Below are 114,256 nucleotides of genomic sequence, written 5' to 3'. Positions count from 1 at the left end.
GGCTGCGGTGTTTGCCATCATTCTGGCCTTCTTTGGCAAGTTCAATGCGCTGCTCACCTCCATCCCGATGCCGGTGATGGGCGGTATCATGCTGCTGCTGTTCGGATCCATCGCCGCCATCGGTCTCAAGACGCTGGTGGAATCCAAGGTGGATCTGGGGCTGTCACGCAATATCGCCATTGTCGCCGTGACTCTGACCGTCGGTGTCGGTGCGCTGGAGATGAAGATTGGCGACTTCGCGCTGGCCGGTGTTGGCCTGGCCTCTGTTGCCGCCATCCTGCTCAACCTGATCCTGCCTGCGCACTCCGAAGAAGGTGTGATGGACGCGGCCAAGGACTGAGTTCCCCCAGACGTTCATTGTTGATTTGGAGAAGGCCACCTCGCGGTGGCCTTCTCATTTTCGGGTATCTAGCGCCACTTTTTGGCTCGACGGAGCTCATCTGGAATCTAATCTGGAAGCAGATGAGGGGGTTAGCATTCTCATTTGACGTATCTCTTTTCGTGACCTTAGCTAAAGGACAGGTTTGGCTCTGAGGTCTCCTCGAGCAGTATGGGAAAATGGATGTTGGCGTTTTCTATCATTTCTCTCCCAGACCCCTGTCATAAAACGATGCGCTTTTTCTTTGCCACGGCGCTGTTGTATGGCAGAGGCTTATCCGCCACACTCCGCACTCCCCTCATGCTGCCCTGGCATGTTTCCACCTCGATTTGTTGTGAGCCTCCCTCGCTGGTTGCGTTTCGTTGCGCACAGGCAAAATCCGGATCTGTTTGCTGCTGCACGTTGGTGGGCGGCGAGCCGTGAAAGCCGGCATGACCCCAGCGGGTCAGACGTGCACCGCCATCGGTAACGGCGGATGTTCAGGGATGAATGGCAAGCAAAGCGAGGTTGCAATGAACTATCAACTGCTGTGGAAAAGTGCAATTTTTTCAGTCTCTTCCATGATGGCGATAAGCGCAGTTCAGGCTGCGCCACTGAACGTGATGACCGAGGATTACCCTCCGTTCAACATGCAGGGGGAGGGGGGCAAGATTGTCGGGCTATCGACCGAGGTGGTCGAAGAACTGTTCAAGCGTGCCGGGGTCGAATACAAGCTGACCCTGATGCCCTGGAAACGGGCGTACGAAGATACCCTCGGTACTCCGAATACCGCCCTCTACTCCACGACCCGCACTCCAGAGCGGGAAGCACTGTTCAAGTGGGTAGGGCCGCTGGTCAATAACAACTGGGTGTTCTTCTCCAGCTCGACGGCCAATATCACAGTCTCTTCACTGGAAGAGGCCAAGCAGTATTCGGTGGGGGGCTACAACGGTGATGCGGCAGCCGAGTATCTTAAGGCACAGGGATTTGCCAAGTTGCAGCTGGCAGCCAATGACACCGCCAAAGTGAAAAAACTGGAGGCCGGTCGTATCGATCTCTGGGCAACCGGCCAGTATCTGGCGCCCTATCTGGCCAGCAAGGAGAAGGTGGCCTCACCCAAGCCGGTCTTCGTGTTCAAGGAAACCCAGATGAGTTTGGCGTTTAACAAGGATACGCCCGATGAACTCATCAACAAGCTCAACGAGGTTCTGGCAGCCATGAAAGCCGACGGCACCATCGAGAAAATCAACGCCAAGTACCAGTAAGTTGTACTGTTCCTGCTGCCGTTAATACCGGGAGGAAGTCATGGATTGGAAAAGTCTGAAGTTCAGGATTGCCGTACTGACTTCCCTCTCGGTGAGTCTGCTACTGGTACTGTTTGGTGGTTATAACTACAGCTCGGTGAGGGAAGAGAGCTACAGCAAACAGGCTCAGCTGGTCGAGCAGGCGATCAAGCGACTGCAGCTCTCCTTGCCTGGCCCTTTGTGGAATTATGAGTCGGCCTTTATCGAGGCATCGCTCAAATCCGAGCTGGCGGCCGATATGCTCAGCACACTGCTGGTGGTCAACAAGGAGAAGCTGGTGGCCGGGTTTGCCCGCGATGCAGCGGGCACTATTTCCCCTGTAACGGCCATACCCGCCGATACGGCGGCCTATGGGGGGTATGATCTGGTCTACGACGACAGCGGCCAGAAAAATACCGTGGCCAGATTGCTGGTCGAAACCAGTGATGCGGCCATTCAGGCCAACTTGCGCCAGCAGTTGATCACCACTGTCTGGCAGATCCTGGTACTTGATATCTGTATCATTGCCTTGTTGATGGTACTCATTCATCGCAATGTGCTGAGACCACTTCATCAGATGAATCTGGCGGTGTTCGATTTGGCCAGGGGAGAGGGGGATCTGACCCGGCGTCTCAAGATCCTCCGTCAGGATGAGATGGGCGCGCTGGCCACCAACATCAATCACTTTATTGCCAAGCTTCAGGAGATGGTGGCCGAAATCAACGAGCTCTCTGCTGGCGTGCTGCAGACCGCGGAACGTTGTGACACCCTTGCGGCGGATACTCGGGGCGCCAGTGATGCCCAGCAACTGGAGCTGGATCAGGTCGCGACTGCCATTACCGAGATGAGCCAGGCGGTGCAGGAGGTGGCAGGTAATGCAGTGAAGACTGCTACGGCGACCGATGAGGCCAACCTTTATGTCGAACAGGGCTACAATCTGGCCGGTCATGCCAATCAGGCGATTCACCAGCTGGTGGGAGAGGTGGAACGGGTGGCGGGGCTGATGCGCTCCCTCTCTACCGAGAGCAGCAGCATCGGCAATATTATCGAAGTGATCAATGGTATTGCCGAGCAGACCAATCTGCTGGCGCTCAATGCCGCCATCGAGGCGGCGAGGGCTGGGGATCAGGGGCGCGGTTTTGCGGTGGTGGCCGATGAAGTGCGAACCCTCTCGGGGCGCACTCGTCAGTCGACCGAAGAGATCAGTGCCAGCATCAAACGGCTGCAACAGGCGACCCAGAATGTTGGTGCCGGGATGCTGCTGAGCCAGGAGCAGGCCTCTCGTGCGGGAGCCGAAGCAGCTGATGTACAGATATCGGTGGAGAAGATAAAAAACCAGGTCAGTCTGATCCGCGAGATGAACATGTATATTGCCCAAGCCTCGGAAGAGCAACACTCGGTAGCGGAGGCGGTGAGCCATAGCGTGAACCGGATAGCCACCCTTAATAGCGAGAGCGCGGCCAGGGTAGTGCAAGTGGCTGAAGCCAGCAGCGATTTGCGCCAGCTCTCCGGTCAGCTCGATACCCTCCTCAAGCTGTTTCGGGTCTAGAGAGCACATACGCCCAGGGGGGATCCTCGGTGCGAGCGATGGTCGCGATCACGCGCGCAACGGGTGGTCGTGGTGTTCTCATTTTCTGCCATGCAAGCCCGGATCGATATTTTCCCTTTCCGAGACCATGCATGACAGTCTGGAGTGCGGTTGTCTACTCACGAGACAGCTTGCACCAGGGGCCAGTGATCTCGCAATACCCGGTCTCGTTTCCATGCTGCCAGCCAAGCCGATGATAGAAGGCCACGGCCGCCGTATTGCGGGTTGCCACCTTGAGTGATGCTGTGCGGGGATTATTTGCCAGACCATGTTCGAGCAGCGCTCGCCCAATCCCCTGACCATGCCAGTCGCTAGCAACGTAGAGATGATGCACAAAGAGCTCGGGTTGCCATACGGCGATAAATCCGCAGAGCGTCCCCCCTCGCTCAGCCACCCATATCTCTTCTCCCCGGGTCTGCTCGATAAAGTCATCCAGGTGAAATAGGGAGGGGTCTACCCAGTGAAAGGTTTGTCTGCGGCCTTGTAAAAACAGCTTGGCCAGCGGGGTGATATCACGTTCTTCCATGCGCCTGATCATCATGCTCTCCCAAGGGCGGTCACTGTTCCCTGTTGCACGCGGGCAAGGTTATCTGGGGCAAATGACAAGGGTGTGATTAAGGGCTGTCCAATACATTTGTCATGGGGCTATACTGCCGAAGTCCCCTGTATGGATGGCGTGAGGATTGTTGATTTATGGACAATAAACAGATTGAAGGCAACATTTTTGTTCCGGCTCATATCGATGACGTGTGGCACGCCTGGACGACAGAGAGTGGTCTGCGCAGTTTTCTGGCTCCCGAGTGTTTGATGGTAGCCGAACCGAATGGCCCCTTCGAAATCTACTTCAGGCCGGATGCTCCACTGGGTGAACGGGGCAGTGAAGGGTGCAGGGTCATGGCCGTCATGCCCTATGATTTGCTCAGCTTTAGTTGGAATTTTCCGCCCAGTCTGCCCCATATTCGTCAGCAGAAGACTCAGGTTTGTCTGCGCTTTGTGCCGGAAGGGCAGGGCACTCGCCTCTACTTCCTGCAAACCGGTTGGGCCAATGATCCTGACTGGAATCAGGGGTATGCCTACTTTAGGGAAGAGTGGCTGGAGACCAGCTTGCCACGGTTGCAGTACCGCTTTACCCACGGCCCCATCGACTGGAACAACCCGCCCGACAAGGCACAGCTGAAGGCGTTGTCCCAGTAGTTTCGGGGCACAGAGATAAAAAAAACCGGCCAAAAGGCCGGTTGAAACAGTTCAGGCTTGTCAGGTGACAAACGTATCCAGCGGATGAGAGTCGCTTTCCACTCCTTGTGAAGTACAACCCTCTTGGTTACGTGCCACTACTATATGCCATCCACACTGAATCGATGCTGAACCACGGATGTTTCAGTTTCACTCCACCTTACAATCAGATGGTAATCCCCATCGACTGGCGCAGGTAAGCGCCAGCGCCGAGCAGGCCAGGTCCTTCATGGGTGATCAGGAATACCGGAATATCCTTGAGGTAGGATTTGAAACGGCCCTTGTCTTCAAAGGCAACCCGGAAACCGGAACTGGTGAAGAACTCCTGGAAGCGCGGCACTATGCCCCCTGCGATATAGACGCCACCAAAGGTGCCCATATTGAGCGCCAGGTTGCCGGCAAAGCGGCCCATCAGCACGCAGAACAGGCTCAGGGTGCGGCGGCAATCCAGACACTCGCCCGCCAGCGCACGTTCGGTAATGTCTTTAGGGGCGAACGGCTCCGGCTCACGACCATCGGATTTCACCAGCCCGCGATAGAGATTGACCAGGCCCGGGCCGGATAAGAAACGCTCGGCCGAGACATGGCCCAGTTCGCCACGCATCACCTGCAGCACCGCATCTTCCTCTTCGGTGTTGGCGGCAAAATCCACATGACCCCCTTCGCCCGGCAGGCTCAACCACTGATCGCCCGCCTTGACCAGATGCGCAACCCCAAGGCCGGTGCCCGCTCCATAGATGGCGATGGGTTTGCCAGCCACCGGTGCGGCGCCGCCCAGCTGGATGCGATCCGATTCGGCCAATACCGGTACCGCCATCGAGACCGCGGTAAAGTCGTTGATTACTTGCAGGCGTGCCAGCCCGAGATTGTTCTGCATCTCGCTGATGGAGAACTCCCAGCTGTGGTTGGTCATGGCGACCCAGTCACCATTTATGGGGCAGGCGATGGCGATGCAGGCTTCAGCCACCTCGACCTTGTGTTCCTCCAGATAGAGGCGAACCACGGCTTCAAGGCTGGGATGGGCCAGACCTGAGTAGGTCTTTGCCTGAGAGATAGTACCGGTGGCCAGCTCACACAGGGCCAGACGCGCATTGGTACCGCCGACATCGCCGACCAGCGCATGGGTATGCTGCATAACAACTCCTTCGTTACAGGATGGGGACGACTGTGGTGTCCCGACATTATTGTTGGATTATGACGGCCCATTCTATCCGAGCTCAGGCTCACTCACCCGCCGGATCGATACAAACGTGCGCCTGCTCACAGTGTTGTTGCTTTGCAACATTTGTAAGCGGTTTCACAGCGAGGTGACGTTTTGTAACGAAAAGTACGAAATAATTAGAGATGAGTCATACTTTGTACGGCAGGCGTTAGTTGCGATAACCGCTTGTCTTGTATAGTCATCAGCTTGATTGGAAACCTGCTTAGCCGTAGATTTAGTGCAAAGACACTGAAGCTAAATTACAAAAACGTCTGGTGGTGATGATGAATACCCTTGATAAAATTACGAACAACCTGGAAAGTTTCAGTAAATCAGAACGCAAGGTTGCCGAGGTGATCCTGGCGTCTCCCCAGACCGCCATCCACTCCAGCATCGCCGCCCTGGCCAAAATGGCCGACGTCAGTGAACCGACCGTCAACCGTTTTTGCCGTCGCCTCGATACCAAAGGCTTCCCCGATTTCAAACTCCATCTGGCCCAGAGCCTGGCCAATGGCACTCCTTACGTCAATCGTCATGTGGAAGCAGAAGACGGCCCCGATACCTACACGGCCAAAATCTTCGAATCCACCATGGCTTGTCTGGATGCCGCCAAGAACAGCCTGGATATCTCGGCCATCAACCGCTGTGTCGATATCCTGACCCAGTCCAAGAAGATCAGCTTCTTTGGTCTTGGCGCCTCCTCAGCCGTTGCCCGCGATGCCCAGAACAAGTTCTTCCGCTTCAATATCCCGGTGGTGAGCTTTGACGATATCGTCATGATGCGCATGAGCTGCATCAACAGCAGCGAAGGGGATGTGGTGGTGCTGATCTCCCATACCGGCCGCACCAAGGCGCTGGTCGAGATCGCCGCGCTGGCGCGCGAGAACGACGCCACCGTCATCGGCATGACCGCCAAGGATTCCCCACTGGCGCGCGAGTGCAACCTGGTGCTCTCCATGGATGTGCCGGAAGATACCGATGTCTACATGCCGATGGCTTCCCGCATCGCCCAGCTGGCGCTGGTGGATGTGCTGGCAACCGGATTTACCCTGCGCCGGGGGATGAAATTTCGTGAAAACCTGAAGAAGGTAAAAGAGGGATTGCGCGAATCCCGCTTTGAAACACCACACTCTTCCTGAATCGTCGGGGGCTTTGGCCCCCGACTGTCTATGCCACCCTCCTTGGTGTAGTCTTGATGTGGTATTGTAACTTAATAACAAAAACCACCCGGATGGTTTGCAAGCGGGTGCATCGAGCCATCGGTTTGATGGGGCAGAATCTCAAGTTATCTCAACTTCATATTGGAGTCTTTCATGCCTAGACGTACAAAGATTGTAACCACACTTGGTCCGGCCACCGACCGCGAAGGGATCCTCGAAGGGATTATCCGCGCTGGCGCCGACATGGTGCGGATGAACTTCTCTCACGGCACTCCTGAAGATCATATCCAGCGCGCCAATCAGGTGCGTGACATTGCTGCCAAGATCGGCCGCCACGTTGCCATCATGGGTGACCTGCAAGGCCCGAAAATCCGTGTATCCACCTTCAAGGATGGCAAGATCTATCTCGCCATCGGTGACAAGTTCGTGCTGGATGCAGCCCTGGGCAAGGGTGAAGGCTGTCAGGAGCAGGTTGGTATCGACTACAAGAGCCTGCCAAATGATGTGGTGCCGGGTGACATCCTGCTGCTGGACGATGGCCGTGTACAACTGAAAGTCGAGAGCGTGGAAGGCACCCGCATCCATACCACTGTGACCGTGGCGGGCCCTCTCTCCAACAACAAGGGCATCAACAAGAAAGGGGGCGGTCTCTCCGCACCAGCCCTGACCGAGAAAGACAAGGAAGATATCAAGACAGCCGCGCTGATGAACGTGGATTATCTGGCCGTCTCCTTCCCGCGCTGCGGTGATGATCTGCGTTACGCCCGCGAACTGGCTCGCGAAGCTGGCTCCAATGCCAAGATCGTGGCCAAGGTCGAGCGCGCCGAGACCGTCGCCACCGATGAGGCGATGGAAGATATCATCCTCGGCTCTGATGCCGTTATGGTTGCCCGTGGCGATCTGGGCGTCGAGATCGGTGACCCCGAGCTGGTTGGCGTGCAGAAGAAGCTGATCCGTCACTCCCGTCGTCTCAACCGCGTTGTCATCACCGCTACCCAGATGATGGAATCGATGATCAACGCGCCGCTACCGACTCGTGCCGAAGTGATGGACGTCGCCAACGCCGTGCTGGATGGTACCGATGCGGTGATGCTCTCTGCCGAAACAGCAGCCGGTCAGTTCCCCATCGAGACAGTGACCTCCATGGCGAGCGTCTGTGTCGGTGCCGAAAAGCACCCGAGCCTGAACGTCTCCAACCACCGCATGAGCTACACCTTCACCTCGGTGGAAGAGGCGGTTGCGATGTCCACCATGTACGCAGCCAACCACCTGGAAGGGGTCAAGGCGATCGTGGCGCTGACCGAATCGGGCACTACTCCGCTGCTGATGTCCCGTATCAGCTCCGGTCTGCCGATCTTTGCCATGTCCCCCCACAACAAGACCCTGGCCTGGGCCAACCTCTACCGTGGTGTGACCCCGGTGCTGTTCGACGGTGACGAGACCAAACCGGTCTACGAAGTGTGCCGCGACGCGCTGGCCGTGCTCAAGGAGAAGGGGCTGCTGCAAAGCGGCGATATGGTACTGCTGACCCACGGTGACAAGATGGAAACCGTCGGCAGTACCAACACCTGCAAGGTGATGATGGTCGAATAAGCCCGTCCGGTTTCACAGTGTTCAACAAGGCTGCTCCTCTCTGATGAGCAGCCTTTTTATTAACGGCTGTCGCGCTTTGGCGGGATAAACAGGACTCAATGATTGCTTAACCGGATTCCCCTTCCGATAATGCGGGAGTGATTTTCACCGGGTAGCCCGTTGTAGGGGATCGCACCGGGTAACCCAGACACTCGACAATACGGGAGTGAAAAAATGAACAAGCGTAACTGGTTGCTGGCCCTGTCACTGACGTTGGTGGTGTCACCCAGCCATGCCGACTGGGAGAAACTGAAGGCTGCCGCCGCCGATCTCGGCACTGCCGTGAGTGAGACTAGCAAGGAGGTATGGCAGGATGTCAGCGACTTCTCCAAAAAGAGCTGGGCCTCCATCTCTGCCTGGGGTGAAGAGGCGTTCAATACCGCCGGGGTCTGGACCGACAAGAGCATCGCCACTGGCAAGGAGTGGCTGAAGGTAGCCGACAAGAAGCTCGACGAGATGCTGGAGCCCAAAACCGCGCAGGAGGCGCGGGTGGCGCTCAACACCATGGCCGACACGGCACTGGTGCGCCTGTTCAATGAACAGCCTTCAGCCAAGTTGCTGTTTGACAAGGCGTATGGCTACGCAGTATTCGATTCGCGCAAGTTCTCCCTGATGCTGCATACCAATCAGGGCGCCGGGGTGGCCATCAATCGCAAGAGTGGCAAACATACCTATATGAAGATGTTTGGCGCGGGGCTGGCGGCCGGTATCGGTGGCAAGTTCTATCAGCAGGTGATCCTGTTTGAAGACAAAGCCAGATTCGATGCCTTCGTGACCCAGGGTTGGGAGGCCACTTCCGAAGTGGGCGTGGTAGCTGGCAAGGAGAGCGCCGAGCTCACCGCCAAATACAACGGCGGCATGGCCATCTACCAGATCGGCGAGAAGGGATTGCTGTTCGATGCCAACATCTCCGGCTCCAAATACTGGATCGACAAGGATTTGAGTCAGTAACCATTCAGGCGGTGAGCCCTCGGCATTTGCCCGGCTCACCGTGCGGCAGTTGCAGTCAAAGATCGCCCGCACTCATCCTGCGGGCGTGCTTGTTTGTGGTGGCGTGATGCGGGTGTTGGATGGCAAAGCGCCTTTTCCCGTGCGAATGCTGGGGACAAAAAGCCATCGCTCCCCTTGGCCGCAACCGGTATAATGCGCGACCCGAATTTTTCCAGGTGTTCAAAATGCAGCCGGTACCCAACCTTTTCTCCTATCCCCGCTATTGGGCCGAGTGCTACGGCACGGCGCCCTTCCTGCCCATGTCCCGCAAAGAGATGGACAAGCTCGGTTGGGACAGCTGCGACGTCATTCTGGTGACGGGGGATGCCTACGTGGATCACCCGAGCTTCGGCATGGCGGTCATCGGCCGCATGCTGGAGGCGCAGGGCTTTCGGGTCGGCATCATCGCCCAGCCGGACTGGTCATCGAAGGATGACTTTATGCGTCTGGGCAAACCGAACCTCTTCTTCGGGGTGACCGCGGGCAACATGGACTCCATGATCAACCGCTACACCTCCGACAAGAAGCTGCGCCACGACGACGCCTACACCCCGGGGGATGTGGGCGGCAAGCGGCCGGATCGCGCCACCCTGGTCTATACCCAGCGCTGCAAAGAGGCCTTCAAGGAGGTGCCGGTAGTCATCGGCGGCATCGAGGCATCCCTGCGCCGCATTGCCCACTACGACTACTGGTCCGAGACCATCCGCCGCTCCATCCTGCTCGATGCCAAGGCCGATATCCTCATCTACGGCAACGCCGAGCGGCCGCTGGTGGAAGTGGCCCACCGCATCGCGGCGGGGGAGACCATCGATACCATGCAGGATATTCGCGGCACTGCCGTTATCCGCAAGGAGCCGCTGCCGGGCTGGAAAGGGGTGGATTCGAGCAAGCTCGACCAGATTGGCCGCATCGATCCCATCATGAACCCCTATATGGAAGGGGCACCATGCTCTGACGATGCGACCGATGCGGCCCCTGCCGCGCAGGAGGCCCAGCCGGTGCTGGTGCAGCCGGCCAAACCCAAGCAGTGGGAAAAAACCTATGTGAAGCTGCCGGCGTTCGAGCGAGTGAAAGAGGACAAGGTGCTCTACGCCCACGCCTCGCGCATTCTGCACCACGAGACCAACCCCGGTTGTGCCCGCGCCCTGTCGCAGGCTCACGGCGATCGCATCGTCTGGGTCAACCCGCCCGCCTTCCCGCTGGAAACCGAGGAGATGGACGGCGTATTCGGCCTGCCCTACCAGCGGGTGCCGCACCCGGCATATGGCAACGAGAAGATCCCCGCCTTCGAGATGATCAAGACCTCGGTCAACATCATGCGCGGCTGCTTTGGCGGCTGCTCCTTCTGCTCCATCACCGAGCACGAAGGGCGCATCATCCAGAGCCGCTCGGAAGAGTCGATCCTGAAAGAAATCGAAGATATCCGCGACAAGGTGCCGGGCTTTACCGGCGTCATCTCGGATCTCGGCGGCCCCACCGCCAACATGTACAAGCTGCGTTGCAAGAGCCCCAAGGCCGAGCAGACCTGCCGTCGCGCCTCCTGTGTCTGGCCCACCATCTGCCCGCACATGGACACCGACCACAGCCCGACCATCAACCTCTATCGCAAGGCGCGCGACCTCAAGGGGATCAAGAAGATCCTCATCGCCTCGGGCGTGCGTTACGACATCGCGGTCGAAGATCCCCGCTATATCAAGGAGCTGGCCAAGTACCACGTCGGCGGCTACCTGAAGATCGCGCCGGAACACACCGAGGAGGGGCCGCTCTCCAAGATGATGAAGCCGGGCATGGGCAGCTACTACCAGTTCAAGGAACTGTTCGACAAATACTCCAAAGAGGCGGGCAAGCAGCAATACCTGATCCCCTACTTTATCTCCGCCCACCCGGGCACCACGGATGAAGACATGATCAATCTGGCGCTCTGGGTCAAAGAGAACCGCTTCAAGCTCGATCAGGTGCAGAACTTCTACCCGTCGCCGCTCGCCAACGCCACCACCATGTATTACACGGAGAAAAACCCGTTAAACAAGGTGAGCCGCACCGGTGGCGATGTGTTTGTTGCCAAGGGTGAGCGCCGTCGCCGCCTGCACAAGGCGCTGCTGCGCTACCATGACCCAGCTGGCTGGCCGATGATCCGCGAAGCCCTGCTCGCCATGGGCAAGGGCCACCTGATTGGCAACGGCCCCGGCTGTCTGGTGCCTGCAGAAGGTAGGAATGAGCGGCGCAACGAGCGTGCCGCCACTGGCAAGGGGATGAAACCGGCCCTGACTCGCCACAGTAACATTGCCCATCAGCGCGGCAATGGCACAGGCAACAAGCCGACGGGCGGCAAGCCGGTGGGTTCCCAGCTGCACAAAGGCGCGGCTAATGGCAAACCGGCCGCACAGGGTGAAGGCAAGAATGCGGGTAAAAGCAAACCTGCCGGCAAACCCGCCCATAAGGGCAAGACGCCAACCCGTGCCGGCTCCGCCAAACCCGCCGCTCAGGGCAGCAAGCCTGCGGCCAAAGGCAATGGAGCCAAGCGACCGGCACGGTAATATTTCCTGACTGGAAAGCGACAGAAATAAAAAGGCGACCGGATGGTCGCCTTTTTATTAAACTTATCTCGAGCTGTTTATAATATATACAAGGCGTTCTAATCGAGGAATATCATCAATAATTCCAGAATAAAAAATCGAATGCCAGTTATTAGGCGTTTCGAATTCCAAATCTTTACTGTCAATATAGTTTTCAATAGTCTTTTTGAGACTATCCACTGTAATTATTTCAGGTTTAGGTGGAAGAAAGTATTTTAAAATAAGATGTGCCTTCTTACTTAACTTAGCCCAGTTTTTTTCAAACCAACCCTGAGTTGCTGCATTATTTATTACCTCGTCCAGATGAAATTTTAAAATGTCGAAGTTGGGGTGGTTTTTATCAATTATATCTATAGATATTTTTGGGGCATCAAAATCACCAGAAAATAATGCTATGTATAATCTTTCGTTTAAAAAGGTGTCAAAATATGGATGTATAACCCTTTGGGGTGATGTATCCCCTTTTATTGTTGTTCCTCTCAGAGAGTTGCAATTACATGCTGGAATTAAATTATGGGAGAAAAATGAAAACTCTGGATAAAGGTCTTTTGGTAAATAATGATCTACGGTCCCATTACCAGGGCCGCCACACATTGGGCATATATCTGGAGATAAATTTCGTCTATAGAAATCTATAAATTCAAGCCTTCCTTTTGGTGCGCTATTATAGTGTGTTACAAGTGCTCCTTTGAGGTCATCATCGTTTATTAGCGATTTTATGTTCCAAGGGTCTCCTTTATTTGATATGTATTTTAAGTACTGGTCACGAAATACAATGTAATTCCCTAATAATTGAGGGTAACTACCAAGGTTGGTATTATTTGCTAGTAGCTGTAATTCCTCAATGTCATTTACATAAGGAGGATTAATTTCCTTCATTTGTAACCTCAATATTTAATTTACGGCGCAGGTACATTAAAATATCTGAGGACAATTCAGATTCAAGACCTTTTAAATAGGCCGCCCTGTTTTTTATTCTTGTCTGAAAAGAGTCAATCAAGTCATCTACTAATGCATTTGTTATTTCGTCTTCAAATACAAAATATGAGATTGAACCTACATCAGCCCCAAAGGTTTTTAGTCTTGGATTTTGAATGTTTACATGACCATTTGAATCTTCTTTGAATACAAGTACCTGTGTTCTTGGTACTTCACGAACAAAGTAAGCTGAATGTGTTGCAATAATTGCAATTGAACCTGTTAATTTAAGTAATTGATCTAAGGTCCTAATAAATTTAGTTATAAAGTTTGGATGAAGATGTGTTTCAGGCTCATCAAGCAATACTAGAGTACCATTTTCAATAAATAAGCAAGCTTGAACAACAAATTTAATGAATGCGAGCTGGCCACTACTTAAAGGGAATACCTCTCCATTAATGTGAAGCATTGGATTAGCATTGTTGATGATAGCCCCCTGTATTTCTAATTTTGCCTGCTCCCCCCCATGGTTAAGTTTTAAGAGGGGGACATAGATTTTATCTCTTATGCTAAATACATGAGGGGCATTAACAGATATTTCTTGATTCAATGGTATTACAATGTTTTTTATGTTTGGAAGAAAACTAATACTTTCTTTAAATAAATCCCACCGATACTTAGAACCGATAGATTCCTCTGAACGCAAAAGTTGAATGCAAAGATCACAGAAGCCTCGAGAGTTTTTTGATCTTGAGTTTCGATCAAGTATTAACCTCCGATATTTTATTCTCCTATTAGTTCTTTCTGGTGGGAAAGTATTTGTTGTTTCTCCTGGTGTTGCTATAGCCAGTAAACGACTTATTATTGGTTTGTCTCCAGAATCAGTGTCATAGAAACTATCCCCTCCTTTAGTTAAAGATGTTGCAATAGTATTAAGAGCTTGGCTTTTACCTATACCATTCTGACCAATTAATACAGAGATTCTTTTGGGGAGAATACTTTCTATATCAAACTGCATATTAAATGAGTGCGGTTCAGGAAATCCGGCTAGTTTATAATTCAACGATAGCTTAGTGGATATTCGTGAGTAAATTTCATCCTCTAATCCATCAAGAATATAGTCTGCATTATGGTATGCAAAAAAACGACCTGATTCTCTCATGAATGCTAAACGAAACACATCAGTTTTTATTGCATCATTGATAAGCTTCGTTCTTTGGCTTATTCGTTTAGAGGCAACTAAGTCATTTAATGCTAACAGAATCGTATTAGATTTTTTATTCCCATGTTTATTAACCAGAAAGCGATAATCTTGCATCTCACCTTGTAGTGTGAAAAAACTTGGTAGTTCCTCCGCCCTTATTATATCAATATCTGGAGATAATTGACCATCAGCTTCTATTCTTGAATCTTTTGATACAAAGCCAAGAAATAATGACCCTTCAATTTCTTTTTCATTATGCTCAATGATTTTATAGTCATATATACATCGGTATTTAAAATCATTCCAGCTAAATGAGTTTTTATCCCAGCTATCGTTATTTTTCCAACTGCCATTTCTTGGGGATAATAATATCGCTGGGCGAGAAAATGAATTTTGGGGAATGTCACTTCTACAAAAATAAACATTAAAATAATCACGTTCATTTTTATCTTCGTTATAGTTTTTCATTCATTTTGATTCCAAATAAAACATTAGCAATTAAATATGAGGGAATGTAGTGGAGGAAATCAGGGACACTAGGGACACCCACCTTTCTGTGTGAGGCGTAAGAGCACCAAATCTCACGCTACCGCCCGTGGATTACAGCTTCCAATATGCTCCCTTGACCCGCGCTGGCAGCAACCCATCGCAGCTCAACAGATTCTGAATGGCCATGGTAAGCCAAACGAAACTGCCGAGGCGAGTCTTAAAGTGACTTAACTATCAGAAATTAATCATTTTTTGAGCTTGATCAGCAAATGGAACCGGAAGGCGGCTTTATCGCCATATCCCGCTTTGGCAAGCAGGGAAGGGGAGTGAATAGGGGCGACCTGCTGGTCGCCCCTTGTGATTGCCATATCCGGCGTGTTTGGGGTTAGCCGTTATAGCCGTAGCAGCGCTTGAGCTCCTCGAAGTCGTAGTAGTGGCTGCCGCTTCGGTAGGGCTGGCAGCCTGTTTTAAAGGCGATCTCCTTTTCGTTGTAGAGCATCTTGACCAGCACCTGCCGCTGCCCGTTCTGGTAGATATCCCACTGAATATTGGCGGTATAGGGGGAGACCCAGCCGCCGCGCCACTCGTTGTTCTGCTGGCTGAACAGCTGATCCGGGCTGGCCCCCTGACGGCTCCCTTCCAGCTTCATCAGGGCGGCGAGGGGGATAATGGCTTCGGCGTGGGCAAAGCGCAGGGTGGCCCGTCGGCTCTGCTCGCCTTCTACTACCTGACGCTGCACCTCGCCAAACAGGCCGTCGAGCAGCGGCTGGGCAATGGCGTAGGGGGCATTCTGGTTGGCAAAGCTCGGCCCCTTCTCGTAGAAATCTTCCGCATCGGAGAGGTAGGAGAACCAGGCAGACTCTTCCGAGGTCAGGAACTGCTCCAGCGCCCAGGGCTCGCTGCCCTGTGCCTGCGCTTCGCGGATCATGCCGGGGCCGATGATAAAGAGGTTGTAGAGCATCAGGGCGGCATCCACCTCGTCGCGCACATAGGTCATGCCGCCATCCTCCGGGTTGACGGCGACAAACTCGACGCCGCCCGCCAGATAGTCGACAAAGCCCTTGCTGTAGATACGCTCCAGCATGCTGCGGGCCATCTCTTTGGTCTTGCTCAGGTTTTTAAGCTGATCCAGCGCCCTGGCCAGCTCGGGGGCCGGGGCGATTGCGGCATCTTCGTCACCGATAAAGCGCTGGTAGCTCTCATAGGCGGGCAGGTAGCGGGCGTAATCCCCCTCGGGTGTGGTCTTGTGGAAGTAGAGTTCGAACTTGTTGACCAGCTTTTTGTCGATCTTCGAGGGGTCATCCTGCGTGAGGTAGCACTGCGCCGAGTCGCTGACATAGTTCACGCTGCGCTTGAGGCTCTCCATAAAGTAGAAGGCGCTTTCGTTGGCCCTGTCCTTGCCCGAGGTGACCACCTTGATGCAGTGGGGCTCGCTGCTGTTGAGCAGGGTCGGCAGCCGCGCCGCCAGTCGGGTGGCGAGATTGGCGTGCTCCTCCTTGCCCAGCGCCGAGAGCAGGCCGTAGCCCAGTTTCTGGTTGGCGGCCGTCACCAGATCGACCTTGCCTCCCAGCCCCTGCCCGAGGGTAGTGAGCGCCCCCTGACGCTGCGCCTCTTCCCATACTAGCTTGGTCAGCACGTCATATTTCGGGCTGGAGAGGGAGCGCGAGCCGTGGCGCGCCACCATCTCGGTAAAGACCGGGCTGAACCCCTGAGGCGCTGGCTCGTAGCTCTCCGCCTGCTGCTGCGGGCTGTAGACCGCTTTGGTGCTGTATTGATAGGCGGTTTTGCCCTGGCTGTCGGCAGACGATTCGTTCTCTGACTGGCAGCCGCCAAGCAAGACCAGCGAGACGGCCAAAGCCACATAAGAAGAGCGCGGGAAAGTCATGATGTTCCTTATCTATCCATATGAAAAATAAGTGAAAAACTCTATGGCTTGAAAATGACCGCTGGATGTCAGCCAGATGACAGGCTGATGACTTCTGATAAAGCAGTAAGCAAGGGGCATTTTTTCGGGACACCCACCTTTTTGACAGTGGCGTAGGGCTGTTCTTGACTTAAGAGGTCACCGTTGAGGGATGTGCCATGACCATTGCCCGTTCACGTCAAATCAGCTTGCAGGATACGCCTTACTACCATGTGGTCAGCCGCTGTGTGCGGCGAGCCTTTCTGTGTGGTGACGATGCCCATTCTGGCCAGAGTTATGAGCATCGGCGTCAGTGGGTGGTCGACAAGTTGGGGCAACTATCGCGGCTGTTTGCAATTGGCATTTGTGCTTATGCGGTGATGAGCAATCATTATCATCTGGTGCTCAAGGTGGAGCCCGATACCGCAGCCAACTGGAGTGAGCGGGAGGTGGCTGAGCGCTGGGCGGGGCTATTCCAGTGGCCGCATTTGGTCAGGCGCTGGTATCAGGGGGAGACGTTGATCGAGCCTGAACTGGCTGTCGTGCAGCAATTGCTGGCCCAATGGCGGGAGCGGCTTCACTCCATAAGTTGGTTTATTCGGCTACTCAATGAAAATCTGGCCCGTCAGGCCAATCAGGAAGATGGTTGCAAGGGCCATTTCTGGGAGGGGCGCTTCAAGAGTCAGGCTTTGCTCACCGAATCCGCCTTGTTGGCCTGTATGGCGTATGTTGACCTCAATCCGATACGAGCTGCGTTGACCGATCGGCCAGAGCAGAGTGAATACACCAGTATCAAACAGCGCCTTGACGCGCCTGCTACTACTGAGGTTTTGCCACCACTTTTGCTGCCGTTTGCCCGCCAGGGTAAGCCTGAAGAGCTGCCTTATGCCTTCAGCGACTACCTGATGCTGGTTGATTGGACTGGTCGTGCTATTCGGCCCGACAAGCGGGGTCATATTCCGGCCCAATTTGGACCCATTCTGGAACGATTGGGACTCGATGCTGTTCGCTGGTTGAAGCAGGTGACGCTGTTCAGGCGACAAGGGATCAGAGTGGTGGGGGACAGATATCAATGTCAGCAGTTTGCCCGCCACTGTGGCCAGCGACGATGCCATCAACCAAGGCTGTGATAGCTTTGCATCCACCCTGCTGATAGCTCCGGGTATTGCACATAGTCCAATAAATGGCTGTGCAGGGGCTGTTGCTTTCTAAACCTGACAATCTCTCCCACCAGCCTACTTTTGCAGGCATCAGCTCGGATACACACCCCTTATTTGGCCTGCAAGTAGCCTGATAGTGGCTTGCTCAAAAAGGTGGGTGTCCCAATTTGATTCGGCGACGCTCCCCTGTTACACCTCGCTGCAAGCCTTTATGTCGGTCAATGACGTGGCGGCCTGCATTCCGTCGGCCATCGCCACCCTCGGCGATTTTCGCATGCTGGAGCTGGCCGGGGCGCCGCAGCAGTTCGAGGTGGTGGTTGGCAGACATCGCAAAAGCCAGGGCAATCTCGCCATCGAGTGGCTGGCCGAGGTGATCAAGTCGGTCTGCGATCTTGCCATGCCCAAATAACGTCGCCGTTTGCACAGGGCTGCGTACGCCAGCCAGTTTGCTAACGGCAGGCTGGATCTGCGGGACAAATCCTGCGATGGTGCGGGCAGTTATCCGCTTGTCCCGTTATCGAGTGAAAAGGAGTTGAGATGCGCATTGCCATGATTGGTCTGGGGGATATCGCCCAAAAAGCCTATCTGCCGCTGCTGGCGAGTGACGAGCGGGTCACCCCGCTGCTCTGTACCCGCAATCCGGCGGTGCTGGAGAAGCTGGCCCGCCAGTATCGGGTCGCCGAGTGCTTTACCGATGTGGCGGCCATGCTGGCCAGTCGCCCCGACGCCGTGATGATCCACGCCGCTACCGCCGTTCACCGCGAGCTGGTCGAGCAGTGCCTGCGGGCAGGGATCCCAACCTTTGTCGACAAGCCCCTGTGCGACAATCTGGCCGAGGCCGAGGCGCTGGCCAACCTCGCCATCGCGCAAGATTGCCCCCTCTTTACCGGCTTTAACCGCCGCTATCTGCCCGCCATGGCCGAGGCGCGGGCCCAGCCGCTTACCGAGCTTAACTGGCAGAAACACCGCTTCGCTCTGCCGGGCAAGGCGCGGGATTTCCTGTTCGACGACTTTATCCATGTGCTCGACAGCCTCTGCTTCTATGGCGGCGTGCCGGGCGGCGACTTTCATGCGGTATTGCGACCTGATACGAAGGACAACAGCTTGCTGGCCGGGGTAAGCGTCAGCTGGCAGAGCGGCGATCGTGCCATCAGCGGCAGCATGAACCGCAGCGCCGGGATCACCGAGGAGCGCATCGATGCCTACGGCGACAACCTCTCCCTGCACCTTGAGAACTGCACTCGCGGCATCATCGCCCGCGATAAGCAGGCCGAGATGCTGAGCCCCAACGACTGGCAGCCGGTGCTGGCCCAGCGCGGCTTTGCCGCCATGCTGGCGCACTGGTATCAGCAGGTTGAAATCGGCAAGGCGGATAGCGAGCTGATCGCCTCCTACCTGCACGGTCACCGGCTGGCGGAGCAGCTGGTCGTGCTGGCTGACAAGCGGGGATAAGGCTGGCTGGAAGTGCGCGTGGCATGAATGCGCGGTGCGTGAGAAAGACGCATGAAAAACAACGGGGGCCGCAGTTGCGGCCCCCGTTGTTATGGGATGAGATGCATGGGATCAGATGCACTTTACCGGCTTGGGCAGGCCGCCAATCTTGGTCGCCTGCTTGGCGGGCCCTTCCGGGAACAGTTTGTAGAGGTAGCGGCTGTTGCCCTTCTCGGGGCCGTACTGCTTCTCCATCGCCTTGACCAGCGCGCGGATGGCGGGGGAGGTGTTGAACTCCAGATAGAAGGCGCGCACAAAGCGCACCACTTCCCAGTGCGGCTCCTCAAGCGTGATCCCCTCCTGCGCAGCCAGTACCAGCGCCAGCTCCTCGCTCCAGTCGTTGCTGTTGAGCAGGTAGCCCTTGGCATCGGTCTCGATGAGTTGGCCGTTGAATTCCAGCTGATGTTTTTCGGACGCAGACATGAGGGCTCCTCGCTAATGGGGCTATCAGGATTGGGCGGGCATGGTAGCGCCTTGATCCCCAGTGAGCAACCGACTCTCGTTGGCCAGATGCAGCAGCTGATCCGCCAGCTCGCTGATCAGGTTGAGCTGCTGGGTCAGCATCAGCTGCTCCTCGCTGCTGTCCGGACTTATCACCGGGCACTGACCACCGATGGAACTGGAGGGGTTGCCCGCCAGATGTCCGGCGGCCTGCTCCAAGGTGTGGCAGATGTGGTGGCGCACCTCATCCAGCCCGCTGATGGCCTCCAGCTTGTCGCGATGGGCTCCCAGCGCCGAAATGTAGGAGAGCAGGGCATGGTTGCGCCAGGTGAGGGTAAAGCAGAGATCGAGGAAGCGGCGGCGCTTTTGCGGCTCCACCAGCATGCTCTGCCAGGCGGTGGCCAGCTCGCTGTCTGCCAGATGGGCGCTCTTGCGCGCCACCCGATAGTCGATGGACTCGTCTCGCTGCTGCTTGAGGCTCGCCAGCACCGCCGAGAGGTAGCGGGCGTTGGCCGAGAGCGAATTGGCGATAAGAGTCGGCAGCCGCTTGTACTGCCAGTCCGGCCAGAGCCAGGCCACCAGCCCGTAAGAGATCAGGCAGCCGAGCAGGGTATCGAGCAGCCGGGGCCCGAGAATGGCAAAGCCGATGCCATCAAGCAGATTGAACGCCATCAGCACGTAGAGGGTGATAAAGCAGACCGCGGCGCTGTAGTTGTTGCGCACCTGGGTAAAGAAGAGGAAAGCGGCCAGCCCCATCACCACCAGCTGGACGTGCAGCTCGGGAAACAGCCAGAGCACCGGAATGCCCACCAGTATGCCGGCGAAGGTGCCGAGCATCCGCTGCACCAGTCGGCGGCGGGTGGCGCTGTAGCTGGGCTGGCAGACAAACAGCACGGTCAGCAAAATCCAGTAGCCCTTATCCATATCAAAGGTTTGCAGTATGCCGTAGCCGATCACCAGTCCGAGCGACAAACGCAGCGCGTGGCGAAACACCATGGAGTGCAAGGTGAGGTGCTGCTTGAGCTGGGCTAGCAGCGGCAGGCGGGGGGGGCGCGCCAGCGCTGGCAGATCCTGCTCCGGCTGCTCGGGGTTTTGCAGCACTTCGGCGCTGCCCAGCAACTGGTTGATGCTGGCCAGATTGCGGCGCAGGAATTTCATCGGCGTCAGCAGGGTTTTCGGGTAGTGCTGCTTGAGATTGGTGAACTCCAGCTGATCGCCTAGGGCCTCCAGCGTCCAGTGGATGCGCTTGTTATGGGCGTAGGGCTTGTGCACCAGAATGGCGTAACCCAGCCGCTGGCATGCCTCGGAGAGTTGCAGGAACACCTCCTGAAATCCTTCCAGTACGATGCCTTGCTTGAGCTCCGCTTCCAACCGGCTGTAGGGATAGTGGCTGGAGGTGGCGCGCTCGTGAATCTCCAGCGCCAGAAGATAGAGGCGCAGCAGGCTGGCCAGCTCGGGGCTCGCCGGATGGCGGCGGCTCAGGCGGGCGTTGAGGGCCGACTTGGTGAGGGTCAGCGCGCTCACCAGATTGATGTTGAGCTGGGCCAGATTGTGGCGAATGGCCTGGGCGCCGTGCTCGTCCGCCGGGAAGAAGCGGGACTTTTCCAGCAGGTAGCGGCCAAGGGCGAAGTAGCTCTGGGCCAGTTGCTCGTGCAGGGTCTTGTAGGGCAGCAGCCAGAGCCAGATAAACGAGACCAGCCCGTACCAGAGGGCGCCGGCGCCGAGTGCCAGCGGCTGGTAGAAGAGATCCGGCGCCTTGGCGGCCCCCAGCATGGTGTAGATGGCGATCAGCAGCGAGCCAAAGCTGATGGTGGCGTAGCGGGCACCGAGGGCCCCCACCATCACAAAGATAAAGGTGGAGCTGGCCAGCCCGATGGCAAACAGCCAGGGGGTGGGGTAGAGATACTGCACACAGAGGGACGCGAACATGAAGCAGATGAGCGTCATGGCGAGGTTTTTAAGGCGTCCCCACAGGCTGTCGTCGGTTTCGGCAATGGCACCCGCCACGACCCCGAGGGAGAGCAGCACGGTGAGCTGGATATTGCCGGTGGCCAGGGTGAAGGCGAGCAGACCGAGAATGGCCAGCAGCACCTTGAGAGCGAAGTAGATGTGACTATCGGTCAGCAGTCGGCGCAGCAGGCCAGAGAGATCCATCGGCATGAAACAGGAACAACCCTTGAACGAAACGAGGGCAGGATGTTACCCCGCCAAGCGCGAAGTGGCCCTGATCCAAATCAGGGCCACTTCGCTTCATATCCTTGATTTACAACTTATCCTGACAGAAAGAGGAGCCAATAAAAACCCCGCCGAAGCGGGGTTTCTGATTAGTTGCGGTTGCCGCCAAGCAGGCTCAGCAAGCTCAGGAAGATGTTGTAGATGGAGACATACAGGGTGACGGTGGCAGAGATGTAGTTGGTCTCGCCGCCGCGCACGATCTGCTGGGTAGTCAGCAGGATGGCACCGGAGGAGAAGAGCATGAACATGGCGGACAGAGCCAGGCTCAGGGCGCTCATCTGCAGGAAGATGTTGGCAATCATGGCCACCAGCAGTACCCAGAAACCGACGAACAGCATGCCGCCGATGAAAGAGAGGTCACGCTTGGTGGTCAGGGCATAGGCCGACAGACCGAAGAAGGTGAGCGCGGTGCCGCCAAGGGCGGTCATCACGATCTCGCCACCACCATTGTTCATATACATGTTGATGATGGGGCCCAGGCTATAGCCCAGCAGACCGGTCAGGGCGAAGGTGAAGACCAGCCCCATGCCGTTGTTGCGATTCTTCTCGGTCAGGAACATCAGACCGTATACGCCGATGAGGAAGATGGCCCAGTGCAGCGGCGGCATGTTCATTACGGTCGCGATGCCCGCCACCACGGCAGAGAAGCCCAGAGTGAGGGAGAGCAGCATATAGGTGTTACGCAGCACCTTGTTGGTATCGCGTACGGCACTTTGGGTGCCAGTGTAGATAGAACGGGTATCCATCTTGGGTGTCCTCTTTATGTCCGGGTGAGACGGCGAGCAGCCGCCTCGTGATCGCTGTTTGTTACTGCATGTTTACGCATTGTATGTAGAACAAATAGGGATGACGAGGAACAATTTCAAGCCACCTGCCATTTTGCTCCCGCACACTATCCCACAGGAAATATGTATTGCATATGAACAAGGGCTTAGCGTAGTATGCACGCCGTTCGGAGGGGTGGCAGAGCGGCTGAATGCACCGGTCTTGAAAACCGGCGATGGGCGACCATCCGTGGGTTCAAATCCCACCTCCTCCGCCATATTCAAAGAGAAAGCCCAAGCGGTCACCCGCTTGGGCTTTTTTGTATCTGTGCCGTGTAGTCTTGCTCGACAGTACTCCTGGTCGCAAATGGGATGCCGTCAAAGCGTCCCCGCACCTTGTGACTTGAACCAGGATGACGGCTATCTCTCTCATCTCTAACTGCTCGATGAGCGTCTCTTCTCTGAGGCTGAGTTGTCTGCATCCATGTTTGAGCCCTGAGTCGTCATCCTGTTGCTCCGCTCATAGACTCTCGTCAGCTTCTCGCCTGCGGCGCGGATGTTGACTGTCTCCTGCCATTTGATGGAGAAAGAGGGTCATTGATTGACGTTCCCCCCCCTACCATGGTCAAATTTTCCCATTAATTAACAAAATGTCAGGTACTTCAGGGAGATATATGGAGACAGATGACAGATATACAGTGCCAGGCTTGGTAAGGGGACTGAGAGCGCTTCAGGCATTTAGCGAAGAGCGAAGAGAATTAAGCGTGTCAGAGCTTGCCGAAGTCATTGATGTCAATCGTTCCAGTGCTTTCCGTATTATCTATACCCTGGAAACCTGTGGCTTTTTGTATAAGGCAGATGGGTCCAGACGCTATAGCTTGACTTCCAGGGTGCTGGATTTGGGATTTACCTATCTCTCGGGGCTGGATTTACTGGAGCCATCGCGGCCTATCATGCAGCGCTTGCGGGACGATATTACCATTGCGTGCCATTTGGTGATCCGTCAGGGGACAGACATAGTCTTTGTCGATCGTTATCAGGCGAAAGGGCCGTTTACCAGCACGGTAGGAGTGGGCACCCGATGGCCAGCCCATGCAACCGTCACCGGTCAGTTGCTGCTTTCTGACTTGTCTGATGAGGCCATTATCGAGCTATATCGTGATTATCAATGGTCCACCTACACCGAGGGAACCCCGAACAGCATTGAGTCACTGCTGGCTTGCATGGCTGAGGTACGGGGACAACCGGCGCTGATCAGCTGGGGCTATTACAATCCCGTGATGGCTGCCTGTGCGGCACCGATAAATCGGTTAAGTGACGGCCGCATGATCGCATCGGTTTCTGTCAGCTGCCCCCTGCAAAGTTTTCCCCGAGAGGAGTTTGAAGGACGCATTCGGGATAAGGTGATCCATGCTGCGCACGATCTGTCGCGCACACTCAGTTTGAATAACGGTAATCCCTGAAAAATAGCGCTCTTTTTGTAACGCCATGCGCAAGCGCATGGCTTGTTGCATGATCTGCCACACTCGGTTTATCCCCCCCTCCTTTCTTTGCCACCCAGTGCACTACCGAGCCTTTGCTGCTCGAACATCAGGCCAGCAATAACGCAACTTGGTCAGATTGTTAAATCTTGTTCCCGCCACTGGATAGCTGCTGATGCCTTGGGGCCATGTTCATGGCTGACTGTCGCCAACCTGCGTCGATGGTGGCAGAGCGTAGCGCCCTTCTCAAACATCAAAAATTAATCATCAAATTCAATCGGATAATCAAACCCAGTTGCCTGTTGCGCTCAGCTGCACTGACCCATTTCCGTTCTGGCGAACCCTCAACAGAGGGTCGATGAGCGTTATCGTGGCACCTCATGGAGGAGGCTTTGGTGGTGATGGTAACAAAAAGTACACAACCCATTGACATGGGTTGCTCTTGGCGATTAACGTGTTTGCATACGAAAAAATGTTTCTATAGTGAATTTTTCGGAGGCGAGATGAGTTGGATGCCGGTTTGTAAATTGAGTGCGATTTCGGATGGGGAGCATCTGGCGCTCAATGTCGAGGGGAAAGCGGTTGGGATATTCATGATCGAGGGGCAGCTTCATGCCATCGAGGATATCTGCCCCCATGCCTACGCCCTGCTGAGTGAGGGGTTCGTGGAAGGGCGCACGGTTGAGTGCCCGCTGCATGAGGCTATTTTCGATATACCCACCGGCAAGCTGCAAAGCGGCCCGGGTTGCCGCGATTTGAACACCTACGAGGTACGCGTCGAAGGCGACGACGTACTCCTTCACATGGCATGACGAGGAAGCAGTGAATGGAGAATTTCAATCCCAAACTGGCCGCTTGGCTCAATAAGGAGCCCAGTGCTGAGGCCGGGCAAAACAACATTCAGATCCCGGGCAAGACGGTCAACCTGATATGGCAGAACCGCTACCGCGAGCCGACCGCTTATGAGCTGGCGCTGGTGAGTCAACTGGAGAAGGCCTTTGCCGAGGGCATTACCGAGCTGGAGTCCCTTGTAGAGACCCTCAATCGGTCTGGACTGCGCAATGAGGCGGGCGATCCGTGGAGTTGTACCAATTTTCAGGATGAGATGGCCCGCCTCGGTTACTGAGCGGCCCACTGCAGATAGCGAGGAGAACACGATGAAGCAACAAAGTGCACTGGAGCATCACCTGAATTTGGGTCTCAAGGATCTCTGGTATCCGGTGGTATCCAGTTGGGAAGTGAGCAGCAATCCGGTAGGTATCACGCGTCTTGGTGAACATATCGTGCTGTGGCGCGATACCAAGGGGAAGGTTAACGCGCTGGAAGATCGTTGCCCTCACCGGGGAGCCCGGCTCTCTCTGGGGTGGAATCTGGGGGATCGGGTGGCTTGCTGGTATCACGGCGTGGAGGTAAATGGCGCGGGCGTGGTGACCGATGTGCCGGCAGTCGATGCCTGTCCCATGACTGGCAGCAAGTGCCTGCGCTCTTATCCGGTCATCGAGAAGCACGGCGCTATCTTTCTGTGGTTTGGCCTGGAAGCGGAGAGCACACCCGCAGAGCTGGTGCTGCCGGAACAGTTGGAAAGTGAGGAGTGGAGCCACTTCCTCTGTCAAGCCGATTGGGCGGTCAACTACCGCTATGCGGTGGATAACGTGATGGATCCCATGCATGGCAGCTACCTGCATTGCACTTCCCACTCCATGGCCGAAGGGGACAAGAGTGCTGATATGCGGGCTCGCAACACGGAACAGGGATTCATCTTCGAGAAAACCGGCCAAAGTGGTGTCAACTTCGACTGGGTGGAATTTGGCAGCAGCGGAACTTTCTGGTTGCGCCTGTCGATCCCCTATCGTCCGCAGTTTGGGCCGGGCGGCGAGTTCTGGATTGTCGGTTTCGCCACCCCGGTAGACGAGCACCACACCCGGGTATTCTTCTGGCGCGCACGCAAGGTCAGCGGTTGGCAGCGCAATGTGTGGCGCTTCCTCTATCGCAACCATCTGGAAAAGTTGCACTGGGATGTGCTGGAGCAAGACCGGGTGATCCTTGAACAGATGGCCCCCGATGCCCGCGAACACGAGTTTCTTTATCAGCATGATGTGGGGTTGTCGCGGCTGCGCAGATTGATGAAGAAGATGGCAGAGCAGCAACTGGCCCGCTTGCAAGTCAGGGAAGAGGCTGTGAGCGATGTCTAGGTTGCTGTCGGGCAAACGATTGCTGATCACCGGAGCGGCCAGAGGGCTGGGGCTGGAGTTTGCAAGGGCCGCCTGTGCGGCGGGTGCCAGTGTGGTGATGGCGGACATTCTTGCCGAGCAGGTGTTAGCCGGTGCCAGGGCGCTGTCTGCCGAGGGATGTATGGCACATGGCCTGTCATTGGACTTGGCTGATCCGGACTCCATTGCCCGCTGCGCCCATGATGCAGCTCAGCTACTGGGCGGGCTCGACGGGCTGGTCAATTGCGGTGCCATCGCGACCGGTATTGGTGGCGTCGACATGCTGGCGCTGGATGTGGCGGTGTGGGATCGCGTCATGCAGGTCAATGTCCGTGGCAGTTGGCTGATGACCCGGGCGGTAGTGCCTTATCTCAAGGTGTCCGGTGCCGGCAAGGTGGTGAATATCGCGTCCGACACCGCATTGTGGGGGGCCCCCAGATTAATGGCATACGTGGCCAGTAAAGGGGCCTTGCTGGCAATGACCCGCTCCATGGCTCGCGAGCTGGGGGAGTATAACATCTGCGTCAACGCGATCAGTCCTGGCCTGACGCAGGTTGAGGCGACCACCTATGTCCCTGCATCGCGTCATCAGCACTATGTCGACGGGCGGGCCATCAACCGGCCGCAGGTGCCTGAGGATGTAAACGGCACCGTGCTCTATCTGTTGTCTGATCTCGCTTCCTTTGTCACGGGTCAGAACCTGCCGGTTAACGGCGGTTTTGTCTTCAACTGAGCGGATGACATCCCAATTAAGAGAGTGTGAGCATGAAGATTACTGGAATTGAAACCCTGAAGTTCGGGGTGATCGACAGAGCCAAGGCAGCCGCGTTTCTTGCTGATTTCGGGTTGCGCCGGGCCAGCAGTGATATCGCCGGGGCGGATCTCTTCCTGACGCTTAATCAGAGTCGGGTCTATCTGTTCGAGGTGGATGACCCCCGTTTGCCGGCGGCCTTCGAGAGCGGCTCGACGCTGCGCGAGGTGGTTTGGGGCGTGGCCAGCCCGGAGTGTCTGGCGCAACTGGCCGAGCGGCTGGCGGGGCATCCGTCATTGCGAAGCGAGGAAGGGCGTCTGAGTTGCCAGGACCCCAATGGCATGACCCTGAGTTTTCAATTGAGTGCGCAGCGACCGGTCGAGTTATGGGTGACGCCGATTAATCAACATGGGGATATTCGCCGGATCAATGAGGCCAGCCCTGTCTATGAGCGTGGTGAACCCATCGGGATCGGACATGTGGTGTTTTTTACCCCTGACCTTGCCCGCACAGAAGCATTTTACCGTGATCGACTCGGTTTCCATCTCTCTGACTGCTATCAGGGTAAGGGCGCCTTCATGCGCTGCGCCGCGGAAGGGCACCATCATGACCTCTTCCTCTTGCATGTGCCGGGCAAATCGGCGGGGCTCAATCATGTGGCTTTCACGGTGCGAGATATTCACGAGGTGGTTGGCGCTGGCCTGGCGATGAATCGACATGGCTGGTCCACCTTTATGGGGCCGGGTCGTCACCCGATCTCGTCGGCCTACTTCTGGTATGTCAACAGCCCACTGGGCGGGGCGTTCGAGTACTACACCAACGATGATTATCTGACCCTGGAGTGGCAGCCCCGCACCATGGAACATCGTCTGGAGCTCTTTACCGAGTGGGCTATTGAGGGGGGGCTCGATAGCCGTACCCGGCGGCAGCTCAAGCAGGAGGTCTGAGCCATGCATCCAACCATCAGCCGGATTGTGATCATCGGTGCAGGGCAGGCTGGGGCCTGGGCTGCACACACCCTGAGGCAACAGGGCTATCAGGGGCGTTTGTCGGTGATCTCTGCCGAGGAGCAGGTGTTCTATGAGCGCCCCCCCCTCTCCAAACAGGTATTGGCGGGGACTATGGCCCCGGCGGCGTTGCAACTCTTTTCCGACGAGGCGATTACCGCCATGGATATCGATTGGCACAAACCTGTGCTGGCAACGGCCATCAACCCGCAGCAGCGGCAGGTAAGCCTGGCCAACGGGGCGACCCTGGCCTACGACAAACTGCTGATCGCCACCGGCAGCCGGGCCCGTGTTCCGGTGCGAGACTGGTTGGGGTTGCCCCACGTCTTTACCCTGCGCACCGTCGAAGATGCCATCCGTCTGCGTGAGCGACTGCTGCCCGGCAAGCGTCTGGCCATTTTGGGTGGCGGATGGATTGGCCTGGAGGTGGCTGCGACGGCGCGAACCAACGGGGTAGCTGTGAGCCTGTTCGAACAGGCAAGCCGGTTGTGTGCCCGCAGTGTGAGGCCCGAGCTGTCGGCGTTTCTTATGAAGCTGCACCAGGAGCAGGGGGTTGACGTTCAGCTGGCGTGTGGCGCCATTGATCTGGTGGTGACCGACGGTGGGGCAGTCCGACTGCTGCGAGAGGGTCAGTTGCTGCAGGAGGTGGACGCCGTAGTGGTGGGGGCCGGGGCGGAAATAGCCTCCGAGCTGGGCCGCGATGCGGGGTTGGCCGTCAATAATGGTCTGCTGGTCGATGAGTTCGGCAGGACATCCCACCCGGATATTTATGCCGCGGGGGATGTGGCCGTTCACCCCACGCTGGGTATGTGCGTGCAGTCTTGGGCCAATGCCCAGAATCAGGCCATCAGCGTGGCCAAGTCGATGCTGGGTGAGCCTTGCGAGTATCGGGAGGCACTCTGGATTTGGTCGGATCAATATGACTGCAATATCCAGATATTGGGCACTCCGGCCAATCACGCCAGCCGCCTGGTTGAGCGCTACTACGGGGAACATCAGCGTTCATTTATCTATCTGGATGCAGAAGGGCGACTGGAGTCCATGGTGACGGTCAATGACGCCAGGTTGATGAAACTTGGCAAACGATGGCTCAAGGGGGGGACTCTGCTGCCTGCCGGACAACTGGCTGACATCACAGTCAATCTGATGACGCTGAAACCGTAACAGGACGACAAGGTTAAACAAGTATGGAAACCATAAAAGAAACCCTGCTGATGACCGACAAGCCCGCTTCTGCGAGCCTGTTCCGGCGATGGTCTATCTCCGTCGTGCTCATGGTGTGTGTGGTGCTGGCCTTCTTTGACAAGATCAGTATTGCAGTGCTGTTCTCGGACCCGGTGTTTCAGAATGCAATGGGCATCGGGGCTGACAAGACCAGGCTGGGCTGGTTGATGAGCAGTTTCTTGCTGGCGTATGGCCTCTCATCTGTCTGCCTGAGCTTTATCGGCGACATCATCAACCCGCGAACCTGCCTGCTGACTGGCGTGGCCTCCTGGGGAATATTGATGGCCATGATGGGCATGGCGACCAGTTATGAACAACTGCTGGTGTTGCGTGTTCTGCTAGGGATTGCCGAAGGCCCGCTGTTTGCGCTGGCTTATAGCATCGTCAAACAGTGTTACAACTCGGGGCAGCAGGCCAGGGCCAGTACCATGTTTCTGCTGGGCACTCCGATAGGCGCTGCGCTCGGCTTCCCCATTACCGCCTTTATCCTCCATCGCTACGGTTGGCAGATGACCTTCTTCGTGATGGCCGGGTTGACGCTGGCGACCTTGATGGTGGTCTACTGGGGTCTGAAGGGGGTCTCACTGAACAGTGGCAGTGCTGATGGTTCGCCGAAGAAGCGGGTGACCTGGCTGCAGCACTTTCACAATAGTCAGCAATTGTGCAGGTCCCCCTCGTTTTGGGCCCTCTGTCTCTTTAATGCCGCCTTGTTGACCTATCTCTGGGGGGTGAACGGCTGGTTGCCCAGCTACCTCATCGAAGAGAAAGGGGTGGATCTTGCCTCCTTCGGCGCACTTTCGTCACTGCCCTTCATCGCCATGCTGTTTGGAGAGATAGCGGGAGCCTTCCTCTCTGACAAAACAGGCAAGCGGGCGGTGCAGGTATTTGCCGGTCTGTTTCTCGCCGGGTGCTCGCTCTATCTGGTGTTGCAGCTCCATGATGCTGTGCTGGCGATTCTGGCCCTGTCGGTCAGTGCCATGAGCTGGGGCTTTGGTGTGTCAGCCGTGTTTGCCTTGCTGGCCCGGCTCACGCCGGCAGAAGTGAGTGCGACGGCAGGGGGGATTTTCAACGGCTTTGGCAACTTTGCAGGGTCTGCCGCCCCGGTATTGATGGGCTACATAGTGACCCGGAGCGGAGACTTCAATCTGGGACTGATGTTCCTGGTGTGGGTGGCCGTGCTCGGTTCGCTGCTGCTGCTCCCCCTCGTTAAAAAGTACTGATCCTGACCTGACTGGCTGCTTATTCCGTTGCCGCGGAAGGGGCGCTCTTTATCTGAAACTGAGCAATAACCACTGAGAGGAAACGCACTATGAACGCGAAATTTGCCACCTGGAATAAACCCGCTGACAAGAGTCTGGGAGAGTGGCTGGATAGTCGCATCGCCCGCTTTAGCACCCGTCGCTATGACTTCGATGCCCTGAAATTCCAGGCTGACTATGACCCTAAATATCGCCGTGCCCAGATGCGCTACATGGGCACGGGGGCCACAGGGGTACAGAGCGACAGCAATACCGTCCCCTCCGAGCATTTCACTTTCTCTACCATGGTGCTGCCTGCCCAGTGTGAAGGGCCGCTGCATCTCCATGACGATGTAGAAGAGGTGTTTTTCATGCTGCGTGGCTCGATAACCCTGTTCGTCGAGTTCGAAGGGGAAAAATTTGAGACCCAACTTAATGAGCGGGATCTTATCTCCATTCCGCCGGGAATTTATCGTGGTCTGCTGAACCATGGTGAGGAGGATGCACTGATGTGCGTGATGCTGGGGGCCAGCAAGCCGACCACGCCCACCTACCCGGACATCCACCCGTTATCCAAGATCAAGCGGGTCTCATGATGGGCGATCTGGTCGCTCGTCTCACTGACTTCCCGTTGCAACGGACGATGCTGGCCGGGCGTCAGTTGGCCTATCGTCGGGTTGGGCAGGGGCCCGTGTTGCTGTTACTGCATGGGATCAGCTCCGGCTCCGGCTCCTGGGTGTGCCAATTGGAGCAGTTGGCTGCGCAGTTCACCCTGGTGGCGTGGGATATGCCCGGCTATGGCCAGAGTGACCCGCTGCCAGGTTCAACTCCGGACGCCCGGGCGTATGCCAGAGTGCTGCATCAGTTGATCATTGCCCTTGAGCTGGAGCAACCGCTGTTGCTGGGGCATTCGTTGGGGGCCATGGTGGCCGCAGCTTATGCCAGTGAACAACCCGATAGCGTCAGGGGGCTGCTGTTGGCCAATCCCGCACAGGGTTATGGCCGGGACGAACCTGAGATGCGGGAGCAGGTCCATCGCAAGCGCCCCGAGATGTTGCGCACCCTGGGCCACGCTGGGCTCGCGGCCGCCCGTGGCCCTGTGCTGCTGGGCCCCAGCGCAAATAAGGCCCAGTTGGCGCTGGTTGCCAACAGCATGACCGGGTTGACCCAGGTGGGCTTCGAGGCTGCTTCCTATCTGCTGGCCTATGACGATATTCGTGATTATCTGGCGCGCTATCCCGCTCCGATCGGGGTGATCTATGGCGAAGAGGATGTCATTACGCCACCCGTAGGGGTGCTGGCCCTGGCTGCCGGGCATGGCAATGCTCATTGCGAGCCTCTGCCGGGGGCGGGTCATGCCAGTTATATCGATCAACCTGCGGCGTTTAGCCGGGCCGTTGTGCAACTGGTCGCTTTATTAACCAATCGAGGGGGATAACCGTGAGTTTTAACGTGAAAGGCAAGGTAGCCGTGGTAACGGGCGGCTCATCGGGGATCGGGCTGGAAACCGTGCGGTTGTTACTGGCCGAGGGGGCTCGAGTGGCCTGGTGTGGACGCAATACCGAGCGTTTGGCTGCCTCGCTGGCCGAGATGTTGGCCAGCTTTTCCGAGGACAACTGCATGGCTTACCCGTGCGATGTACTCGATAAAGAGGCGGTGACGGCCTTTGCTGCGGCGGTCGAGGCCCGTTTTGGCGGTACCGACATGTTGATCAACAACGCCGGTCAGGGACGTGTCTCCAACTTTGAGCAGACCGACGATGAGCAGTGGCTGGCAGAGAGCCGGCTGAAAACATTCAGTGTCATCTATCCCATCAAGGCTTTTTTGGATCAGCTGACGCGCTCGCCATGCCCCTCCATCACCAATGTCAATTCGTTGCTGGCATTACAGCCAGAGCCACACATGATTGCGACCTCGGCCGCTCGGGCAGCCCTGTTAAACCTGACCCACTCGTTGGCTCATGAGTTTGCCGCCAAGGGGATCCGGGTTAATTCCATCTTGCTCGGCATGGTGGAGTCGGAGCAGTGGCGTCGCCGCTTTGCCGAACGCAGCGAGCAACAGCTGAGTTGGGAGGAGTGGACACAGGGGATCGCTGCACGCAGGGGCATACCCATGGGACGGTTGGGCAAACCCGAAGAGCCTGCCCGTGCGCTGATTTTTTTGGCCTCGCCACTGGCGGCCTATACCACCGGGGCAGCGCTCGATGTCTCGGGTGGCTTTAACAGGCACCTCTAGGAGAGATGATGAAACAACTGATGATGGTGGGCTTTGGTGCCATGGCCCGTGAGGTGATGACGCTGCTGCCTGAGGATCTGATGCTGAAATGGGTCGTGGTGCCCCCGGCCAGCGTGGCACTGGTGCAAGCCGAGTTGGGACCCGCCGTGACGGTGCTGAGCCGGATTGAAGAGTGTACGGCAAGCCCGGATCTGGTGGTGGAGTGTGCCGGGCAGGCGGCCGTGCGTGAGCACGGGGCGGCGATATTGACCCGGGGTTGGACGCTGGGGCTCATCTCGGCGGGCGCGCTGGCCGATGAGACCCTCACCCGGCAACTGCGGGAGGCCGCCCGTCAGGGGGGCGGCACCATGCTGGTGCTCGCCGGAGCCATCGCCGGGATCGATGGTCTGGCCGCCGCCCGCGAGGGGGGGCTGGAGTCGGTCACCTATCAGGGGCGCAAGAGTCCCCAGAGTTGGCGAGGGAGTTATGCCGAGCGATTGATCGATCTGGCCCGGATCTCTGAACCGACAACTTTCTTTCGCGGGTCAGCCCGGGAGGCGGCCATGCTGTTTCCTGCTAATGCCAACGTGGCTGCCACCATCGCGCTGGCCGGGTTGGGCATGGATCGTACTCAGGTTGAACTGGTTGTCGACCCGACGATTGGGCGCAACCAGCACCAAATCAAAGCGTGTGGTCGGTTTGGTGAACTCGATATCGCCATGAGCGGTTTCCCGCTGGAGGCCAATCCGAAAACCTCCACGCTGGCTGCACTGAGCGTGGTGCGTGCCTGTCGCCAATGTAGCGACAGCCTGGTTATTTAAGGAGCAGCAACATGGTGAAACCTATCTATATCGCGGGTGAATGGCGCCAGGGGCGTGGCCCGGTGAGCACCAGCTATTTTCCTGCCGATGGCAGCATCAATGATCAGATCAGTACTGCCAGCGTGGAGGATGTGGCAGAGGCCGTCGAGGCGGCCGAGCGGGCCTGGCGTGATCCCTCCTGGCGCCATAGCCTGCCCCACCAACGGGCCGCAGTGCTCTATCGGGTCGCGGATCTTATCGAACTGCGCAGTGAAGAGCTGGCGCGGCTGCAAACCAGAGACAACGGCAAGCCGCTGCAGGAGACCCGTGGGCTGGTCGCCAGTGCCGCCGGTACGGCCCGCTACTTTGCGGCCGTCTGCGAGACCCTCGATGAGCAGTTGCCAACTCCGAGATCGCCGGACTTCATGACCCTCAGCGTCCATGAGCCGTTAGGCGTCGTGGCCGCGATCACCCCGTGGAACTCCCCCATCGCCAGCGAGATGCAGAAGATTGCCCCTGCTCTGGCGGGGGGCAATGCGGTGCTGCTCAAGCCGGCCGATGCCACTCCGCTGGCGGCACTGGCGCTGGCCCGTATCTTTGAAGAGGCGGGGTTGCCCAAGGGGTTATTGAGCGTGTTGCCGGGACGGGGTTCCATCGTTGGTGAGGCGCTGGCTCGCCATCCGCTGGTTAAAAAGATCTCGTTCACGGGCGGTACCAATACCGGGCGACGGCTGGCCCATATCGCTGCCGACAAGCTCATCCCCACCTCGCTGGAGCTTGGCGGCAAGTCACCGACCATAGTGCTGGCGGATGCGAACCTCGAGTTGGCTGCCAAAGGGGTGGTATATGGCATCTTCAGCTCGGCAGGGCAGGCCTGCATCGCAGGGGCGCGGCTGTTTGTGCATCAGTCGTTATATGAAGCGTTTCTCACCCGCTTGCTGGCGTTGACCCGGGAGCTGCGAATTGGCCACCCTGAGCAGCCGGGGATACACATAGGGCCGCTGATCAGTGAATCCCATCTGCAGTCAGTCGATGAGTATGTGGCGTTGGCCAAGGCGGAAGGGGGGCAGGTGTTGTGCGGCGGTGCTCGCCTGACCGGCGCTGAATATGCCAAGGGCAGTTTCTATCCACCCACCATTATTACCGGTCTCTCCAATCAAGCCCGGGTGTGTCAGGAGGAGATCTTCGGCCCTGTGCTGGTGGTGCTGCCTTTCGCGGACGACGCGCAGTTGTTGCAACAGGCCAACGACAGTGTGTTTGGTTTGGCCGCCGGGATCTGGAGTGAAGATTTTCGCCGGGCCTGGGCGTTGGCGCGCAGGCTCGAGGTGGGCACTGTCTGGATCAATACCTACAAAAAATTCTCCGTCTCGGCTCCCTTCGGCGGTTTCAAAGAGAGCGGGCTTGGCCGGGAAAAGGGGCGTCAGGGCGTGTTCGCATACATGCAGCAGAAGAGTGTCTATCTGGGCCTTGGCGATCAACCCAATCCCTGGTGCAACTAACCGGGCCAACCACTGAACAGAGTAAGGAAAGGTCATGAGCAATCAAGTCAATGTGGGCGAAGCCATCGCCAGAGTATTGGAAGCCCATGGGGTTGGCTCGGTTTATGGGGTCATCTCTATCCACAATTTGCCCATCGCCGATGCCATCGGGCGACGGGAGCGGATCCGGTTTGTGGCGGCAAGAGGAGAGGCGGGGGCGGTCACCATGGCCGATGCACACGGACGCTTTAGCGGCTTGGGGGTGGCCATCACCAGTACCGGTGCCGGGGCAGGTAACGGGGTGGGAGGCTTGCTGGAGGCGCTCAACGCCGGGAGCCCGCTACTGCATCTCACCGGTCAGGTCGAGCGGGAATACCTTGATCGGGATGCCAGTTTTATCCATGAGACCCGGGATCAGCTGACATTTCTCAAAGCCAGCAGTAAGGCGGCTTTTCGGATCAACAGCCCGGAGCAGGCGGTGGGAGTGCTGCTTGATGCCATCCGCATTGCGACAACAGTCCCCATGGGGCCGGTGAGTGTCGAGATCCCCATCGATGTGCAGGCCGCGCAGATCACCCTGCCCGCCGAGCTCGGCCCGATCGCCCCCCTGCAGCTTCCCGCACCGGCTGCGCCGGATCTGGCAAAGCTGGTCGCCGCCCTGAAAACGGCCAGGCAGCCGCTGCTGTGGGTCGGCGGTGGCGCGCTCGCGTGCCATGAGGAGGTCTTGGCCCTGGCCGATCTAGGGGTCGCGGTGATCTCCTCGACCCATGGCCGCGGCATCTTGTCAGATGAGCATCCGCGCAGCCTGGGGGCGTTTCATAACGCCGCGGCGGTGGAAGCCCTGATGGCGCAGTGCGATCTGGCTATTGTGGTCGGCTCACGGTTGCGCAGCAATGAAACCCGCACCTATAGCCTGGCGTTGCCCCGTCCCCTTTATCAGGTGGATGCTCACCCCGGCGCGGCGTCGCGCAACTACGCCAGTGATCACTTCGTGTGCGGCGATGCCAAGGTGGTACTGGCGGCGCTGCGCGACAGCTTGCAGGGGGAAACCAAGGTCAATCGAGCGTTTGATCAGGCGATCAGTGAGGCCAAAGGCAGTGCCATTGCCGCGCTCACCGAGCAACTTGGCCCCTATGCCACCCTCTGTGGCCAACTGCGCCAGGCCCTGCCTCAAGATGCGATTCTGGTGCGTGACATCACCATGTCTGGCAGTACCTGGGGTAGTCGTTTGTTTCCCATCTGGGCACCGAATACTAATATTCACTCCCTGGCGGGGGCGATCGGCATGGGGCTGAGTATGGCGATCGGCACTGCTATAGCGAACCCGACGCGCAAGGTGGTGGGCCTGGTAGGGGATGGCGGCTTGATGCTGGGGGTTGGCGAGCTGGCCACTATGGTGCAAGAGCAAACCAACCTGGTCCTGCTGGTGATGAACGACGGGGGCTATGGGGTGATGCGCGGCATCCAGAACCACTATTTTGGTGGCCGTCAGTACTTTAATCAGCTGCACACCCCGGATTTCAGGGCCCTGGGTCAATCTATCGGGCTGGCCAGTTGGCAAGTGTCCGATTTGGCGGGCTTTGAACAAGCCATTGCGCAGGCTTGTGCCCTGAAGGGGCCGGCGCTGATCGAAGTGAAGATGCAAGGCATTGGCCCCCTTAACTTCGCAGGCCCCCCACAGAAAAAGCTCTATTGAGCGGGTCACCTCAAGCGGGAAATAGCGGCATTTTCAGGATATTCAGGGCGGATATTGTTCGGAAAATGCAGCGACCAAAGACGAAGGCCCCGAGGGGCCTTCTGACTTGCTGGCGCACACGCTTGCCTGCTTCTTTCGTTTCCCCGGCAGCTAACGGTCTGTTTACTGAGCTTAAGATCGCCAATCCCGATAGCTGGCAAGGTGGTAACCGCGCTCGGTGATAAGAGCGGGCAGGGCCGGATCGGTTAGGATGGCCAGTTCGTTGAGGCGGGGTTGGCAGTAGGAGCTGCCCTGCATCTCCAGATCGATAAAGGAGGGGTGGCACATGACCTCGAGCGAATGGGCCCCCTGTTCACTGGCTTCATCGAGCAGTTGCAGCAGGTTGGCCTGGGTCAGCTGTGCGCCGTAGAAGCGGTCGTCGAACCGATCGCAGCTCTGCGGGTGGTTAACGGTCAGACCGTGGCGGGCGATTTCGCCCCGGTCGATGCGAAGGGGTAGGCCATGCGCTTTGGCGAAGGCCTCCACCAGCGGGTAGATGGTCGGCAACATATGAACATGGTGGTGGCTGTCGATATGGGTCGGCTGCTGGCCGAAGATCTCGACAAAGCGCTGATACTGACTCGCCAGCTCGCCGGATATCTCGGCCAGATCCAGCTCGCTCGCCTCGCTCTTGTGCCAGATCCCCTTGTTGAGTTCACCCTGCTCGTTCACCAGTGAAGTGAGCGGGGTGAGCGGTTTTCCCCAGCTGAGCATAAAGTGCAGCCCGACTGGCAGCTCGGGGAAGCGTTTGGCCAGCCAGGCGGCATGGTCGATGGCGGGGGAGGTGACAATCGCAGTGGTGGAGCTGACGACCCCGTGCTCGAACGCCTCTATGATGCCGTAGTTCTGGGCGCGGCAGAGGCCGAAGTCGTCGGCGTTGATGATCAATCTCTTGCTCATGAGGGTTCCCTTGCGGTTAAGCGCCCCGCCGGTTCGGGCGGGGCGTGCTGGCCTCAGGCGAGGGCGTCGATGGCGGCGGCGAAGTTGGGCAGGTGTTCGCGGTGGGCCAGCAGCAGCTCGCGGGCGACGATGCGGGCATCGTTGTCGGAGTGGATCAGCGGGTTGAGGTTCATCGCCAGCAGCAGGTCATCGAAGTTGCCACTGATGGCTGCCTTGGCGGCGGCGATCTCGAAGCTCTTGATGAGGTGCACCAGCCCGTTCACCTTGTCGTCAAAGCGGGTGAGACGCGGGTGGGGGATGGCGCCATCCCGCCCGATCAGACAGCTCATCTCCACCGTCCAGTCGGCCGGGATATTGGTGACATGGCCCTGATGGGGCACGATGACGTAGTGCTCGCTCTGCTTGTCGTTGTAGATGGCGCTGATCACTTCGCAGGCCGCATCGGAGTAGTAGGCACCGCCACGCAGCTCCAGCTCCTTGGGCTTCTCGCACAGCTCGGGGTTCTGGTAGAGCTCGAACAGTTTCTTCTCGACCTGCTGCACGACTTGAGCCCGGGCGCCGCCTTTATAGAACTCGCCCATCTCGATCCCCAGCATCTCTTTCTCCTTGAAGTAGTAACGCAGGTAGGAGCAGGGAAGCAGGCGCAAGCCGCGGATAAAACCGGGGTCGAACGGCAGGTCGAAGATGTTTTTGACCGAGCTGGCGCGGGTCAGGCTGCCATCGGCGACCCCTTCCAGCAGCTCGTCAAAGCGGGATTCGCCGTTGACCAGCACATCGCCGATAAAGACCAGATGATTGAGACCGAACAAATCCATGGAGAGGTGATCCTGCTCGGTCAGTTTGAGGGCATCACGCACAAACATCTGCATGCCGACCGGAATGTTGCACACCCCGATAAAGCGGCGGAAGTTGGTATGACGGCGCACCGCTTCGGTCACCATGCCGGCCGGATTGGTGAAGTTGATCAGCCAGGCATTCGGGCAAAGCTCTTCGACGTCGCGGATGATGTCGAAGATGACCGGAATGGTGCGCAGCCCTTTAAACAGGCCGCCTGCACCGTTGGTCTCCTGCCCCAGCATGCCGTGGCTCAAGGGGATGCGCTCATCCTTCTCCCGCGCCTGCAACTGGCCGACCCGCAGCTGAGTAGTGACGAAGTGGGCGCCCACCAGTGCCTCGCGGCGATCCAGGGTCTTGTGCAGGGTCATGGGGATGCCCGCCTGGCGGATCATCCGCTGGCAGAGATCGAAGATGATGTTCAGTTTCTCTTCGCCAGCGGGGATATCCACCAGCCACAGCTCGCTGATGGGCAGCTCGGCGTAGCGCTTGATGAAACCATCGACCAGCTCGGGGGTGTAGCTGCTGCCGCCGCCTATGGTGACTACCTTGATCTTCTCGCTCATAAATCCCTCTTCATCGATCTTTATCGGTTTGATGGTGGCCGCTCTGTCATCAGGGTGAGAGGGGCCGCAGCCCTCTGTGGCAGGGGCTGGTGACAATGGGTTGGTTCTCTTGAACCGGGTTGTTTAGGTCAGCAACTCGCAGGTCTCAGGCTGAACTTTCGAATTTCGGATAGAGATATTTGCGGTAACTGCCCGGGGTAAACGAGGTCAGCTTCTTGAAGTTTTTGATAAAGAGGCTGACGTCGTTGTAGCCGGTCTCGAAGGCGATATCGGCCACCGAGTTGTTGGTCACCTCCAGCTGCATCTTGGCGTAGTTGATCCGGATCTCGTTGATGATCTGCATCGGCGTCTTGTTGTAGTAACGCCGGGTGGCCCTGGTCAGATACTCCTGGCTCTTGCCACAGAGGGAGACCATGTTGGCCAGCGCATCCTCGGCAAAGAGGGGGCGATCGTGCATCCGCTCCACGGTTTCGTGGAGCCAGAGCGGAAGATCATCGCTGGCGGAGGTGTCCTTGTAGTGACGCAGCCGGTTCATCACCGCGTAGGTCACCACTTCGAGAAATTCGGTCAGCGCCTCTTCCCGAAAGCCCGGGGAGACCAGTACCGACTCGATATAGCTGAGGAACTCGCTCTTGAGCGCATAGGCCTGTGAGGCGACGAAGTGTTCCGGCAGCAGGTATTTGAAGTGCTCGTCAAAATAGGTACGGGTGATCCCGACGTTGAAGATGCGGGTGGTGCCGAACTCGTAGAAGCTCTGATGGCGGGAGCCGAGCGGGATAAACACCACGTCCCCCCGCTCCAGCAGTACCCGCTTGCCGTTGACCTCCTGGTAATAGCGGCCGGTCAAAACCAGGGTGAACTCGTAATAGTCATGCTGGTGCAAACCGGTTCCGCTCACCTGTTTGTTGTAGATGAACATGTGGAACGGTTTGTTGTTAAACAGTTCGGATTCCCGGATTGTCTTGACGCTCATGAGTCGCTTCCTGATCTGCGGGCCGATGACGGGGCCTCTCGCCCCGTCCGGAGGTTATTGGTTCTGCAGCTTTTCGTGCAGCTCGATCAGCTCGCTGATCAGCTCACGGGCCAGCATGGAGGTCATCAGGTGATCCTGGGCATGGACCAGCACCAGGGTGACCGGGATCTTGCCTTCCCCCTGATCGTCCTCGATCAGCTGGGTCTGCACCAGATGGGCGGCATTGAGCGCCTCGCGGGATTGGGCCATCAGCTGGTGAGCGGCGGCCAGGTCCCCCTCCTTGGCCTTTTTCAGCGCGGTGTAGGCGAGACTGCGGGCCTGCCCGGAGTTGATGATAAGCCCCATTACCACCTCTTCCAGATCGTTGCTGGTGGTGGCCTCTTCAGTGATGTTGTCCAGATCGAACATGTGTCGTTCCTTACGTAAATGCGTTAATTAAAACCATGGTTGCGCGCGACCTCGGCAAACCAGTAGCCGCTCTTCTTGATGGTGCGCTGCTGGCTCTTGAGATCGAGGCGGACGAAGCCGTAACGGTTCTTGTAGGCGTTGAGCCACGACCAGTTGTCGATAAAGGTCCACAGGTGATAGCCGCGACAGGCGCTGCCCTCTTCCAGTGCGCGATGTAGCCACTTGAGGTGCTCGCGAATGAACTGGATGCGGTAGTCATCCTCCACCCGTCCCTCGGGACCGATAAAGCGCTCTTCCCCTTCGACCCCCATGCCGTTTTCCGAGATGTAGCAGGGCAGGTTGCCGTAGTTGACTCGCAGGTCAGTGAGGATGTCGTAGATCCCTTTTTCGTAAATCTCCCAGCCGCGGTGGGGGTTCATCTTGCGGCCCGGCATCTCGTAGTAGTCGAACAGATCTTCCGGCGTGCGCGGTACACCCTGCCACGCCACCTCTTTGGCCTTGACCCGGCGCGGCTGGTAGTAGTTGATGCCGAGGATATCCACCTTGCCGGCGGCGAGCAGCGCCTTGTCACCCTCTTCGATCTGCGGCAGCAAGTCGTACTGCTCTAGCAGCGCGACCAGCTCGGGGTCGTAGCTCCCCTTCAGGGCCGGATCGAGGAAGCTCTTGTTGAGCAGCAGATCCGCGATGCGGGAGGCGGCGAGATCTGCCGGATCCTGCGAGCGGGGATAGGTCGGGCTCAGGTTGAGGATGATGCCGATCTCGCCATCATGCTGGCAGGCGCGATAGGCCTGCACGGCACCGGCATGGGCCAGCGCGGTGTGGTAGGCGACGGTGGCCGCCCTACCAAAATCGACCACGCAGGGGTAGTGGTAGTGGCCAAGGTAGCCGCACTCGACCGGCACAATCGGCTCGTTGAAGGTGAACCAGTGCTTGATGCGACCGCTAAACAGGTCGAAGCAGCGGGTGGCGTAGCGCACATAGGCGGCCACCACTTCCCGGCTCTCCCAGCCGCCACGCTCCTGCATGCACATCGGCATGTCGAAGTGGTAGAGGTTGATAAGCGGGGTGATCCCCTCGGCCAGCAGCCGGTCAAAGACGGCGTTGTAGAAGCTGACCGCCTCCTGGTTGATTTCGCCCACCCCGTCCGGGATCAGCCGTGACCAGGAGATGGAGGTGCGAAAACTGTTGTGCCCCAGCTGCTTGAGCAGCTTGATGTCGCTCTCGAAGTTGTCATAGAAGGTGGAAGTGTCGGTCGGGCCGACCCCGTTGTGGAAACGCTGCGGTTCGATGGAGAACCAGTAGTCAAAGATATTGGCGGATTTGCCGCCGCGGTTGGCGGCGCCTTCCATCTGCGGGGCCGAGCTGGCGCTGCCCCACCAGAAGTTATCCGGAAAACGATACTGCATGGGTTACTTCTCCAGGCTGTTAGGGGAGGAGTTTTGCTCCTCCCTTGCTGTCATTGGAATGGCTGTTATCAGAACTTCAGAGCCAGAGCGATATCCTCTTCGCTCTCCTCTTCTTCATCGATGACGTTCTGCGCCTTGTTGGCAATCAACACGAAGGGGATATACATCATGGTCGCGACCCCCAGGTTGAATATCGCCAGACAGAAGGCGGCCACGCTGCCGTTGGTGTTGAAGAAGGCACCCAGGCCGGTTGGCATGGTCCAGGGCGCAATGTTGGTGATAGGCGGGATGATCCCGGCGTAGTAGGCCGCCATGGTGATCCCCATCAGTACCGGGTGCACCAGAATGAAGGGCACCAGCAGGATGGGGTTCATGATGACCGGCAAGCCGAACAGGATGGGCTCGTTGATCTGGAACAGGCCGGAGGGCAGGCCCAGCTTGGCCACCTGACGGTAGTCATCGCGACGGGAGACCATAAAGATGGCCAGGATAAGGCCAAGGGTGGCACCGGTGCCGCCGAGGAAGACGAAGGAGTCGGTGATCGGTTTGGCCCAGAAGTGGAACTGTTTGCCTGCCTCCAGCGCCGCTTCAACCGAGCCGTACTGGTTGTAGAGGGCGACGTTTTCCAGGGCGAAGGGGAACAGAATGCCGGATTCCAGCGCGGTGAGCGCCAGCATGCCGTGTACCCCGAAGAACCAGAGGAAGGAGGAGAACACCACATAGACCCAGCCGACCAGACCGCTCATATTGGACAGCGGCTTGGCGATGCTGTCCATGATCAGCTGGTGGAAGTTGGTACCCGCATCGCTCAGCAGATAGGAGATGACCCCCATGATGGATAGGATGATAAAGCCCGGAATGAGCGCGGAGAACGAGCGGGAGACCGAGGCCGGCACGCTGTCAGGCAGGGTGATCACCCAGTTGCGACGGACGATAAAGGCGAACATCTCGGCCACGACGATACCGATCAGCATGCCGGAAATGATGTTGGCTCCGCCCAGCCAGTTGGCGCCCACCGCATAGGCGTCGCCCACGCTGAACGGGGTGACGGTCATAAAGGCCGCTACCGAGAGCAGGCCCGATGCCAGGGGATCGCTCTTGCGCTCTTCGGCCAGCGCCAGACCGATAAAGAAGGGGGCCATCAGGGACATGATCCCCAGAGTGCCGTTATAGACGTTGCCGCCGATGCTCTTGAGGCCGTCCAGGGTGGCGATGGTGGCAGGATCGAGCCGCACACCGATGGAGTAGAAGAAGGATCCTTCGCCAAAGCTCAGGAACACGTTGTTGATCAGTACGAACATGGCCCCGACCAGTGTCAGGGGCATCATCTTGATAAAGCCGTTCTTGATGGCGTTGACATGAGGCTGTTTGCCCAGCTTGACGGCAATGGGCAGTATGACCTTCTCCAACGATGCGATGATGTTGCTCACAGGGATCTCCTTACCTATGCGAGGCTCTTCTTGATGGCGGCGACGGCGGCTTTCAGCACGCCCAGCCCGTCGACCTTGCCGTAGAGCAGGGTGTCAATCACCTCGACCGGTTTGCCCGGCAGCTGTTGCTGGATCTCCGGCAGCATGTAGGCGATTTGTGGCCCCAGCAGCACCAGGTCGGCATCCTGTCCCTTCTCGCCAGCCAGAGTCTCCGGGTAGGCATCGATCAGCACCGGCACATCATATTTTTCCGCTTGGGCCCTCATCTTTGAGACCAGCAGTGATGTGGACATGCCCGCAGAGCAAAACAGGTAGATACGCTTCTTTTCCATAACCCTTCCCTCAACGCTTGAAAATCAAATGGACAGATCAGTCGAGATGCGTGCCTGTCGCGCTAGCAAGACAAATCAATCATCTCCAGTTGACCTGATTGTATCGACCTCTGCTTTGCATCTGGTATTTCGATACTTATATCAATTGTCTTTGGTTGACCTGCCGTTTTGCCGTTGCTCACACTTCTGATGGGTGGGCACAAAGGAAATGAGATGAAATGGGGCGTAAAGAAGATGTTTTTCTTTTTTAGTTGTTATTTTTCAGTTAGTTATTTTTATGCTCTGGTGGGCGGCTGTAATTTGGCTGGAAAAGATCAATAACGGGTGACAGCTCACATTTATCAATTAATGCAACCTGATTGATATTTAATTTTGTTGTGGCGAGTTGCTGCTTTTTCAGCTCGATGTTCGCTCATTGACCATTGGCGGCAAATGGATTGGCCGGTGAGGTTGGTTGTTGCTGCGCTGATCGGGTTGAAGGAGAGGGGGGCAGGGGACGTGACGGTACGTAAGAGCAGAATGAGTAAGGGCTGAGGGGGTCAGTTTAGTGAGAGGAGAGGTACAAAGAGGAAAAAACAACCCCGGCGTGGCTCCGGGGTTGGTGGGATGGTGAATTAGATCCGCCCCTGGTAGCGCAGGGGGAAGCGGCCCTGACTGTCGGGCTGACCGAGGAAGGGGAGCCCTTGCTGCATCTGCGGCGGCAATTCGGGGCCTGGCTTCAGGGTACCCTGAAACAGGTATTGGCCATTGGGTTGCAGCTCGAGGCGACCCATGGTCTGCACCGCATCGGAGCCCTGCTTGAGTTCGGCCACCAGTCTGGAGTCGAGGCAGGTGATCTTCAGCTCAGGATCGGCCAGATCCAGCTTGCCCGCCGGGGTATCGGCGCTGGCGTTGTACCAGTCGAGGTTACCGTAGAGGTTGTCACACCAGGGGTTACCCTGGGCAAACTGCTCCACTTTGAGCTGCAGCTGACCGGTGACAGTGATCGGGAGCGGCAGTCGCATCGGCACCCGGCTCAGCAACCAGGGGGCGGGGGCATTGAGGGTCAGGTCGCGGCCGAAGGCGGCGCCATTCCAGCCGACAACGCCCTGACCGTTGAGTCCGTTGCGATCGCCAAAGCGAATGGTCACTTCGGGAGCGAAGCGTAGCAGCGACCAGCCGTTGAGATCCCAACGCAACTGGTTCACCGATTCGCTGGCATATTGCAGTCGTGCGATCTGGCCACTCCAGAGGGTGCCGCTCACCCCTTCCAGTTTCAGCCGGTTGGCAATGTTGGCAGGCAGCGGCAGATAGCGCGCTACCAGTGCTGCGGGCAGGGTGGCGAGCAGGAAGACCAGATAGGTGGCCAGAAACAGGCTGGCAATCAGGATGCGTTTTTTCATTGTGGACGGCTCAACTGCAAACGTCTGACCTTGACCAGACCCGGGGCCAGATCCTCGCGGGCGATCTCGATGATTTGAACCTGAATGCCGTGCTGCTCCACCAGGGTGGAGAGCCAGAGCAGCAAGTCATCAAACTGGACCGTGTCGATCCACACCTGCAGCTCCTGCCCCTGGGGTTGCAGCCGGGCAATCTTGATCTTGTGGTTGAAGGCAGTGCGGTTGACCACCCCCTCCAGGGTGCCGCTGGTGTCGATCTGACTCCCCGTACTCCCTTGCATGGCCAACACCACTTCACCTTTTTCCTTGAGCCAGGCGAGGGTCTGCTGCTGGTTTTGCACCTGGCGTTCGCGCTCGGCGATGCGGTTGTTGAGAGGATGCCAGACACTCCAGTAGAAGAGGCCGACCAGCAGCAGAACGCCGCCTGCGACCACCAGCCGCTGTTCCCGTGCTGTGATGCCGTGCCACCAGCCCTGCAATTTTTCCATCATGATGATTTACCCTTGAGCACCAGCGCCCCTTCAACCTTGCCCTCGGTGCTGCGCACCTCGCCTTGCTGTACCTCGAATTGCTTGCCCGCCAGCTCGCGGAACCGCTCGATCTCGGCAAAACCGGGGGCGGTCACCTGCAGCCGCAGTTCGCGACGGCTGGCGTCAAAACGCATCACCTGTGGCTTGAGGCCGGGCACTTCGGCAAAGGTGGGGGCCAGTTCGGTGAGCATCAGCAGCACGCCGTTTTGCGGGGCCTGTCCTATCTGTTTCAGGTGCTGGGTCATCTGGCTGCGCACGTTAACGATGCGGCTCTCTCCCGGGAAGATGCGGGTATAGACGGCGCGGATCTCCGCTTTCAGCGCCTTGTCCTGCTCGGTGAGCTGATAGAGCTGCACGCCGCGCTGGCCCAGCGCCACCAGCAGCAACAGACCTGCGGTGATGGCCACCTTGCGCCACTGCAGCCAGTAGCGGGCATATTCGGTCTGTGGTCGGTAGGGGCCGGTCAGCAGGTTGGCCCGGCAGGTGAGGGCCCCCTTGGCCAGCAGCAGCATGGGGAGTTCGGGCTCCGCCGCCTGCCAGTTGGCGGCGGCAATGGCGGGCTCCGGTGTGTGGCTGTGGATGGTGACTGGCTCGACTTCGGTTGCCAGCAAGATGGCCAGCAGCGGTTCGTCGGCGACGATCCCCTGACAGGGGCCCTGGCGTACCAGCCACTCGCTGCCGAGCTGCAGCGCAGACCAGCCATCAGCGGCCTGTGGCAGCGCCAGCACATCGGGCAGCAGTTGCAGGCTCTTGAGTCCTGCTGTCTCTAGCCAGCCGAGCCACTGGGCCATCTTCTGCCGATCCACCGCCATCAGATCTACCTGCGGGCCGTCGTGAGCCAGTACCACCAGATGCAGCTCATCCACATCGGAGGCGATCTGCTCCTCCAGCAGATAGGGGAGGGCTGCCGCCGATTGACGGTTGTATCGTCCTGGCAGGGTGACCCGACGGAATATCAGATCGCTGCCCGGCACCAGGGTGACCACGGGGCGGCCGCCAGCACGCTCCTGCAGTTCGCTCAGCGCATCGGCCGAAGGGAGCTCGCCGGAGGCGATGATCTCCTGCTCCTGACTCGACCAGACCAGCCAGGCGACCGGTTGTTGTTTAGTGGTCCCCAGACGGATGACCAGACTCTCGCTCACGCCTCTCTCTCCTGCGATACCGGTTCGTGTGGGCCAGGCCCACGCAACCGGTGCGCAGCCCGCAGGCTGCATCCAATGTTTTCCCTGACGGGAGTCGCTCCCGCCAGCGTTGTTTATTCGGCGCCGCTATTGAGGCGGCGCAGCATGACCAGCTTGTTGTCCTTGCCCCGCTGGAAGGTGCTCTCCAGCCAGGCGCGGTTGTCACCGACCTCGGCGACCACGTGGGCCTCGAAAAAGTCGCTCTTGACCACCAGCGCCTCCTTGAGCCCCTTGACGGTTTCAAGAGGTACGGGCAGCTGATCCGTCATCAGCTTGCTCTCTTTCCACCCCTTCTTCGGCCGCTCGGTCAGTACCCGCTTGGCGTCATCGCTGCCAATCTTGCCCAGATAGAGGGCTGCCAGCAGCTCGGGGTGTTCGGGCAGCAGGGTGTTGATATTGATCTTCAGCTTGTCGTTTGGCAGGGCGCAGACGTAGGGGGCCAGTTTTGCGTAGACCCTGGCCGTCACCCCGCGCACCGCCCGCAGCTCATCCTTGCCCAGCATCCACTGGTTGGCGGTGAGGTAGGGAGGCTTGAGTCCCTCGTAGTAGGCATCCTCGGCCCCTAGGCTGGAGACCAGCACCGTATCCTTGTCCGTCCAGTCGCGGATGGCGTCAGTGAGCTGGGCTGCCTCGTAATCATCCATCGCCAGCTCCTTGAGCAGTGCGCGAAACACTTGCACCGGATAGGGCTGCTGCGCCAGATCCTCGTCGCTCCCCGCCTTCGATGCCACGCTCAGGCTGTTGAGGTTGAAGCAGGATTGCAGGTCGGTCACCTCGCCCTTGAGCTGGCCATCATCCACCGGAAAGATGGCATCCTTGCGGGCCCAGTTCTGACCCAGGTGCACCACCTCTGGGCTGTCTTTGAAATCCTGGGCCAGTACCTTGCTCACCAGCGCCTCAGCCGAGAGGGCATACCACCATGCCTGTTTACCTGTGGTGATGTTGGCGGTGCGGCGCAGCTCGAGCTGCAGGCGGCCGCTCATATTGCTGGCGATGATTACCATCACCGAGAGGATCAGCAGCACCACCAGCAGTGCCATGCCGCGCTGGCGGCCCGGGAGATTAGCCCCCATTGGCGCCCCCTCCATTCTGGCTGTCACCATTACCGCCATGGGTATTGCCGTTGCCGCTCCCTTGATCGGGGTTGCTGCTCTGGCTGTTCTCTTCGGCGCGTTGGCCACCGGCACCAATCAGAAACTGACGACGAATGGTGCCGTAATCTTCCAGATCCAGCTCCACTGCCAGCCCGTAGGGGAGCACGCTGCGTTGGGTCCACTCCTCCTTCCAGTTGCCCTTGTCGTAGAAGTAGAGGCGAAAGGCGGTGACCCCTGTCAGAATCGGCTGGATACGTGGCTCGGTGCCGATCACCGGATCCGGATAGAGGTAGCTGAGGCGCTCCAGCGTCTGCCCCTTGAGCCGCCAGCCGACCCGCTGCAGATGGGAGCGGGGCAGCATGCCATCGGGGTTGAGCCAGCCGCTGCGCATAAAGGCCATACCCCAGTCATCGCTCTGCTGGCCGAACCGGGAGGCCGCCAGCAGCACCTTGTTGTTCTCCCCCTCGATGCGGCCGCTGCGCGGCACCATCTGCGTGACATCCCGCTCCAGCAGGGTGAAGGCGAGCTGCAATTCGTTGATGCGGGCCTCCTTGCGCTTGGCCACTTCGTCACTGGTGAGCACTCCCTGCAGCACCTGATAGGCGCCCATGCTGAGGCTGGCGAAGATAGCGATCGCCACCAGCATTTCGAGCAGGGTGAAACCGGCCTGGCGGATGGGGCGAGGTGTACGGGCGAAGAGCTGGGTCATCGGCTGATATAGGTCCGCATCATGGCGACCGGGTTCTCTGCCCTGGCTTCGGTGCGCACTTCCATGTCCAGTGCCTTGAAGTTGCTGTCGCTGGTCGCGACGCCACGATAGCGCCAGTACCAGGTACTGCCCGCCATCTGCTCCTCCCCCTCTACCCAGCTGTTGCCGGGCCACTTGTTCTCGAGCTTCTGTTGCACCAGCTGGTTCTCCACCACCCAGGTGGCCAGGGTTTTCTGCTCCAGATAGTTGAGGGCCGAGAGGTGCTCGCTGGCGGTCTTCATGACCGCGAGACCGGCAATGGCAAAGACCGCCAGCGCTACCATCACTTCGAGTAACGTCATGCCGCGCGCATTCATCGTGTCACCTGTAGAGGGCGTAGTTGGCACAGCGGTGGCGCCACCATCACAGCTTTATCAAACAACATCATCCTGCAGGCGTTCATGATGGGTTGTTCCCTTTTTCATCCTCATCGCCGGTGAACAGGGTGAGACGTCCAAACTCGTCACCCCTGACAAGGCGGGTGTAACGCGCATCGTCACCCTGCTGGCTGAAGGTAAGGGTAAAGGGGGTCAGTTCACCACCGGGGAAGATAAGGAGCTGCGGGGTACGCTCCTTCGCATCCCGTTTCTTTTCTCGCTCTTCATCGGGATCCGGCTGCCAGCCAAATCCCTCCAGTTCGAGCGTCAGGGTCATCTCGTCGGGCAGTTGTACCGGGCCCAGCTGTTTGTCGCCGGCCAGGGCCAGCCACTTGCGATCCCTGGCCTGACGCTGCATAAACTGCCAGCCGTTATCCTCGATGCGAATGCCCACCAGTCGACCATCCATCACCGCATACTCCTGCGCCAGTTGCAGGGTCGCCATCAGGCGGCGCGCCTGCTTGTCGATTTCCCTGTCACCTTTTGCGCCCCCCATGCTGAGGGTGACGGCAGTGGCCACCAGCCCCATCAGCATGGCAACCAGCAACACTTCCAGCAGAGTAAAGCCAGCTTGGCGAGTATGTTTCATGGCACCAGCCTCAACTGCATAGCGGTAGCCTCAAGCCGACCCATCAACATGGCAACGAGCAGCACCTCCAGCAGGGTAAAGCCGGATTGACAACGGGCAGATGGTGCAGCCCTCATTCAGGCTGCTCCAGCAAGGCGGACTGCATGGGGTGGCGGCACATCACTTATTGGAAATCCTTCAGGTTCCAGTTGCCGATGTCGTCATCGGTACCGGCTTCGCCATCCAGACCCATGGAGAAGATATCGATCTTGCCGAACTGGCCCGGGCTCAGCAGCTGGTAGGGGTTGCCCCAGGGATCTTGCGGCAGGCGCTTGATGTAGCCGCCATCGCGGTAGCTACGCGGTGCCGGATCGATGGAGGGCTTGGTCACCAGTGCCTCCAGACCCTGTTCGGTGGTCGGGTAGCGGTTGTTGTCCAGCTTGTACATGTCGAGGGCGTTTTCCAGCGCCACGATATCGGAGACCGCTTTCTGCTGGTCAGCCTTCTCCTTGTTGCCCATCAGGTTGGGCACCACCAGGCTGGCCAGAATACCGAGGATCACGATGACCACCATGACTTCCAGCAGGGTAAAACCGGATTGACGACGTTTGTTCATGAGTTGCTCCGTAACGAATGAGATGGGATGACCCATCAGAGAGTGATCACTGGGTGGGTTCGACGGGCCGCCAGCGGCATCACCGAACACCGGAAACTTACATATTCACCATATTGTTGAGCTCGAGGATCGGCTGCAGGATCGACATCACGATAAACAGCACTACCCCGGCCATGGAGACCACCAGCATGGGTTCGAATACCCCGAGGGCGATATTGACCTGGGATTCAAACTCCCGATCCTGGTTGTCTGCCGCCCGCTCCAGCATGCTGTCGAGCTCGCCGCTCTGCTCGCCGGAGGCGATCATGTGCAGCATCATGGGCGGGAAAATTTTGGTCTCGGTCAGCGACTTGCGCAGACTGGTCCCTTCGCGCACCCGTTCGGCGGCCTCGAGAATGCGCATTCTGGCAAAGTCGTTGGAGAGCACTTCACCGGCGATCTTCATCCCCTCCAGCAGCGGCACCGCACTGGCGTTGAGAATGCTTAAAGTGCGGGCGAAACGGGCGGTGTTGAGACCGCGGCTGACCCGGCCAATCACCGGCAGGCCGAGCAGCACCTGATGCCAGCGCCGGCGGCGCTTCTCGTCGGTGAGCCACCAGCGCCAGACAAAGCTGCCGAGGAAGATCAGCAGCAGGAACCAGAGGCCGTATGCCTGCATCAGTTCGCTGGTGCCGATGAGAAAACGGGTGGTGCCCGGCAGCTGCTGACCCATGTGTTCAAACTGGGCAACCACCTTGGGCACCACGGCGGTGAGCAGGATCGAGATAACCCCGATGGCGACGCAGGTCAATACGATGGGGTAGATCATCGCCTGCAGCAGCTTGGTGCGCATATGCTGGCGCTGCTCGGTGTAGTCAGCGAGGCGGTTGAGCACTTTTTCCAGATGGCCCGACTTTTCACCGGCCGCCACCATGGAGCGAAACAGCTGGTCGAACACATGGGGAAAGGCCCCCAGCGAGTCGGCCAGCGAATAACCTTCCACTACCTTGCTGCGCACGGTCGCCACCAGAGAGCGCAAGTGGGCCTTTTCGCACTGCTCGGCCACGGCCTTGAGCGCCTCTTCGATGGTGAGACCGGCACCGACCAGGGTGGCCAGCTGGCGAGTGATCAGGGCCAGCTCGGCAGTGCTGGCACCGCGACGGAACAGGGCGAAGCGGGTTGCCTCCCGTTTCGCCTTCTCGGTGGTCTCGTTGACCTCGAGCGGGGTGAGCCCCTGCTCGCGCAGCAGCTGGCGTACCTGACGGGCCGAGTCGCCCTCCATCACGCCGCTCTTGCTACGCCCCTTGTTATCGAGGGCCTTGTATTCGAATGCCGCCATCTCAATCTTCCCGGGTCACGCGCAGTACCTCTTCGAGGCTGGTCTGCCCCTTGAGCACCTTGTCGATGCCATCGCGGCGGATGCTGGGGGTGTGGCCGCGGATCAGCCGTTCAATGGTCATCTCGCCGCTGGCACCGTGAATGGCTTCACGCACCGCCTCGTCAACCACCACCAGTTCGTGGATGCCGGTGCGACCGCGATAGCCGGTGTGGTTGCACTGTTCGCAGCCCACCGGATGCCAGATAGGCTGATCCGGCTCCAGCTTGATGCCCATGGCGAGACGCTCCTGCTCGGTGGCCGGGCGCGGGGCGCGGCAATCGGGGCAGAGGGTGCGCACCAGCCGCTGGGCCAGCACCGCCAGCAGGGAGGAGGAGAGCAGGAAGGGCTCGATCCCCATGTCCCGCATCCGGGTGATGGCGCCGATGGCGGTATTGGTGTGCAGGGTCGACATCACCAGGTGACCGGTGAGGGATGCCTGTACCGCGATCTGGGCGGTCTCGAGGTCACGGATTTCCCCCACCATCACCACATCCGGATCCTGGCGCAGAATGGCGCGCAGGCCGCGGGCGAAGGTCATGTCTACCTTGCTGTTGACCTGGGTCTGGCCCACTCCTTCGAGGTCATATTCGATGGGGTCTTCCACCGTCAAAATGTTGCGATCCCGAGAGTTGATTTCGGAGAGCGCCGCATAGAGGGTGGTGGATTTACCTGAACCGGTCGGGCCGGTGACCAGGATAATGCCGTGGGGCTTGCGGATAAGCTCGCTGATGATGCTGCGGTTGCGCGCCGTCATGCCGAGCTGCTTGAGCTCGAGGCGAATGGTGTTCTTGTCGAGCAGACGCAGTACCACCCGCTCGCCGTAGCTGGACGGCATGGTGGAGACCCGCACGTCGACGGCGCGGCCGCCGATGCGCAACGAGATGCGGCCATCTTGCGGCACCCGCTTTTCGGCGATGTCCATCCGCGACATCACCTTGATCCGCGAGACCAGCAGTGAGGCCAGCTTGCGATGGGGACGCAGGATCTCCCGCAGCACCCCATCGATGCGAAACCGGATCACCAGTGCCCGCTCGAAGGTCTCGATATGGATATCTGAGGCCTCCTCCTTGATCGCCTCGCTCAGCATGGCGTTGATGAGGCGAATGATGGGGGCGTCGTCATCAGCGTCCAGCAGGTCTTCGCTCTGGGGCAGCTCTTCGGCCAGCGCAAAGAAGTCCATCTCGTTGCCGAGATCTTCCATCAGCTGACGTGCCTCGGAGGAGTCGCGCTGATAGTGGGCCATCAGCAGCTCTTCGAAGGACTCGTTGTCGAGCTGCTCTACCGCGAAGCGGCAACCGGCTACCCGCCGTACTTCCAGCAGGGCTTGCGGGGTTACGCCGGGGCGGCACTGCAACACAGGTGCCCCTTCCCGCTCAATCAGGATCACCCCGAAATTGCGGGCAAAGGCGAAGGGCAGCTCCGGCAGCGGGGGCGGCAACTCGCCGCCGTCAAGATGGTAGGCACTCATCAGGGACGGCTCTGCACAAAGGGGGTGGTGGTTTCGACGGCGCTCTGCTGTCTGTTCTGCATCTCGTTGATCTGCTTCTGAATCTCTTTTTGCAGCTCGGGTGATACCATCACATCCTGACCGTAGGCGGGCAATACCTGACGGGCGGGGGAGGTGAGGTAGCCCTCCTGCGAGGCCGCATTGAGCTGCTCGGCGCGGAACAGACTGTACTTGTTACTGGAGATGCCGGAGTAGACGTCCGCATCGCGCAAGATGGTGGGCCGGATAAAGACCATCAGGTTGCGCTTGGAGGTACTGTTGGCGGTAGAACGGAACAAATAGCCCAGTACCGGGATATCGCCGAGTAGTGGTACCTTGGAGATCTCCTCCTTGGTCTGCTCATCCATCAGGCCGCCCAGCACCACGGTTTCGCCACTCTTTACCAGCACGGAGTTCTTGACGGTACGGGTATCGAAGGTGGGTCCCAGACCGTCTGTTCCTGTTGCCTGTTTACCCACGCTCGAGACTTCCTGCTCGATATTGAGCAGCACCGAATCCCCTTCATTGATCTGCGGCGTGACCGTCAGCTTGGTGCCCACTGTCTTGCGCTCGATAGTGCTGAACACCTGATCACTGGTAGTGGAGGTCTGTGATCCGCTCTGGACCGGAACCTCCTGACCGACGTTGAAGGAGGCCTCCTTGTTATCCATGGTGACGATACTCGGGGTGGAGAGAATATCGTTCTTGGTATTGGAGGCCAGCGCCGTCGCCAGCATGGCCCAGTCGCCGTGATAGAAACCGGCAGCCATCCCGTTAAAGCTCTCTAGCAACTTGGCAGCACCATCGGTCTTGCCATTCTGGTAATCCTTGCCCGCGGCGATGGCACCAGTGATGGGGAGCCCTGTGTTCGTGAACTGGGTACCGCCGCCATTGGCATTGCCCCACTGGACGCCGAGGTTGAGGCCATCGGCATCCTGCATTTCGACGATGATCGCCTCTACCAGCACCTGGGCGCGGCGGATGTCGAGCTTGGCGATGACCTGTTCGAGCTCGGCCATCACGTCTGGTTGGGCGGTGATGACCAGAGCATTGGTAGTCTCGTCGGCCGAGATGGCCAGCTTGCCGCCGCCGATACTGCCGCCACTGGTAGCGGCTGCGCTGCCACCCCCTTTCTTGTCGGCCTCGATGCTGGAGCTGACCCCCTTGAGCACATCGACCATGTCCTTGGCCTTGCCATATTTGAGATAGAAGACCCGGGTATTGCCCTGACTCTGCAGGTCACGGTCGAGCTGGCGTACCATCTGGATGATGCGGGCGCGCGCTTTCGGCTCTCCACTCACTACCACCGAGTTGGTGCGCTCGTCAGCCACCACCTTGGGGGAGAGCAGCAGGGAGGCGGTGCCTCCTTGCGGATTGCCATCCTTGTTGAGGTTGGTCACCAAGCGAACCATCTCGCCCGCCGAGGCAAACTTGAGCTTGATGATGTCCACATCCTGATCGCCAGCACGGTCGACCCGGTTGACCACTTCCACCAGACGATTGACCACGGCAGCGCGGCCGGTGATGAGCAGCACGTTTGAGGGCTCGTAGTGCACCACATTGCCACCACCGGCGTTATCGTTGAGCTGGCGCAGCAGGGGAGCCAGTTCACGCACCGAGACGTTGCGCACCGGCACGACCCGGGTCACCATCTCGTCGCCCATGCCCGGGTTGCTGCCATCCACCACCGGAATGGCGGAGGTCTTGGCATCCCGTGAGCGCAGTATCTTGAGCACGCCGTTATCCATCGGCACCACGGCAAAGCCGTAGACGTCGAGTACGCTCAGAAAGAACTGGTAGTACTGCTCCTCGTTGAGCAGGTCGTAGCTGCGCACGTTGATCTTGCCGCGCACCGAAGGCTCTATGATGATGGTTTTATTGAGGTTCTTGCCCACCGTATTGATGAACTCTTCAATGTCGGTGTTCTTGAAACTGGCAGAGTATTCGGTGGCCCAGGCTGAGCCCGCCATCATCAGTGCCGCTGCGATAGTGGCCAGACGCCAGCCTTTCCCTTTAGTTGTCATTATTGGTACGACTCCAAATCATTATTCTGACAAGCGCACATAGACATCGAACTGTTCGCCCTGTCGCTCGACGGTCACTGTCATTTCCGTTGCGCCAGCCAGCTGCTGCATCGCCTGCATGGCTTGCATGTTGTCCCGTAAATCCAGCCCGTTGATGCTGATGGCCAGGTCATTGGCCTGCAGCCCGCTCTGGTTGAAAAATTCCGGATGGGGGCCCGGGTTGAGGCGATAGCCGGTCATGCGGCCATCCACTTGAACCGGTGAAATATTGAGGTAATCGGTGATCTTGCCCGGGTCGGCCATCAGCTCGCTGCGCAGGGAGCCAAGAGGAGCAGAGTTGGTTTGCGGCAGCGGCTTGCCATACTCCTCGCCATCCAGCATCAGGGTCTCGTCGCGGCCATCCCGCTCGATGATCACCCGATCCGGATAGACCTGCCGGATCCGCGCCTGGGTGCCGTCAATCATGTCGCCAATACCATATGAGTTCTGGATGCCGGACATGGCGATGATAGCGATGGATTTGGATGGATCTGAGCTGGCCAGCACCCCGTTGAGTTGGGCATTGAGCTGGGTACGCGGCGCATTGGCGGCCACTGCGGCTTTGGCCTGCGCCTTGGGGATCGCCTTGCCAAACAGCGCCAGTCGGCTTACCTCATCCAGCTCAAGGCGCGGGCTGCTCTGGCCGCTGACCGCTACGGTGGAAGGTTGCCACGGCTGGCTGGATTGCGGGTTTGCCAGGGTGAGCAAGCGCCAGGTGAGTGCTGCGCTCTGTTGTGCCAGCATCAACAGCAGCGCCAGAAAGAACACTCCAGTGACGTGAGTCAAAGGAAGCTGCCGGCACCGGGCCAGCAGCAGGGTCAAGATGTCATCCCTGAATCGTAGCGTCATATTAATCAACAAATTCCAGGTTCTGGGGCGGCTGCGTATTGTGTACGGCTGCGTGCTGTGACACAACGGGTCCGGGCACACCAAACTGTAAAAATGGATATTTCATCACACCGTAACCCTTTGAATGCTCATAAAAGTGTCACTCAGGTGAGGCGCATCCTGCTGGCCAGCGATCATCAGGGACAGGTGCGTACTCACCCTCGCCAATCCTGCAACGCCTTGAGGGTTACGCTCTGGCCTCCGACCTGCAGCACAATGTACTGCTGGTCTATGGTGGCGAGCAGGACTCCGGGGGCGATTTCGCTTCCTTCCCGATATTCCCGGCCATTGAGCACCACGGCCCGCTTGGCCGGATTGGATGAGAACACATGGGAGCCATAGCTGAATGCGGGCACTTGCTGGCGAACCGAAAGCGGAGCGGCATTCAGCGACATCAGCTGGGCCGGCTGCACGCCTTGGGGAACTGTACCCGATTCCTGTTGCAGCGGTGTTTCGTTGAGGGCGCGCATCAGCTGTTCGGCCAAGGTCGGTCGACTGGTTGCCGGATTGCTGGCAGCCGCAGCAACCCTGGGCTGCTGCACCACAGGTTCCGGCAGGGGCGGGGGCAGCGGACGGGTCACCATCGCCTTGGGCTCAACCCGCACGAAGGGGGAGGCAATCACCTCTTTTACCTCCACCTTCTCCTCGATGGGACGCAGGTGGATTAGATGCCAGCCATAGTTGGCACCCGCCCCCAGTAGCAGGGCAAGGGGGGCCAGCAGCCAGCCGATACGGCGCGCGGGTTGCGTCTCTTCGCGGGCTACTGCTAGCCCCATGGCGGGAATATGGCTCTGTTGCGAAGGCTGCTGGGCACGGCGCAGAGCATTGAGCAGGGTAGACATCAGGAGGCCTCCTCCAGTCTTGGCATGGGTTCGCCGGAGAGAGCGTTGAGCCGCAGCAGGGTGTTGCTGCCGGCGATGCCATCAGGGGTGAGCCCCTGATCCCGCTGGAACTGCTGCAGTTTGGTCTTGAGCTCGCCATCGAAACGGCGCACCTTGCGTTCGGGTTGTTGCAATGCTCGGCTCAGGGCGTTGTCGAGCCACTGGATCTGGGTCTGTCCGGCATTGCTGGCGATCAGGCTGACGCCCCCTTTCGGCATGCGCCAGAGCAGGGTATAGCTGCCACCCCAGTTGTCGGTGAGCCACTGGCGATCCACTTGCCAGCTCTGGTTGCCGATCATCAGGCTGGCCTTGCTTGGCCCCAGATTGACCAGGGTGGCGTAATAGAGACCGCCATTCTGGTCAGTGAGCGTGATCATGGCGGGATACTGCAGGGCGCGCAGCTCGTCGAGGCTTGCCTCTCCCTCCTGACAGCGCAGACCGGCACGGGGCGCGTTGTCACATGTTGCCTCGAACGGTTCCGGTTCATAACCCCAGACCCGATAGAGATTCTGCATGGCGCTGTCGGGGTCGATGGCCTGATTGATCGCCTCGGTCAGCTGCTCCTGCTGCTCGGCGGTTTCGTCGATGGTGACTGGTACCTCGACCTTGACTACCGGACGGGTGGGGAACACGCCGAAAAATTGCCAGCCCCACCAGCCTGCGGCCACCAGCAGGGCGCCCGCCAGCGTCACCATCAGACCGGAGGCCCAGCTCCCTTCGTCCCGAACGCCATTGACCTCGAAGGCGGCCTGGCTGATATCGCTGTGGACAATCTTGTAGCTGCCACGGGCGAAGGCTGCGAGCAGGGCGCGATCGCAGATGAGGTTGATCAGGCGCGGAATGCCGCCGGAGAGCCGATGCAGCGTCTGGATCGCTCTGGGGGTAAAAATGGGCTGCACACAACCGGCTACTTGCAGCCGGAAGCGGACGTAGGCATCCACATCGGTGGCGGAGAGGGGCAGCAGGTGGTAGCGGGCGGTGATGCGCTGGGCCAGTTGGCGCAACAGGGGCAGGCGCAGCATCTGTTGCAGTTCGGGTTGGCCGATCAGCACGATTTGCAGCAGTTTTTTCTCGTCGGTTTCCAGGTTGGTCAGCAGACGCAACTGCTCCAATACCCCGGGCAACAGATGTTGGGCCTCATCCACCAGTACCACGCTGCGCTTGCCTGCGGTCAGGTTGGCCAGCAGGTGGTCGCGGATCAGGTCGAACAGTTGCTTGATCCCGGCCTCGGCGGGGTAGGGGAGTTGAAACTCGTCACAGATGGCGGCCAGCAGATCCCGTTCGGTCAGGGAGGGGTTGAGGATGTAGGCGATCTCGGTCTCTGCTGGCAACTGCTGCAACAGGCAGCGGGAGACGGTGGTTTTGCCAGTGCCCACTTCGCCGGTCAGCAGCACAAAGCCGCCGCCATCCTGCAATCCGTAGTTGAGGTGAGCAAGGGCTTCGCCGTGGCGCTCACTCATATAGAGGTATTTGGGATTGGGCGAGATAGAGAAGGGCGGTTCAGATAGGCCGAAGAACTGTGTGTACATGAGGGGATTCTTTTGTAGCCGGCGACAGATTAGAAATGTCTCCGGATGATAGCAAACCTCGAATTCATTGGAAGCCATCATTAGCAAAGGATGACAAATTGCCGCCTTTTCCTGTCATCTTGTGATCCAGATAGCGGCCCGTTGCACCATGGTACTCAAAAATTGCAACGAATCTGAAAAATAAGTTTTTCATCAATGGCTTGTCGGTATCCGTTGTCACTGTGTTCTGGCGTTTTCGGGTCAATAGTTATGGTCTGACCACTCTCTTATGCCCATCTTCTCCTCTCGCAAGGGGGGCTGGGAGAGGGGCTAGTGGCGAAACAGTACCAAGCCCCAACCAGAGTGCAGGGCGCGGGCCATTTTCCCCGCGCACTCTGTTACTGTCGTTGTAGCAGCAGACTGCCGATGGAGTAACCGGCACCAAACGAGCAGAGGACGCCGCGGGCCCCGGCAGGAAGGTCACCGTTGTGAAGGTGAAACGCAATGATGGAGCCTGCCGAGCTGGTGTTGCCGTAGCTGTCGAGAATGATCGGCGCCTCCTGCTGGCTGGCATCGTGACCGAGCAGCTTGCGACCGATGAACTGGTTCATGGTGAGGTTGGCCTGATGGAGCCAGAGCCGGTTCAGGCTCTCGGCGGGCCAGCCCTGCTCGTCGAGCTGGTTGGCAATCTGGTCGCACACCAGCGGTAACACCTCCTTGAACACCTTGCGCCCCTGCTGGCGAAACAGCTTGTCGTCGCCGTAGCGGGTGCGCGGGCTCAGCCGGTTCAGAAAGCCGAAGTTGTTGCGGATGTTGTTGGAGTATTGGGTCACCAGCTTGCTGGCCACCAGTTGCCATGGATTGGCCACCTTGCAATCGGCTTCCCGCTCCAGCAGCACCGCGGTGCAGGCATCGCCGAAGATAAAGTGACTATCCCGATCGCGAAAATTGAGGTGCCCCGAGCAGATCTCCGGATTGACTACCAGCGCCACATTGGCGGTGCCAGCCGCCAGCATGTCGGCGGCTGTCTTGATGCCGAAGGTGGCGGACGAGCAGGCCACGTTCATGTCAAAGGCCATGCCGCTCGCCCCCAGATAGTGCTGCAGCTCGATAGCCAGCGCCGGGTAGGGGCGCGGCATGTTGGAGGCGGCCACGATCACCAAATCGATCTCGCCGGGCTCGCGACCGGCGGCGATCAGCGCCTGCTCGGCGGCGGCCACCGCCATCTCCACCATGATGGAGGGCATCTCATCGGGCCGCTCCGCCAGCAGCGGCTGCATGATATCGGGGTTGAGCACCCCCTCGCGGCTCACCAGATAACGGCTCTTGATGCCGGAGGCCTTCTCGATGAACTCGCAGCTGGAGTGCTGCTTGGCGGGGAGCTGGCCGGCGTCGATGGCAGAGGCGTTCTCCTCGTTGTAGAGATCCACATACTGGTTGAAGGCAGCCACCAGCTCTTCATTGCTGACGGCAAAGGGTGGGGTATAGAGGCCTGAGCCACTGATCACGATAGAGGTCATCTTTGCTCCTCGCCGGGTGCGTTCCCGGCTTGTCGGTTTATAGGGTAGAGAGGGTTACAGCTGGTCGATCGCCGCAGCGAGACCCGCCAGGGTCAGCGGATGCATTCGCCCGCCAACCACGTCATTCATCAGCTTGATGGAGGGATGCCAGAGCCACTCCCGGCGCGGGGTGGGGTTGATCCACACCAGTTTGGGAAAGTGCTGCTGCAAGCGGGTAAGCCACACCTGACCCGACTCTTCGTTCCACTGCTCGACACTGCCGCCTGGCCAGGTGATCTCGTAGGGGCCCATGGTGGCATCCCCCACCAGGATCACCCGGTAGTCGCTGCCGTAGGTGCGCAGTAGCCGCAGGGTATCGAACCGCTCCTCAAAGCGGCGCTCGTTATCCTTCCAGACGAAGTCGTAGAGGCAGTTGTGAAAATAGAAGTACTCCAGATGCTTGAACTCGTGGCGCAGGGCGGAGAAGAGGCGCTGCACCTCGGCCACGTGGGCATCCATGGAGCCTCCCACATCGAAGAAAACCAACAGCTTCACCCCGTTGTGGCGCTCGGGCCGCAGTTTCACATCGAGCCAGCCCTGGCGGGCAGAACTTTTTATGGTGTCGTCGAGATCCAGCTCGTCGGGATTGCCTTTGCGCACCCAGCGTCTGAGTTTGCGCAGCGCGAGCTGAATGGCGCGCTGGCCAAGCGGTGAGTCGTCGCTGAAGTTGCGATAATGTCTGGCCTCCCACACCTTGGCCGCCTTGCCATGCAGCCCCTCTCCACCCATGCGGACTCCCTCGGGGTGAAAACCGCCGTGACCAAACGGGCTGCTGCCACCGGTCCCTACCCACTTGTTGCCACCGGCATGGCGCTCTTTCTGCTCGTTCAGCCGCTGAGTAAGGGTTTCCAGCAGCTTGTCGAGTCCGCCGAGGGATTTGAGCTGTGCCTTCTCCTCTGGGCTCAACAGCCGTTCGAACTCCTTGCGCAGCCACTCCTCGGGCAGGCTTTCCGGCAGCAGGGGGATGGCTTCCAGCCCCTCGTAGTATTCGGCGAAGGCGCGATCGAAGCGATCGTAGTGGGCCTCGTCTTTTACCAGCAGGCAGCGGGAGAGCTGGTAGAACTCCTCCATATCGACAGCGACCAGCCGGGCAGCCAGTGCGGCGTGCAAGTCCAGCAGCTCACGCAGGCTGCACGGCAGCTTGTGGCGGCGCAGGTGGGTAAAAAAGTCGATCAGCATGGGTCAGCTGCCGCGCCGGGCCAGAAAGGCGAGCTTCTCGAAGAGATGCAGGTCCTGCTCGGTCTTGAGCAGGGCGCCATATAGCGCGGGCACCAGCTTGCCGGGCTCGCGGGCACGCATTGCCTCGGGGGCGATATCGTCGGCCAGCAGCAGGCGGATCCAGTCCAGCAGCTCCGAGGTGGAGGGCTTCTTGCGCAGCCCCTCTACCTCGCGCAGCTCGAAGAAGAGCTCCATTGCCTCGCCAAGCAGGCTCTCCTTGAGGTCGGGGTAGTGGAGTTTGACGATGGCCTGCATCTCGGCCTTGTCGGGGAAGCGGATGTAGTGAAAGAAGCAGCGGCGCAGGAAGGCATCCGGCAGCTCTTTTTCGTTGTTGGAGGTGATGATGACCACCGGCCGCTGGCGTGCCTTGACTCGTTCGCCGGTCTCGTAGACATCGAACTCCATCCGATCCAGCTCCAGCAGCAGATCGTTGGGAAATTCGATGTCGGCCTTGTCGATCTCGTCGATCAGCAGCACAGGTCGCTGCTCGGCGCTGAAGGCCTGCCACAACTTGCCTTTACGAATGTAGTGGCTGATATCGGCCACTCTGGGATCGCCGAGCTGGGAGTCGCGCAGCCGGGCCACCGCATCATATTCGTAGAGTCCCTGTTGGGCCTTGGTGGTGGACTTGATATGCCAGGCAATGAGATCGGTGCCAAGATGATTGGCGACCGCTTCCGCCAGCACCGTCTTGCCGGTGCCCGGCTCCCCTTTGATCAGCAGCGGTTTTTCGAGGGTGATGGCGGCATTGACTGCCATCTTCAATGCATCGGAGGCGAGATACTGGCTGCTTCCTGAAAATCCCATAACGTCGGTTCCTTTGACGATTGGCGCCCAGAGTCAGGGGCCAGAGAGAATAAGCTCTATATGTTGTAATACCATATGGTTATAACGAATAGTCACTTCTCATTCAGAAACCACAGGGTAATCTTGTTTCATCGTCGTAACAAACACAGGGATAGCACCATGAGCAAAATTTTTGAGGACAATAGCCAGACTATCGGTCACACCCCGCTGGTTCGTCTCAACCGTGTTACCAAAGGCCGCGTGCTGGCCAAGATCGAGAGCCGCAACCCCAGCTTCAGCGTCAAGTGCCGGATCGGCGCCAACCTGATCTGGGATGCCGAGAAGCGTGGCATCCTGACCAAGGGTAAGGAGATCATCGAGCCCACCAGCGGCAACACGGGTATTGCTCTGGCATTTGTTGCGGCTGCTCGCGGCTATCCCATTACCCTGACCATGCCGGCAACCATGAGTCTGGAGCGCCGCAAGCTGCTCAAGGCGCTCGGTGCCAATCTGGTGCTGACCGAAGGGCCGCTCGGCATGAAGGGCGCCATTGCCAAGGCCAACGAGATCCTCGAGTCCGAGCCGGGCAAATACGTGCTGTTGCAACAGTTTGAAAACCCAGCCAACCCGGAGATCCACGAAAAGACCACTGGCCCCGAGATTTGGGATGCCACTGACGGTGAGGTGGATGTGTTCGTGGCCGGGGTCGGTACCGGCGGCACCATTACCGGTGTCTCCCGCTACCTGAAGAAGACCCAGGGCAAGGCGGTGGTCTCTGTTGCGGTCGAACCTGCCGAGTCGCCGGTCATCAGCCAGAAGCTGGCCGGTGAAGAGATCAAACCGGGCCCCCACAAGATCCAGGGTATCGGCGCCGGCTTTATCCCGGGCAACCTCGACCTCTCCCTGATTGACCGGGTCGAGCAGGTGACCAGTGACGAAGCTATCGAGATGGCTCGCCGCCTGATGGAGGAGGAGGGGATCCTGGCCGGTATCAGCTCCGGTGCTGCGGTGGTGGCTGCCAGCCGTCTGGCCGAGCTGCCGGAATTTGCGGGCAAAACCATTGTGGTCATCCTGCCGAGTGCGGCGGAGCGTTACCTCTCCAGCGCCCTGTTTGCCGGGGTGTTCAGCGAGCAGGAACTGCAGCAGTAACTGATCGGAATCTTTCAAAACAGCGGCGCTCCCAAGAGCGCCGCTTCTTTATGGGCTAGACTCAACCCCTGATAGTGTCACTTGATCCTTATTTTTTGGGGTAAAATAACAAGTTCCGGAGTGAGAAAAAAAGCAGACATTCCGCTCTAAATCTCATATCCTGTGCGGCGTCACGCGGTGTTTGCTGGCTGGGTATCACAAAGTAACAAAGTGTTATTTTTCGTTATAAAATAATTTCAGGCCAGTCCTGATGCGGCTTGTAGCCCAATAACTGAAAATTGCCAACCAGCGCGCCGATTACTGCACAGAAACTTGACCTGGATTAAACCATTGCGGGTCTGCTTTCGTTACTTTACAACATATCCATACTGACACGGTGGGTCAGGTTGCTTCAAAAACGACCAATCCACCAAAAAATATCAATAATATGGGGTGAAACCATGTACGAGAAGTCTGTTGTTATTACTGCTGAAAACGGCCTGCACACCCGTCCGGCAGCTCAGTTCGTGAAAGAAGCCAAAGAATTCCAAAGCGAGATCACTGTGGTCTCCGGTGGCAAGTCCGCCAGCGCCAAGAGCCTGTTCAAGCTGCAGACCCTGGGCCTGACCAAGGGCACCAACGTAACCATCCAGGCTGACGGCCCGGATGCCCAGCAAGCTGTTGAGAAGCTGGTTGCCCTGATGGACGAGCTGGAGTAATCCAGCTTTAGATTCCTCCCCCACAGTCGTTTTAATAGGAAGGATTATGATATCTGGCATTCTTGCGTCCCCCGGTATCGCATTCGGTAAGGCGCTTCTTCTTAAAGAAGATGAAATCGTTATCAATCAGGGCAAAATTTCTGCTGATCAGATTGATGCCGAGATCAACCGTTTCCTCGAAGCTCGTACCAAGTCAGCTGCCCAGCTGGAAGCCATCAAAGAGATGGCCGGTCGCACCTTCGGTGAGGAAAAAGAGGCCATCTTCGAAGGCCACATCATGTTGCTCGAAGATGAGGAGCTGGAAGGGGATATCAAATCCTTCATCAAAGAGAACAAGGCATCCGCCGACAAAGCCATCTATGAGGTGATCGAGCAGTACGCCAAGATGATGGCCGAGCTGGATGACCCCTATCTGCGCGAGCGCGCCACCGACTTCCGTGACATCGGTACCCGTCTGGTGAAGAACGTGCTGGGCATCGCCGTTGTCAACCTGAGCACCATCGACGAAGAGGTGATCCTGGTCGCCAAAGACCTGACCCCGTCTGAAACCGCTCAGATCAACCTGAAATATGTGCTGGGTTTCGTCACCGATATCGGTGGCCGTACCTCTCACACCTCCATCATGGCCCGCTCCCTGGAGCTGCCGGCCGTGGTAGGCACCAACGACATCACCGAGCGCGTCAAGAACGGTGACATGCTGGTGCTGGATGCGATCAACAACCAGATCATCATCAATCCGACCGCTGAACAGCTGACCGAAGCCAAGAAGTTCCAGGCTCAGTTCCAGGCCGAGAAAGATGAGCTGGCCAAGCTGAAAGATCTGCCAGCCATCACGCTGGATGGTCACCAGGTCGAAGTGTGCGCCAACATCGGTACCGTCAAGGATACCGAAGGTGCCATCCGCAATGGCGCCGAAGGCGTGGGCCTGTACCGTACCGAGTTCCTGTTCATGGATCGTGACGCGCTGCCGACCGAAGAAGAGCAGTTCAAAGCCTACAAAGAAGTGGCCGAAGCGATGCCGGATCAGCCGATCATCGTGCGCACCATGGACATTGGCGGCGACAAAGAGCTGCCGTACATGAATTTCCCGAAAGAGATGAACCCCTTCCTGGGCTGGCGTGCCGTGCGTATTTTCTTCGACCGCGAAGACATCATGCACGCTCAGCTGCGGGCCATTCTGCGTGCGTCTGCCTTCGGCAAACTGCGCATCATGTTCCCGATGATCATCTCTGTCGAAGAGTTCCGTAGCCTGAAAGCTACCGTAGAGACGCTGAAAGCCGAATTGCGTGCCGAAGGCAAAGCCTTTGATGAATCCATCGAAGTGGGTATCATGATCGAGACCCCGGCCGCTGCCGTGATGGCTCATCATCTGGCCAAGGAAGTGGATTTCTTCAGTATCGGTACCAACGACCTGACCCAGTACACCCTGGCTGTCGATCGTGGTAACGAGATGATCTCCGCTATGTACAACCCGCTGTCACCCTCCGTCCTGACCCTGATCAAGATGGTTATCGATGCGTCCCACGCCGAAGACAAGTGGACCGGTATGTGTGGTGAACTGGCTGGTGACGAGCGCGCCACCCTGCTGCTGCTGGGTATGGGTCTGGATGAGTTCTCCATGAGCGCCATCTCTGTACCGCGTATCAAGAAGCTTATCCGCAACACCAGCTTCGAAGATGTGAAGGCAATGGCTGACCAGGCATTGAGCTTTGCCACCGCTGCTGAAATCGAAGCGTGCGTAGATAACTTTATCAAGCAGAAGGCAGTCTGCTAAGATCGGCTGCAAACAGCGACAAATCATCTTTAGGAGCTTTTACTATGGGTCTGTTCGACAAACTGAAGAAACTGGTGTCCGACGATAGCGCTGATACCGGCGGCATCGAAATCTTTGCTCCGCTGTCTGGCGAAATCGTGCCGATCGAAGATGTGCCTGACGTTGTCTTCGCCGAGAAGATCGTGGGTGACGGCATCGCCATCAAGCCGGCTGGCAACAAGATGGTTGCTCCGTGCGACGGCACCATCGGCAAAATCTTCGAGACCAACCATGCGTTCTCTCTGGAGTCCGACTCTGGTATCGAGCTGTTCGTTCACTTCGGTATCGACACCGTTGAACTGAAAGGCGAAGGCTTCAAGCGTATCGCTCAGGAAGGCCAGCAGGTCAAGCGCGGTGATACCATCATCGAATTCGATCTGGCCGTTCTGGAAGCAAAAGCCAAGTCTACCCTGACTCCGGTGGTCATCTCCAACATGGACGAGATCAAAGAGCTGGTGAAGATGACTGGTGCCGTGACCGTGGGCGAGACTCCGGTTATCCGCATCAAGAAGTAATGGTCGGCTGGCCTATGCCAGTTGCCGCAGTAAAAAACCGAAGCCTGGTGCTTCGGTTTTTTTATGGTTGCGTGCGAGCTTCCCTTTCTGGCTATCAGGCTATTGTGCCGAGATGACCACCCGGTTACGTCCCTGCTCCTTCGCCTGATAAAGGGCCCGGTCTGCCATCATCAGCAGATAGTCGATGCTCTCCTGACCCTTCATGCTGGCACACCCCAGACTGATGGTTAGCGCGATCTGTTCTCCTTGCCATGGCAAGCGGGTGGTACTGACATGCTGGCGCAGCTGTTCGGCGCGCCGTGCCGCCTGTTCAATATCGCAACCAGGCAGGATCAGCAGGAACTCCTCTCCGCCCCAACGGGCCAGGCTTTCCCCGGGCAACAACTGGCCCGCCATGGCATGGGCGACGGCGCAGAGTGCGGCATCGCCCGCAGGATGGCCGTAGCGGTCATTGACCTGCTTGAAATGGTCGATATCTCCCAACACCACCGAGAGGAGCTGGCCCTGCAACCAGAGAGCCTGCAGCTGTTGCTGGGCGCCACGCCGGTTGGTCAGTTCGGTGAGGGGATCGGTGCAGGAGAGGCGGCTCACCTCTTCTACCATGCATTGCAGGTCGTGGATATCGCGAAAGGTGACGATATGGCTATCCGGGATGGCATCTGCCCCCAGCTGGGCGGTGACGATAAACCAGCGAGAGTGGCCACTCTTGCATCGGATCAGCGCCGGCATCTCGGCGACCTCCAGTCCATGGTGCAGGCTCTGCTCTATCTGGTTATGCCAAGCCTGAATTACCGAGTTGCGATAGCTCTCATCGGGATAGGCGAGGTGAAACCAGCTCTCCATGTCCGGCAGATCGTGCAGCTCATAGCCCAGCTGTTCGCGAAAGGCCCTGTTGAGGAAGAGATGGCGACGCAGGGGGATCCGGTCGGGTGACATATGACCCTGGCTGGCTGTCGACTCGGACACCAGGATTGGGAGCGGGATCACATCAAAGGAGCGAAACAGAATGTGCTCTAGTTGTTGGTCATCCATGGGCGAAAACGCGGCTCCCTGCTCTCCCGTTCGTCAGCCTACATTAGGTGAGAGACCGCAGCGGGTAAACTCATTTATCACTCTCCGGCGGTTGCCTGAGTGGACGGTCGTGGCAACGGGAACATAAAAATGCCGCTCACCTGGGTGAGCGGCTGTTGTCATCAGAACTGTGCAGTTCGCTATCAGGCTGGCTGCTTGCCATCTTCTGCGGGCGGCGGCAGAGCGGCGGAGTTTGACTCCACCTTCTGCTCTTCGCCCTGCATGTTCTTGATGTAGACATCCATCTGGTTGAAGGCGATCTCGATGCCGTTCTCGCGGAACAGCTGGTCGATCTTGCGGTTCAACTCGTCCACCGCCGGGTTGCGATCCCCCAGTTCGCTCACGAAGAAGCGCAGCTCGTGATCCAGGGTGCTGGCGCCAAAGGTGAGGAAGTAGACGATGGGAGCCGGGTCTTTCAGCACGCGGCTGTTTTCGTCGGCCGCCTGTTTGAGCAGGGTGCGGGTCAGCTCGAGATCCGATCCATACGCTACGCCCACCCGCACGATCACCCGGGTGACGGTGTCACTCAGCGACCAGTTGATGAGCCGTTCTGTCATCAGCTGCTGGTTGGGGATGATCACCTCTTTGCGGTCGAAGTCGGTCAGGGTGGTGGCGCGAATGCGGATCCGCGAGACGGTACCGGAGAAGGAGCCGATGGTGACGGTGTCACCGATCCGCACCGGACGCTCGAACAGGATGATGATGCCGGAGACGAAGTTGGAGAGGATCTCCTTCATGCCGAAACCGATACCGACTGACAGACCACCCGCTACCCACTGCAGCTTGTCCCACTGCACGCCCATCATGGAGAGAGCGGTGAGGGAGCCGAAGCCGATCAGCACGTAGTTGAGCATGGTGGTGATGGCGTAGGCAGTCCCCTGAGCTAGGTTGAGCTTGGAGAGCACCAGCACCTCCAGCAAGCCCGGCAGGTTGCGTGCCAGTGACCAGGCACCGCCGAGCAGCAGGAAGCCGATCAGCACGTCACTCAGGCTGATGGGGAACAGCACGGCGTTGGCGCCTGTGCCTTCACTGCGGTGCCACAGCACCATGCTGTCGAGGTAGGAGAAGACCGCGACCAGATCGGACCAGAGCCAGTAGAAGGCGACGCCGAAGATCAGCATCAGCACGGTACGGGTCAGACGCAGGGACTGCTGGCTGACATCCTCCAGATCCATGGGCTGCTCTTCGATGGACTCGCCCCCTTCCGCATCTTCCGAAGATTTGTGCTCACGCTTGGCCACCGCACGGCGGTAGGCCAGACGACGGGCAGCCAGCTCCAGACCACGCAGGGCGGTGCGGTAGACCAGGCTCCAGATGATGATGAGGTAGAAGGATTCGATCAGGCGACCGGTCAGCTTCAGCGCGGTGTAGTAGTAACCGAGCACCGCCAGCACGATCAGCGCCACCGGTGCCAGCGCCAAGGCGATGGCGATCAGCGACTTCTGCATGCTCGCCTCGCCCTTGATACGGGCGCGGGAGATGGGGAACACCAGATAGGCGGCCAGCCCCAGCAGGGTCAGGGTCATGGCCTGGCCGATCACGTCGTTGCCCAGGGTGGAGGGTTCAACCACCGCCTTGGTTGCGAGCATGATGAGCGGCAGCAGTGGCAACCAGATGTAGCGCATGCTGTTGCGCTTGGCCTGCAGCTCCGCTTTCGGGATCCGGAAGTGGGTTTCGGCGATGCCGCCCGGGCGCATCACCGCCAGATAGACGCTGAACACCAGATAACCGAGGGCGAGGTTCAGGGTGATCTGGAACATCAGCTTGGGACTGAGCAGACCGCAGTAGGTGAGCAGCAGACCGCCAGCCAGAATGAACATGCTGCCCGGCAAGCGTTGCAGCACGGTATAGAGCAGGGCGCGCGGGGTGTGCCACTGGCTATCCTGACGGAAACGGCCAAGGTCCTTGGTGATCTTCTTCTCGCGCTCAACCAGCGCCGGACGTTTCCAGACCAGCAGGCCGCCGATCAGCAGCAGCGGGAAGGCGAGCAGGGAGATCCCCAGCAGCTCTTCGCGCCAGCGTTTCCAGTCCGGTTTCAATACCCAGTCGGAGGCCTGTTTGTAGGCCTGGGCGGGCCAGCTGATAAACCACTTGCTGTCGATGGGCTTGTTGCTGCTTACCCAGAAGATGTGTTGCTGCAGGGTAAATTCGATAGAGGCATAGACCCGCGCCAGCTGCTGCTGGGTCAGCTGCAGGCTGATGGCGTTGGTGAGCTGGCTGTCGAGTTGGCGATTGAGCTGATCGAGCAGATTGATACGGGTGTCGAGCAGCTTGGCAAGGCTCTCTTTGTCCTCCTCGCTGACCGGATCCTTGCTGCCGGCGATCAGATTGTCCAGATAGAGGTTCTTCTGGAACAGCTGGTCACGCTGCTGGCTCAGTTCAAACTGGGCCAGATGCAGATCGGCGATCTGCTCTTCCAGGTTTTTGACGGCGATGGTGGGGGCTGCCTCCAGCTGCTGATAGAGCTGATAGAGGATGCGTGACAGCAGCAGATTGCCCTTGAGCATCTGCACCTGTTCATTGAGGTTGCGCTCGGTCTGGATGCCGCGCTCCAGCCAGCTCTTGGCTTGCAGGTTTTTCTGTACCAGCGAGTTGAGGCTGGTGGTGGCACCGATCAGCTGCTGGCTGAGCTGGTGATTGAGCTCCTGCTCTTTTTGCACCAGCGGGCTGTCTTCGGTCGCCACCAGTTCACCGGTCTGCTCGGCGGTTTTTTCTGTGTCGCCGAGGCGCTTGGCGCTGCTCTGATCCTGCAACAGCTGCAGTTTCTGCTCTTCGCTGGCGAGACGGGCACTCTGGTAGTCGCGCTGCTTGATCGCCAGATCCTGCATGCTGGTTCGGTTATCCAGCTCCTTTTGCAGGTGGGCCAGTTGCAGGTCGAGCAGGGCCAGCTCGGCACCGAGCTTCATCTTCTCGGCGCTGGAGACGCTTTCACCGGCGTTGAGGCGGGTACGGATCTCCTGACTGCGCTGGTAGGCACGGCTCATGCTGGCCTGGGCCCGCTCCGGCAGGGTCTGCAAGCTGGTGAGCTGGCTGCCGATGGCGCCGAGGGCCTCCTGGGCCGCCTGCATGTTGGCCAGCACTTCCGGCTGACGGCTGTCGAGCTCTGCCAGACTCATGCTGGCGTATTCGCTCTTGATCTGCTCGGCACTCTTGCCCTTGGTCAGGGCATCGAGCTTGGCGCTGATCTCTCTGAGTTCGGTGGGCAGGTTGCGGATCCGCTGGGCCTGGGTCTTGGCCTTCGCCTCTTCCTTGTCGATGCTGTCGAGCAGACCGAGGGTTTCGGTCAGCAACTTCTGATCCGCTTGCTGACTGACGGTCAGGGTCTCTGATTTACCCAGACCATCCAGCGCTCGCTGAACTGCGTTGCGAGAGGGGACATCTTGCGCCATGGCTTGCGGCACGCAGAGGCTGGCAAGGAGACAGAGCAGCGGCAACAGGGTGGCCGAGACTCTTTTAAAACGTATTGAGGGCATATAACTTCCGGGTTATTACGCGATATTCGGGAGATTTCCCGCATAGATTAAATTCGCGTGGATTCTAACACCGGGCTTGTCAGGTAAGCAGGGGGGAGGGACAAAAAAAACGGCGCCCGCAGGCGCCGTTTTCAACTCGTTCAGCTCTGATTAAAGAACGTGAACAGAAGCGGTGTTGGTGGTGCCGCTCGGTACCAGAGCACCGGAGACCATCACAACCACGTCACCTTTCAGACCCATGCCGATTTCCAGCGCGGCTTCTTTACCGATGCGATAGAAATCGTCGGTAGAGGCGATGCTGTCAACCACGTGAGCAACCACACCCTTGGTCAGAACCAGCTGGGCAGCAGTTTTCTTGTTGGTGGTGATAGCCAGGATCCAGGCTTTCGGGAAGTACTTGCGAATGGCCTTGGCAGACTTGCCGCCTTCGGTAGCAACCACGATCAGCGGGGCGTCCAGCTTCTCGGAGGTCTCTACCGCGCCTTTACATACGGCTTCAGTGATGCGCAGCTTGTTGCTGTCGTTGGCAGCAGACAGGTTGGACGGCATCACGGCATCGGTACGCTCGCAGATGGTGGCCATGATGGTCACGGCTTCCAGCGGGTACTTACCCTTGGCGGACTCACCGGACAGCATGACTGCGTCGGTACCATCCAGGATGGCGTTGGCCACGTCACCAGCTTCGGCGCGGGTCGGACGCGGGTTCTTGATCATGGAGTCCAGCATCTGGGTAGCAGTGATAACTACTTTGCGGGCTTTGTTGCACTTGGCGATGATCATCTTCTGGGCGAAGATAACCTCTTCAACCGGGATCTCTACACCCATGTCGCCACGAGCAACCATGATGCCGTCGGAAACAGCCAGGATCTCGTCGAAGTTGTCCAGACCTTCCTGGTTTTCGATCTTGGAGATGATCTGGATGTTCTCGCCACCGTGGGCTTTCAGGTGCTCACGGATTTCCAGAACGTCTTCTTTCTTGCGGATGAAAGAAGCAGCAACGAAATCAACGCCTTGCTCGCAACCGAAGATCAGGTCGCGCTTGTCTTTCTCGGCCAGGGCCGGCAGCTTGATGGAGACGCCCGGCAGGTTAACGCCTTTGTTCTCGCCCAGATCACCGTTGTTCAGCACTTTACAGATAACTTCGCGCTCGGTGATTTCGATAACGTCCAGACCGATCAGGCCGTCATCAACCAGGATGCGGTTGCCGACGCGCAGATCGTTGGCGAAACCTGCATAGGTCACGGCCACTTTGTCTTTGTTGCCAACCACAGTCTGGTCGGTGGTGAAGGTGAAAGTCTGGCCAGCGACCAGGGAGACGTCGTTGCCGCCTTCCAGCTTCATGGTACGGATTTCCGGACCCTTGGTGTCCAGCAGGATAGCTGCGTGCTTGCCGGTCTCGGCCATCACAGCGCGCAGGTTGCTGATGCGGCTGCCGTGCTCGGCGTAGTCACCGTGGGAGAAGTTCAGGCGCATGACGTTCATGCCGGCGTCCAGCATTTTGGCCAGCATTTCTTTGGATTCGGTCTTCGGACCGATGGTGCAGACAATTTTGGTCTTTTTCATGTCAATCTTCATGGTTAAGGAATTTCCGCCGAGCAATATACACCAGTTTTTGGAATCTTTTTATGATCCAGAAACAACGTTTTGACCAGATAACGTTTTCTTTTCAGGGATAACGTTTTCCTGTGAGTCACATTTTAGAGCGTACGGCCACAGGTTCGGGCTGAAGGGATACAAATGTTGCCATCTGTGGTTGTTTGGCCGGGTTGAGGTTCAGATGTTGTAAAATGACCACCCGTCCGCTGTCACCGTCTTGTCACCGGCTTGCGCAAAAATGTTAGTTCATTGGCGCGTGGGTGAAGGAGGCAGGGATGAAAAACAGCCATGAAACCGGATGGGCTCTGCTCTTGCTGGGCGCCGCCCTGCTGCTGGTTCAGACACTGCCAGCCCGCTACTGGCCTGACAATGCCGGTCTGCTGGCGATCTTCTCCCATCCGGTGAAAGGGGAGGCGGCCGCCGAGGGATTGGCGTGGCGAGAGTGGCAGGATCACAGTGCAGCGACCCGGATGGCGCTTCGTGCAGCCCGACCACTGCCGGATGCTCCTTAGCCTTGATATCTATTGCTGCTTACCGGTCGTGAAGGCGTGAAATTATCAACCATTAGTTGATAGTTCTTATCTATCTTGCTGGATTGTCCACCTTTCATGGCGGGAGGATAATCGATTCCAACAGCGATATCCCCTCCGGTATCGCCCCCTGATACTTTGTTGGAGTCTGCTTTATGTCCCTCGCCCCCGTCTGGTTTATCTCTCACGGCGCACCGGATCTGGTGCTGCGTGAGCAACCCGCCACCCGCTTTCTGCGAACCCTGCGTCTGGGTGAGCTCAAGGGGCTGGTGGTCATCTCCGCCCACTGGTTCAGCCGCGAGCTGCAGATCAACGTCGAGCCCAAACCGGCCTTGATGTACGACTTTTACGGCTTCCCCGAGCCCCTCTACCGGATGCGCTGGCCTGCCAGCAGCCCCGAGTGGCTGCAACAAGGGGTGAGCGACCAGCTGGCACTGGCCGGACTGACCGCCACCCCGGTGCGGCGCGAGCTGGATCACGGAGTCTGGTCGCCCCTATCTCTGATCGACCCAAACAGCGAGATCCCGCTGGTGCAGGTCTCCATTCCCGCGAGCTTCACCCCGGCCCAGTTGTGGCAGTTGGGAGAGGTGTTGGGGGCACTGCGCAGTCAGGGGATTGGCATCCTCGCCTCCGGCGCCATCACCCACAACCTGCGGGCGCTGGCACCGGAAGGCTCGCCAGTGCCGGAGTGGGCCAGCCTGTTTGTCGACTGGCTGGAGCAGAAGATGGCCGACGAGGATCGGCTGGCGCTGCTCGACTATCGTCGGCTGGCTCCAGGCGCGGTGGAGTCCCATCCCCACGACGATCATCTGCGCCCACTCTTTGTGGCGTTGGGGGCGGCCGATGGTGTGGCGCCGACCCGGCTGCACGAGAGCTGGGATGGCGGCAGCCTCTATATGGGGGCCTACCGCTTCGGCTGATAGCCTCTCAACAAGACCCCGCCAATTGGCGGGGTCTTGTTATTTACGGTGTAGTGATTTAGCCGAAGGCTCTCAGGGAACCACTACCCGGCTCTCGCCGCCGCCGAGGGCTTCGACCCTGATCTGCACGCCAATCCGCTCCACCAGCGTCTGGACGTGGGAGATGACCCCGATCTGGCGGCCGGCGGCTTGGAGGGAGTCGAGGCTGGCGAGCGCCAGATCCAGACTGTCCGGATCCAGGGTGCCAAACCCCTCGTCGATAAAGAGCGACTCGACCTGGGTCTGCCGTGACGAGAGGCTGGAGAGGGCCAGCGCCAGCGCCAGCGACACCAGAAAACTCTCGCCACCGGAGAGGGAGTCCACCGAACGCACCTCGTCCCCCATGTCGAGATCCACCACTTGCAGCGCCAGATCCGTGCCGGGTACCCGCTCCAGCCGGTAGCGGGGCGACAGCTCGGCGAGCTGGGCGTTGGCTTCCAGCAGCAGACGCTCGAGGGTGAGGCTCTGGGCAAAGGTGCGGAACTTGGCGCCGTTGGCCTGCCCGATCAGATCGCACAGCTGCTGCCAGTGGTCGGCCATCGCCTGCTGGGCGGCCAGCTCCTGTTGCAGGCTGCCTGCCTTGAGAGCGGCGGCTTCGGCCTGTGCCAGCTTGCTCTTGCACTCGAACAGCTGCTCTTCAAGGGCGCGACAACGGGCATCGAGTGCCGCCAGTTGGTCGCTCAGCTCTGCATCCGGCAGGGCGGCCAGCTCGGGGTGATGTTCCCGATAGCGATCCCGTTTGCTCTCCTCCAGCGCCAGCGCCCGTTGCCGCTCGGCAAGGCGGGTGCGCGCCTCGCCAACCGCATCCTCCAGCCCTTGCAGGGCAGTGCGGCGAGCCTTGAGTTCATCGGGGGTGATGGCGAGCAGGCGGCGAAGGTCATATTCGGCGATGCTGAGGGTACTGGCGTGGGCAGCCCAGCGGCCCAGCACCTCCCGTTTGCGGCGGCTGCTCACCTGCTTCTCCTGCTCCACATGGGTGAGACGGGTCTTGAGCTCGGTCTGCCGCTCGCGCAGGGCGCGGGCGCTCTGTTGCATCGCCTCCAGTTCGCTGGCGAGCTGCTGCAGTCGTTGCTGCCAGCGGCTCTCGACCTGCGGGATCTCCTCGCCATTCAGACAGGCGGCGCGGCTGGTGAGCAGCCCCTGCCGCTGCTGTTCGTGCTCCTTGTAGTCCCGCTCCAGCTTGTGCAGCAGCTCGCGCTGGGTCTGCAGGCGTGCCTCCTGCGCACTCAGTGCCGGGGTGAGGCTTGCGATCTCGCTGGCCAGCCGCTCCCACTCGCTCTGGCCGTGCAGCCAGGCTTCGCAGGCCTGCTGCCACTCGTGCCACTGTTGGCTGCCGAGCCACTGGCGCCAGGGTTGGCCAGCCATCTGCTCATCGAGACGGTTGCCCCCCTGTTCGAGGCGCTGGCGCAGGGTCGCTTCCTGCTCGCCCATTGCCTTCACTTCTCCTTCCAGCGCGATGCGCTGGCGATCGGCCTCCTGCCACTGCTGGTCAAACTGCTGGTGCTGGGCAGCCAACTGGCTAAGTTGCTGACGCACTCCCTGCAGCTGTTGTTGGCCAAGCTGGGCCTGACGCAGCTGCTGCTGGCTTTGGGCCAACCCCTGTTCCAGCGCCTGGCCACGGCCAAGCAGGGTGCTCATCAGCTCGTTCCACTCAATGGGGCTTTGGCGCAGCGGCAGCGGATGGCCAAGCAGGGTATCGCCCCCCAGCTGTTGCCAGCGCTGGGTCAGCTGCTCGGCGCGGGCTTCCAGCTCCGGCAGATGTTGCTGACGCACCGCCAGCTGGCGGGCCAGCTCCTGACGCTCGCTCTCGCACTGAATGTATTGATGATTGAGCCGCTCCCACTCCAGCTCCAGACTGCGGGTCCGTTCCGCCAGTTGACCAAGAATGCCGGCCACCTGTGGCTGGCTCTGGCTGTAGGGGTGCTCCCCAGAACCGCACAGCGGGCAAGGTTCGCCATCGCTCAGGATATGGCGATACTGCTCGAAACTGGCGATGGCGCGGGACTGCTCCAGCGCATGGCGCGCTTCATCCCGCTGCAGGGCGAGCCGCTCGCGGGCGGGGGCCAGCTCTTCGCTTAGGGTGGCGAGCTTGCCCAGCGCCTGCTCCAGCTGGGCAATCTCCTGCTGCAAGCGGCCATGCTGTTCGCCGTGGTTGCGGCCATAATCGGCCAGCTCCAGCAGCTGGCGCAGCTGACCCAGCTGTTCGGTTTGCTGCTGCCACTGCTCCTGCGCCTTGGCGAGGCGGCTCTCCCACTGCTGCTCCTGCAGCTCGTTCTGTTGCTGTTGCAGCCGAGCTTGTTCATGTTGCCAGTAGTCGCGCTCCTGCTGGCCTTGCTCCAGCTGGCGCTGCAACTGTTGCAGGGCGCGCAGCTTGTGATCCCGCAGGGTGAGCAGCTGTTGTAACTTGTCGGCATCCTCGGCCCAATCTTGCATGGCGGTGAGCAGGGGTTGCCACTGACGGGCCACCGGTGCCAGCTCCTTGTGCTCTTCGAGCCAAAGGCCCCACTGCTGGTGCTGCTGCTTGAGCAGTTCTACCTGTCGGCTCTGCTCGCGCCAGCCCTGCTCCAGCGTGAGTTGCACTTCTCGCTCCTGTGTCCCCTCCTGCTGGATCTTCTGCAACTGCTGCACTTTTTCCCGGATGCGGGTATCGAGCTCCTGCGCCCGCTTGAGTTCGGGTTGCAGGGCACCCCATTCCCGCTCGGCGGCGATCTTCTCCGCCAGCAACTGCTGTTCGGTCAGCGCGCTCTGCTGGGTCTGCTCCTCGAGTTTGGCCAGCTCCGGCCCCAGCTCGGCGATCACCTTCTCCTGCTGCTGTACCTCAAGGGTGAGGCGGGCCAGCTCGTCGTGATCGGCTCGGGCCACCTGGGCCTGTTCGGCACGGGCAAACTCCTCGCGCTCGGGGGCCGCGGCGCCGTGGGCCTGCAGGGCGGCATCGAGCGCCGCCTGTCCCTCGGCGCAGCCCTGCAGCTGGGCTGCAATGCGACTGTTGAGGTCGCGCAAGTCCTGCATCAGCAGCTGCTGTTGCTGCTCGTGCTTGAGGGTGGTGGAGAGGCTCACCTGCTGGCTTACCCACTGTTCGCGGGTCGCTTCATCCATCAGCGCCACGTCGCCGAGGCGCTGGGCGATGGTGGCCAGCTTCTGCTGTTCTTCCCGCGCCCGTTCATAGGTCTGGATGGAGATGGCAGAGTAGAGTTCGGTGCCGGTCATCCGTTCGAGCAGGGCGGAGCGCTCGTTGGCATCCGATTTGAGGAAGGCGGCAAATTCCCCCTGCGGCAGGATCACCGCGCGGCGGAACTGCTCCCAGGAGAGTCCCACCAGCTCGTCGATGCGATCCTGCAGCTCCCGCTTGCTGCCGGAGAAAACCTGCCCTGACTCCACATCGGTCAGGGTTCGCTCCTGCGCCTGAAAACGCCCCTCCGAGCGGTTTCGCGCCCGGCGCACCGCCCAGCGGGCCAGCCAGATGCGGCCATCGCAGCCACGAAACTGCACCTCGGCAAAGCCGCTGGCGTGACCGCGGCTGAGGATGCCGCGCACATCGTTGGCCTTGAGTTTCTCCTCGTCATCCATGCGGCCCACTTCGGCCACGTTCTTGCGATTGGCAATAAAGCGCGGCATCTCGTCGTAGAGGGCCAGACAAATGGCGTCGAGCAATGTGCTCTTGCCCGCGCCAGTGTTGCCGGTGATGGCAAACAGACCGGCGGCGCCGAGCGCCCCCCTGGTAAAGTCGATGGTGAAGGGGCCGGTCAGACTGGCCAGATTCTCACCTGACAGAGACAAGATTTTCATTGGTTTGACTCCTTCACCTGCTCCAGGATCTCTTCAAACGAGGCGACCAGTTGTGCTTCGGGTTCCCCCTCGAACTGGCGCTGATAGCAGAGGCGAAACACCTCGGTGGGGGAGAGCTCATCGAGCCTGCGCCGCTCGCGACCATCGGCCAGCCCTTCGCCCGAGCCCTGATACTGGGTGCTGATGCGGGCCAGACGCACCGGTTTGTCTGCGATTGCGGCGAGAATGCGCTCGCGGATGCGCGCTTCTGGCTTGGGCAGCAGCAGCCGCACTTCGAGGAAGGGTTGTGCCTCTTGTGGACAAGCAGGCAGCTCGAGCGATGCGATGGCTTGGAGTGCGTCGTCGAGGCTGCTCTGGGGCAGGCGGATCATCTCCACCGCGCGCGGTACAGGGATCCGCTCCAGCCCGGCCAGTTTCCCCTCTGAAAAGGTCACTTCCAGCACCTGATGGTTGTAGTTGGCTTCGGCCAGCGAAAGCGGCAGCGGCGAGCCGCTGTAGTGCACCCCCTCGGCCGGGCTCTGGGCCAGATGGAGGTGGCCGAGCGCCGTGTAGTCGGCACCGGCAAAGAGTTCGGCAGGCAGTGCGTGTTGGTTGCCGCCGAGCACCCGCCGCTCCGACAGCTCCGAGAGCTGGCCCGCCGCCAGATAGGCATGGCCCATGGCGATGAGCGGCAGACCCTCCCCGCAGCGGGCGCGCCCTTCGGCCAATACCTCGGCGTAGATTTGGCGTACCCCTTCGATCAGCCGGTCCTGCCCTTCTTCCAACGGCTCCACCCGCAAGTCGCTGCTGCGCAGGAACGGCACGGCGGCGCACCAGGCGGCAATGTTGCCCTCCTTGTCTTGCAGCGGTACCAGCAGGCGGTCGGTCTCGAGCTTGCCCTCACTGTCGCGACTGATGCTGCCCACCAGATGCAGATCAAAGGCGCGCAGCAGCTCGTGGGGGGCATCGAGCTTGGAGGGAGAGTCGTGGTTGCCGCCGATCAGCACCATGTTGAGGCGGGGCATTTCGGCGCGCAGCCGCGCCAGAAAACGGTAGAGTTGTTGCCAGGCGCTGGCGGGGGGATTGGCGGTATCAAACAGATCGCCCGCTACCAACAGGGCGTCGATCTCGCGCGCCTTGAGGGTGTCGCTCAGCCAGTCGAGGAAGGCATCGTGTTCAAAACGGCGGTCATGACCATGGAGTTGATGGCCAAGATGCCAGTCGGCGGTATGGAGGATTTTCATTGGAAAGCAGCCCGGTTGCAGGGATGGTGCCCGCGGCACCCGATGGAGACAAGATGAGGATGCCCCGTGCTTTTTTCAAGTAAAACAGCGGTCTGTCATCAGTTCATGCGGGTTCGCAGCACATCTTGTACTGGGGGTGACCGGTGAGGGGATCGGACTCTTCACCCTTGATGACGAAACCGTGGCGACGATAGAAACGTACCGCCTGATCGTTCTCGACGAAGACCCGGGCGTAGAGCGACGCCCCCTGACGCTTGGCCTCCTGCAGCAGGGCGTGGCCGACACCGCGACCCTGACGGTCGGGACGCACAAAGAGGGCGGCGAGATAGTTGTCCACCAGCGCCATAAAGCCGAGCAGATCGCCGCGCTCCTCAAACACCCAGATGGCGGCACGATCGAGATAGCGGGTACGCAGATCCTCCTGGGCCTGCCACCAGCAGGAGGCATCGACGAAATCGTGGGCCTGCAGGGAGGCCAGCAGCCAGATTTCGACGATCTCTTCCATATCTTCCGGGCGACTGGGCCGCAACATAAATCCATCCTTGGTAACAACTTGTACACTCGCAGTCTAGGGGAACTTGACGGCCGTTCAGGTGATATAAATGAGACCCTGTGAGGTCGATCGCCCTTTATTTAGCGAGAATGATTGGCTGATCACAAAGCGCCTCTCTAGTACAATGCCCGCCGGACAATCTAGAGACCGAGGACGCCATGTGGTTTAAAAACCTGCAGATTTATCGCTTTACCCGCCCCTTTGACCTGACCGTGGATCAGCTGGAAACCCAGCTGGAAGCCTGTGCCTTCACCCCTTGCGGCAGTCAGGACATCTCCCGTTTCGGGTGGGTCAAGCCCCTTGGCAAATTCGGCTCAACCCTGACCCACTCTGCCTCCGGCCACATCCTCATCTGCGCCCGCAAAGAGGAGAAGATGCTGCCCGGCACCGTGGTCAAGGAGATGCTGGCCGAGAAGGTAGAAGCGATCGAGTTCGAACAGGGACGCGCCCTCAAGAAGAAAGAGAAGGAAGCGCTGAAAGAGGAGATCCTCCACACCCTGCTGCCCCGTGCCTTCAGTCGTACCAGCCAGACCTTCGCCTGGATCAATCCGGCCGACAATTTAATGGTGGTGGATGCAGGTTCTGCCAAGAAGGCGGACGATCTGCTGGCGCTGCTGCGCAAATCCATCGGCTCCCTGCCGGTGGTGCCGGTGGCCCTCAAGAACCCGCCCGAGATCACCATGACCGAGTGGTTGAACGAGGGCAATCTGCCCGCCTCCTTCACTCTGGAAGATGAAGCCGAGCTGCGCAGTGCCATGGAGCACGGCGGCATCATCCGCTGCAAGCAGCAGGATCTGATGACGGATGAAATCAAGAACCACCTGGCCAACGACAAGCTGGTGACCAAGCTGGCCCTCAACTGGGGCGAGACCGTCAGCTTCGTGCTGGGGGATGATCTCTCCATCAAGCGGCTGAAATTCAGCGAAGAGCTGCGCGAGCAGAACGACGATGTCACCAGCGAAGATCCGGCCGCCCGTCTGGATGCCGATTTCGCGCTGGTCACCTCCGAGCTGTCCCAGTTTATCCCGGCGCTGTTTGCCGCCCTGGGTGGCGAAGAGCAGTCCATCTAACCGGACTTGCGTCTGTTTGGCCTCTGCCATCCCATCGTAAAAACCGCCTTCGGGCGGTTTTTTTATATCTATTGTGGATAGCCATTATTGATAGATGAGTAAGATATTGATCTCATTCAATAACTTGAGCTGTCAGCGCCAATCGTGACATAGTCCCTCTTCATGGTCATAAAACAGACAAGGAGAGTGTCATGTTGCGCAAACCTCTGGGGCTGGCTGTCGCCCTTGCCCTGCTGGCCGGTTGTGCCAGTGACAACGGCTTTCACTACACCCCGCCAGCCCAGACCCTGATCGCGCCGGAGGCGGCCAGTGGCTGGACTGACAAACAGGGCTGGCAGGGCCATGACTTCATGGTGGCGGCCGCCAACCCGCTGGCGGTGGATGCGGGCTACCAGATCATCAAGGCCGGTGGCAGTGCCGTCGATGCTGCCATTGCGGTGCAGCTGGTGTTGACGCTGGTGGAGCCGCAATCCTCCGGGATCGGTGGCGGAACGCTGCTGCTGGTGTGGGATGGCCGCAAGGTGAGTGCGGTGGATGGCCGCGAGACGGCGCCGGCTGCCGCCACTGACCAGCTGTTTATGCAAGATGGCAAGCCGCTGGCGTTTTATGACGGGGTGGTAGGGGGCCGCTCGGTCGGCGTTCCCGGCACCCTGCGCGCTCTGGCACTGGCCCATCAGCGTTATGGCAAGCTGCCCTGGGCTGCGCTGTTCGAGCCCGCCATCACGCTGGCAGAGCAAGGATTTGTGATAAGTCCACGGCTGGCTACATTGCTGGCCAAGGATCCTTATCTGGCACGGGATCCTGAGGCGCGAGCCTACTTCTATCAGGCGGATGGCAGCCCCAAAACGGCAGGCACCCGGCTGACCAACCCGGCGCTGGCCAAGGTGTTGCGCACCCTGGCCACGGAGGGGGTGGATGCCTTCTATCGGGGGCCGCTGGCGGATGCCATGGTGGCCAAGGTGCGCCAGCATCCCACCAATCCCGGGGTACTGGCGGCCACCGATCTGGCCAGCTATCAGGCCAAAGTGCGGGATGGCCTCTGCTTTGACTATCGCCAGAGCAAGGTCTGTGGCTTTCCCACTCCCTCGTCCGGCACCCTGGCACTCGGCCAGATCTTCGGCATGCTGGAGAGCCGCGATATGGCGGCCCTCAAGCCGATCACAACGAAGGAGGGGGGACTGGCTGCTTCCAGCGAGGCTATCCACCTCTACAGCGAAGCGGCGCGTCTCGCCTTCGCCGATCGCAACCAGTACGTCGCCGACAGCGATTTTGTCAGCGTGCCGGTGCAGGGGTTGCTGGACAAAGGCTATCTGGCCGAACGCGGCAAACTTGTCGGTCGGCACTCCATGGGGATTGCCAAGCCCGGTACGCCGCCACTGGCGCTGGCGCGGGGCAAGGATGCGACCCCGGAACTCCCCTCCACCAGCCATGTCTCGATCGTCGACAAGGCGGGGATGGCCATCTCCATGACCAGCTCCATCGAGGATGGTTTCGGATCGCGTCAGATGGTCAACGGCTACCTGCTCAACAACCAGCTCACCGATTTCTCTTTCACCTCGGTGGATGCCGCCGGTCTGCCGGTGGCAAACCGGGTGGAGCCGGGCAAGCGCCCTCGCTCCTCCATGTCACCCCTGCTGGTGTTTGACAAGCCAAGCGGCGAGCTGACCATGACGCTGGGCTCGCCGGGGGGCTCCGCCATCATCAACTACGTGGGCAAGACCCTGCTCGGTACCCAGGATTGGGGCCTGAACCTGCAACAGGCCATCAACCTGCCCAACTTTGGCAGCCGCAACGGCCCCACCGAGCTGGAAGCGGGACGCACCCCCATGTCGGTGGTCGAGGGATTGAAGGCGAGGGGACATGAGGTGGTACTGAATGAGCAAACCTCCGGCCTGCAAGGGGTTGAGCGCAATGCTGGCGGCTGGTTTGGCGCAGCGGATCCGCGTCGGGAAGGGATCGCCAAGGGGGAGTGAGGTTCCCATAGCAACAAGGCCAGCATAATGCTGGCCTTGTTGCTGATGGTGCGCTTACTGGATACCCAACAGCTCCACGTCAAAGATCAGGACGGGCGCTCAGTGGGATATTGCCACTGGAGCATCCTGCGCGGTTACTGGATACCCAGCAGCTCCACATCAAAGATCAGGACTGATCCCGGCGGGATTTTGCCCGCGGCGCGGTCGCCGTAGGCGAGGTTGGCAGGGATGTAGAAACGGGTCTTCTCACCTTCCACCATCAGCTGCACCCCTTCGGTCCAGCCAGCGATCACCTGATTGAGGCCAAATTCGATGGGCTCGCCACGGGCAACCGAGCTGTCAAAGACGGTGCCGTCCAGCAGCTTGCCCTCGTAGTGCACCTTCACCTTGCTGGTGGCGGTGGGGTGAACGGTGCCGGTGCCCGGGGTCAGCACTTCGTACTGCAGGCCGGAGGCGGTGGTGGTCACCAGCGGCTTCTCCTTGTTGCTGGCGAGGAACTCGGCGCCAATCCGCACGTTGTCAGCCGCCAGCTTCTTGTTGTTGCTGCTGGAGTAGAAGTAGTAGGCCACACCGGCGATGAGCAGCGCGATCAGTATGAATTTCATCGGTTTTTCCTGTTCCATGAAATGTAAAAAGTGCAATGAGGGCGCCATCTTATCGCGCACCGCTCCTGATGGCGAGCCACAGGGCGGGAGGATGTGAGCGGGCAGGCAAAGCTCGGAGACGCAGACGCAAAAAGGGGCGAGTCGGTGACTCGCCCCTTGTCATGGCGGCGGCGCTTACTTGGCGGCCACCATCATCAGGGCGGGCAGGGCGAAGAAGAGACCCGTCACATAACCCAGAGCCAGCAGCTTGTTCTCGCTGCCTACCCGGGCCAGCCCCTCGGCGGCGCGCACCGGCAGGTCGCGCAGGAAGGGGATGCCATAGATGATGACCACGGCAAAGAGGTTGAACAGCACGTGGACCAGCGCGATGGTCAGGGCCAGCTGGGCACCGGCTCCGCTGATGGCGGTGGCAGCCAGCAGGGCGGTAATGGTGGTCCCGATATTGGCCCCCAGGGTGAAGGGGTAGAGCTGACGGGTGCTGAACACGCCGCCGCCGGCCAGCGGGATCATCAGGCTGGTAGTGGTGGAGGAGGACTGCACCATGATGGTCACCAGCGCACCGGAAGTGATGCCGGTCAGCGGGCCACGGCCCAGCGCCTTGTGCAGCACCTCTTTGGCACGGCCAACCAGTACCTGTTGCAGCACTTTGCCGAGATAAGTGACGCAGGCGAGGATCAGCAGGATACCTATGACGATGGTCGCGATGGCGGCACCCTTGCCCGGCAGGAAGGCAACAGCGCTGTCAATCAGCTGCTGGGCCGGTGCGGTAAGCGGCTTCATGAAATCCATGCCCTTCATCGACATGTTGGCGGAGCCTACCAGCAGGTTGGCCAGCCACTCGGCGCTGTGTTGCAGCAGACCGAACATCAGCTCCAGCGGCAGGAAGATGAACACCGCCAGCAGGTTGAAAAAGTCGTGCACGGTAGCGGCGGCGAAGGCACGGCGGAACTCGGCGCGATCCCGCACATGGCCCATGGAGACGATGGTGTTGGTGATGGTGGTGCCGAGGTTGGCACCCATCACCATGGGGATGGCCATGCTGATGGGCAGGCCGCCAGCCACCAGACCGACGATCACCGAGGTGACGGTGCTGGAGGATTGCACCAGCGCGGTAGCGAGAATACCCAGCAGCAGGGCGACAAAGGGGTTGTTGGCAAAGGCGAAGATCTGGGCTGCGCCCTCGGCGCCGCCGGAGAAATCTTTGAAGCCGTGGGAGATGGCGCCCACGGCAACCAGGATCAGGTAGACCAGTACGATGACACTCATCCAGTTGAACAGGGCGCGGGTCGCGGGCGGCTGTGACAAGGAGTGATGGTGTTGCATAAAGCCTCTTGAGACGGTCGTTCCGTCTTGGGTTGTTGATGACCCGCGCATTTAATCAATGGTTAATGACAGAAATATGACAAGGTGACACTTTTATGATGGTTTTATGACTTGTGTTGGTGGTTTGCTCGCCAATAGATGATGGGGATGGCGAGAAATAGGGCTGTTGGCGTCATCCGCCCTGGCTGTTTCTTGCCGACCACGATGGGCAGGCAGCGCCAGAGTGGCAATAGTCGAGCCCCATATTCAGCCCGTCAAATAGCAAGAAGGGGAGCCATGGCTCCCCTTCTGTCTATCCGTTATCCGCAAAGGATCAGGCGTCAGCCGCTTCCTCGTACTGACGGAACGGGATACGGAACACCGCCAGACGCAGGAACAGATAGGTTGCGCCGAGGCCAGCCCAGATCAGGCCCAGCTCCAGCGAGCTTTGCTCCAGGTTGATCCACAGAGCACCGATGGTGGCGGCGCCGAGCAGCGGCATCAACAGGTAGATGAGGTGATCCTTGAGGGTCTTGTTGCACTTCTCGCGCACCCAGAACTGACCGATCACCGACAGGTTGACGAAGCTGAACGCCACCAGTGCGCCGAAGTTGACCAGCGCCAGTGCGGTATCCAGATCAAACGACACGGCGGAGAGGGCCAGACCGCCCACCATCAGCACGTTGATGGCCGGAGTGCGGTATTTCGGGTGGATGTAGCCAAACACCCGCTCCGGGATCATGCGGTCACGCCCCATCACGTAGAGGATGCGCGACACGCCGGCGTGAGCCGCCATGCCGGAGGCCAGTACCGCGACCGTGGTGCAGACCAGCACCACGGACTGGAAGAAGGTGCCGCCAACGTAGAGGGCGATCTCCGGCAGTACCGCATCCGGATGCTGGAAGCGGGCGAGGCTCGGGAAGTAGAGCTGCAGGCAGTAAGAGACCACCACGAAGATGATGCCGCCGATAAGGGCCGTCAGCACGATCGCCTTGGGGATCACCTTGCCGGCATTCGGGGTCTCTTCGGAGAGGGAGCTCAGACCGTCAAAGCCAAGGAACGAGAAGCAGAGGATGGTGGCACCGGTAAAGAGCGGCACCAGCTGTGCTGACTCGAAGTGGAACGGACGGCTGCTCATCAGGGTGCCAGCCCCTTCACCGTGGTAGATGCCCCACGCCATCAGGCCGATAAAGAGGGTGATGATGGCCAGTTGGATCACCACGATCAGACCGTTGAAGTTGGCCACCAGATTGATGCCGCGCAGGTTCAGGAAGGTCATCACGGTCACCAGACCGAAGATGAACACCCAGGGCTCGACGCCCGGGAACATGGCGGTCAGGTAGATCTTGGCCAGCAGAATGTTGATCATCGGCATGAACATGTAGTCGAGCAGGGATGACCAGCCGACCATGAAACCGACGTAGGGGTTGAACACCTTCTGGGCATAGGTATAGGCAGAGCCCGCAGAGGGGAACTTGCGTACCAGATGACCGTAGCTGAAAGCGGTGAGCAGGATGCCACCCAGAGCCAGCAGATAGGCGGTGGCGACCCGGCCATCGGTGATGTCACCGACGATGGCGAAGGTGTCGAAGACAGCCATGGGGGTCAGATAGGCCAGACCCATCACAATCACTTGTGTCAGGGTAAGGGTCTTGAGCAGCTTGGCGTTTTGCGATGCCATTACGCTTTCTCCTCAATCAGTGCCGCAGCACGTGCTTGCAACGAGCGCAGGGATACGATGGATTCGCAAGCCTGTACATCAAGGGCGCCGGGGAGGCGCATACCGGGCTGTACCGGCAGGAAAGCATTAAAACGCCCCATTGTTATCCTCTCAACGTCGGGAGATTGTTTGGCAATCTCGGATATCACTTCCGGAAATGTTCCGGCCTCTTGTGGTGGGTTTGTACTGCACTTCAAAATAGAAAAACCGATGTCGCAGTGAACATCGGTCCTTTATTGGCGGCGTATTGTGCATTCGGTCAGCCCCCTTGACAAGCAAAAAAGGGCGGATTAACGCATTTTTTTGCATACGCAGGGGGCGGGTAAGTGGTCACTCGCCCCCGGCAGCCGTCCCCGAGCCGCTCCCCCCTTTTCGGGGGGGAAGAGAACCCTGTCGTAACGTATGAAAAGTCGGCAAATTGGGGCTGCAGGGTGCATAGCGCCTCAACATTGATCCTGATCATATTTGCCGGCGTTCCCCCGGGCTCGAGTCCAGCGATCTTATCGGCTGGCGGGGGATGGGAGGGGGTGAAATGGAAAAAGAGTGATTGCATATCCATTCACATTAGTGACTAATGATAGGAGGCGACGCGGCTCGGGCCATGGCACGGCGAGCGGTCCGGCTGGGTAGTTATTTGAAATCAGTCACACTTCCTGCAGACACCGCGTTTCTGGCAACCAGCTCGCCGCAAAAACAACAAGGAGCCCGCAGGCTCCTTGTTTTGTATGGCGGTATGGTTGAGCCGCGATTACTGGGCGATCTCCACCTTGTCAGCAGGTTGTAGCGGGATGCGGAACACGGTGAGGCGCAGGAACAGGTAGATGGCACCCAGCGCCGCCCAGATCAGCCCCAGCTCGAAGGAGGCGGGTTCCAGATTGAGCCACAACACCCCGATGCAGGCGGCGCCACAGAGCGGCAGCAGCAGGTACATCAGGTGATCCTTGAGACACTTGTTGCGGCCCAGCTTCACATAGAAGTGGGCAATCACCGCCAGATTGACGAAGGTGAAGGCCACCAGGGCGCCAAAGTTGATCAGTGCCAGTGCCATCTCGAGATCGAACGATACCGCGGAGAGGGCCAGCAGACCGACCAGCAGCACATTGCATGCCGGGGTCTGCCACTTCGGATGCACATAGGAGAAGAAGCGACTCGGCAGAGCGCGATCACGACCCATTACATAAAGCAGGCGCGACACCCCGGCGTGAGAGGCGAGTCCCGAGGCCAGCACCGCCACCGTAGTGCAGACCAGTACCACCGCCTGGAACAGTTTGCCACCGACATAGAGAGCGATCTCCGGCAGGACTGCATCCGGTTGCTTGAAGCGGGAGATGTCCGGGAAGTAGAGCTGCAGGAAGTAGGACGTGCTGACAAACAGCACACCGCCGATCAGCGCCGTCAGCACGATGGCGCGGGGGATCACCCGATCCGCGTCCGGTGTCTCTTCCGACAGGGTGCTGATGGCATCAAAGCCGAGGAACGACAGACAGAGGATGGAGGCACCCATCAACAACGGCGAGATGTTGATCTGCTCGGAGAAGAAGGGACGGCTGCTGGCCACGGTCCCCAACCCTTCACCGTTGTGGACGCCCCAGGCGATCAGGCCGATGAAGACGGCGATAATACTGAACTGCATGATGACGATCAGGCTGTTGAAGTTGGCCACCAGCTTGATACCGCGCAGGTTAAGGGCGGTCATCACCGCCGCCAGTCCGAAGATATAGGTCCAGGGCTCCACCTCGGGGAAGAGAGCCTGCAGATAGATCTTGGCCAGCAGCATGTTGATCATCGGCATGAACATATAGTCGAGCAGGGAGGTCCAGCCCACCATAAAGCCGACATAGGGGTGAAACACCTTCTGGGCATAGGTATAGGCGGAGCCTGCCGACGGGAACTTGCGTACCAGATGGCCGTAGCTCAGGGCTGTGAACAACATGCCGATAAGGGCAAAGAGGTAGGCGGTCGGCACATGGCCTTCGGTAATTTCGGTGACGATGCCGAAGGTATCGAATACCGCCATGGGAGTGAGGTAGGCAAGACCCATGACCACGACCTGCCACAGTTTCAGGGTCTTTTTCAGACCAACCGGTTGGGCGTTCATCATGCCTGTTCCTCACGCGGTGCCAGGGCGGCACACTCCATCAACGAAACCGGGAGAGAGGCCCGGGAATCAAGGGCGCCGGGGTGGCGCGCGCCGGTCAGAGCCGGCAGGAAAGCATAGAGATGCCCCATGTTGTTCCTCACAGAATGTGGTGTCGGGAGATTGCTGCCAATCTCGCTATCTTTTCCGGGGGTTATCCGGCCTCGTTTATGGGTTTGTTCGCTGCACAAAAAAGGACCGGTGAGATGTGGTGATACCGGTCCTTGCAGTGGCGGCGCATTGTGCATTTGCAGGGCCCCCTTGACAAGTAAAAAAGGGGGGCGAAACTGCATTTTTTTGCACAGGTTAGCGATTGCTTTCCTGCTGGTCAGTCCAGCACGGCCTCCAGCGATTTTTCAAGGAGTCGCAACCCTTCGTCAATCACTGCCGCAGGGGCGGTCAGGGGGGCGAGAAAACGGATGACATTTGCGCGCACCCCGCATGAGAGCAGGATCAGACCGCGCTTGCCCGCCTCGGTCACCAGACGTTTGGTTAGGTCGGGATCGGGCCGGCTGGCATCACGTTGTTTCACCAGTTCCATGGCCACCATGGCTCCGGGTCCACGAATTTGACCTATGCAGTCAAAACGCTCGGCTATGCGTTCCAGTCCCGCCTTGATCTGCTCACCTTGCGCCTGGGCCTTCTGGTTGAGCTGCTCCTCTTCGATCACCTGCAACACCGCCAGCGCGGCGGCGCAGGCAATGGGGGAACCGGCATAGGTGCCACCCAGGCCCCCCGGCTTGGCGGCGTTCATGATCTCTGCCTTGCCGACTACTGCAGAGAGCGGGAAGCCCCCCGCCAGACTCTTGGCCAGGGTCATGATGTCCGGCTCGATGCCGGCATACTCGGTGGCGAAGGTCTTGCCGGTGCGGCAGAAGCCGCTCTGGATCTCGTCACAGATGAGCAGAATGCCGTGCTGATCGCAGATGCTGCGCAGCTTTTGCATAAAGCTCGCGGAGGCAGGATAGAAGCCACCTTCTCCCTGTACCGGCTCGATGATGATGGCGGCAACGCGGGAGGGTTCGATGTCGGCGCTGAAGCAGAGATCGAGGGCGTACAGGGCATCCTCTTCACTTACCCCCAGATAGTCGGCGGGGAAGGGGATGTGGTAGACCTCACCCGGGAAGGGGCCAAAGCCGGTCTTGTAGGGGACCACCTTGCCGGTGAGCGCCATCCCCATCATGGTGCGGCCGTGAAAGCCCCCCTTGAAAGCGATGGTGCCGCTGCGACCGGTATGGGCGCGGGCGATCTTGATGGCGTTCTCGACTGCCTCGGCACCGGTGGAGAGAAACAGGGTGCGTTTCGGGGTCGGGCCGGGCACCAGGGCGTTGAGCTTTTCGGCAAGCTCGATATAGCCCGGGTAAGGGGTGACCTGAAAGCAGGTGTGGCTGAATTTTTCCAGCTGCTCGCGCACCGCCGCCACCACCTTCGGGTGGTTGTGGCCGGTGTTGAGCACGGCGATGCCGGAGGCAAAGTCGATGTAGCGGTTGCCCTCCACATCCCACAGCTCGGCATTTTGCGCACGGTCGATAAAGACCGGCAGCAGGGTGCCGACGCCGTTGACCACGGCCGCTTCGCGGCGTGCTTGCCACGCCTTGTTTGATTCTGACTGACTCATCTTTCCTCCCTGAGGGGCCGTAGCCCCGGATATTCCCTGAAAATGTGGTGGGCGATCTGGCGCCCATTACCGCCGAACAGCCCATCGGGCCAGATCGGCGGCCTGTCGTCTCTGTTTTACTGCCCTAGCGAATGGCGCCAAAGCAGAGATATTTGGTCTCCAGATACTCCTCCAGCCCCTCGGCGGCCCCTTCCCGGCCCAGACCTGACTCCTTGATGCCGCCGAAGGGAGCCAGCTCAGTTGAAATGATCCCCTCGTTGATGCCGACCATGCCGTATTCAAGCTGCTCGGCGACGCGCCAGACACGGGCGATATCGCGGCCATAGAAGTAGGCGGCGAGCCCATAAGGGGTATCGTTAGCCAGCGCGATGGCTTCGGCTTCCGTCTCGAAGCGCACCAGCGGGGCGACCGGGCCGAAGATCTCCTCCTGCAGGATGGGGTTGGTTTTATCCACCTTGCCCAAAATGGTGGGTTGGTAGAAGAGGGGGCCGGCGGGGTGGGCTTCGCCCCCCAGCAGTACTTCGGCACCGGCGGCGACTGATTGCTGCACCAACTCGGCTACCTTGCTGGCGGCGGCGGGGTTGATGAGCGGGCCGATCTGGGTGCCTTCCGCCATGCCATCTCCCACCTTGAAGGCTCTGACGGCAGCGGTCAGCTTCTCGGCGAAGGCGTCATAGATACTGGCCTGCACCAGAATGCGGTTGGCGCAGACGCAGGTTTGCCCGGCGTTGCGGTATTTGGAGGCGAGTGCCCCGGCCACGGCGGCGTCGAGGTCGGCGTCGTCAAAGACGATAAAGGGGGCGTTACCGCCCAGCTCCAGCGACAGCTTCTTCATGGTGTCGGCGCACTGGCGCATCAGCAGCTTGCCGATGCGGGTGGAGCCGGTGAAGGAGAGCTTGCGCACCACCGGATTGCTGCACAGCTCGTTGCCCACAGCGCTCGCCTGATGGCTGGTGACGATATTGATGACACCGGCGGGGATGCCCGCCTGCTCGGCCAACACCGCCAGCGCTAGCGCGCAGAGCGGCGTTTCTGCGGCGGGTTTGATGACGATGGTGCAACCCGCTGCCAGCGCAGGGCCCGCCTTGCGGGTGATCATGGCAATGGGGAAGTTCCACGGAGTGATGGCGGCGACTACCCCGACCGGCTGCTTGATGGTGGCCAGCCGGCGATCGCCGCTAAAACCCGGGATGGTGCGGCCATAGGCGCGCTTGCCCTCCTCGGCGAACCACTGGATAAAGCTGGCGCCATAGGTCACCTCGCCCTTGGCTTCTGCCAGCGGCTTGCCCTGCTCGCAGGTCATGATGCGCGCCAGCTCGTCGCTATGGGTTGTGATGGCGGCAAACCAGGCGTAGAGCTTGTTGCTGCGCTCCTTGGCGGTCAGCGCAGCCCAGGCGGGTTGCGCCGCGTGGGCGGCCGCGATGGCGCGGCGGGTATCCTCGGCATCCATGTCGGGCACCTGGGTAATGACGGCCCCGCTGGCAGGATTGGTCACCTCGAAGGTGCGGCCGCTGGCGGCCTCGCACCAGTGACCAGCTATATAGGCACGGGATTTGATCAAGCTTTGATTGGAACTGGTAGCGGACATGGCAAGCCTCGATGATGAAACCTGGCAGCAAGGTGGCGATGATGCGGCTCATCCTGTACTGCTGCCGTATAAAATAATAAGCACAGAGAGACCATAAATTGAGCGCAAATGTTTTTCAAGTGTTAAATATATTTGAATTGTTGGTGTGTCGCATGCTAGAAATTGGGCTGTGTAGCGCAGTTTAACCAGATGAACAGGGTATCGCACGATAAGTGGTGTGCAAAATAATGAACGCCAGGCTGTGTAAGATAGCAAACAGTGATGCCATGGCTGGTCCGCTATTTTAACCAGTGGCAACAGGGAGGTGGCCAATGTACCAACGTGACAAGGGAATCGATGGCGGAGGCCTGCCATGAGCGGGGCGCCAACCCAGAGCAGCAGTACCCGCTCCGGTCAGGGGGCTGCACGGCAGGCGAGCATGGGGGAGCGGCTGGCGGCGGTGCGTCATCAACTGGGGCTCTCCCAGCGGAGGGCGGCCGAGCTGAGCGGCCTGACCCACGGTGCTATCTGCATGATCGAGCAGGATAAGGTGAGCCCCTCGGTCGCCTCGCTGCAAAAGCTGCTCACCGTATATGGCTTGCCATTGTCACGCTTTTTTGCCGAAGAGGAGCTGAGTCGCCCGCCGCAGGTGGTGATCAAGGGTGATCAGTTGATCGAGCTGGGCAGTCAGGGGGTCTCGATGAAGCTGGTGCACAACGGCAACAACCGCCGCCAGCTCGGCTTTATGCTGGAGACCTACCCCCCGGGCACCGACACCGGTGGTCAGGTGACCCACCAGGGAGAAGAGGTGGGCACTGTGCTGGAGGGTTCGGTGATCCTGACCGTGGCAGGAGAGAGTTATCAGCTGGAGGCGGGTGACAGCTATGTGATCGACACTGGCGAACCCCACAGCTTCAGCAATCCGTCGGGGGAGACCTGTCGCATCGTCAGTGCCCATACCCCGGCCAGTTTTTAATCTTGGAATAGGGTTTGCCAACCAAACCGGTAAGGAAACAGGATCATGACCGAACATGTAAACAGTTACTACGCAGCCAGCGCCAATAAACACGCGCCCTACCCGACACTGACCGAGCAGCTGGAGTGCGATGTCTGCGTCATCGGGGCGGGGTATACCGGCCTCTCCAGTGCCCTGCATCTGGTGGAGAAGGGCTACAAGGTGGTGGTACTGGAGGCAGCCCGGGTCGGTTTTGGCGCCAGCGGCCGCAACGGCGGCCAAATAGTCAACTCCTACAGCCGCGACATTGACACCATAGAAGCGAACTGCCCGCCGGATCAGGCCAGGCTGCTCGGTTCCATGCTGTTTGAGGGGGGGCAGATCATCCGCGAGCGGATCAAACGCTACAACATCCAGTGCGATCTGCAGGAGGGGGGCGTCTTTGCCGCCGAGACCGAAAAACAGTTCCACGAGCTCAAGGCGCAGCAGGCGCGCTGGCAGAAGTGGGGCAACGACAAGCTGGAGCTGCTCGATGCCAGAGGCGTGCGCGAAGTGGTGGCGAGCGATCGCTACGTCGGCGCCCTGCTCGACAAGAGCGGCGGCCATATTCACCCCCTCAATCTGGCTCTCGGCGAGGCTGAAGCGATCCGCATGCAGGGTGGGCAGATCTTCGAGCAGTCTGCCGTTACCAGCATCACCCCGGGCCAGCCTGCTCTGGTCAAGACCGCCAAAGGAGCGGTGAAGGCGCGCTACATAGTGGTGGCCGGTAACGCCTACCTCGGCAATCTGGTGCCCGAGCTTGCCGGCAAGAGCATGCCTTGCGGCACCCAGGTGATCGCCACCGAGGTGCTGGGGGAGGAGCGGGCCCGCGAGCTGCTGCCGCAGAATTACTGCCTGGAGGATTGCAACTACCTGCTCGACTACTACCGCACCAGCGCCGATCACCGGCTGATCTATGGCGGCGGCGTGGTCTATGGCGCACGGGATCCGGCAGATATCGAGCGGCTGATCATCCCCAAGATGCTCAAGACCTTCCCCCAGCTTAAAGACGTCAAGGTGGAGTACACCTGGACAGGCAATTTCCTGCTCACCCTGTCGAGGCTGCCACAGTTTGGTCGCATCGGCCCCAACATCTACTACATGCAGGGCTACAGCGGCCACGGTGTCACCTGTACCCATCTGGCGGGCAAGCTGCTCTCCGAGGTGCTGAGCGGTCAGGCGGAGCGCTTCGATGCCTTTGCCAAGCTGCCGCACTACCCCTTCCCGGGCGGTCGGCTGTTCCGCATTCCCTTCACCGCCGCGGGCGCCGCCTGGTACACCTTGCGCGATCGGTTGGGGGTATAAGGGCTGCCCGGCGAGAAATATGGTCTGGTGCTGGCGACGATGCGAGCGCAGATGCCAGCACAAATGCCGAAAAACAGAAGGCCACCGCGAGGGTGGCCTTCTGTTTTACCCGAAGCGGGTTGCCGCGATTAGCTGTAATAGGCTTCGACGGTGCCCTTGAGTTTGATCAGGATGGGTTGACCACGGCGATCCAGCGCCTTGGGGGAGGGGATCTTCACCCAGCCTTCACTGATGCAGTACTCCTCGACATCGGTGCGCTCTTTGCCGTTCAGGCGAATACCGATCGGGTGCTCGAAGCAGGCTGCCACATAGTGAGGGCTGCGGGGATTGCAGGAGAGGTGATCCGGCAGAGCCGGTTTGGTGCTGGTATCGCTCATCGATATAACCCGAAATGAATAAAAAGTGGGTCATTGTAGAGAATGCCGCCATGGCATTCAAGGCGGCCACAATACCGGCCAAGGCGGGCGGCCATTTATGTTGGTGACTTGCTTATCCCCGTTGCCAATCCATCCCCAGCTCGGGGCGACCGCTATGCCCGATCCGGATTGCGTTATCGGGCATAGCGTCTATTACAGGCTGACTTCTATTTGCGGGTCAGCTTGTCGAGGTAGCCCATGGCGAAGGCCGAGAGGACAAAGGTGATGTGGATCAGCAGGTACCACTTGATCTTGTCGTTGGGGAGGTTTTCGGCATTCATAAACACCTTGAGCAGGTGAATGGAGGAGATGGCGACAATGGAGGCGGCGACCTTGTTTTTCAGGGAGCCGGCATCGAGCTTGCCGAGCCACACCAGTTTGTCGCTCTCATCCCCTACATCGAGGCGCGAGACGAAGTTCTCATAGCCGGAAAACATCACCATCACGATAAGTCCCCCCACCAGGGTGATATCGATCAGCGACAGTGTGACCAGCACCAGATCCACCTCTTTCATCTCCAGTATGTTGGGCAGGATATGGAGGATCTCCTGAAAGAATTTCACCCCCAGTGCCAGCAGTATGAGGCTGAGCCCAAGATAGATGGGGGCCATGATCCAGCGGGATGCGTACATCAATCTTTCAAACATGTTTTCCATAGTGCGATTAAAGATCCATCAAATGGTTAACAAACGAGTCGGCCATAGCTTAACCGAGATGCCTCACATCTCAAGCATCTCGATAGCATATTGCTGAATTGGGTGGTGCCAGGCAGGATTTTTTAACCCCGGGGAGGGCGATGGAGCGGTTGGCAGGGCTCGTGGCCTTGCCCATCCGGTGTCAGGGAAGATCCAGGGTAAAGCGGGCACCGCCGAGGGGAGATTCATCGACCCGGATCTGGCCGCCGTAGCTGTGAACGATCTCGGTCACGACAGCCAGACCGATGCCCTGGCCGGGCGAGCTGTCAGCGCGCACGCCACGCTGAAAGATCTGCTCCGATTTGGCCGGATCGATGCCCGGGCCATCATCTTCTACCTCGATGCGTAACCGATCGAGATGGCGGCGTACTGTCACCTTCACTTCGCTGATGGCAAATTTGCAGGCGTTGTCGAGCAGGTTGCCCATCAGTTCCATCAGATCGCCCTGTTCGCCGTGGAAGAGGGCATCATCATCGAACTGGAAGTGGGTCTGCAGCTTCTTGTGGCGATAGACCTTGGCCAGACTGGCCAGCAGCTTCTCGATGAGCGGTACCGGCTCGGTGCCCTTGCTGGCGAGGCGCTGGCGACCGGTGACGGCTCGTCTGAGTTGGTACTGGATCATCTGATCCATGGTGAGGATCTGTTCATTGATGTTGTCGTGGATCTCCCTCCCCAGCTTCATTTCGCGGGTGGTGATCTGGATCAGCGCCAGCCGTGTTTTCAGGCTGTGAGCGAGATCGTTGAGGGCATGCTGGTAGCGCTGGGTCTGCTGGCGTTCGTTCTCCAGCAACTGGTTGATGGAGTCGGTCAGCGGGGCCAACTCCCGTTCAAAATCATGGGCGATAGCATCCCGCTTGCCTGCCCGGATGTCGTCGAGCTGATTGGCGATAGTGCGCAGGGAGCGGAGGCTCCAGAAGGTGGTGAGCAGCAGCAGCCCGGCTAGCAGCAGATAGGCGAGCAACGCCTGTTTGGCCGTCTGGTAGAGGTAGGCGCGGGACTCTTCGTGATAGCGTTTGGCCGAGTCGATCATCACCACGTAGTAAGCGGTGGTGCCATTGCCGGGGTTGCGGATAAAACGCAGGCTGTAGACGAAGTAGCTTTCGCCGTTCTTGATAGTGTGTTTTTTGAAAAAGTAGTCCAGATCCATCCCGCCCAGATACTTCATCAACTCTCTGCAGATGGTCTGCTTGGAGCTAATGACCTCCGGCATATGAAGACTTGACCAAATCATCTCGCCATCGGCACGACAGATCAGCGTATCGAGATTGCTGTTACTGACCTGGCGGGAGATACGGCCGATCTCGGTGGCTTCGCTGTTGACCGGCTTGGTGGAGGAGAAAAGCTTGGCCAGGTTCTCCTGCATGCCGGCGCTCGCCTTCTGACTCTGCTCCTCCATGTGGCCGAGGTAGAGGGCGTAGACGGCAAACCCCATGATCAGTGCGATCACCAGCAGCGAGCTGAGCAGCAGTTTGATGTGCAGTGAGCTGCGGATCATCTTGACTGGGCGTGGCAGATGAAACTGCATCAGCTACAGGAGAGGTTGAAGATGTAACCTTGACGCCTGATGGTCGAGATGGGTTGAATCGTCCCTTCCGGATCCAGCTTTTTACGCAGGCGGCTCACCATCACCTCTATGGTGTTGGGATCCCCTTCTCCATCGCCGTATAGCTGGTCAAGCAGTTGCTGCTTGGAGACCACCTGACGGGCGTTGCGCATCAGGTACTCCAGAATGAGGTACTCAAAGCTGGTGAGCACAGCCACTTCACCAGCGATAGTCAGCTCCTTGCGGGAGAGATCAAGCTCGTAATCACCGGCCTTCACCTTGGGGGAAATAAAACCCGCGCTTCGGCGCATCAGGGCATTGAGGCGGGCCAGCAACTCATCTTTCTGGAACGGTTTAACCAGATAGTCATCAGCTCCAGCCTCCAGTCCTTCGACCTTGTCCTGCCAGTTGCCACGGGCTGTCAACACAATGATGGGGAAGGGGATCTGCCGCTCGCGCAGTTGGCGGATCAACTGCAAACCATCCATATCGGGCAGACCGAGATCGATGATCGCCACATCAATGGGGTAGTCGGCGGCATAGTGCAGCGCAATTCCGGCCTGATCGGTACTGTAGACCTGGTTGTTTGCTTCGGTCAGCAGAGAGGAGAGGTGGTGATTGAGCAGCTTGTCGTCTTCGACCAACAGAATTTTCATGATGTGAACGGTCATAGGGGTCCAGACTGTCAATTAGAAAGTGTATGTCGCTTTGAGTCAATTCGAATCCTATCGTGCAGCTCCTGTATCGGGACTGAATCATAAGGCGTTCTGCTTGTAGAGACCTGTCAGAGTCGTGAGCAGTGGGTCGCTTCAGAGACACCGGTCTTGTCACGTTCAAAAAAACAGAAGGGGCAATGTGCGCCCCTTCTGTTTTTGTTCTGCTGCTTGTTAGCTGCGGCGCGGCGGCAGCATATTGGTGAGGGTGTTGTCTTTGAGAATATGGTGGTGATAGAGGGCGGCCACTGTGTGCAGGCCGATCAGGGCGTAACCGATATTGCCCAAGGTTTCGTGCACCTCCTTGATCAGCCCCTTGATATCCGGACTGGGGGAGATCAGGGCAGGCAGCTCGAGCCCGAAGAAGGGGATAGGCTTGCCTGCGGCGCTCAGCAGCAGCCAGCCAAACAGCGGGGTGAGTATCAGAAAGCTGTAGAGGGCGAGGTGGGCCAGTTTTGCCAGCTTGTGCATGACCGGGGAGAGCTCGGGCACGATACGGGGTGTCGGGCTCATCCAGCGCAGGGCCAGTCTGACAAACACCAGGGCGAAGATAAGCAGCCCCAGCATAAAGTGCCACTCCTTCATCAGATCCCGGCCAGGGTCCCCTTTGGGGAAGATATCGCGAAATTCGATCAGGGCATAGACGGCGATCATGGCCCACAGGGTCAGCCAGTGCAGCCCGATATTCAGGGTGCCATAACGTTGTTCACTGTTCATCAGCATAGGTTTGTTCCTTCTAAGTGTTGTCACATCCGTGTGGCATCCGCGCACTCAAACGTGTCGGGGCGAGGCCAGAGCCCTTGGCTGCAACAGCCGGGCTGCCGTGCTTGTCATACATCTGCAATCTGCTGCTGGCATCAGTCAGAGAGCAGATGCCCTCTACTGTCTGTATGGTATCACTGGCAACCGGGTGGATAGTCTGATCAATGCCACACAATTTACAGGCTCATTAAGCCCCTTGTGACGTGAAGGCTGCGTGAAATTGCGTCTGTGGGGCCAATGACGGCTTCACGCCCGGGATCAGGCGGGCTCGATGGCCAGCACCACGCAATCCGGCTCGCTGATGCGAAAACGGACGTTGCAGTCAAACAGCCGCACCCCGTACTCCTTCTCATCGGGCTTGCCCTTCTTGTAGGCGGGGCGCGGATCTTGCGCCAGCACTTCGCTCACCAGCTGGCGCAGCTCGGGATGGGCCTTGAGCCAGGGTTGCAGCTGCTGCTCTGCATCGGCACTAAAGCTCACCGTCAGCGGCGAGGTGGGAGCGTCGGGGGCAAAGCCGCCACGGGCATCCGGCAGGCTGTCGGCATAGGGGATATAGGGTTTGATATCGACGATGGGGGTGCCATCGAGCAGATCCACCGCCCCCAGCTCCAGCCACAGCTTGCCCCGCTCACGGCCGATCCCGTGCAGCTCGACTACAGAGAGCCCAAGCGGATTGGGGCGGAAGGTGGAGCGAGTGGCAAAGACGCCGACCCGCTCGTTGCCGCCCAGGCGCGGTGGGCGCACCGTCGGGTGCCAGCCCTGCGCCATGGTCTGGTGAAACACGAAGCTGAGCCACAGATGGGAGAACTGCTCGATGCCGCGCAGCACATCTGGCTGATCGTAAGGGGGGAGCAGCTCGAGGCGGGCACGGGCTGATTTGACCAGACCGGGCTGGCGGGGGATGGCGAACTTCTCCTTGTAGGGAGAGCGGATGATCCCGAGGGTGTCGATTTCGAACTTCATGGTGGATCCTGACTGAAAACCCCGGCAATTTAGCACAGGCGGCCCCAAAACGCAGGCTTGGCCTCGATACGCCCTTTTCTGCGGCGCTGCCGTGATCCCAGTCCCATCCCGGCCAGTCGGGGGCTGTGCCCGCACGCCAAGTTGCGTAGGGTGAAGGCAACTGGCGTGTCAGGATGAAATGTGCGCACTCGCACCGAAGGGGGAGGGAGAGGGATGAAACTGCTGATTATCGGTGGCACCGGCTTTTTAGGGCGCCACCTCACCGCGCTGGCGCTGGATTGGGGCCATGAAGTGACTCTGTTTAACCGTGGCCTGCACCAGCACCCGGACTGGCGCGATCTGGTGCAGCTCACCGGTGACAGGGACAAGAGCCTGAGCGCCCTGCAAGGGGGTGGGTTGCAGTGGGATCTCGCCATCGACACCTGCTGCTATCGCCCCGAGCAGGCGGCGAGCCTCTCGGCGGCTTTGCTCGGGTGCTGCGCACGGCTGATCTTTATCTCCACAATCAGCGTCTATCGCGATTTCTCAATACCCGGAATGGATGAGTCGGCGCCCCTGCACCCTATCCCCGAAGGGGAAACGCCCACTGACTATGGCCCGCTCAAGGTGTTGTGCGAGGAGGAGTATCGCGCCCGCTGGGGTGAGCGGCTTTGCATCCTGCGCCCGGGCGTGCTGTGCGGCCCCCATGATCCCACCGGTCGCATGGCCTGGTGGATTAAGCGGGTGCAGCAGGGCGGGCCCTGGTTGTTACCGGGCTGTGGCGAGGATCGCTTGCAGTATCTCGATGTGCGCGACTGCGCCGAGTTTGTGCTGCGAGCGGCCGAGCAGCAGTTGGGGGGCACATTCAACTTGCTCAAACCCGGCATTACCCTCTGCGACTGGCTGGAGCGGTTGAGCGCCCGGTTGCAGCCCGCTCGCCCCATCCAGCCCGAGTGGCTGCCCTGGTCGACCCTGATGGCGGCCGGAATCGAGCCCTGGCAGAGCTATCCCACCCTGCTGCCCTGCGCGCAGGTGGAGTTTGCCAGTTACGGCTCTATAAGCGCCGAGGCGGCCATCGTTAAGGGATTGAACTTTCGGCCGCTGGAGGAGACCGCCGCCGACCTTGCCCACTGGCTGGCCATCGAGCCTGCCGCCGGGGTGGCGGAACATGCCATGACTCAGGCCGAGGAGACCTCGCTGCGGCAGCAGTTGCTGGAGCCCAGCCTGTAATAGGAGAGTGCATCGAGCCGCTGCTGCCGAGCGTGGTACGGCAGGTGCGAATACAACGAGAGAGGGCATCCCGCGGGATGCCCTCTCTGTCTATCCATGCCTGATGGTTGCCGAATAGAGGCTGACGCGATTCCCCATCCCATCGCTGTCGCTCACCGAGTTAGCGGATGGCGGCCCCCGCGGCTACCAGCAGCTCTTTCAAGATGGCGCGATGGCAGCGGGACTCCTGCTCGCAGTAGCAACCGACCGAGAGGTTGGTGGTATGAGAGAGGGCGGCCAGCAGCGCCAGATCGTGCCTGGCGGCAGGTTGCGCCATCTCGGCCTTGTACTGTTTGCCAAACGCTGCCCACTGGGCGGGCGGCGCACCGTGCCGATCCGCAGTCCCTCATCGGGCAGGCGCGGGCTGCCAAGGCGAACGATAGCAAGGGCCATGACAGCGGGTTACTTCTCTTCGGCCACTTTCAGCGCCTGCCCGTAGCAGATCACCTGTTTCAGGCAGCCCGGGGTGTCGCTGAATTCGGCGCATTTGTCGATGGTGACGCCGTTGCCACCCATGTCTGCCGCGCGGCGACGGGCCTGGGTGCGCGCTTCACCGGCGTTGGGCACCGGCTGGTTGGCATCGGCCTGGCAGGATTCACCCTCGATGGTGCCGAGGTAGAGGTAGTTGAGGTCAGCCAGCTCATCCTGTTCATAGATGCGCACGCTACCGGGTTTGAAGTATTCGTCGAAGTTCTCTTTATCCAGATTGCTGTTGAAGGCGTAGTTGGCACAGCCGGAAGCAATCAGGGGCATCATCAGGATCAGGCGTTTCATCGTCTCGTATCTTGTGTCGGTGATGAGGACAGTAGAAATGCGCGGGCGCTCCATGTCGGCATCTTGTTGAATAATGAGGGGGACATTATAGGGGCCAGCCGCCTGCGGCGACCAGCCCCGTTTTGCGCCCTGTTGTCAGGGTGTGACCCCCATCAGCCTGATATCAAACAGGAGCCAGTCGCTGATAGAGGCTGCGGTAGTAATCATCCGCCAGCAGCTCGTTGTGAGGGGCGCAGAGGCGGATCTGTCCCTCTTCCATCAGGGCAATCCGGTCCATCTGTTCCATCCCCAGCAGACGATGGGAGATGAGCAGCAAGGTGCGATCTGCCCCGAGCCGGAACAGCAGATCCATCATCTCCCGCTCGGTCTGGCTGTCTAGCCCTTCGGTCGGCTCGTCCAGCAGCCAGAGCGGCGCATCGTGCAGCAGGGCGCGGGCGATGCCGATACGGCGACGCTCACCACCGGAGAGGGGGCGGCCGCCGTCACCGAGCCAGGCGTCGAGGCCCGCCTCATCTTCCAGCAGATTGGCCAGTCCGACCTGGGTCAGCACCGCAATCAGCTGCTCGTCAGTGGCGGTCGGGGCGGCCAGCTTGAGGTTGCCCCGCAAGGTATCGGCAAACAGATGCACCCGCTGGCTCACCACCGAGATGGAGGCGCGCAGCGCCCCTTCGCTATAGTCGGTGAGCGGCTTGCCATCGAGAAGGATCTTGCCAGCCTGCGGGCTCCACTCCCGGGTCAGCAGCCCCATCAGGGTCGATTTGCCGCAGCCGGTCTGGCCCAGCAGCGCCAGCCTCTCACCGGCGTGCAGTTGCAGGGTGCAGCCACGCAGCACCGGCTGGGGGTTGCCGGGGTAGCCAAAATAGAGGTCATTGATCTGCAGCGCGCCAGCGGTGGCATGGGTCTGTTCGTCGCCCCACACGGGGGCTTTTGCCTCTTGCAGGATCTCGTTCAGGCGGCGTGCCGAGGTGAGGCTGGTGGAGAGGTGCTGGAAAGCCCCCGCCAGCGGCATCAGTGCCTCGAAGCTTGCCAGGGTGGCAAAGACCATCAGTGCGGTAATGGGGTCGGGCGCAGCACCCGCTACCCCATGACCGGCCAGCCAGAGCATCAGGGTCAGGGTCCAGCCGCTCAGCAGTTGCACCGAGAAGTTGGCCAGCCCGCTCACCTTGGCCATGCGGGCCTGCGCGACCAGCAGCGCCTGTTCAGCCTGTTGCAGCTCAACCAGCGCCTTGGGGGCGGCGGCAAACATCTGCAGCTCGGCCTGACCATCCAGATAGTCCACCATCCGGGTACGCAGGGTCGATTTTTCGGCAATCAGCGCCTGACCGGGGCGACGGCCGAGGAAGTAGAACACCAGCGGCAGGGCGATCATGCCAAACAGCAGAATGGCACCCAGGGTAAGGGCGAGGCGACTGTCAAAAAACGACAGGAAGAAGACCAGTCCGGCGGTGCTGAGCAGGGCCGCGCCTATGGGGGTGATCAGCCGCAGATAGACGTGATCCATCGCATCGATGTCGGCCACCAGCCGGTTGAGCAGATCCGCCTGACGGAAACCGGCCAGGGTACCGGTGGAGAGCGGCGAGAGTTTCTGCCAGAACCAGACCCGCAACCGGGTCAGTACCCGGAAGGTGGCGTCGTGGCTCACCACCCGCTCACCCCAGCGACCGGCGGTGCGGACGATGGAGAAGAAGCGCACCCCGCCCGCGGGGGTCATGTAGTTAAAAGCATGGGTCGTCGCAACTGTCATCCCCGCCACGGCGGCGGCGGAGAGGAACCAGCCGGAGAGGGAGAGCAGCCCCATGCCGGCGGCCAGGGTCACCAGCGCCAGCAGCAAACCAATGGTGAGGCTGAGCCAGTGTTGGCGATAGAGGCGCAGAAACGGCAACAGATCACTCATCGAGAGAACCTCCGGAACGTTGGGAGAGCAGGCGGGCAAAAAGCCCCTGCCCAGAACTAAGTTGCTGGAAGCTGCCTTGCTCCACCAGCTGGCCGCGGGCCAGCACCATTATCTTGTCCATCTTGGTAAGCTGGTCGAGGCGGTGGGTGATCATCAGCAGGGTCTGGCCCGCCATCGCCTGCTCAAGGGTGGTCATGATGGCGCGTTCGGAGTGGCGATCCAGACTGGCGGTCGGTTCGTCGAGCACCATCAGCTGGGTTGATTTGAGCAGGGTTCGCGCCAGGGCGAGGCGCTGGGCCTGACCAACCGAGAGGCCGCCTGCCTGATCGCCGACCGGATAGTCGAGCCCCTTCTCCATGGCAAATTCCCACGCCTGAGCCCGCTTCAGGGCATCTTCCAGCTCGGCATCGCTGGCCGTTGGTTTGGCCAGCAGCAGGTTGTCACGTAAGGAGGCGTGGAACAGCTGCGGGTTTTGCGAGAGCCAGCCTAACTGCAGGCGCCACTGGCTCATGTCGAGGGTGGCAAGCTCCTGCCCGTTGACCTTGAGCTCGCCACGATAGGGGGCAAAGCCGAGCAGGGCGTTGACCAACGAGCTCTTGCCTGCGCCGCTGACGCCAATGAGGGCGGTACGCGTACCGGCTTCCAAAGTGAAGTCGATGGGGCCGACCAGCACCTTGCCTTCGGCGCTCAACACTTCAAGGGCTTTAGCTTCTACCTTGACCGGGCTGTCGGCATGGAACGGCGCTGTGCCTGCGGCCGGCTCGCTCACCTCGGCTTCGAGGAATTCAAGCAACTGCTCGGCAGCGCCGATAGCCTGCGCCTTGGCGTGGTAGTGGGCACCCAGTTCCCGCAGCGGGGCGTAGAACTCGGGGGCGAGAAACAGCACGAACAGGCCGGTAAAGAGGGTGACCTTGACCCCATAGCTACCAAAGTTCAGATGGTCGATATAAGAGAAGCCGAAGTAGACAGCGACCAGCGCCACTGAAATGGCGGCGAAGAACTCCAGCACTGCGGTGCTCAAAAACGCCAGACGCAGCACCTCCATGGTGCGCTCGCGAAAATCTTCCGAGGCGTCGCGAATGGCGTCACCTTCTGCCTGGGTACGCATAAAGAGTTGCAGGGTACGCAGCCCCTTCAGGCGATCGAGGAAGTGGCCGGAGAGACGGGCCAGCGCCTGAAAGTTGCGGCGGTTGGCATCGGCGGCGCCCACACCCACCAGGATCATAAAGATGGGGATGAGGGGGGCAGTGCCCAGCAGGATCAGACCCGCCGCCCAGTTGACCGGGAACACGGCCACCAGAATGACCACTGGAATAAAGACGGCGATGGCCATCTGCGGCAGATAGCGGGAGAAGAAATCCTGCATGTTTTCAATCTGTTCCAGCAACAGGCTGGCCCAGCTACCGGCCGGACGGCGCTGGATATAGGCAGGGCCGAGGCGACTCAAGCGAGTGAGCACCAGCTGGCGGATGGTCTGGCGCACCGCGCTGCCCGCCTTGAAGCTGGCCACTTCGCGGCCGTAGGCCAGCGCCGCTTTGCCTAGCGTCACCAGCAGCAGGGTAATAAAGAGCGTGATGGATTGCTCAGGCGTTGAGCCTTCGATGATAAAGCCGTGCAACAGGGTCGCCAGCAGCCAGGCTTGCGCCACCATCAGAATGCCCTGGCCAAGGCCAAAAGCGATGGATATCGTGATCCAGCGGCGACCGTGACTCGATTGCTTGCGCAACCAGCCATAGAGACGTTTTTGCGTTTTTTTATCCATTACCACCATCCTCGCGTCGAGTGGCGCAAGACTATCCTTGCCGTTTGGCCTTGGCAACCTTGTAAATTATCTGTGTTGAAAATGTTTGATTGAAAAAGCAACCGTCTGCTCAATCCTTGTCCGAACAGATTGATTTATTGAAAAAAGTGGCAAAGGCGCCATTGCGCTCGGCGGCAAAATGCATATAGTAGGAGCCCTGACGCGGGTGTAGTTCAATGGTAGAACGGTAGCTTCCCAAGCTGCATACGTGGGTTCGATTCCCATCACCCGCTCCAAATTTCAGATGCCAGGCGGGCATCGTATAATGGCTATTACCTCAGCCTTCCAAGCTGATGATGCGGGTTCGATTCCCGCTGCCCGCTCCAGCTTCAAAACAAAAAGCCCACTCCTGCAGTGGGTTTTTTGTTTTTCATCTGTCTTGTGCGCCGTTCGACGTCACGCTCACCGTTTCTCAGCTTTTCAGGCAAATTGCAGAGACAGAAAAGGCGCCCGAGGCGCCTTTTCAGATCAATAGCGTAGCGGGAGCTTATTCCTGCTCCAGCTCACCACAGAAACGGTAGCCTTCGCCGTGGATGGTGGCGATGATCTCCGGAGTATCGTTGACGCTTTCGAAGTGCTTGCGAATGCGACGGATGGTCACATCGACGGTACGGTCGTGGGGCTTGAGCTCACGGCCGGTCATCTTCTTCAGCAGCTCGGCACGGGTCTGGATCTGGCCCGGGTTTTCGCAGAAGTGCAGCATGGCGCGGAATTCGGAGCGCGGCAGCTTGAACATGTCGCCAGTCGGGCTGACCAGTGCGCGGCTGTTGATATCCAGCGCCCAGCCGTTGAACAGGTAGCGCTCAACCAGCTTCTTCTCTTCGCCACCGGCAGCCACATTCATGGTGCGGCTCAGCAGGTTGCGGGCACGGATGGTCAGCTCGCGCGGGTTGAACGGCTTGGTGATGTAATCATCGGCGCCGATCTCCAGACCCAGGATCTTGTCAACCTCGTTGTCACGACCGGTCAGGAACATCAGGGCGATGTTGTCGTTCTCACGCAGCTCACGGGCCAGCAGCAGGCCGTTCTTGCCCGGCAGGTTGATGTCCATGATCACCAGATTGATGGTGTGGGAAGTGAGGGCCTGGTGCATTTCGTCGCCGTTGTTGGCTTCGAGCACGATGTAGCCTTCGGCTTCAAAAATGCTTTTCAGGGTATTGCGTGTGACCAGCTCGTCTTCGACGATCAGAATGTGTGGTGTTTGCATGAGTATTCCCAGATTCTTATCAGTTAATTATCTTAAATTTAACACTCTTTGGCGTTTCAAACCGATTTCCTGACTGATCCTGAAAATTTATTACGTCATCCTGGGTATGAGAGTCAGGTCGGAATATCGCGAATTAGGCATCAGTACCGGCAAGTATCCCTGTGCCACTTATAGGTTCCCGACAAGTCTGGTCGAGCAGAGCCTGGAAAGGTCGTCCATTACGAAAGTGGCCGCATTTTATCAGTTAACAGGAGCATAACAACACTCTTTGCCGTCAGATAGCAACTTTTTAACTCTGATTTGATATAGGTCAAACCCTGGTACAGCAGCATCATACTTGGCCTGAACCGGGTTTTCGCCCCTACAAAATGTAATGGAATGTAACATGTGATTGACATGAATTTGTGGGAAAACTACAAGAAAATCTGCTTTATCGCGCCATTTGAGCCACCAGACTGGTCTGCCTTTGCCATCATCACAGCCTGGAATCCGGCCAGCCAGTGGGTCACACAACGACGCAATATGCGGCGGGAACGGGCGCTGTGGCGCCATCTGACCGTGGATTTGCAGGTGCCCGTGGTGGGGCCGTTTTGGGGATCTGACCCGGACGAACGCTGGCAGGAGTCATCGCTGGCGGTGGCGCTATCCCTGCCACAAGCCTGTCAGCTGGCTGCCCGTTTTGGCCAGAACGCTATCTACTGGGTGGAGGATGGCCAGCTCTGGCTGACACCAGTATTGACGGATAAATCAGCAGCTTGTCTGGGCAATATTGAATCCTTCTGGATTGCCAGAAACCTTGCCTGATGAAAGAATGAACACCTTCATGCATCTGAAAGGAATCAAATCATGCTGGATCTCCTGCCCGACCTCTGCGATCAACATGGCGACTTGCTGCAAGTGGCCGACCCGGTGTTTCAGGATTTTGGCGGCAAGGCCCTCTTTTATGGTCGCGCCGTAACGCTCTCCTGTTATGAAGACAACAGTCTGGTGCGGGATCTGGTGAGCCGCCCCGGTCACGGCAAGGTGATGGTGATCGACGGCGGCGGCTCGCTGCGCCGTGCGCTGCTCGGCGATCAACTGGCGGTCAAGGCGGTGGAGCAGGGGTGGGAGGGGATCCTGATCCACGGCGCGGCGCGGGATGTGGGCACCCTGGCGACATTGGCGCTCGGGGTCAAGGCGCTGGCGGCCTGTCCGGTCAAGACCGAGAAGCGAGGATTGGGAGAGCTTGGGGCTGTGGTCAGCTTTGCCGGTGTGACCATCCACGAAGGGGATTATGTCTATGCGGATCGCAACGGCGTGGTGGTGAGCGCCACGCCGCTGTTGTGATCATCAGAAATTGAAGCCGACCCCCAGACTCAGCGCCTGATCGGCAGTGATGGCGCTGACGCCGTAGTTGGCGGTGAGGGAGAGTCTGGGGGTCAGCAGCAGGCTGGAGTTGAGCTCCAGCAGGGTGCTGGCCTTGTTGAGATCGAGATGCTTGATCTGGCTGCCGATATTGAATGCCGGAGAGAGCTGGTAGCGTACCCCCGAACTCATATTGAAACCGGATGTGCGATTTTGATCCGCCACCGCCGGGCCCGCTTCCATAAAGAGGGTCACATCATCCACCACCGGATATTGATAGCCGCTATTGACCAGCCAGAGATCAAAACTGTCGCTGTGATGGCTATGGCCATTGAGCAGCACACCCGAGTAACTTTTGACATAGAGAGACGGGTTGGATTGCGGCTGAACCACTGCCCAGTCGGCGGCCTGAACAGCCAAGCTGGCGCAGGTTGCAAGCAGTGTGATGATGAGTGATTTGACCATTCGTTTCCCCTCCCTGGGTCCGGAACTGAGCCTAAGCATGGCACATGCCAGCTGGTAGTAAAGTGAAGGGAGATCACAATAAAATCCTTTGGCATGGGCGCCAGCCATGATAAACAGGCTGCCGTATTGATGGCTCTAATCATTAAGAGGTGAATCCATGAACAAGAAACTGACTCTGCTGGCCGCGCTGGCACTGGGAGGCTGTGCAATGGCAACAGGTTCCAGCATGGCTCAACTGCAAGCATCCAGCTGGCAGCTGCAAGGCGCCACCGGCGATACCTTCACCCTGCAAGTGGTCGACGGCAAGGTGGCGGGCAAGGGTGGCTGCAACCGCTATTTTGGCGGTATCACCAAGCAGGGTGACGGAGTCTTGACGCTGGGTGCCATGGGCTCCACTCGCATGATGTGCATCGGCGACGCCATGAACAAAGAGACCGAGTTCCTGCAAAAGCTGGAGAGGGTGGCAACCTACTCCATCAACGGCAACCAGCTGACTCTGAGCGATGCCAACAAGGCGGCCCTGCTCACCTTCAACGCGGTGCCTGCTGCCAAATAAGGCACGCGTTCGTCTGATTGCCCCGACAGCGCTGACTGTGCTGGCGGGTCAAACGCTCTGATACGCCCTCCCTCTGGAGGGCGTCTGTTTATCTGCGACGAGCCCTGTGTGGTCGTCCGCAACGGTTGTTCACTAGTCGATTCCCCTTTCTGCCCGGTTTGATACCAGCACCTCGAATCTTCGTTTCGGTACGCATCTTGATCATTTCAATGATTCTTGTATAGTTGAAATGACAGGTCGCAACAAGGGGAGTGAAGATGAACAAAGAGATGGCCACCAAGGTCTTTGAATCGCTGGCATCCGGCATCCGGCTCGATGTGTGGCGGCTGCTGGTGAAGGCGGGGCTGGAGGGGCGAGTCGCCGGTGAACTGGCCAGCGAGCTCGATATTGCCCCCAATACCCTCTCGTTTCACCTCAAGGCGATGCTCAATGCCGGTCTGCTGTCGGTGGAGCAGGAGGGGCGCTTTCTGCGCTACCGCGCCAATATTCCCCTGATGCTGGATGTGATCGCCTACCTCACCGAGGAGTGCTGCGCCGGTCATCCCGAGGCGTGCGGCGTGATGCGTGCCGAGTCAGCCTGCTCCCCCCATGTTTTGCCTGCGCAGCCCTGCTGCAACAAGGAGTAATGCAATGTCCTCCATTCAGATTTTTGATCCCGCCCTCTGCTGCTCCAGCGGTGTCTGCGGTACCGAGGTTGATCAGGCACTGGTCACCTTCGCAGCCGACCTTGCCTGGGCCAAGGAGCAGGGCGTTGCCATCGAGCGTTTCAATCTGGCCCAGCAGCCGCTGCAATTTGCCGAGACACCTGCCGTCAGCGCTTTTCTGACCCACGCCGGGGAGGAGGGGTTGCCGCTGGTGCTGGTGGAGGGACAGGTGGTGTTGACCGGCCGTTATCCGAGCCGCAGCGAGCTGGCTCGTTATGCCGGGCTGCCTGCGCCGCAAGCGGCCATCAAGGGGATCGTCAAAGGCGGCTGCTGCTCTGGCAGCGGTTGCTGCTGAGTCGTGACGCACCATTCGGGAGAGGCTATGTACCATTTTCTGACCAATCCACCGCCGTTTCTCTTTTTCACCGGCAAGGGCGGAGTAGGCAAGACCTCGCTAGCCTGCGCCAGTGCGGTGGCGCTGTGTGATGCTGGCAAGCGGGTGCTGCTGGTGAGCACAGATCCGGCCTCCAACGTGGGGCAGGTGTTTGCCACCGAGATCGGCAATCGGGTCACCGCCATCGCCGCTGTGCCCGGTTTGTCGGCGCTGGAGATAGATCCCCCCGCTGCGGCCAAAGCTTATCGGGAGCGGATCGTCGGGCCGGTGCGCGGCAAGTTGCCCGAGAGCGTGGTGCGCAGCATCGAGGAGCAGCTCTCCGGCGCCTGCACCACCGAGATTGCCGCTTTTGACGAATTCACCGCCCTGCTGACCGACCACACGCTGCTGGCCGAGTATGACCATATCGTCTTTGATACGGCCCCAACCGGCCACACCATCCGGCTGCTGCAACTGCCGGGAGCCTGGAGCGAATTTCTGGAGCAGGGCAAGGGGGATGCCTCCTGCCTCGGACCGCTGGCGGGGCTGGAGAAGCAGCGCAGCCAGTATGCCGACGCGGTCGCCGCGCTGGCTGATGCTGCTCGCACCCGCTTGGTGCTGGTGGCGCGCGCCCAGCACTCCACTCTGCGGGAAGTGGCTCGCACCCACGAGGAGCTGGCCGCCATCGGCTTGCTGAATCAGCAGTTGGTGATCAATGGCCTCTTCCCCGAAGGCGCCATTGCCGGAGATCCGCTGGCAATGGCGCTCTGGCAGCGCGAGCAACAGGCTCTCGCCCAGATGCCGCAAGGGATAAAGGGGCTGGCGCAGGATCATATCCCGCTGCTGGCCACCAATCTGGTAGGGCTCGACAGTTTGCGGCTGTTGCTGCAATCAGAGGGAACAGCCGCTCAATTCCCGACAGAACAGTCCACTGTCAAGCATACCCATCCCGAGCTGAGTTCACTGGTGGACGAGCTGGCTGCCGATGGCCACGGCCTCATCATGCTGATGGGCAAGGGCGGGGTGGGCAAAACCACTCTGGCGGCCGCCGTGGCGGTGGAGCTGGCCAGCCGCGGTCTGCCGGTGCACCTCACCACCTCGGATCCCGCCGCGCACCTGAGCGAGACGTTGGCAGGTAGCTTGCCCCATCTGGAGGTGAGCCGCATCGACCCCCACGCCGAGACCGAGCGTTACCGTGCCCAGGTGCTAGCCACCAAGGGGGCTGCGCTGGACGAGCAGGGGCGGGCACTGCTGGAGGAGGACTTGCGCTCCCCCTGTACCGAGGAGATCGCCGTGTTTCAGGCCTTCTCGCGCATCATTCGCGAGGCGGGCAAGCGCTTCGTGGTGATGGATACCGCCCCCACCGGCCACACCCTGCTGCTGCTCGACGCCACCGGCGCCTACCACAGGGAGATCGCTCGCCAGATGGGAAGCAAGGGGCTGCACTTCACCACCCCCATGATGCAGTTGCAGGACCCCAAACAGACCAAGGTACTGATTGTGACGCTGCCCGAGCCGACCCCGGTGCAGGAGGCTGCCAATCTGCAGGCCGACCTGCACCGGGCCGGTATCGAGCCCTGGGGCTGGCTCATCAACCACAGCTTGCAGCAAGCCGCGGTCAGCTCGCCGCTGCTGCAACTGCGGGCCGAGCGCCAGTTGCCCCATATCGAGGCGGTCGAACAGCAACATGCCAGCCGCTACGCCGTGGTGCCGCTGCTCGCCGAGGAGCCGGTGGGGCCCGATGCCCTGCGCCGCCTCTGCCAGCACCAGTGAGTCGCCGCCCCGGCCCGCTGCCGGGGCGGTTTGAATATGCCGTTACTTGTTATAAACCCGTGTTTTGAACCAATAGAAGATGCGGGATTGCGCCGCATCGGGAGCTGTGATGTCTGCAACATGTGATGCCAAGGCCGTGCCTGCCATCGGCTTTTTTGAACGTTATCTGACCGCCTGGGTCGCCCTCTGCATTCTGGTGGGGATTGGGCTCGGGCAGGGATTGCCGGATCTCTTCAAGGCGATCGGTGCCATGGAGGTGGCCAAGGTCAACCTGCCGGTGGGGCTGCTGATCTGGGTGATGATCATCCCCATGCTGCTCAAGATCGATTTTGGCGCCCTGCATCAGGTGAAGGGCCACATGAAGGGCATTGGGGTCACCCTCTTTATCAACTGGCTGGTCAAGCCCTTCTCCATGGCCTTCCTCGGCTGGCTCTTTATCCGCGTGCTGTTTGCCGACTGGCTGCCGGCGGATCAACTCGACAGTTACGTAGCGGGGCTGATCCTGCTGGCTGCGGCCCCCTGCACCGCCATGGTGTTTGTCTGGAGTCGCCTCACCAACGGCGATCCCTACTTCACCCTGTCGCAGGTGGCGGTGAACGACCTCATCATGGTGTTTGCTTTCGCGCCGCTGGTGGCGCTGCTGCTCGGGGTCTCCAGCATAGTTGTGCCATGGGATACCCTGCTCACTTCTGTGGTGCTCTATATCGTCATCCCGGTGATCATCGCCCAGCTGCTGCGCAAGGCTTTGCTGAACAAGGGAGAGGCCCATTTTGACGGCGTCATGACCCGCATCCAGCCCTGGTCGGTGGCGGCCCTGCTGCTCACTCTGGTGCTGTTGTTCGCCTTTCAGGGCAACGCCATCATTGAGCAGCCGCTGGTTATCGCCCTGTTGGCGGTGCCCATCCTGATCCAGGTGCTGTTCAACTCAGGGCTCGCCTACTGGCTCAACCGCAAGGTGGGGGAGAAGCACTCGGTTGCCTGTCCTTCCGCCCTGATCGGCGCCTCCAACTTCTTCGAACTGGCGGTAGCTGCCGCCATCAGCCTGTTCGGCTTTCACTCCGGCGCGGCGCTCGCCACCGTGGTCGGGGTGCTGATCGAGGTGCCGGTCATGCTGCTGGTGGTGCGGGTGGTTAACGCCAGCAAACCCTGGTACGAAGCGGGGTTGGGCCGTTAACTGATGGCCGCTAACAGCTGGCCGCGAACTGATGCTATCGATTTTCTATTCACTTGATTAATGAGAGACACGCAAATGAGTGCAATCACCATCTATCACAACCCGGAATGTGGTACCTCCCGCAACACCCTGGAGCTGATCCGCAACAGCGGCGTGGAGCCCACCGTGATCCACTATCTGGAGACGCCCCCCTCCCGTGACCAGCTGGTGGCGCTGATCGCCGCCATGGACATGCCGGTGCGGGATCTGCTACGCAAGAACGTGCAACCCTACGAGGCGCTCGGTCTGGCGGAAGATCGTTTCAGCGATGATGAACTGATCGATGCCATGCTGGCTCACCCCATCCTCATCAACCGCCCTATCGTGGTTACGCCCCTCGGTACCAAGCTGTGCCGTCCGTCGGAAGTGGTGCTCGATATTCTGCCCGATCAGCAAAAAGGGGCCTTCGCCAAGGAGGATGGCGAGCAGGTGGTGGATGCGAGCGGCAAGCGCCTCAAGTAATCATCTGAACGCTCAGGTACGGATTGAAACAGGGCCAGCTTCACGCTGGCCCTGTTTCGTTGTGTGAACAAGTTGAAAAAGTTACTGCGGCCAATCGTTTTACCGCTTTTTATGTGACGATGATCACTGTACCATCGCCGCCCGACCTGCCACCCGGCCGCATCTCCCCCTGCGACGGCGCTGGCGTCACCCGATACATGCTGTCACCCGGAACGTGAATGACCCCAGGATGGGACCCGCCACTAACCTGTAGGTTTGTGGTCTGCGTGTCGCGTGGGTCGGCACCTCCCCCGCCGGATCTTCCGCGACGCCTGTCTGCAGACTTGCCATATGAAACTCCTCTCTTCATAGGTGCAAGATGACACTGTTATTGAGTCTGGTCGGTATGCTGGCCCTGATGTTTATCGCCTGGCTGGCGAGTGAAAACCGCCGAGCCATCCGCTGGCGAACCGTGCTGGGGGCGCTCGCCCTGCAAACCGGTTTTGCTGCCCTGGTGCTCTATTTCCCCCCCGGACAAATCATGCTCGGTGCCATGAGCAATGGCGTTTCCGCCCTGCTCGGCTTTGCCGACAGCGGCATCCGTTTCGTGTTTGGCGATCTCGCCAGCAACGGCTTTATCTTCGCCGTGCGGGTGCTGCCGCTGGTGATCTTTATCAGCGCGCTGATCGCCGTGCTCTACCACTTCGGCATCATGCAGTGGGTGATCCGGGTATTGGGCGGTGCCATTCATCGTCTGCTCGGCACCAGCCGCGCCGAATCCCTGGTGGCCACCGGCAACATCTTCCTCTCGCAAGGGGAGTCGCCGCTGCTTATTCGCCCCTTCCTCGCCGGTATGACCCGCTCCGAACTCTTTGCGGTGATGACCTGTGGCATGGCTTCGGTGGCGGGCTCGGTGCTGGGCGGTTACGCAGGTCTGGGTGTGGATCTTAAATACCTGATTGCTGCCTCCTTTATGGCGGCGCCCGGTGGCCTGCTGATGGCCAAACTGCTGGTGCCGGAGCAGCAACAGGTGAGCGATCAGACCGAGATCACCCTCGACAAGAGCGACTACAGCAACGCCATCGACGCGCTGGCGGGCGGCGCCATGGGTGGCATGAAGATCGCGGTGGCCATCGGCACCATCCTGCTGGCCTTTGTCAGCGTCATCACCATGATCAACGCCGGTCTCACCACCGTCGGCGAGTGGTTCGGCTGGGCCGATCTCTCCTTGCAGCAGCTGCTGGGTTATCTGTTTGCCCCGGTGGCCTGGCTGATTGGCGTGCCCGCCAGCGAGATGATGGCGGCAGGCTCGCTCATTGGTCAGAAGGTGATCATGAACGAGTTTGTCGCCTATCTGGACTTTGCCAATATCAAGGCGGATCTGAGCGCCCACACCCAGATCATCATCACCTTCGCCCTCTGTGGTTTTGCCAATCTGGGCTCCATTGCGGTGCAGCTCGGCTCCATCGGCACCATGGCGCCGGAGCGCCGTCACGATGTGGCCAATATGGGCTTCAAGGCGGTGTTGGCGGCGACCCTGGCCAACCTGATGAGCGCCACCCTGGCCGGGATCTTTGTCTCGCTGGCCTGATAGTGTGATGCAATAGCCGGTTAGTCTGCGGCAGAAACAAAGACCCCCTCTTGCCGCTTTGCAAGAGGGGGTCTTTTTATTGGTTTCGCCGGTTGGGCAACAGCGCTGCCTGCCCATTGAAAATGTTGGTAGCACTGCTTAACGCCATTTCGGCGCTGTGCCAGATAATCCGGTTCGGCGAGGAGCGCTGCTCCAGCATGGGAATACGCCAAACCGGGTCACAACGCATGCTTTTATCACCGTGTATTTCGGTGGACGTGGGCCTCGTTGTGTTTCGCGTAACGGGGCGGCAGCCGCTGCTACAGCGTGTCACCGTGCAGAATGAATAGTT

Annotated in this window: 101 protein-coding genes, 3 tRNA genes and 2 pseudogenes (1 of these 106 cut by a window edge); 48 read left to right on the top strand and 58 right to left on the bottom strand. The window is 59.3% G+C overall.

The features are described 5' to 3' along the window. The 3 genes from G5149_RS05865 to G5149_RS05855 form a co-directional block, all read left to right on the top strand. On the top strand, positions 1-340 hold the final stretch of the coding sequence (locus tag G5149_RS05865; RefSeq protein WP_421212006.1) for a uracil-xanthine permease family protein. The gene continues 899 nt to the left of window position 1, outside the view; 340 of the gene's 1,239 nt are visible here — the last part of the coding sequence; its start codon lies off the left edge, out of view; the stop codon is at positions 338-340. 551 nt (positions 341-891) lie between these two features. Then, a complete protein-coding gene (locus tag G5149_RS05860) occupies positions 892-1,623 on the top strand; it encodes a substrate-binding periplasmic protein (RefSeq protein ID WP_421212004.1) in 732 nt (243 codons plus the stop codon). 40 nt (positions 1,624-1,663) lie between these two features. Next, positions 1,664-3,190: a methyl-accepting chemotaxis protein gene (locus tag G5149_RS05855; RefSeq protein ID WP_421212002.1), complete on the top strand. Its 1,527-nt coding sequence runs from the start codon at positions 1,664-1,666 to the stop codon at positions 3,188-3,190. 154 nt (positions 3,191-3,344) lie between these two features. Here the strand turns inward: G5149_RS05855 and G5149_RS05850 are convergent, their stop codons facing one another. Next, positions 3,345-3,767, bottom strand: coding sequence for a GNAT family N-acetyltransferase (locus tag G5149_RS05850; protein ID WP_421212053.1), 423 nt, complete (start codon positions 3,765-3,767; stop codon positions 3,345-3,347). Between the two features lie 155 nt (positions 3,768-3,922). On the opposite strand from G5149_RS05850, the gene G5149_RS05845 reads away from it, so the two are divergent. After that, a complete protein-coding gene (locus tag G5149_RS05845; protein ID WP_216953138.1) occupies positions 3,923-4,423 on the top strand; it encodes an SRPBCC family protein in 501 nt (166 codons plus the stop codon). Positions 4,424-4,628: 205 nt separating this feature from the next. On the opposite strand, the pseudogene glk reads toward G5149_RS05845, so the two are convergent. After that, positions 4,629-5,600: pseudogene (gene glk / locus G5149_RS05840) on the bottom strand (glucokinase); the annotation flags it as partial. Between the two features lie 344 nt (positions 5,601-5,944). On the opposite strand from glk, the gene G5149_RS05835 reads away from it, so the two are divergent. From G5149_RS05835 to G5149_RS05820, 4 genes are all read left to right on the top strand, one after another. Next, the gene (locus tag G5149_RS05835) at positions 5,945-6,802 is read left to right on the top strand and encodes a MurR/RpiR family transcriptional regulator (RefSeq protein ID WP_005347620.1); all 858 of its coding nucleotides are present in this window, start codon (positions 5,945-5,947) and stop codon (positions 6,800-6,802) included. 174 nt (positions 6,803-6,976) lie between these two features. Next, a complete protein-coding gene (gene pyk, locus G5149_RS05830; protein WP_421212000.1) occupies positions 6,977-8,416 on the top strand; it encodes a pyruvate kinase in 1,440 nt (479 codons plus the stop codon). A gap of 213 nt (positions 8,417-8,629) precedes the next feature. Further along, on the top strand, positions 8,630-9,406 hold the full coding sequence (befA, locus tag G5149_RS05825) for a beta cell expansion factor BefA (RefSeq protein WP_227342198.1): 777 nt from the start codon (positions 8,630-8,632) through the stop codon (positions 9,404-9,406). 224 nt (positions 9,407-9,630) lie between these two features. Beyond that, on the top strand, positions 9,631-11,982 hold the full coding sequence (locus tag G5149_RS05820) for a YgiQ family radical SAM protein (RefSeq protein WP_421211998.1): 2,352 nt from the start codon (positions 9,631-9,633) through the stop codon (positions 11,980-11,982). 63 nt (positions 11,983-12,045) lie between these two features. On the opposite strand, the gene G5149_RS05815 is transcribed toward G5149_RS05820, so the two are convergent. The 3 genes from G5149_RS05815 to G5149_RS05805 all read right to left on the bottom strand — a co-directional run bounded on the left by G5149_RS05815 (position 12,046) and on the right by G5149_RS05805 (position 16,517). Continuing rightward, a complete protein-coding gene (locus G5149_RS05815) occupies positions 12,046-12,900 on the bottom strand; it encodes a hypothetical protein (protein ID WP_421211996.1) in 855 nt (284 codons plus the stop codon). Beyond that, positions 12,887-14,611 (bottom strand): AAA family ATPase, encoded by a 1,725-nt coding sequence (locus G5149_RS05810; protein ID WP_421211994.1) that lies wholly within the window; start codon positions 14,609-14,611, stop codon positions 12,887-12,889. The genes G5149_RS05815 and G5149_RS05810 overlap by 14 nt, the downstream gene beginning before the upstream one ends. Before the next feature lie 406 nt (positions 14,612-15,017). After that, positions 15,018-16,517, bottom strand: a complete 1,500-nt coding sequence (locus tag G5149_RS05805; protein WP_421211992.1) for a histidine-type phosphatase — start codon at positions 16,515-16,517, stop codon at positions 15,018-15,020. 197 nt (positions 16,518-16,714) lie between these two features. On the opposite strand from G5149_RS05805, the gene G5149_RS05800 reads away from it, so the two are divergent. The 3 genes from G5149_RS05800 (at position 16,715) to G5149_RS05790 (ending at position 19,147) form a co-directional block, all read left to right on the top strand. Beyond that, a complete protein-coding gene (locus tag G5149_RS05800; protein ID WP_421211990.1) occupies positions 16,715-17,665 on the top strand; it encodes a transposase in 951 nt (316 codons plus the stop codon). A 187-nt stretch (positions 17,666-17,852) separates the two neighbouring features. Next, entirely contained in the window at positions 17,853-18,104 is a 252-nt protein-coding gene (locus G5149_RS05795; RefSeq protein WP_227342210.1) for a hypothetical protein, read from the top strand. Between the two features lie 128 nt (positions 18,105-18,232). Beyond that, positions 18,233-19,147, top strand: coding sequence for a Gfo/Idh/MocA family protein (locus G5149_RS05790; RefSeq protein WP_421211988.1), 915 nt, complete (start codon positions 18,233-18,235; stop codon positions 19,145-19,147). 111 nt (positions 19,148-19,258) lie between these two features. On the opposite strand, the gene G5149_RS05785 is transcribed toward G5149_RS05790, so the two are convergent. The 3 genes from G5149_RS05785 to G5149_RS05775 form a co-directional block, all read right to left on the bottom strand. Beyond that, a complete protein-coding gene (locus G5149_RS05785) occupies positions 19,259-19,609 on the bottom strand; it encodes a TusE/DsrC/DsvC family sulfur relay protein (RefSeq protein WP_019446869.1) in 351 nt (116 codons plus the stop codon). 24 nt (positions 19,610-19,633) lie between these two features. Beyond that, positions 19,634-21,787 (bottom strand): YccS family putative transporter, encoded by a 2,154-nt coding sequence (gene yccS, locus G5149_RS05780; RefSeq protein WP_227342213.1) that lies wholly within the window; start codon positions 21,785-21,787, stop codon positions 19,634-19,636. Between the two features lie 164 nt (positions 21,788-21,951). Next, positions 21,952-22,608, bottom strand: coding sequence for a Bax inhibitor-1/YccA family protein (locus G5149_RS05775; RefSeq protein WP_227342215.1), 657 nt, complete (start codon positions 22,606-22,608; stop codon positions 21,952-21,954). Positions 22,609-22,816: 208 nt separating this feature from the next. Here G5149_RS05775 and G5149_RS05770 point away from each other — a divergent pair. From G5149_RS05770 to G5149_RS05700, 15 genes are all read left to right on the top strand, one after another. After that, positions 22,817-22,904, top strand: a tRNA-Ser gene (locus G5149_RS05770). Between the two features lie 372 nt (positions 22,905-23,276). After that, positions 23,277-24,089, top strand: coding sequence for an IclR family transcriptional regulator (locus G5149_RS05765; protein WP_041234490.1), 813 nt, complete (start codon positions 23,277-23,279; stop codon positions 24,087-24,089). 521 nt (positions 24,090-24,610) lie between these two features. Continuing rightward, positions 24,611-24,919, top strand: coding sequence for a non-heme iron oxygenase ferredoxin subunit (locus tag G5149_RS05760; protein WP_005347576.1), 309 nt, complete (start codon positions 24,611-24,613; stop codon positions 24,917-24,919). Positions 24,920-24,933: 14 nt separating this feature from the next. Next, complete coding sequence (locus G5149_RS05755) at positions 24,934-25,233, top strand: recombinase-like helix-turn-helix domain-containing protein (RefSeq protein ID WP_005347574.1); 300 nt, start codon at positions 24,934-24,936, stop codon at positions 25,231-25,233. Positions 25,234-25,264: 31 nt separating this feature from the next. Beyond that, on the top strand, positions 25,265-26,299 hold the full coding sequence (locus G5149_RS05750) for an aromatic ring-hydroxylating oxygenase subunit alpha (protein ID WP_236348889.1): 1,035 nt from the start codon (positions 25,265-25,267) through the stop codon (positions 26,297-26,299). Further along, positions 26,292-27,050 (top strand): SDR family oxidoreductase, encoded by a 759-nt coding sequence (locus tag G5149_RS05745; protein ID WP_005347570.1) that lies wholly within the window; start codon positions 26,292-26,294, stop codon positions 27,048-27,050. The genes G5149_RS05750 and G5149_RS05745 overlap by 8 nt, the downstream gene beginning before the upstream one ends. A 32-nt stretch (positions 27,051-27,082) precedes the next feature. Beyond that, a complete protein-coding gene (locus G5149_RS05740; RefSeq protein ID WP_421211983.1) occupies positions 27,083-28,015 on the top strand; it encodes a VOC family protein in 933 nt (310 codons plus the stop codon). Between the two features lie 3 nt (positions 28,016-28,018). Further along, positions 28,019-29,239 (top strand): NAD(P)/FAD-dependent oxidoreductase, encoded by a 1,221-nt coding sequence (locus G5149_RS05735; protein ID WP_421211981.1) that lies wholly within the window; start codon positions 28,019-28,021, stop codon positions 29,237-29,239. 23 nt (positions 29,240-29,262) lie between these two features. Next, on the top strand, positions 29,263-30,519 hold the full coding sequence (locus tag G5149_RS05730; RefSeq protein WP_421211979.1) for an MFS transporter: 1,257 nt from the start codon (positions 29,263-29,265) through the stop codon (positions 30,517-30,519). An 89-nt stretch (positions 30,520-30,608) separates the two neighbouring features. Then, on the top strand, positions 30,609-31,133 hold the full coding sequence (locus G5149_RS05725) for a cupin domain-containing protein (RefSeq protein ID WP_421211977.1): 525 nt from the start codon (positions 30,609-30,611) through the stop codon (positions 31,131-31,133). After that, the gene (locus tag G5149_RS05720) at positions 31,130-31,975 is read left to right on the top strand and encodes an alpha/beta fold hydrolase (RefSeq protein WP_421211975.1); all 846 of its coding nucleotides are present in this window, start codon (positions 31,130-31,132) and stop codon (positions 31,973-31,975) included. Before G5149_RS05725 ends, G5149_RS05720 begins: the two co-directional genes overlap by 4 nt. Positions 31,976-31,977: 2 nt before the next feature. Next, the gene (locus tag G5149_RS05715; protein WP_421211973.1) at positions 31,978-32,772 is read left to right on the top strand and encodes an SDR family oxidoreductase; all 795 of its coding nucleotides are present in this window, start codon (positions 31,978-31,980) and stop codon (positions 32,770-32,772) included. 8 nt (positions 32,773-32,780) lie between these two features. Beyond that, positions 32,781-33,572 carry an aspartate dehydrogenase gene (locus G5149_RS05710; protein ID WP_421211971.1) on the top strand — a complete coding sequence of 264 codons (792 nt, stop codon included), beginning with the start codon at positions 32,781-32,783 and terminating at the stop codon, positions 33,570-33,572. An 11-nt stretch (positions 33,573-33,583) separates the two neighbouring features. Beyond that, a complete protein-coding gene (locus G5149_RS05705; protein WP_005347561.1) occupies positions 33,584-35,050 on the top strand; it encodes an aldehyde dehydrogenase in 1,467 nt (488 codons plus the stop codon). 34 nt (positions 35,051-35,084) lie between these two features. After that, positions 35,085-36,725: a thiamine pyrophosphate-binding protein gene (locus tag G5149_RS05700; RefSeq protein WP_216978308.1), complete on the top strand. Its 1,641-nt coding sequence runs from the start codon at positions 35,085-35,087 to the stop codon at positions 36,723-36,725. 171 nt (positions 36,726-36,896) lie between these two features. Here the strand turns inward: G5149_RS05700 and chbG are convergent, their stop codons facing one another. From chbG to G5149_RS05575, 25 genes are all read right to left on the bottom strand, one after another. Continuing rightward, positions 36,897-37,664: a chitin disaccharide deacetylase gene (gene chbG / locus G5149_RS05695; RefSeq protein WP_337072363.1), complete on the bottom strand. Its 768-nt coding sequence runs from the start codon at positions 37,662-37,664 to the stop codon at positions 36,897-36,899. Positions 37,665-37,717: 53 nt separating this feature from the next. Next, complete coding sequence (locus tag G5149_RS05690; RefSeq protein WP_421211968.1) at positions 37,718-39,064, bottom strand: 6-phospho-beta-glucosidase; 1,347 nt, start codon at positions 39,062-39,064, stop codon at positions 37,718-37,720. Between the two features lie 145 nt (positions 39,065-39,209). Continuing rightward, complete coding sequence (chbR, locus tag G5149_RS05685) at positions 39,210-40,037, bottom strand: transcriptional regulator ChbR (RefSeq protein WP_216978311.1); 828 nt, start codon at positions 40,035-40,037, stop codon at positions 39,210-39,212. 54 nt (positions 40,038-40,091) lie between these two features. After that, the gene (gene chbA / locus G5149_RS05680) at positions 40,092-40,445 is read right to left on the bottom strand and encodes a PTS N,N'-diacetylchitobiose transporter subunit IIA (protein WP_005350025.1); all 354 of its coding nucleotides are present in this window, start codon (positions 40,443-40,445) and stop codon (positions 40,092-40,094) included. Positions 40,446-40,468: 23 nt separating this feature from the next. Further along, complete coding sequence (locus tag G5149_RS05675) at positions 40,469-41,851, bottom strand: glycoside hydrolase family 1 protein (RefSeq protein ID WP_421211965.1); 1,383 nt, start codon at positions 41,849-41,851, stop codon at positions 40,469-40,471. 68 nt (positions 41,852-41,919) lie between these two features. Continuing rightward, positions 41,920-43,281 (bottom strand): PTS N,N'-diacetylchitobiose transporter subunit IIC, encoded by a 1,362-nt coding sequence (gene chbC, locus G5149_RS05670; protein WP_160881214.1) that lies wholly within the window; start codon positions 43,279-43,281, stop codon positions 41,920-41,922. 14 nt (positions 43,282-43,295) lie between these two features. Further along, entirely contained in the window at positions 43,296-43,613 is a 318-nt protein-coding gene (locus tag G5149_RS05665) for a PTS sugar transporter subunit IIB (RefSeq protein ID WP_005347542.1), read from the bottom strand. 614 nt (positions 43,614-44,227) lie between these two features. Then, the gene (exeN, locus tag G5149_RS05660; RefSeq protein WP_421211962.1) at positions 44,228-44,995 is read right to left on the bottom strand and encodes a GspN family type II secretion system protein ExeN; all 768 of its coding nucleotides are present in this window, start codon (positions 44,993-44,995) and stop codon (positions 44,228-44,230) included. Then, positions 44,992-45,483 carry a GspM family type II secretion system protein ExeM gene (gene exeM, locus G5149_RS05655; RefSeq protein WP_421211960.1) on the bottom strand — a complete coding sequence of 164 codons (492 nt, stop codon included), beginning with the start codon at positions 45,481-45,483 and terminating at the stop codon, positions 44,992-44,994. The genes exeN and exeM overlap by 4 nt, the downstream gene beginning before the upstream one ends. Further along, positions 45,480-46,664 carry a GspL family type II secretion system protein ExeL gene (gene exeL, locus G5149_RS05650; protein ID WP_421211958.1) on the bottom strand — a complete coding sequence of 395 codons (1,185 nt, stop codon included), beginning with the start codon at positions 46,662-46,664 and terminating at the stop codon, positions 45,480-45,482. Before exeL ends, exeM begins: the two co-directional genes overlap by 4 nt. A gap of 113 nt (positions 46,665-46,777) precedes the next feature. After that, the gene (exeK, locus tag G5149_RS05645) at positions 46,778-47,776 is read right to left on the bottom strand and encodes a GspK family T2SS minor pseudopilin variant ExeK (protein ID WP_216978317.1); all 999 of its coding nucleotides are present in this window, start codon (positions 47,774-47,776) and stop codon (positions 46,778-46,780) included. After that, positions 47,766-48,506 carry a type II secretion system minor pseudopilin GspJ gene (gene gspJ, locus G5149_RS05640; RefSeq protein ID WP_216978318.1) on the bottom strand — a complete coding sequence of 247 codons (741 nt, stop codon included), beginning with the start codon at positions 48,504-48,506 and terminating at the stop codon, positions 47,766-47,768. Before gspJ ends, exeK begins: the two co-directional genes overlap by 11 nt. After that, positions 48,503-48,862, bottom strand: a complete 360-nt coding sequence (gene exeI, locus G5149_RS05635) for a GspI family T2SS minor pseudopilin variant ExeI (protein WP_005347523.1) — start codon at positions 48,860-48,862, stop codon at positions 48,503-48,505. Before exeI ends, gspJ begins: the two co-directional genes overlap by 4 nt. 82 nt (positions 48,863-48,944) lie before the next feature. Then, the gene (gene exeH, locus G5149_RS05630) at positions 48,945-49,511 is read right to left on the bottom strand and encodes a GspH family T2SS minor pseudopilin variant ExeH (RefSeq protein ID WP_421211955.1); all 567 of its coding nucleotides are present in this window, start codon (positions 49,509-49,511) and stop codon (positions 48,945-48,947) included. Then, entirely contained in the window at positions 49,508-49,627 is a 120-nt protein-coding gene (locus tag G5149_RS05625; protein ID WP_421211953.1) for a type II secretion system protein, read from the bottom strand. Before G5149_RS05625 ends, exeH begins: the two co-directional genes overlap by 4 nt. Before the next feature lie 47 nt (positions 49,628-49,674). After that, complete coding sequence (exeG, locus tag G5149_RS05620; protein ID WP_005347518.1) at positions 49,675-50,106, bottom strand: GspG family T2SS major pseudopilin variant ExeG; 432 nt, start codon at positions 50,104-50,106, stop codon at positions 49,675-49,677. 97 nt (positions 50,107-50,203) lie between these two features. Further along, positions 50,204-51,424 (bottom strand): GspF family T2SS innner membrane protein variant ExeF, encoded by a 1,221-nt coding sequence (gene exeF / locus G5149_RS05615; protein ID WP_005347516.1) that lies wholly within the window; start codon positions 51,422-51,424, stop codon positions 50,204-50,206. A gap of 1 nt (position 51,425) precedes the next feature. Beyond that, a complete protein-coding gene (gene gspE / locus G5149_RS05610; protein WP_216978320.1) occupies positions 51,426-52,931 on the bottom strand; it encodes a type II secretion system ATPase GspE in 1,506 nt (501 codons plus the stop codon). Continuing rightward, positions 52,931-54,973, bottom strand: a complete 2,043-nt coding sequence (gene exeD / locus G5149_RS05605) for a GspD family T2SS secretin variant ExeD (RefSeq protein WP_216978321.1) — start codon at positions 54,971-54,973, stop codon at positions 52,931-52,933. The genes gspE and exeD overlap by 1 nt, the downstream gene beginning before the upstream one ends. Positions 54,974-54,994: 21 nt before the next feature. Next, positions 54,995-55,834 (bottom strand): GspC family type II secretion system variant ExeC, encoded by an 840-nt coding sequence (gene exeC, locus G5149_RS05600; protein WP_421211949.1) that lies wholly within the window; start codon positions 55,832-55,834, stop codon positions 54,995-54,997. A 221-nt stretch (positions 55,835-56,055) separates the two neighbouring features. Then, positions 56,056-56,742: a GspB family T2SS assembly factor variant ExeB gene (gene exeB / locus G5149_RS05595; protein ID WP_421211947.1), complete on the bottom strand. Its 687-nt coding sequence runs from the start codon at positions 56,740-56,742 to the stop codon at positions 56,056-56,058. After that, a complete protein-coding gene (locus G5149_RS05590; protein WP_421211945.1) occupies positions 56,742-58,310 on the bottom strand; it encodes an ExeA family protein in 1,569 nt (522 codons plus the stop codon). Before G5149_RS05590 ends, exeB begins: the two co-directional genes overlap by 1 nt. A gap of 377 nt (positions 58,311-58,687) precedes the next feature. Next, a complete protein-coding gene (locus tag G5149_RS05585; RefSeq protein ID WP_337072352.1) occupies positions 58,688-59,809 on the bottom strand; it encodes a beta-ketoacyl-ACP synthase III in 1,122 nt (373 codons plus the stop codon). Positions 59,810-59,863: 54 nt separating this feature from the next. Further along, the gene (locus G5149_RS05580) at positions 59,864-61,027 is read right to left on the bottom strand and encodes a vWA domain-containing protein (RefSeq protein ID WP_421211943.1); all 1,164 of its coding nucleotides are present in this window, start codon (positions 61,025-61,027) and stop codon (positions 59,864-59,866) included. 3 nt (positions 61,028-61,030) lie between these two features. Beyond that, complete coding sequence (locus tag G5149_RS05575; protein WP_216977277.1) at positions 61,031-61,873, bottom strand: AAA family ATPase; 843 nt, start codon at positions 61,871-61,873, stop codon at positions 61,031-61,033. 159 nt (positions 61,874-62,032) lie between these two features. Between G5149_RS05575 and cysK the strand changes: the two genes are divergently transcribed. The 4 genes from cysK (at position 62,033) to crr (ending at position 66,027) form a co-directional block, all read left to right on the top strand. Further along, positions 62,033-63,001 carry a cysteine synthase A gene (gene cysK, locus G5149_RS05570; protein WP_181269038.1) on the top strand — a complete coding sequence of 323 codons (969 nt, stop codon included), beginning with the start codon at positions 62,033-62,035 and terminating at the stop codon, positions 62,999-63,001. Positions 63,002-63,441: 440 nt separating this feature from the next. Next, positions 63,442-63,699: an HPr family phosphocarrier protein gene (locus G5149_RS05565; protein WP_005338266.1), complete on the top strand. Its 258-nt coding sequence runs from the start codon at positions 63,442-63,444 to the stop codon at positions 63,697-63,699. 46 nt (positions 63,700-63,745) lie between these two features. Next, on the top strand, positions 63,746-65,473 hold the full coding sequence (gene ptsI / locus G5149_RS05560) for a phosphoenolpyruvate-protein phosphotransferase PtsI (RefSeq protein WP_421211940.1): 1,728 nt from the start codon (positions 63,746-63,748) through the stop codon (positions 65,471-65,473). A 44-nt stretch (positions 65,474-65,517) separates the two neighbouring features. Then, complete coding sequence (crr, locus tag G5149_RS05555) at positions 65,518-66,027, top strand: PTS glucose transporter subunit IIA (RefSeq protein ID WP_216953167.1); 510 nt, start codon at positions 65,518-65,520, stop codon at positions 66,025-66,027. A 99-nt stretch (positions 66,028-66,126) separates the two neighbouring features. Here crr and G5149_RS05550 read toward each other — a convergent pair whose 3' ends face one another. The 3 genes from G5149_RS05550 to pykF all read right to left on the bottom strand — a co-directional run bounded on the left by G5149_RS05550 (position 66,127) and on the right by pykF (position 72,134). Beyond that, positions 66,127-67,059: a sensor domain-containing diguanylate cyclase gene (locus G5149_RS05550; protein ID WP_337072350.1), complete on the bottom strand. Its 933-nt coding sequence runs from the start codon at positions 67,057-67,059 to the stop codon at positions 66,127-66,129. Between the two features lie 182 nt (positions 67,060-67,241). Further along, on the bottom strand, positions 67,242-70,571 hold the full coding sequence (mscK, locus tag G5149_RS05545; RefSeq protein WP_005359039.1) for a mechanosensitive channel MscK: 3,330 nt from the start codon (positions 70,569-70,571) through the stop codon (positions 67,242-67,244). A 150-nt stretch (positions 70,572-70,721) separates the two neighbouring features. Then, positions 70,722-72,134 (bottom strand): pyruvate kinase PykF, encoded by a 1,413-nt coding sequence (pykF, locus tag G5149_RS05540; protein WP_337072349.1) that lies wholly within the window; start codon positions 72,132-72,134, stop codon positions 70,722-70,724. 308 nt (positions 72,135-72,442) lie between these two features. Between pykF and G5149_RS05535 the strand changes: the two genes are divergently transcribed. Continuing rightward, the gene (locus tag G5149_RS05535) at positions 72,443-72,679 is read left to right on the top strand and encodes a hypothetical protein (protein ID WP_069554587.1); all 237 of its coding nucleotides are present in this window, start codon (positions 72,443-72,445) and stop codon (positions 72,677-72,679) included. A gap of 173 nt (positions 72,680-72,852) precedes the next feature. Then, positions 72,853-73,617 carry a class III extradiol ring-cleavage dioxygenase gene (locus G5149_RS05530; RefSeq protein WP_337072348.1) on the top strand — a complete coding sequence of 255 codons (765 nt, stop codon included), beginning with the start codon at positions 72,853-72,855 and terminating at the stop codon, positions 73,615-73,617. A gap of 72 nt (positions 73,618-73,689) precedes the next feature. Here the strand turns inward: G5149_RS05530 and G5149_RS05525 are convergent, their stop codons facing one another. The 3 genes from G5149_RS05525 to G5149_RS05515 all read right to left on the bottom strand — a co-directional run bounded on the left by G5149_RS05525 (position 73,690) and on the right by G5149_RS05515 (position 79,197). Then, positions 73,690-77,442 carry an AAA family ATPase gene (locus G5149_RS05525; RefSeq protein WP_421211936.1) on the bottom strand — a complete coding sequence of 1,251 codons (3,753 nt, stop codon included), beginning with the start codon at positions 77,440-77,442 and terminating at the stop codon, positions 73,690-73,692. Beyond that, positions 77,439-78,665 carry an exonuclease SbcCD subunit D C-terminal domain-containing protein gene (locus tag G5149_RS05520; RefSeq protein ID WP_320545260.1) on the bottom strand — a complete coding sequence of 409 codons (1,227 nt, stop codon included), beginning with the start codon at positions 78,663-78,665 and terminating at the stop codon, positions 77,439-77,441. The genes G5149_RS05525 and G5149_RS05520 overlap by 4 nt, the downstream gene beginning before the upstream one ends. A gap of 103 nt (positions 78,666-78,768) precedes the next feature. Next, positions 78,769-79,197, bottom strand: a complete 429-nt coding sequence (locus G5149_RS05515) for a GNAT family N-acetyltransferase (protein ID WP_216978334.1) — start codon at positions 79,195-79,197, stop codon at positions 78,769-78,771. A 179-nt stretch (positions 79,198-79,376) separates the two neighbouring features. Between G5149_RS05515 and rdgC the strand changes: the two genes are divergently transcribed. Both rdgC and ggt read left to right on the top strand, forming a co-directional pair. Beyond that, complete coding sequence (rdgC, locus tag G5149_RS05510; protein WP_005350107.1) at positions 79,377-80,288, top strand: recombination-associated protein RdgC; 912 nt, start codon at positions 79,377-79,379, stop codon at positions 80,286-80,288. A gap of 191 nt (positions 80,289-80,479) precedes the next feature. After that, a complete protein-coding gene (ggt, locus tag G5149_RS05505; protein ID WP_337072346.1) occupies positions 80,480-82,261 on the top strand; it encodes a gamma-glutamyltransferase in 1,782 nt (593 codons plus the stop codon). A 134-nt stretch (positions 82,262-82,395) separates the two neighbouring features. Here the strand turns inward: ggt and G5149_RS05500 are convergent, their stop codons facing one another. From G5149_RS05500 to G5149_RS05470, 7 genes are all read right to left on the bottom strand, one after another. Beyond that, the gene (locus G5149_RS05500; RefSeq protein ID WP_005347462.1) at positions 82,396-82,866 is read right to left on the bottom strand and encodes an FKBP-type peptidyl-prolyl cis-trans isomerase; all 471 of its coding nucleotides are present in this window, start codon (positions 82,864-82,866) and stop codon (positions 82,396-82,398) included. A gap of 174 nt (positions 82,867-83,040) precedes the next feature. After that, complete coding sequence (locus G5149_RS05495; protein WP_005359054.1) at positions 83,041-84,189, bottom strand: sodium:phosphate symporter; 1,149 nt, start codon at positions 84,187-84,189, stop codon at positions 83,041-83,043. A gap of 313 nt (positions 84,190-84,502) precedes the next feature. Then, on the bottom strand, positions 84,503-85,849 hold the full coding sequence (locus G5149_RS05490; RefSeq protein ID WP_421211934.1) for an APC family permease: 1,347 nt from the start codon (positions 85,847-85,849) through the stop codon (positions 84,503-84,505). Beyond that, the gene (locus G5149_RS05485) at positions 85,849-85,989 is read right to left on the bottom strand and encodes a hypothetical protein (protein WP_005338239.1); all 141 of its coding nucleotides are present in this window, start codon (positions 85,987-85,989) and stop codon (positions 85,849-85,851) included. The genes G5149_RS05490 and G5149_RS05485 overlap by 1 nt, the downstream gene beginning before the upstream one ends. 647 nt (positions 85,990-86,636) lie before the next feature. Next, a complete protein-coding gene (locus G5149_RS05480; protein WP_227343014.1) occupies positions 86,637-87,986 on the bottom strand; it encodes an APC family permease in 1,350 nt (449 codons plus the stop codon). A gap of 367 nt (positions 87,987-88,353) precedes the next feature. Continuing rightward, positions 88,354-89,643 carry a 4-aminobutyrate--2-oxoglutarate transaminase gene (gene gabT / locus G5149_RS05475; RefSeq protein WP_421171739.1) on the bottom strand — a complete coding sequence of 430 codons (1,290 nt, stop codon included), beginning with the start codon at positions 89,641-89,643 and terminating at the stop codon, positions 88,354-88,356. A 124-nt stretch (positions 89,644-89,767) separates the two neighbouring features. After that, on the bottom strand, positions 89,768-91,231 hold the full coding sequence (locus G5149_RS05470; RefSeq protein ID WP_421205405.1) for an NAD-dependent succinate-semialdehyde dehydrogenase: 1,464 nt from the start codon (positions 91,229-91,231) through the stop codon (positions 89,768-89,770). Positions 91,232-91,649: 418 nt separating this feature from the next. Between G5149_RS05470 and puuR the strand changes: the two genes are divergently transcribed. Both puuR and G5149_RS05460 read left to right on the top strand, forming a co-directional pair. After that, on the top strand, positions 91,650-92,186 hold the full coding sequence (gene puuR / locus G5149_RS05465) for an HTH-type transcriptional regulator PuuR (RefSeq protein WP_337072501.1): 537 nt from the start codon (positions 91,650-91,652) through the stop codon (positions 92,184-92,186). A gap of 45 nt (positions 92,187-92,231) precedes the next feature. Continuing rightward, a complete protein-coding gene (locus G5149_RS05460; RefSeq protein ID WP_216953179.1) occupies positions 92,232-93,509 on the top strand; it encodes an NAD(P)/FAD-dependent oxidoreductase in 1,278 nt (425 codons plus the stop codon). 128 nt (positions 93,510-93,637) lie between these two features. Here G5149_RS05460 and G5149_RS05455 read toward each other — a convergent pair whose 3' ends face one another. The 6 genes from G5149_RS05455 to tsaA all read right to left on the bottom strand — a co-directional run bounded on the left by G5149_RS05455 (position 93,638) and on the right by tsaA (position 98,601). Next, positions 93,638-93,886, bottom strand: coding sequence for a DUF3297 family protein (locus G5149_RS05455; RefSeq protein WP_005347440.1), 249 nt, complete (start codon positions 93,884-93,886; stop codon positions 93,638-93,640). 206 nt (positions 93,887-94,092) lie between these two features. After that, positions 94,093-94,581 carry a TIGR00645 family protein gene (locus tag G5149_RS05450; RefSeq protein WP_040065876.1) on the bottom strand — a complete coding sequence of 163 codons (489 nt, stop codon included), beginning with the start codon at positions 94,579-94,581 and terminating at the stop codon, positions 94,093-94,095. 181 nt (positions 94,582-94,762) lie between these two features. After that, on the bottom strand, positions 94,763-96,145 hold the full coding sequence (locus G5149_RS05445; RefSeq protein WP_421211932.1) for an ATP-binding protein: 1,383 nt from the start codon (positions 96,143-96,145) through the stop codon (positions 94,763-94,765). Then, complete coding sequence (locus tag G5149_RS05440) at positions 96,145-96,819, bottom strand: response regulator (RefSeq protein WP_041234484.1); 675 nt, start codon at positions 96,817-96,819, stop codon at positions 96,145-96,147. The genes G5149_RS05445 and G5149_RS05440 overlap by 1 nt, the downstream gene beginning before the upstream one ends. A 231-nt stretch (positions 96,820-97,050) precedes the next feature. Continuing rightward, positions 97,051-97,599: a cytochrome b gene (locus G5149_RS05435; RefSeq protein ID WP_236345509.1), complete on the bottom strand. Its 549-nt coding sequence runs from the start codon at positions 97,597-97,599 to the stop codon at positions 97,051-97,053. A gap of 297 nt (positions 97,600-97,896) precedes the next feature. Then, positions 97,897-98,601: a tRNA (N6-threonylcarbamoyladenosine(37)-N6)-methyltransferase TrmO gene (gene tsaA, locus G5149_RS05430; RefSeq protein WP_288727548.1), complete on the bottom strand. Its 705-nt coding sequence runs from the start codon at positions 98,599-98,601 to the stop codon at positions 97,897-97,899. Between the two features lie 213 nt (positions 98,602-98,814). On the opposite strand from tsaA, the gene G5149_RS05425 reads away from it, so the two are divergent. Then, complete coding sequence (locus G5149_RS05425; protein ID WP_421211931.1) at positions 98,815-99,810, top strand: NAD-dependent epimerase/dehydratase family protein; 996 nt, start codon at positions 98,815-98,817, stop codon at positions 99,808-99,810. Positions 99,811-99,970: 160 nt separating this feature from the next. On the opposite strand, the pseudogene G5149_RS05420 reads toward G5149_RS05425, so the two are convergent. From G5149_RS05420 to cydD, 4 genes and pseudogenes are all read right to left on the bottom strand, one after another. Next, positions 99,971-100,242, bottom strand: a pseudogene (locus G5149_RS05420) (DUF488 family protein). A 9-nt stretch (positions 100,243-100,251) separates the two neighbouring features. Continuing rightward, positions 100,252-100,623 (bottom strand): Rcs stress response system protein RcsF, encoded by a 372-nt coding sequence (gene rcsF / locus G5149_RS05415; protein ID WP_101529794.1) that lies wholly within the window; start codon positions 100,621-100,623, stop codon positions 100,252-100,254. A 163-nt stretch (positions 100,624-100,786) separates the two neighbouring features. Further along, positions 100,787-102,517: a heme ABC transporter ATP-binding protein/permease CydC gene (gene cydC / locus G5149_RS05410; protein ID WP_421211928.1), complete on the bottom strand. Its 1,731-nt coding sequence runs from the start codon at positions 102,515-102,517 to the stop codon at positions 100,787-100,789. Next, positions 102,510-104,279, bottom strand: coding sequence for a heme ABC transporter permease/ATP-binding protein CydD (cydD, locus tag G5149_RS05405; protein ID WP_421211926.1), 1,770 nt, complete (start codon positions 104,277-104,279; stop codon positions 102,510-102,512). Before cydD ends, cydC begins: the two co-directional genes overlap by 8 nt. 201 nt (positions 104,280-104,480) lie before the next feature. On the opposite strand from cydD, the gene G5149_RS05400 reads away from it, so the two are divergent. Further along, a tRNA-Gly gene (locus G5149_RS05400) sits at positions 104,481-104,554 on the top strand. Between the two features lie 15 nt (positions 104,555-104,569). Beyond that, a tRNA-Gly gene (locus G5149_RS05395) sits at positions 104,570-104,644 on the top strand. Between the two features lie 161 nt (positions 104,645-104,805). On the opposite strand, the gene arcA is transcribed toward G5149_RS05395, so the two are convergent. Continuing rightward, the gene (arcA, locus tag G5149_RS05390; RefSeq protein ID WP_005338193.1) at positions 104,806-105,525 is read right to left on the bottom strand and encodes a two-component system response regulator ArcA; all 720 of its coding nucleotides are present in this window, start codon (positions 105,523-105,525) and stop codon (positions 104,806-104,808) included. Positions 105,526-105,921: 396 nt separating this feature from the next. Between arcA and G5149_RS05385 the strand changes: the two genes are divergently transcribed. Continuing rightward, the gene (locus tag G5149_RS05385) at positions 105,922-106,329 is read left to right on the top strand and encodes a DUF3293 domain-containing protein (protein WP_337072856.1); all 408 of its coding nucleotides are present in this window, start codon (positions 105,922-105,924) and stop codon (positions 106,327-106,329) included. 42 nt (positions 106,330-106,371) lie between these two features. Further along, the gene (locus tag G5149_RS05380; protein ID WP_337072855.1) at positions 106,372-106,851 is read left to right on the top strand and encodes a putative 4-hydroxy-4-methyl-2-oxoglutarate aldolase; all 480 of its coding nucleotides are present in this window, start codon (positions 106,372-106,374) and stop codon (positions 106,849-106,851) included. A 3-nt stretch (positions 106,852-106,854) separates the two neighbouring features. Here the strand turns inward: G5149_RS05380 and G5149_RS05375 are convergent, their stop codons facing one another. Then, a complete protein-coding gene (locus G5149_RS05375) occupies positions 106,855-107,334 on the bottom strand; it encodes a hypothetical protein (protein WP_201991688.1) in 480 nt (159 codons plus the stop codon). Between the two features lie 157 nt (positions 107,335-107,491). Between G5149_RS05375 and G5149_RS05370 the strand changes: the two genes are divergently transcribed. From G5149_RS05370 to G5149_RS05340, 7 genes are all read left to right on the top strand, one after another. Continuing rightward, positions 107,492-107,890, top strand: coding sequence for an META domain-containing protein (locus tag G5149_RS05370; RefSeq protein WP_005347402.1), 399 nt, complete (start codon positions 107,492-107,494; stop codon positions 107,888-107,890). A gap of 257 nt (positions 107,891-108,147) precedes the next feature. Then, the gene (locus G5149_RS05365; RefSeq protein WP_100654838.1) at positions 108,148-108,516 is read left to right on the top strand and encodes an ArsR/SmtB family transcription factor; all 369 of its coding nucleotides are present in this window, start codon (positions 108,148-108,150) and stop codon (positions 108,514-108,516) included. A gap of 4 nt (positions 108,517-108,520) precedes the next feature. Further along, on the top strand, positions 108,521-108,889 hold the full coding sequence (gene arsD / locus G5149_RS05360; RefSeq protein ID WP_421211922.1) for an arsenite efflux transporter metallochaperone ArsD: 369 nt from the start codon (positions 108,521-108,523) through the stop codon (positions 108,887-108,889). A 27-nt stretch (positions 108,890-108,916) separates the two neighbouring features. Continuing rightward, positions 108,917-110,680: an arsenical pump-driving ATPase gene (gene arsA / locus G5149_RS05355; RefSeq protein ID WP_421211920.1), complete on the top strand. Its 1,764-nt coding sequence runs from the start codon at positions 108,917-108,919 to the stop codon at positions 110,678-110,680. 109 nt (positions 110,681-110,789) lie between these two features. Beyond that, positions 110,790-111,854 (top strand): ACR3 family arsenite efflux transporter, encoded by a 1,065-nt coding sequence (gene arsB / locus G5149_RS05350; protein WP_421211918.1) that lies wholly within the window; start codon positions 110,790-110,792, stop codon positions 111,852-111,854. A gap of 75 nt (positions 111,855-111,929) precedes the next feature. Beyond that, on the top strand, positions 111,930-112,355 hold the full coding sequence (gene arsC, locus G5149_RS05345; RefSeq protein WP_201951983.1) for a glutaredoxin-dependent arsenate reductase: 426 nt from the start codon (positions 111,930-111,932) through the stop codon (positions 112,353-112,355). A 358-nt stretch (positions 112,356-112,713) separates the two neighbouring features. Beyond that, positions 112,714-113,925, top strand: a complete 1,212-nt coding sequence (locus G5149_RS05340; RefSeq protein WP_071911985.1) for a NupC/NupG family nucleoside CNT transporter — start codon at positions 112,714-112,716, stop codon at positions 113,923-113,925. The last annotated feature ends 331 nt before the right edge of the window (positions 113,926-114,256 follow it).

Origin of the sequence: Aeromonas sp. 600479 (assembly GCF_049175515.1) — a bacterium.
GTDB classification, from domain to species: Bacteria; Pseudomonadota; Gammaproteobacteria; order Enterobacterales; family Aeromonadaceae; genus Aeromonas; species Aeromonas veronii_A.
Note: the sequence above shows the minus strand (reverse complement) of the source record. Positions and strands in the feature narration are given on the sequence as shown.

Bases quoted from the DNA above. Each gene is read 5' to 3' on its own strand.
- G5149_RS05535 (WP_069554587.1), top strand. From the start codon at position 72,443: ATGAAAAACAGCCATGAAACCGGATGGGCTCTGCTCTTGCTGGGCGCC.
- G5149_RS05460 (WP_216953179.1), top strand. From the start codon at position 92,232: ATGACCGAACATGTAAACAGTTACTACGCAGCCAGCGCCAATAAACAC.
- G5149_RS05340 (WP_071911985.1), top strand. From the start codon at position 112,714: ATGACACTGTTATTGAGTCTGGTCGGTATGCTGGCCCTGATGTTTATC.
- pykF (WP_337072349.1), bottom strand. From the start codon at position 72,134: ATGAAAAAGACCAAAATTGTCTGCACCATCGGTCCGAAGACCGAATCC.
- G5149_RS05665 (WP_005347542.1), bottom strand. From the start codon at position 43,613: ATGGAAAAGAAGCGTATCTACCTGTTTTGCTCTGCGGGCATGTCCACA.
- G5149_RS05590 (WP_421211945.1), bottom strand. From the start codon at position 58,310: ATGTACACACAGTTCTTCGGCCTATCTGAACCGCCCTTCTCTATCTCG.
- G5149_RS05440 (WP_041234484.1), bottom strand. From the start codon at position 96,819: ATGAAAATTCTGTTGGTCGAAGACGACAAGCTGCTCAATCACCACCTC.
- rcsF (WP_101529794.1), bottom strand. From the start codon at position 100,623: ATGAAACGCCTGATCCTGATGATGCCCCTGATTGCTTCCGGCTGTGCC.
- rdgC (WP_005350107.1), top strand. From the start codon at position 79,377: ATGTGGTTTAAAAACCTGCAGATTTATCGCTTTACCCGCCCCTTTGAC.
- G5149_RS05370 (WP_005347402.1), top strand. From the start codon at position 107,492: ATGAACAAGAAACTGACTCTGCTGGCCGCGCTGGCACTGGGAGGCTGT.
- G5149_RS05820 (WP_421211998.1), top strand. From the start codon at position 9,631: ATGCAGCCGGTACCCAACCTTTTCTCCTATCCCCGCTATTGGGCCGAG.
- exeI (WP_005347523.1), bottom strand. From the start codon at position 48,862: ATGAATGCGCGCGGCATGACGTTACTCGAAGTGATGGTAGCGCTGGCG.
- crr (WP_216953167.1), top strand. From the start codon at position 65,518: ATGGGTCTGTTCGACAAACTGAAGAAACTGGTGTCCGACGATAGCGCT.
- G5149_RS05735 (WP_421211981.1), top strand. From the start codon at position 28,019: ATGCATCCAACCATCAGCCGGATTGTGATCATCGGTGCAGGGCAGGCT.
- G5149_RS05850 (WP_421212053.1), bottom strand. From the start codon at position 3,767: ATGATCAGGCGCATGGAAGAACGTGATATCACCCCGCTGGCCAAGCTG.
- G5149_RS05740 (WP_421211983.1), top strand. From the start codon at position 27,083: ATGAAGATTACTGGAATTGAAACCCTGAAGTTCGGGGTGATCGACAGA.
- mscK (WP_005359039.1), bottom strand. From the start codon at position 70,571: ATGCCCTCAATACGTTTTAAAAGAGTCTCGGCCACCCTGTTGCCGCTG.
- G5149_RS05495 (WP_005359054.1), bottom strand. From the start codon at position 84,189: ATGCAACACCATCACTCCTTGTCACAGCCGCCCGCGACCCGCGCCCTG.
- G5149_RS05765 (WP_041234490.1), top strand. From the start codon at position 23,277: ATGTCAGGTACTTCAGGGAGATATATGGAGACAGATGACAGATATACA.
- G5149_RS05365 (WP_100654838.1), top strand. From the start codon at position 108,148: ATGAACAAAGAGATGGCCACCAAGGTCTTTGAATCGCTGGCATCCGGC.
- G5149_RS05690 (WP_421211968.1), bottom strand. From the start codon at position 39,064: ATGAGCGAGAAGATCAAGGTAGTCACCATAGGCGGCGGCAGCAGCTAC.
- G5149_RS05720 (WP_421211975.1), top strand. From the start codon at position 31,130: ATGATGGGCGATCTGGTCGCTCGTCTCACTGACTTCCCGTTGCAACGG.
- G5149_RS05470 (WP_421205405.1), bottom strand. From the start codon at position 91,231: ATGTCCGCTACCAGTTCCAATCAAAGCTTGATCAAATCCCGTGCCTAT.
- G5149_RS05550 (WP_337072350.1), bottom strand. From the start codon at position 67,059: ATGGATGACCAACAACTAGAGCACATTCTGTTTCGCTCCTTTGATGTG.
- puuR (WP_337072501.1), top strand. From the start codon at position 91,650: ATGGGGGAGCGGCTGGCGGCGGTGCGTCATCAACTGGGGCTCTCCCAG.
- arsA (WP_421211920.1), top strand. From the start codon at position 108,917: ATGTACCATTTTCTGACCAATCCACCGCCGTTTCTCTTTTTCACCGGC.
- exeN (WP_421211962.1), bottom strand. From the start codon at position 44,995: ATGAAAAAACGCATCCTGATTGCCAGCCTGTTTCTGGCCACCTATCTG.
- G5149_RS05730 (WP_421211979.1), top strand. From the start codon at position 29,263: ATGGAAACCATAAAAGAAACCCTGCTGATGACCGACAAGCCCGCTTCT.
- ggt (WP_337072346.1), top strand. From the start codon at position 80,480: ATGTTGCGCAAACCTCTGGGGCTGGCTGTCGCCCTTGCCCTGCTGGCC.
- cydD (WP_421211926.1), bottom strand. From the start codon at position 104,279: ATGGATAAAAAAACGCAAAAACGTCTCTATGGCTGGTTGCGCAAGCAA.
- G5149_RS05625 (WP_421211953.1), bottom strand. From the start codon at position 49,627: ATGAGGGCTGCACCATCTGCCCGTTGTCAATCCGGCTTTACCCTGCTG.
- exeM (WP_421211960.1), bottom strand. From the start codon at position 45,483: ATGATGGAAAAATTGCAGGGCTGGTGGCACGGCATCACAGCACGGGAA.
- exeD (WP_216978321.1), bottom strand. From the start codon at position 54,973: ATGACAACTAAAGGGAAAGGCTGGCGTCTGGCCACTATCGCAGCGGCA.
- tsaA (WP_288727548.1), bottom strand. From the start codon at position 98,601: ATGAAGTTCGAAATCGACACCCTCGGGATCATCCGCTCTCCCTACAAG.
- gspJ (WP_216978318.1), bottom strand. From the start codon at position 48,506: ATGACCCAGCTCTTCGCCCGTACACCTCGCCCCATCCGCCAGGCCGGT.
- G5149_RS05425 (WP_421211931.1), top strand. From the start codon at position 98,815: ATGAAACTGCTGATTATCGGTGGCACCGGCTTTTTAGGGCGCCACCTC.
- G5149_RS05435 (WP_236345509.1), bottom strand. From the start codon at position 97,599: ATGCTGATGAACAGTGAACAACGTTATGGCACCCTGAATATCGGGCTG.
- G5149_RS05845 (WP_216953138.1), top strand. From the start codon at position 3,923: ATGGACAATAAACAGATTGAAGGCAACATTTTTGTTCCGGCTCATATC.
- G5149_RS05490 (WP_421211934.1), bottom strand. From the start codon at position 85,849: ATGGCATCGCAAAACGCCAAGCTGCTCAAGACCCTTACCCTGACACAA.
- G5149_RS05525 (WP_421211936.1), bottom strand. From the start codon at position 77,442: ATGAAAATCTTGTCTCTGTCAGGTGAGAATCTGGCCAGTCTGACCGGC.
- chbG (WP_337072363.1), bottom strand. From the start codon at position 37,664: ATGAGCAAGAGATTGATCATCAACGCCGACGACTTCGGCCTCTGCCGC.
- G5149_RS05375 (WP_201991688.1), bottom strand. From the start codon at position 107,334: ATGGTCAAATCACTCATCATCACACTGCTTGCAACCTGCGCCAGCTTG.
- exeG (WP_005347518.1), bottom strand. From the start codon at position 50,106: ATGAACAAACGTCGTCAATCCGGTTTTACCCTGCTGGAAGTCATGGTG.
- G5149_RS05520 (WP_320545260.1), bottom strand. From the start codon at position 78,665: ATGAAAATCCTCCATACCGCCGACTGGCATCTTGGCCATCAACTCCAT.
- arcA (WP_005338193.1), bottom strand. From the start codon at position 105,525: ATGCAAACACCACACATTCTGATCGTCGAAGACGAGCTGGTCACACGC.
- G5149_RS05760 (WP_005347576.1), top strand. From the start codon at position 24,611: ATGAGTTGGATGCCGGTTTGTAAATTGAGTGCGATTTCGGATGGGGAG.
- G5149_RS05385 (WP_337072856.1), top strand. From the start codon at position 105,922: ATGAATTTGTGGGAAAACTACAAGAAAATCTGCTTTATCGCGCCATTT.
- G5149_RS05500 (WP_005347462.1), bottom strand. From the start codon at position 82,866: ATGAAATTCATACTGATCGCGCTGCTCATCGCCGGTGTGGCCTACTAC.
- G5149_RS05445 (WP_421211932.1), bottom strand. From the start codon at position 96,145: ATGCAGTTTCATCTGCCACGCCCAGTCAAGATGATCCGCAGCTCACTG.
- G5149_RS05860 (WP_421212004.1), top strand. From the start codon at position 892: ATGAACTATCAACTGCTGTGGAAAAGTGCAATTTTTTCAGTCTCTTCC.
- G5149_RS05835 (WP_005347620.1), top strand. From the start codon at position 5,945: ATGATGAATACCCTTGATAAAATTACGAACAACCTGGAAAGTTTCAGT.
- G5149_RS05380 (WP_337072855.1), top strand. From the start codon at position 106,372: ATGCTGGATCTCCTGCCCGACCTCTGCGATCAACATGGCGACTTGCTG.
- G5149_RS05710 (WP_421211971.1), top strand. From the start codon at position 32,781: ATGAAACAACTGATGATGGTGGGCTTTGGTGCCATGGCCCGTGAGGTG.
- G5149_RS05515 (WP_216978334.1), bottom strand. From the start codon at position 79,197: ATGTTGCGGCCCAGTCGCCCGGAAGATATGGAAGAGATCGTCGAAATC.
- exeB (WP_421211947.1), bottom strand. From the start codon at position 56,742: ATGTCTACCCTGCTCAATGCTCTGCGCCGTGCCCAGCAGCCTTCGCAA.
- G5149_RS05745 (WP_005347570.1), top strand. From the start codon at position 26,292: ATGTCTAGGTTGCTGTCGGGCAAACGATTGCTGATCACCGGAGCGGCC.
- G5149_RS05855 (WP_421212002.1), top strand. From the start codon at position 1,664: ATGGATTGGAAAAGTCTGAAGTTCAGGATTGCCGTACTGACTTCCCTC.
- cysK (WP_181269038.1), top strand. From the start codon at position 62,033: ATGAGCAAAATTTTTGAGGACAATAGCCAGACTATCGGTCACACCCCG.
- pyk (WP_421212000.1), top strand. From the start codon at position 6,977: ATGCCTAGACGTACAAAGATTGTAACCACACTTGGTCCGGCCACCGAC.
- exeF (WP_005347516.1), bottom strand. From the start codon at position 51,424: ATGGCGGCATTCGAATACAAGGCCCTCGATAACAAGGGGCGTAGCAAG.
- G5149_RS05750 (WP_236348889.1), top strand. From the start codon at position 25,265: ATGAAGCAACAAAGTGCACTGGAGCATCACCTGAATTTGGGTCTCAAG.
- G5149_RS05485 (WP_005338239.1), bottom strand. From the start codon at position 85,989: ATGGGGCGTTTTAATGCTTTCCTGCCGGTACAGCCCGGTATGCGCCTC.
- G5149_RS05800 (WP_421211990.1), top strand. From the start codon at position 16,715: ATGACCATTGCCCGTTCACGTCAAATCAGCTTGCAGGATACGCCTTAC.
- yccS (WP_227342213.1), bottom strand. From the start codon at position 21,787: ATGCCGATGGATCTCTCTGGCCTGCTGCGCCGACTGCTGACCGATAGT.
- G5149_RS05565 (WP_005338266.1), top strand. From the start codon at position 63,442: ATGTACGAGAAGTCTGTTGTTATTACTGCTGAAAACGGCCTGCACACC.
- G5149_RS05455 (WP_005347440.1), bottom strand. From the start codon at position 93,886: ATGAGCGATACCAGCACCAAACCGGCTCTGCCGGATCACCTCTCCTGC.
- G5149_RS05700 (WP_216978308.1), top strand. From the start codon at position 35,085: ATGAGCAATCAAGTCAATGTGGGCGAAGCCATCGCCAGAGTATTGGAA.
- G5149_RS05815 (WP_421211996.1), bottom strand. From the start codon at position 12,900: ATGAAGGAAATTAATCCTCCTTATGTAAATGACATTGAGGAATTACAG.
- G5149_RS05755 (WP_005347574.1), top strand. From the start codon at position 24,934: ATGGAGAATTTCAATCCCAAACTGGCCGCTTGGCTCAATAAGGAGCCC.
- G5149_RS05785 (WP_019446869.1), bottom strand. From the start codon at position 19,609: ATGTCTGCGTCCGAAAAACATCAGCTGGAATTCAACGGCCAACTCATC.
- gabT (WP_421171739.1), bottom strand. From the start codon at position 89,643: ATGAGTCAGTCAGAATCAAACAAGGCGTGGCAAGCACGCCGCGAAGCG.
- G5149_RS05580 (WP_421211943.1), bottom strand. From the start codon at position 61,027: ATGCTGATCGACTTTTTTACCCACCTGCGCCGCCACAAGCTGCCGTGC.
- G5149_RS05530 (WP_337072348.1), top strand. From the start codon at position 72,853: ATGTCCCTCGCCCCCGTCTGGTTTATCTCTCACGGCGCACCGGATCTG.
- G5149_RS05450 (WP_040065876.1), bottom strand. From the start codon at position 94,581: ATGGAAAACATGTTTGAAAGATTGATGTACGCATCCCGCTGGATCATG.
- arsC (WP_201951983.1), top strand. From the start codon at position 111,930: ATGAGTGCAATCACCATCTATCACAACCCGGAATGTGGTACCTCCCGC.
- cydC (WP_421211928.1), bottom strand. From the start codon at position 102,517: ATGAGTGATCTGTTGCCGTTTCTGCGCCTCTATCGCCAACACTGGCTC.
- G5149_RS05775 (WP_227342215.1), bottom strand. From the start codon at position 22,608: ATGGATACCCGTTCTATCTACACTGGCACCCAAAGTGCCGTACGCGAT.
- G5149_RS05790 (WP_421211988.1), top strand. From the start codon at position 18,233: ATGCGCATTGCCATGATTGGTCTGGGGGATATCGCCCAAAAAGCCTAT.
- G5149_RS05585 (WP_337072352.1), bottom strand. From the start codon at position 59,809: ATGACCTCTATCGTGATCAGTGGCTCAGGCCTCTATACCCCACCCTTT.
- G5149_RS05810 (WP_421211994.1), bottom strand. From the start codon at position 14,611: ATGAAAAACTATAACGAAGATAAAAATGAACGTGATTATTTTAATGTT.
- G5149_RS05575 (WP_216977277.1), bottom strand. From the start codon at position 61,873: ATGGGATTTTCAGGAAGCAGCCAGTATCTCGCCTCCGATGCATTGAAG.
- arsD (WP_421211922.1), top strand. From the start codon at position 108,521: ATGTCCTCCATTCAGATTTTTGATCCCGCCCTCTGCTGCTCCAGCGGT.
- chbA (WP_005350025.1), bottom strand. From the start codon at position 40,445: ATGTTCGATCTGGACAACATCACTGAAGAGGCCACCACCAGCAACGAT.
- G5149_RS05805 (WP_421211992.1), bottom strand. From the start codon at position 16,517: ATGACTTTCCCGCGCTCTTCTTATGTGGCTTTGGCCGTCTCGCTGGTC.
- chbR (WP_216978311.1), bottom strand. From the start codon at position 40,037: ATGAGCGTCAAGACAATCCGGGAATCCGAACTGTTTAACAACAAACCG.
- gspE (WP_216978320.1), bottom strand. From the start codon at position 52,931: ATGAGTGCCTACCATCTTGACGGCGGCGAGTTGCCGCCCCCGCTGCCG.
- exeK (WP_216978317.1), bottom strand. From the start codon at position 47,776: ATGGGGGCTAATCTCCCGGGCCGCCAGCGCGGCATGGCACTGCTGGTG.
- befA (WP_227342198.1), top strand. From the start codon at position 8,630: ATGAACAAGCGTAACTGGTTGCTGGCCCTGTCACTGACGTTGGTGGTG.
- G5149_RS05725 (WP_421211977.1), top strand. From the start codon at position 30,609: ATGAACGCGAAATTTGCCACCTGGAATAAACCCGCTGACAAGAGTCTG.
- G5149_RS05675 (WP_421211965.1), bottom strand. From the start codon at position 41,851: ATGCAGTATCGTTTTCCGGATAACTTCTGGTGGGGCAGCGCCAGCTCG.
- ptsI (WP_421211940.1), top strand. From the start codon at position 63,746: ATGATATCTGGCATTCTTGCGTCCCCCGGTATCGCATTCGGTAAGGCG.
- G5149_RS05705 (WP_005347561.1), top strand. From the start codon at position 33,584: ATGGTGAAACCTATCTATATCGCGGGTGAATGGCGCCAGGGGCGTGGC.
- exeH (WP_421211955.1), bottom strand. From the start codon at position 49,511: ATGAAACATACTCGCCAAGCTGGCTTTACTCTGCTGGAAGTGTTGCTG.
- arsB (WP_421211918.1), top strand. From the start codon at position 110,790: ATGTCTGCAACATGTGATGCCAAGGCCGTGCCTGCCATCGGCTTTTTT.
- G5149_RS05480 (WP_227343014.1), bottom strand. From the start codon at position 87,986: ATGAACGCCCAACCGGTTGGTCTGAAAAAGACCCTGAAACTGTGGCAG.